Below are 115145 nucleotides of genomic sequence, written 5' to 3'. Positions count from 1 at the left end.
AGATTTTTTGTTTTAAACATACAAATTTTTTTTTTTTTTTTTGTTTTATTTTTTATATTTGATATAAATTTCATTATTATTTTATTAAAAAAATTGATGGTCGATTAAAATAAAAGCGGTTCTGTTCTCTATTTAGAAAGAGAACAGAACCGCTTTATTGTTAGTAAAGAAACTATAGCTTCTTATTTTACATACTGATCAGGATTCACAATATAGAACTTTTCAATATTAAGCCAGCTTTCGCTCATTGGCTCACCGTCATCAATACGTTTTTCTGTTTCTTGCATCATCCAAGCAGTTTGGGATGCGTGTGCTTGTAAGGCATTAATTTTATCCGTCTTCATTTCACTTATATTGACGACAACATGTGGCTCTCCATTTTTTTCAATGGTATCATTTGCAAAGGCACAGCCTAACACTTGTGGGCGTGCGGCTTTTGGCATACGACGAACAGCTTCTACTACAGCACGTGCAGTTGCCTCATGGTCAGGATGAACTGCGAAACCTGGTAAGAATGTAATGATAAGAGAAGGCATTAACTCTTCTATTAAACCTTCAACAAGCTTTACCATTTTTTCATCGTCTTCAAATTCAATCGTTTTATCACGGAAACCAAGCATACGTAAATCTTGTATTCCCATAGCATCTGCTGCTGCAATAAGCTCCTTACGTCGAATTTCTGGTAAGGATTCACGTGTTGCAAAAGGTGGATTTCCTAAATTACGCCCCATCTCGCCTAAAGTTAAACAGGCATATGTAACAGGTGTATTCATTTTCTTTGTATAGTAGGCAATTGTTCCAGCAACTGAAAAAGCCTCATCATCTGGGTGAGGGTAAACAATTAAAATATGACGTTGCGGTTGTAAATTCAAAAAGTCGTCCCCCTTAGTAAGTAAATGGCGTTTCGCTAATTTCAAGTGCAATCGCCAATTTACCTGAGTAGTCTAGTCCAGCCATTAATAAACGGCCTAAATCATCTAATTCAAAATGTGTGATGCCTTGCGCATAAACCCAGCCATGTGCCATTTTTAAGCCAACACGATGGGGTGAATCATCTACCACTTTAGCAAGTTCATAGTTGATTTTAGCATTACGAATAAAAGCACCTGCATTAAAAAATTTCTCATCAAAGTGTGCTGCATAAGAACCGTTCGTCGTCTCAAGATGGATATAAACGTCTTTGTTGGCGAAAGAATTCAATAATTCCTGTAACGTCTTTACTTGTACTTCTTGCATCTTAACACTCCTCTCGATTATTTCTATTTTAAGTATAGTCAAAAAAGATGACAAAGGGAAATTGAAAGGCTTTTGTTGCCAACCTAATAATAAACGTCACTTATAAATACAGAAATTTCTTTATTTTAAAATAATTATTATTCACTATTTATATAGGGTTAATTACTTGAAAAAACTATTCTGATGTATCAATATAGGACACATGAAACAGATTAATATAAATTGTGTCGTTATAATTTGTATGCGGTTTCATAAATAAAATATGGGGAGATTGATACTATGATTTATGCAAATCCTAATACTCCGGGCGCAGTAGTAAATTTCAAAGAAAAATATGATAACTTTATCGGTGGCGAATGGGTTCCTCCAGTAAAAGGTCAATACTTTGAAAATAAAACACCTGTAACAGGTCAAGTTTTCACAAAAGCAGCTCGTTCAACAGTTGAAGATATTGAGCTTGCTCTTGATGCAGCACACGCAGCAAAAGATGCATGGGGTAAAACAAGCGCAACTGAGCGTGCATCTATTTTAAATAAAATCGCAGATCGTATTGAAGAAAACTTAGAAATGATTGCTGTTGCAGAAACATGGGATAATGGTAAAGCAGTTCGCGAAACTTTAAACGCAGATATTCCTTTAGCAATTGATCACTTCCGTTATTTTGCAGGTGTCATCCGTGCACAAGAAGGGCGTACAACACAATTAGATAACGACACTGTTGCATATCACTTCCAAGAGCCACTAGGTGTAGTTGGCCAAATCATTCCTTGGAACTTCCCAATTTTAATGGCTGCTTGGAAAATTGCTCCTGCACTTGCAGCAGGTAACTGTATCGTGATGAAACCAGCTGAGCAAACACCAGTTTCATTATTAGTGTTAATTGAAACAATTCAAGACATCCTACCAAAAGGCGTACTTAACATTGTAAACGGCTTTGGTGTTGAAGTTGGTAAACCACTTGCAACGAACAAACGAATTGCAAAAATTGCTTTTACAGGTTCAACAGCTGTTGGTCGCCAAATTATGCAATATGCAACTGAAAATATTATTCCTGTGACGTTAGAGTTAGGTGGTAAATCACCAAACGTATTCTTTGAGGACGTAATGGCTTCAGATGATGAATATTTAAATAAAGCAATTGAAGGCTTTGTGATGTTCGCATTAAACTCAGGTGAAATTTGTACTTGTCCTTCACGTGCACTTGTTCAAGAATCCATTTACGATAAATTCATTGAACTTGCATTAGAGCGCGTAAAAGCTATTAAAATTGGTAATCCATTAGATACAGAAGTCATGATGGGTGCTCAAGCTTCTAATGAACAAAAACAAAAAATCCTTTCTTACCTAAAACTTGGTAAAGAAGAAGGTGCTGAGTGCTTAATAGGTGGAGAAGAAAATATTCTTGAAGGCGACCTTGCAGGAGGTAACTACATTAAACCAACAGTTTTCAAAGGTCATAATAAAATGCGAATCTTCCAAGAAGAAATCTTTGGCCCAGTGCTTGGCGTGACTACATTCAAAGATTTTGATGAAGCAATGGAAATTGCAAATGATACAGAATATGGTTTAGGTGCTGGTGTTTGGTCACGTTCTGGAGACATCGCTTACCGTGCAGGTCGAGCTATTCAAGCTGGTCGTGTGTGGACAAACACTTATCATCAATATCCAGCGGGTGCTGCATTTGGTGGATTCAAACTTTCAGGTATCGGTCGTGAAAACCACGCAATGATGTTAGATCACTACCAACAAACTAAATGTCTTTTAGTGAGCTACAAAAAAGAAGCACAAGGATTTTTCTAATACCAAAGGATGAATAACAACATGGTAGAACGAGTGATTGCAACAAAAGAGGCTTTAAATTTGATAGAGCTAATTAAGAGTCAGCATGGCGCTATCATGTTTTATCAATCTGGGGGTTGCTGTGATGGCTCAGCGCCGATGTGTTATGTAGAAGGAGATTTTAAAATTGGTGAAAACGATATCTATCTTGGTACAATAGGTGACGTTCCTTTTTACATTCATAGAGCGCAATATGAATATTTTAAGCATACGCAATTGATTATTCATGCGATTGAGGGCAGAGGTGCAAGTTTTTCTTTAGATAGTGTTGAAAATATGCATTTCATTACGAACTCTAGAGTATTCACAACAGAAGAGTACTAAGAAGTAATTATAGAGGGATTCAGTCTAAAAACGCCACATCCTGTGGCATTACCGAAATGACTGACATCGTGTCGGCCTAAGCACAAAACCGATTCCGGACGCATTGTTTATCTGTGCGAAAGCGAAGCGACAGCAACAATTATGCCGAGGCATAATAGATTTGATTGCATCTTTAAATCTATGAAGATTTTTCGAGCAATATTCTTGAAAAAATTATTGAAATATATCAATATAATGAGTGTGAAAGAAATTTTGTACAAAATGTGTCGTTTTGTATTGTATGCGGTTTCACAAACGAATAGATACTGCGACATGATTTCTTCCTTAATTGACGGTTAAAAAGCGCATAGTGTTGAAGGGAATTTTAAACTAGGTAATAACGAATTCTATCTTGGTACAATAGATGACGTTCCTTTAACATTTTATGTATGGCTGTGACAAGGGAAGAAAACGGAAAGCTCATTATCATAGTATAGTAAAAAACCGCGATTCTCTTTTATGACGGAGAATCGCGGCTTTTTTATAATTAACGGTTTTTGGGGGTATGTATTTGTTAATATCGGTTGAGTTTTCGTTCAATGGAATCTAGACGATTGTTGAGATGTGATAGATGTTTATGCATTTGTCTAAATTGTACACTTTGATTTTGCGCATCGGATGTTCTTGTTTGTTCCTGTGCCTCTTCTTCCTGCAATGCTAAAATGGTGGAGAGGGTTGCTAATGAATACCCTATTGTCAAAACCATTGAAGATATTAATTCTACTTTGGTAGAGGTTACATTTCCACCTTGGATACCTATGTCTTCACCTAGGAGACCTGCTTCTTGACCGCCTAGATTAGGTGGATCATCATTTATGTTTTGTTGATTACGTCTTTTCATTTTTCTCCCTCCCATATACAGCTAATATATGGCATATGAAGTAGTAGCGTATCTTGTCCTAAGCGTTTTCCATTAGAAGGAATGATTCTTTTGCTTTAAAATAAAAATTCTTAATTTTCTGATAATAAAATTGATTTTTATGGGAAAATAAAGCAATATAGTAGAAATAAACAGTTGTTTTTAGGGGGGATAGATGTGAATAAAGACTTTAAATATTGTAAAGAATCAAAAGTTATGCGTACAAGTCGCGTTTTTCCGAATGATATTAACAATCATAATACACTGTTTGGCGGCCGATTAATGAGTGACATCGATCAAGTAGCTTCCATTTCTGCTGCAAAGCATAGTCGTAGGGATTGCGTGACAGCCTCAACGGATTCTGTAGACTTCTTGCATCCAATACGCCCGACTGATTCGGTATATTTCGAATCTTATGTAACGTGGACAGGGACATCTTCAATGGAAGTTTTCGTAAAGGTCATTTCTGAGAATTTGAAAACGGGCGAACGCAAGGTAGCGGCAACAGCATTATTAACCTTTGTTGCATTAGATGAAAATAATAAACCAACGCCAGTGCCATCTGTCATTCCGGAAACAGTAGAGGAGACAAAGCTACATGAAACCGCAGCTGTACGAGCAAAAGCGCGTGCAGAGCGCAAAAAGGAAAGTAAGGCAATGGCCCAATTCATTTCGATGAACGATCCATGGGATTGACGGCCGGAAATGATGGAGAACTACAAAAGGCATCTGATAACTATACAGATGCCCTTTTCGTTTTTAAATTTCTGTCACTGTTACTTGTGGTGCGCCGAAACGAGATTTAGCACCGTGCATAACTGGTCCTACATAGTCATTTAATGCCCAACCGTGAGCGATTGCAGCTGAAACGAATTCTTTTGCTTCAATTACAGCCTCTTTTACTGAAAGACCGTTTGCCAAGTTTGCTGTTACTGAAGCAGCAAATGTGCAGCCTGCCCCATGGTTATAAGTAGAAGCGACTTTTTCAGATTCTAATAAGTAGAATTTTTCACCGTCGAAGAATAAGTCAGTCGCTTTTTCAGTAGCTAATGCTTTTCCACCTTTAATCACAACAGCTTTGGCACCAAGTTCGTGGATTTTACGAGCTGTTGTTTTCATTTCCTCGATTGTTCTTGGTGTGCCAGTTCCGGCTAATTGCCCGGCCTCAAACAGGTTAGGTGTTGTAACTGCGGCTAAAGGTAAAAGATGTTGAATCATTGCATCTGTGTTACCAGGGTTCAAAACTTCATCTTCTCCTTTACATACCATTACAGGATCAATAACAACATTTGCCGTACCAGATTTTGCAATAGCATCACCTGCGATACGAATAATTTCTTCAGTTGATAGCATACCGGTTTTTATAGCGTCAATGCCTGTTGAAAGAGCCGTATCGATTTGTTTTTGCAAAAGCTCTGTCGGTAATGGCGTTACGTTATGAGTCCAACCGTTTGGATCCATTGTTACGACAACTGTTAATGCCACCATGCCATATGTGCCGTGCTCTTGAAATGTTTTAAGGTCGGCTTGCATACCTGCGCCGCCTGATGTATCTGAACCAGCAATCGTTAAAGTTTTTTTAAGAACCATGTGGAAGATCTCCTTTATAGATGGAATTTTAAAATTATCATCTAGTATAGTCTTATTCTGGGTGTATAAAAATAGTCAGAATTATATATTTTCACAAGGTCAGTTTAACTTCTTTTTCTGATGCTTGAATTCAACATTATTTTTTTGTACCGTTGTAAGAAGAGAAAGGGGCTTATATTACGATGAAACAAGCATTCCCGAATGATTGGCAAGAAATACTTGTAGAAGAAATAGAAAAAACATACTATACAAAGCTACGTCAATTTGTAGCAGATGAATATGCAGCACAAACAATTTATCCCCCGATAAATGACATAATGAATGCATTTTATATGACGGCTTATCATGACGTAAAGGTCGTAATTTTAGGTCAGGATCCGTATCATGGACCAAACCAAGCACATGGATTAAGCTTTTCAGTCATGCCGGGAATCCCACATCCACCAAGCCTACGAAATATGCTAAAGGAATTACAGGATGATCTTGGCTGTCCAAGCCCTCAGAACGGAACATTAACAAAATGGGCACAGCAGGGTGTAATGTTATTGAACACTGTATTAACTGTTCGAGCAGGTCAGGCGAACTCCCATAAAGAACAAGGATGGGAGCAATTTACGGATGCTGTCATCGATAAATTAGCATCAAGAGATAAACCAATTATTTTTGTGCTTTGGGGTAAACCAGCACAACGAAAAAAACAATTAATTCGTAAATACTCAACGCCACATTTAATTTTAGAAGCACCTCATCCAAGTCCACTTAGTGCTTATCGAGGTTTTTTTGGCAGTAAACCATATTCGAAGATCAATGCACAGTTAGTGGAATGGGGAGAGCAACCAATTGATTGGTCTCTAGCTTAGATTGGCACAAATCATATATCTTCATTCAAATGTTTTGTAGCAAAAGTGAAGCATCAACTATAATAGACTCCTACCTCTGAGGATGGTTACCTGAATGAAGATAAGCCTCCGGCGGATGTCACGGATTTTGAATTGTGCTGGCACAATTCAAAATCCGGACGCAATTACGCCAAGGCGAAATTGATACACTTATAATTTCATGTTACAGTTTATAATAGAAGAAAGTGAGGAACAACGATGAAGGTAAATTGTTTCAAATGTCAATATTTCAAAGTAACATGGGACCCACAAACGCCGCGGGCCTGTGTAGCATATGGCTTTAAAACGAAGCAAATACCATCCGTTGTCGTTAAACAATCCTCTGGCACGGACTGTCTAAAGTTTGTGCCAAAAGCAGAAAGTGGGAGAATGCAATGATTCCTTATCAAGCCGTTATTCAACAACTAGAAAAACAATTATCTGGTGTCAAAAATGCTGGAAACGAACAACAAATTCGTGAAGCCTTAACAGCAATCCGAGCATTATGCGATGTGGTATTAGACGCATCTGACGGCATTTCTAAAGCACAGTCAAAACATTTGCCACAAATGCTAGTGTCAGAGCCGAAGCAAACAAGTTTATATACAGCAAAAATTGAAGAAGAAGACGGAGCGAATGGTGATTCAATTTTTGACTTTTAATCATGATTAAAGGTAGGGTAAATGATATGAAAAAATTTATCGTGACAGGTGCACTTCACGGCTTTTTAGCAGTGGCACTGGGTGCATTCGGTGCACATGCTTTAAAAGAAGTTCTAGACGATTATAGTCGCGGGATTTGGGAAACAGCTGTGCAGTACCAGATGTTTCAAGCTACGGCTATCCTTATTATTGGTATATTGATGAGCTCCAAACTACTAGGTGAGGTCAAGCAGTTAAATTTGGCTGGAATCTTTTTCAACCTAGGTATTGTCTTCTTTTCAGGAAGCTTATATGTACTGGCAATCAGCGGCGTTAAAGTTCTAGGTGCTATTACACCAATTGGTGGTGTTCTATTTTTAGCTGGCTGGGTTTTAATTATAGTAGCTGCGCTTAAACATGCTCGATAAAATTCAGTTGAATATAGATATTCCTACAAAGTTACTCCTTTGCACTATGTGTGAGGGAGTTTTTGTTTAGTACAAACATGTATGTGGATTAGCCATTTTTATCCACTCTGATTTATTAAAAGGCGCTGATTTCCGCTACGGGCTACTCGCTTTCCCGGGGGAAGCTTTGCCCTGCGACGAAAGCGAAGCGACAGAAACACTCGAGTAGCCCTACGCTACAATCAGTTGAAATGAGAATATATTAGCAAAATAGCAATAAAAAAATCTTTTTATCGCTCAATAATAAACCTATTTTTTCCTAATCAACAATATAATTTCTATAGAATGGTAGTTTTAATTCCTATTGTTTTTGTAAGGATTTATAGTACACTATAGTTATCAAATAAGTTCGACAAATGGGAAGTGGGGTTTTGTAATATGGAGAAGCTTTTTACTTTACTAGATCATAACTATGATGAAATGGTAGCGATTCGTCGTCATCTACATGAATATCCGGAATTATCCTTTGAGGAAGTGGAAACACCAGCGTATGTAGCTGCTTTTCATCGAGCGTTAGGACATGAGGTTCGTGAGCATGTAGGTGAACGTGGTGTTGTTGCAACTTTACGTGGAGGGAAGCCGGGTAAAACAGTGGCATTACGTGCTGATTTTGATGCACTAGCCATTCAGGAGGAAAATGACATTCCTTATAAGTCAAAAGTAGATGGTAAAATGCATGCATGTGGACATGATGGTCATACTGCAACATTACTAGGGCTTGCTAAAGCACTGCATGCAATGAAGGATGACATTGCAGGTAATGTAGTTTTTATTCATCAGCATGCAGAAGAAATGGCGCCAGGTGGAGCAAAACCTATGATTGAAGATGGCTGTCTAGACGGGGTAGATGTTATTTTCGGTACACATTTATGGGCCCCTACACCATTGGGCGATATATTGGTGAGAGATGGGGCAATTATGGCTGCCGCGGATAAGGTGGAAATTACGATTCAAGGTAAAGGTGGTCACGGTGCGGAGCCGCATCATTCTATTGATGCTGTTACACTTGCGTCGCAGTTTGTAGTCAATGCGCAGCAGGTTATATCTCGCCGCATTGATCCATTAAAATCAGCTGTTTTAACAATTGGTCATTTTGAGGCCATTAACCCTTTTAATGTTATTGCAGAACGAGTAGTGTTAGCTGGAACAGTCCGAACTTTTGAGGAGCCGGTACGCAAACAAATGGAGCAAGAGCTTGAAGCCGTTTTAAATGCCACTTGTTTGGCCTTTGGTGCAAGCTATGAGTATCGTTATACAAGGGGCTATCCACCTGTTTACAACCACGTGAAAGAAACAGAATTTATTGCACAACTGGCAGCTAATATACCAGGAGTAGAAAATATTATAACGTGCCCACCATTTATGATTGGTGAGGATTTTGCGTATTATTTAGAGAATGTACCAGGTACATTTTTCTTCACGGGTGCTAAAAAGCCAGAGTGGGAAGTAGCATATCCTCATCATCATGCACGCTTTGATTTTGATGAGCGTGCAATGTTGATTGCTGCTAAAACTTTAGGGAAAGCAACATTGCAATTTTTACAGGAAAATCAATAATAAGCTCTCTTAGGGCTTTCAATAAAAATTGGCATGCTAGGAGGTATCCTACCATGCCAATTTTTGATCCAACAGTAAATATCCACGTATATTACTCATTTTATACGAAGGACATTTGCGGACAATCAGACCCAATTGGGAGCCAAAACGAAACTTGTATTGCAACGAAGTATGAGCAAAACGTAGCGAAGGAGTACCCTTTTGCTCTGATCCTCCTTGCTATTGAGGAGTGGAATTTAGAAAAAAATACGAACTTATGAATAGCTCATTTCAATTATGGATTTTGGTTAAAATAAGCCATTTCTTCATCATATTCAGCAAAATCAAAGTAAATCATTGGGAATAGGAAACGATGATTTGATTTGAGTTCACGTAAAATAACATGGTCTCGGCCAGCAGCTTCTACAACGCCTCGCACTATTTTCGTGTTTTTTCCTGGCTCAACCGCATGCTCGAAGGAAAAATGGAAAGTACCAGGCTTTCCGCGATTCAAACGAAAAATATTTTCAATATACGATTGCTCCCGTCCAGGTGGTCGTGCTCCAGTCGTCTGTGGAGGCATTACCTGTGGAGGCATTTGTTGTTGCGTTGTCGGTGTCCAATAATAAGGCATCATAAGTTATCAACCTTCTTTCTTTTAGATTTGAGAACAATCTTCTTCGGTTGGCGAGAAGAAGCAATGTGCTTTGAATCTTCCCGTGTTCCACTGACCATACCATTGTGCTGGACAATCTCCCTCAGATCTGAAAAACCATAACGAACGAGTCGCCGGATGGAATCTTCGCCTTGAATAACTCTCCTTGCTAATCGGAGGTCTTGATCACGTGCTCGTTGATAAAAATAGCCTTTTACTGTCGCTTCAAAGCCCCCAGGACGCTGATAAACTATTTGTTCAATTGTACGAACGTCCGTAAAATCTAAACAATCTGCTCGTACACGATTGACGCCAACATTGCCGACCATCAGCTTACCTAAGTTCCCTTCACCTTCTGCCTCGGCGCGCATAAGCCTTGCTAGCATGGCTGTTTGTGCATCATTCGTCTTTATAACAGCGATTTTTACTCCTCCTCGCAGACAGTATATGCATGATGGTATTGTAGACATGTTCAATTTCGATGAAAGAAATTCACAATTTAAAATTGCTAAGCATATATTAGTAATGACGAGTCGTTTGTAAAAGAGGGCCAGGTTTAAAAAAATTTGATTCATGACCATAACGTGGGGTTGATTCGCATAGGCCGTGTAACTTTAGCCATCATCTACTACGTTCGCTCCAGATATTATCTGTGACGCTAATCCCCAAGATATCTCCTAGATTCCGCTCAATTAAATGGCATGCGTTTTAACAAATTTCAGCCCCAACTTTGGTGATACGCCTAATTTTTATAAAATGGGTAAAGAGAGAATAGAAAATATAATCGGAACGTGAGATAGGGAATTGCATGTGTATTGAATACATGTGAGGTGATAAGGTATGGAGATTGGTGTTTGGGTAGGTATTTTGTTGAGTGCTGTGCTGGCATTTTTAGTAGGGAGTTTTTACGGACAGCCACTCCATTGGTATCTCTTTATATTAATAATCGTAGTAGGATTTTTCATTAATACGATAATATTAATTTTGAAGGTTAAGGATGAAAGGTCTTGAGGCACAGTGCAGCCATATGAAAATAAGAAAGTGTCATCGTAATGGGTGACACTTTCTTATTTTTTTGATTGAGTAGGTGGAATCTGATGTTTTGCAAGTATATTAAAAATAAACGGTGACATACTAAAGTTGGAAATTATTTTTTTGCTTGCATGAAGGAGTGTTATAATGCATATTTTTGGTACGTTTGTAGCAATTATCATAAGTGCATTCATCGCCGTTGGAATAGCAGAATACTATCACCAACCTTATAATTGGTATTTAGTTTTCTTGATGATTCTAGCTGGTTTTTTTATTCATACAATTATTTTAATATTGGAAACAGAGAACAGCGAGGAAAACGAATATTAAAAAATGCGAGTCCGATTGTAGGGACTCGCATTTTTATATTTACAGGAATTTAAATTAGACAGTTAAGAATGTCACAAGTTTTTCTTGATCAAGAAGGTTACCAACGAAGAATGCACCGAACTCACCATAGCGAGCTGAAACTTCATCAAAACGCATTTCATAAACTAATTTTTTGAATTGTAGTACGTCATCTGCGAATAGTGTTACGCCCCATTCGTGATCGTCGAAGCCAACAGAACCAGTAATAATTTGTTTAACTTTACCAGCGTAGCCACGACCAATCATACCGTGAGAACGCATTAGAGATTTGCGCTCATCCATTGGAAGCATGTACCAATTATCATTGCCTTGACGACGCTTATCCATTGGATAGAAGCATACATGCTTAGCACGAGGAAGTTCAGGATATAGACGAGCACGCACATGTGGATTTTGGTAAGGGTCTTCGTCTGAATCACCTGCTAAATAGTTAGAAAGCTCTACAACAGATACATATGAATATGTAGGAATTGTAAAATCAGCAATCGCTAATTTATTGAATTCAGCTTCAAGCTCTTGTAGCTCCTCCATTGTTTCACGTAAAGTCATGATCATAAAGTCAGCTTTTTGACCAACGATTGCGTAAAATGCATGGGCACCTGTTTTAGCGATATCAGCTTCGTTTAATTTTTCTAAATAGGCAATGAATTCTTCTACTGCTGCTTGGCGTTCCTCAGCAGAAACTAGTTTCCATGAAGCCCAGTCGATTGAGCGAAAATCATGTAAAGCGTACCAACCATCTAAAGTAATTGCTGCTTCATTCATTATTAAAAACACTCCTTTATAAGTGAATACCATTCGAAATTTAGTTTATCATAGTTTGTACAAAATCCCTAAGTTCATGATTGTATTTCACGAATTTGACACCTTCCATAGATAATGTATTCTAAAGAGAATAGATGTAAACAGAGGAGCTCCAATCATGAAAAGTATTTTACAACAGCCGATTTGGCGTTTTTACGATCAATCCATTAGCGCGAAGCAAAGATCGCCACTTGAATCCTTTGCAACAGACGATACTTTATGTCAGCTAGTTGGGCAATTAGACTCTCCACCAACTATTCGTACATGGGTAACTAAACTGTTACGATAAATTTAGACAAAACTATACAAATCTGTATAGAAGCATAGATTTATAACAGAATACCCTTCGTATCAAGCGATTGGTGCGAACTCCACGTTAATTGCTTTTAACTCCTAAAGCCTTGTGACCAAAGCGGAGCTGAAAACGGCAGACGTAACGGTGCGAAAGCAGAAAAAACAACAAGGATGGCATAAGCTGAAAAAAATTACTCAGTGTCCGTAAAGGATCATCGTGACAACGGAAAACGGTAGCGCTAAGTGCTTTTGCAATGGATGTTTAGCAGCGAACTCCTAAATCTCTAATGAGACAAGGAAGACGTTCAACGACTATCTCCTTGAGGGAGAGTAAAACCGCAAGCGAATGGCGGAAGAAAAATGTGGCTCTTATCAGAAGATAAGATGAAGATATAGTCTGCGCTTATGTGAAAGCATAAGAGGTCTACTTGTGAGAGAAAGACTGCATGAAGGGTTGCGCCTTCGTGTGAACAAGAAAAATAGATACAAATTTTAAAAATGTTAACAACCTCTCTAAATAGGGTAAAGTGATTTTATCATAGCGAAAGAGAGGTAGTGCACATGGAATGAATGTCCATTGGAAAATTTGCTAAACGCTGTAATTCGTAATTTTTATAAGCGACTTAACGACATCCGAACAAACCATTTACATCAGTGTTCTAATGAGATTGTGAAAACCAAGCCATCTCGTATTGTAATGGAACATTTAAATGTAAAAGGGTTGATGAAAAATAAACATCTGGCGAAGGCGGTAGCCGGGCTATGAATTTAAACGACAAATTCAATATAAATGTGAAAAGTATGGAATTGAATTTGTTGAAGCCGACAGATGGTTTCCATCATCAAAAACTTGTTCTTCTTGTGGACAAATCAAATCCGATTTGAGACTGAAAGACAGATTATTTATCTGCTCTTGCGGATTAAAGCTGGATAGAGATTTGAACGCAATCATTAACTTAGCAAATTATTCAATCTAAGGAATTTAACTGAAACTAATCCTTAGATGTGTACGCAACGATACTGCGGAATTTAAGCCTTTGGAGAGTCATACTAAATGGCAGTAGCTTCGGCGAAACCAGACTCGGAGAATAAGGAAGACACAAAACGAAAGTCATAAGATATAGGTTGTGTCACAGTAGAGATGTTTACATTTTTTAAGAAATGTATATGTTTTTCGTATCGGTACATGATGCATCTGTTGTGCTCGGTATTCAGGATCACCGTTTACCATATGTGCAGCACGGTATGGACTTGCTCAAAGCACATGGCTATCATCCTATTGTACGCAATTCAGGCGGATTAGCAGTTGTGCTTGATGAAGGTGTACTGAATATTTCTATTGTTTTATCTGAACAAACGGAAGCGCTTAGTATTAATGATGGTTATGATGTAATGGTAGCTTTAGTAAAAAGCTTGTTCCCAGAAGTAGCGGATCAAATTGAAGCCTATGAAATTGTAGGCTCTTATTGTCCAGGTTCCTATGATTTAAGTATTAAAGGAAAGAAATTTGCTGGTATTTCTCAGAGACGCTTACGTCAAGGGGTAGCAGTGCAAATTTATTTATGTATTGAAGGAAGCGGCTCAGAACGAGCAGCACTCATTCGTGACTTTTATGCGGTAAGTCTAAAAGGTGAGGAAACAAAATTTACGTATCCTACTATTGTCCCTGATGTGATGGCGTCATTATCTGAACTTATAGACGCATCATTAACAGTGGAAGCTGTAATTATTCGTTTACAGCAACTTCTTCACAATATGGCAGAAGAAATTCGAGTTGAATCTTTTCATGATGAAGAAATAACGCTATATGCGTTTTATTTACAACGTATTTTAGAACGGAATACGAAAATGCTTGAACCGAAGTGAAGCATAATCAGTGAGGGGTACCACGCGAGATAGATCGTTTCAAAGAAAAAAAGCGATGCTGCTAATTAAGCGCATCGCCATTTTCTTGAAAAGGGCTACTTACAACAAGATTTCCGTTTTTCTCCATTTTGAAAACAGGTGCAATTCGTTCATCCTCTTCATCTAGTGTTACTAGTCGTCTAGCACGGTTCATAATTTGTACAAATTGTTCGTAATCTTTTCGAATAGCTCTATTTTCTTCTTCTAGCTGTGTAATGGTTTTCTCTAGTTTTTTATTTTTCTCAGATGTTACGTGTACTAGTTGTCTCCATTTTGTAGACTCATTACCTATTTCACCAGAGTGTTGTAAACGTAGTAAATAGGCTATGACAATATCAAGATTTAATGCAGATAGAGGAATTGATTTACCCTCTGCGGCGCTACTATTGACTGTAAACATACTAGAAGCACGGCGTCTTGCTGGAGCTCCTAACACTCGCATTCTTTCTTTTCTTTCTTTTTTGGCTTCTGATAATTGTTCCTCGTATTCTTTGCGAACAACAGCATTCCAACGAAAACCACATGCAGCAGCAGTACGATTTAAAGCATCACCAGCTTCTTCAAAGGCATTTAACTGTGTACTACCTTCCGTCACATGACGAATAACCGCCTCTGCTAATAATTCATCATTTTCTTCTAACCAAGCATCTTGTCTGACTTTACTCATATTAAAATCCTCCCACCTTTATTTGGAACTTTTTATTTACAACTAGCATGACCAATCTTTTAACCTTTTATTCATCTATGTGGAAGGAATTATTATGCTTGAATACAAGGGGAAAAATGCGATACAATACCCGATGTAGGTTTGTACGTATGCTACATACTTAACTATGTGAAAGTCATACGTTCAATAGAGACGAATTTTTGATTTTTTGATTAAAAAAATACTATATAGAAAGGGTTGTTGACAAAATGGCAAACGAATTTAAAGTTTGCGATGAATGTCAGGCCGTTAACTTAAAAACGTTAATTCCAAAATTAAAGGAAATCGATCCTGATGCAACCATCGAAATTGGCTGTCATTCCTATTGCGGCCCAGGACGTAAAAAAACATTTACCTTTGTAAATAGCCGTCCTGTTGCTGCATTAACGGAAGAAGAACTAATGGAAAAGGTTTTAGCAAAGTTAAAGAAATAAATAAACAAAACGCTATCTTCACTAGTCTAGTTGGAGATAGTTTTTGTTTTTTTTGTATGGATTTTTAATATCGACGGAAAGAAGAGTTAGAACGACGGAAAGAATCGACGAAGCGACGGAAAGAACTATCGAAGTGACGGAAAGAAGAGCCAGGGCGACGGAAAGCCATGCAGGCGACGGATAGAAGAGGCGAACCGACGGAAAAGAATCGACGAAGTGACGGAAAGAAGAGCCAAAGAGACGGAAAGAACCATCGAAGCGGCGGAAGGTTCACGTTCAAATCGCCTCATCACTTGGAAATTAGGTCAATAGAAACCTAAAATAAGTCGAGAATACAGTGAGTTAGGTTGATAGTCTCTATAATTAAAAGGTAATATGTATGCTAGTCCTGTATTTATCGCATATAATAGAACAAATAGGAAACGGGGGTGCTGTACAATTGACACATTATGCAAAAGCTAAATTACAAGAGGAAAAAGTATTCAAGGATCCAGTGCATCGCTATGTGCATGTACGGGATCAAGTAATTTGGGATCTAGTTGGCACGAAAGAATTTCAGCGACTACGTCGAATTCGCCAGCTCGGTACAACATTTTTAGTATTCCACGGAGCAGAGCATAGCCGCTTTAGTCACTCACTTGGCGTTTACGAAATTGTACGCCGCATAGTAGATGATATATTTGCAGGTCGTCCGGAATGGGATGAAGATGAACGCCTGCTTGTGCTTTGTGCAGCCCTATTACACGATTTAGGGCATGGGCCATTTTCACATGCCTTTGAAAATGTTTTTGAGCTCGATCATGAATTTTATACAAGACAAATTTTGCTCGGTGATACAGAAGTGAATGCCGTATTAAAAAAAGTATCGGCTGATTTTCCAGAGAAAGTATCACAGGTCATTGAAAAAACATATCCGAATAAGCAGGTCGTTAGTTTAATATCAAGTCAAATCGACGCTGATCGTATGGATTACCTACAGCGCGATGCTTATTTCACTGGTGTAAGCTATGGTCATTTTGATATGGAGCGTATTTTAAGAGTAATGCGTCCACGAAAAAATCAGGTCGTTATCAAGGCGACGGGGATGCATGCGGTAGAGGATTATATAATGAGCCGCTATCAAATGTACTTACAAATTTATTTCCACCCAGTATCTCGCAGTGCAGAGGTTGTATTAAATAATATTTTAAAACGAGCTAAGCAACTAAGCTTGGCAGGCTATAAATTTAAGCACGAGCCCACACACTTTTTAGCATTTTTCCGCAACTCCATTACGCTTGAGGATTATCTTGCATTAGATGAGAGTATTCTTTTTACATATTTTCAGCTTTGGATGCAAGAAGAAGATGCTATATTAAGTGACTTAAGCCGCCGCTTTGTCAATCGAAAGCTATTTCAGTACATCGATTTAGATCCAGGTGTAGAGCTAGATAAATATCAAAAATTACAAGAGCTCTTCAAGCAAGCTGATTTAAATCCAGAATATTACCTTGTCCACGATACGACAGCAGATTTACCTTATGACTTTTATCGACCAGGAGAAGAAGAAGTCCGTGTTCCTATTTTCTTAGAAATGAAAAATGGAGAGCTACGAGAGCTTTCACGTGAATCTATTATTGTTGATTCTATTTCCGGCCGCATGAAGCGAGATCATAAAGTGTATTTCCCGCTAGATTTCCTAGAGGACAACAGTACCCATACTGCTGTGAAGAAACAAATATTAGCCTTGATTCAAGCACAGGGAAAAAATTAATAAAAAATTTTTATGTATAAAAATGTGTATATTAAATAAAGTGGAATAAATAGTATTCCAACATACCAATAGTGAAAAACAGCGAAAGTACTCTATTTGAGTTATTTTCGCTGTTTTTTTGTCGTTGTATAAAGATGAAAAAAGTGGAAACTATATAGAAATTTTTAGAATTTTATAAATAGAAAGTCCGGGATTGTTTAGAATTTGTTTAGTATACTCCTTTATAATGAGGCTTAAACCCTAATGGGGGTGAGACCTATTATTAAAGGTGTCACCAAAGTACTATGGATATATTCTAATTGTACATCGCACATACATAAGTAATCGTGAGTGCCTATTCGAGAGTACTTATTTGAGTGTATTCATATAGACGACCATTGAATAGAAGGAAAGAGGGACCAACCTATTGTTTGTCGCATACTTTTTGACATGATGAAAGGATGCAACGTCGTCAGCAAACGCTAACAGGTAGCTCTCTGAACTTAGAAAAGGAGAGAAATATGCAAAAATTTAAAAAACTAAACATAGCAATAATCTTAATGCTACTCGTATTCCAAACAGTCCTATCACCGATTTCGGTGTTTGCTGTAGGGGGAGAACAATCTTTAGCACATTCAGTTGAATCTGGAGAAGCGGATAGTAGTGTTAACATGGATGTAGGTGAACCAAGTGAAACCTCAAATGAACCTGTAAAAGGTGATGGTCCTATTACTGGTACCACGGAAGTAGGTGAACTACTTGAAACCTCAAATGAACCTGTAAAAGGTGATGGTCCTATTACTGGTACCGCGGAAGTAGGTGAACTACCTGAAATCTCAAATGGACCTGAAAAAGGTGATGGTCCTATTACTGATTCCACTGATGTAGTCGCACCACCTGAAACACAAAATGAACCTGGAAATGATGATGTTAGTGGTGAAGGAGAAAATCCAAATGGAGATATGGATGAAGAAACTACACCACCATCGTATGATCCAACTATGTCTGTTGATGTAATTAAAAATGTTGAGTTTACTGTGAATGAAACAAAGGTGAGTTCAAATGAAAGTATTAACGTTACTAATGGACAATCTGCAGAGTTTAAATTTCATTTAGAACTAGCAGCGGGACATAACTATGGTCCGGGCACAACATTAACGTACACTTTACCAGCTATTTTTGAAAATATCACATTCCCGAATGGAACAACTTATGGTGAGGTAGGTACTATTTCAAAAAGTGGAAATGACATTGTAATTACATTCAACGAAGCTTTACGAGATGATGTAGGAACAGGTGTAGCCCTTGAGCCAGGTGCGTACTTTAGCGTACAAGCAAACTTTGCAAGCGGTAATACGGAATGGGAAGAAACAATTAGTTTACCCGGCACTGAAAACATCAAGTTGAATTTCCAACCTAAAACGAATAGCGGTAAACCTGTTACCAAATCAGGTGTAGCAGATAATTTTGGGAAAAATAGTAAGTTTATTGACTGGACAGTTGAAGTTAATAAAGATTTAGGCGTTAATAAAGAGTCTGGTACTACAAATTTTGTTGATACACTAAAAGAAGGACATACATTTAAGCAAGATTCTGTAAAAATTACAAAGTTAAATGTATTACCTAATGGCGAAATAAAAGTCTCTAAAGACCCTGTCATTGTGACTCCAACCTTCGATAAAAACAAAATGACAATTGCATTGCCGAATGAAAAGCATACTGCTTACCACATTACGTATCAAACAGAAGTTGGTGACCCAGGTAACGTTAAATTTGAATTTTTTGAAAATGAGGCAACTTATAATGGGGAATCCACTACTGTACCAGTAAAAGTGAACTTCGGTGACCCGTTAGCAAAAACGCATACAGGTCCTACTGCTACTGATTTAGCAACATATTGGACAATTAATTACAACTTCAATAACCGTAATATTTCACAGGAAGACGCAGTACTAACGGACATCTGGAGCAATACTCAAGAATTAGTTGGACCGGTAGAAGTATTTGAGGAAAATGGTAAGACTCCTGCCGCTATTTCTTACGAAGTTAAGAAGGAAGATGGACATAGCTTTAAATTAATATTTAATGCTCCTGTAACAAAACCATATATTATCAAATATGCAACAAAGCCAAAAGATGGTGTGTATCCAACAGATAGCTTTACGGTAAAAAATGAAGTATCACGCCCAGATATGTCAAAAACGGTAGAAGATACTTCTTCTTATTATAAAGAATATTTATTACTAAACAAATATGCAAATGGTATTGACTATCAAAACAAAACGATGTCATGGAAGATTGTGGCGAACCAAGCAGGCTATGATTTAGCTACTGGTACGAAGTTTGTTGATACTTTTACAGATAAAAATCTAACTTTAATAGATAATACTTTAGAAGTAAAAGTAGGTAATACTAAATTAGTTAAAGATAAAGATTACGAGTTAAGTAATAACAATAAAACTGGATTTACAATTACTTTAAACAAATCAATAAATGAACCTATCGAAATTACGTATGATACAGAATACGAAATTCGACATGCTGGAACAAATACAATTGAATATCATAATACAGTAACAATGACAAATGATAATTTATCAAATTCTTCATCTGCTTCAGCTGAACAAGAGGTTCGAACTGAACAAAAAACAAATGGTAAAAAAGAAGGTCATTATAATTACGAAACAAAAACCTTTTACTGGGATGTTGAATTTAACTTTAACTACAATTCTTTAGAAAATGCAGTATTTGAGGATAAATTACCAGATACACAAATAGTTCAAAATATTGTAGTGCAAAAAGGTGAACTAGATGCAAGTGGTGTTTTTAAAGGAACAGATACAATAACTATTGCAAACACTTCAGGTAAAGAGAACGAAATTAAGCTTGAATTAGGGGATATTGATAGTCCTTATAAAGTGACGTATGAATCAGTAGATGAAGATGGCATTTTCCCTCATGGTAACCCAGTAAGTATTACAAATACAGCTACATTAACAAGCGATGAGGGTGATAATGCATCGTGGTCAAAAACAGTTAATGTAAGCCATACAGACAAAATTTTAAACAAAAACGGTATTCAAGCAGAAAAAGGTTCGGCAGTAGCTAACTGGAATTTTAAATTTAACTACGCACAATCCGAATTAGACAATGTAGTCATTACCGACACAGTAGGTAAAGATGCTGAAGGTAACCCAGAACAAATAATTTTAGAAGATACATTTAAAGTATATGAAGTTGCATTGTCTGGAACAACTCCAAGTAATCCAGCTGAAAAGAAGACACTTTTAGATCCAAGTGCGTATACATTAAATGTAGATATGAAAAATGGTACGTTCACTCTTAATTTAGGTAATGTAACTGAAGCATACTATGTAGAATACGACACAGTATTTACAGGTGAATCAGGCTCTGATGCTAAAAATGAAGTAGAAGTAAGCTATCAAGGTGGCAATCAAACAAGTGGAAACGATAGCTGGTCAATTGCTGATTTTAAGTATGGTAACCAAGCATCAACAGTTAAAGTACCATTTGTCATTGTAAAAACGAATGCTGCAACAGGCGAAGTAATGAAAGATGTTGAATTTACTTTATACAGCCAATACACAGGTGATAAACCATTAGTTAGCGCTAAAACAAAGGATAACGGTGTATTAGACTTCGGATTAAAATTAGCTGAAGGTGAATATACATTAAAAGAAACAAAAGTTCCTGGTTTTGAAAATCCGGATGTAAACTTTACATTAGATCGAGATGAAAAAGCAACATCAGGTCCATTTGAGGGTAAACAAATTGTTGAAATCGCCAACATACCAGAAAGTCCATTGAAATGTTCACTGTTTGAATTAACAATATACGATATTGACGGTGAATTAGTGGATGGAACAGTAACATTAGTAAGTAAAGTGACGGGTTTATCAGAAAATCATCCCGTTGAAAACGGTAAAGTTACTTTTACTCCAGAAAAAGTTAAAGCTGGTCAATACGATGTTTATGATTCAAAAGGGAATGAGCTAGGTAGCGTTACAGTGAAATACGATGGTGAATGTGCAGATGAAAATGAAAATGTAATTCAACCAGCCCCTAAATGCGAAAACTTCACAATCATGGTTGAAGATACAGACGGAAATATCCGTACAAATATTAAAGAGTTAACATTAAAATCAGATACTACAGAAGTAAAGGCATCAACTGACACATCAGGTAAGTTTATTTTTGAATCAAACAAAAATAATCCTACTAATGGCGTGAAGCCAGGTGAGTATCTGGTGTACGAAGGTAAACAATTCTTAGGAACAGTAAATTTAACGTATACAGAAGACTGTGGACATGAATTTATCGTCAAACAATTACCAAAATGCGAAGAGTTTAAATTAACTGTAAAAGATGTGGATGGTAATAAAATTACTGATGGCACTACAACAATCGTTGTCAAAGATGCTGACGAAAAAGAAATTATTAATACAACAACTACGACAGGCGTTATTGAATTAACTGATTTAGAACCAGGTACTTACACAGTTGAAGTAGATGGCAAAGAAATTGGTACCTTCCAAACCAATATCGAATGTGAAAAATCAGTTCAACCAGCACCAAAATGTGACCTATTCACATTAACGGTGAAGGATGAAAATGGAAATCCACGCCCTAATGTTAGCAATATCACAATCAAAGATATAACAGGAGCAATTATTGCTACAGACAAAACGACAAATGAATTAGGTCAAATTACTATTGAGACTAAAGTAATTCCTTCAGGTGACTATTCTGTTTATGAAGGTGATCTATTCATTGGTCATATAGAGGTTAAATATTCAGTTAAGTGTGAAGCAGAAGTATCAGCAGCACCTGCTTGTCTCGCATTTACATTAACAGTGCTAACTATACTTGGAACGCCTAATGCGAATGCAAAGATAACAATAAAAGATGCTAAAGGTAATATCGTTAAAGGTGCAGACGACATTGAAGTTCTCACAACTAGTATGGTAGGAACGGTTATATTACCAGAAAAAGCTATTAAACAAGGTACGTACAATGTATATGAGGGAAATAGTTTAATTGGCTCATTTACAGTAACAGATACATGCTCTGCAAAAGTACAACCTACATCAACAGGTGGCGGTGGAGGCGGCGGTGGTTGGACGCCTAACCCAGATCCAGATCCAGAAAAACCAGTTGATCCAGGAAAACCAGTTGACCCAGAGAAACCGGTTGACCCAGATCCAGACCCGGAAAAACCAGTTGATCCAGGTAAACCAGAAAAACCAGAAAAACCAGAAAAACCAGAAAAACCGACTCCAGAATCAGAGAAGCCGGTTGATCCAGAAAAACCAGCACCAGAGCCAGAGAAGCCAGTTCATCCAACAAATCCAGGTGATTCAGGTAACCAAACAGATCCAAAAGATCCAGCAAACCCTGGAAAACCATCTGTTCAAGAAATCATTGACCAAGGGAAAGAGTTAAAGCCATATAATCCTTCTACAGTAGATAAAGACACTTTAGATGCATATAAGGATTTCCTCAATAAATACGACAATCTATCTAAAGAGGAACAGGCAGAAGTAGCACAATACCTTGATATTGACAAAATCAAAGCAGATGCCAAAGAAATGGAAGCGCAGTTAAACGCGCAAGGCAAACTGCCGCAAACAAATGGAGCAAACCAAACAGCTCTTACACTAATTGGTGTAGCGCTCGTTCTAGGTGCAGTATTCTTATTGCGTCGTCGCAATACAGAAGCGAAATAATTTTCAATAAGAAAACCCCAAGATCGTAAAAATCTTGGGGTTTTTCTTATGTTAGAAGGTTTCTGATAGTTTTGCAGGTGCTTTATCGAATGGATATTGCTCGACAAATTCTGCTTGAACGGCAAGTCGTTTCGTACCCTCCTCAGCGCATGTAACGAGGGTTAAAAGAGTTTTATCAGGGATATCATCAATAACATAAACATCCGTTGCAGCGATGATCTCTTTGAGTGTTATCTTGTACTCATAAATATTCGTTAAATCCGTTAAATAAATCGTATCTCCTATGCTAGCTTTGTATAAGGGGCCAAATAAAATATCTTTTTCCTCAAAATAATGACCTGCTAATGCGTAGTTTCCTTGTCCAAGTTTTTGATTAGGCTTCATCGTGCCTGCTCCAACAGCAAGAGAGGCGTTACCAACTCCTTTGACGATAGGAAGTTTCATATACACACTAGGGATTGCGATACTACCGATGACAGGCATTTTACTGGCAGTTGTCTGAGCTTTTAAAACTTCCGCAATGGAAAGGGATTGCACGGCTTCAAATTCAAAATCGGCATCTGCATCTTTGTTTTTTGCAATCTCCTCGGCACTGTAATCAGCTGTATTTAATTGTTTACTCAAATGGGCGATAATTGCATGTTGAATGGGGTTAATAAAAATAAGTAAGAGGCCAACGATGAGCATACAAATGAGTAGTGGCAGTTTAAATTTATTCATTTCATAGATCACATCCTAGTATTGAAATTACGAGTTGCCGGTACAACAGATTAGTTCCGCCGGTAGCGGGCTATTCCGTAGCTAGAACCGAAAAAACGCCGTAACAAGGCAATGACAGCCTTCTAAACGTTGCAAAGCACTAGAAGGCTACATACGTTAAAAATGGGTAGAGCTTTATGGGCTCTACCCGTTCTGACCTTTATTTATCGCTGAAGCGTACGCCTGCAACACCGTAATGGTTTTTAGACATTTCTTCGATGAAGACTGTTACATTTTCTGGTGGCGCATTCACTGTACGAGAAACGGCTTCTGTTACTTCTTTTACGAGTGCACGTTTTTGTTCTTCTGTACGACCTTCAAGCATTTTCACTGTTACGTATGGCATAATATTGCCTCCTTTATTGAATAATGTTGTATAGTTAGTTTATAAGAAAGTATATACTTCTTTTTGCGCAATGTCGCGTTCATGACGGTGCTCATGCGCATAACTATGCTTTACTTTTATAATAGCAGAATGGAGGTAGTTAAAGTATGGCAAATGAAGAAAAATCAAAACAAAAAATGGGCTTTACTATTATTAAAAATGATCCAACAGACGGACATAAGGGATTTGGTATCGGTTCGCTTTCACTTGAAAACGTATCGCCAGTCATTATCGATATAGAAGAGGGGACAGCTTCAGTTGAAATCGGTGCTATGCATGCTCGCAGTGATCTGGAACGAGGTATTAAATTTACGACTGATCGCGCTGATTCAGAAGGTGGGAAGGCGTATTGGCTAGTGTGGGTGACGATCGACCATAAAGCCGATGGACCTTACTATGCAGGTGTAACTGCGTGTGAAATGGTAGTTAATCGAGAAAAACGTCGTGGCTATAAAATTTTAGCCGATCATGTGAATAAAATGGATAAATCTATGAAGCGTCATATTATTGTAGAACATATGGATGCGCCGTCTAAAAAAGTGTTAGCTTCTTTCCTAGAAGAGCTCAATCCGGACTTGTGGGCACATAGTGAGGAGCAATTGCGTCAAGATTTATTTGTTTCATAGACCTACAATGATTGAACAATCTGTGACATTTTGCTATCGCTTTCGATATAAGGTTGAAAGTGGGTTTGAAACAAAGTAAACTTGATAAAGAGCTTACATTTTAGTAAGCTAGGACACTTGGTTCTGCGAATGTGATGAGCGCTATGCGGCATTTGAATAACCCAAACCCAAGCCAAATGCCCCATGATGCTCATCTACTTCGCGAACCATAAATAAGAAAAGCTTTCTGTTCCCACGGACACGGCTCCGGGGAAGAGAAAGCTTTTCTTTTTCGTATATATCTGTTACTTTGTCGAGAGCCTTCGCTTATAAAACGCTTAACGCTTATAAAGGTTCCGCATGATTTGTTAATTTTTAAAAATGGAGAACGGAAGCATATTCCAGAAATTTCCCCACGTATTGGTATCGAGAATATCAAAGTTTGAACATTTTTCAGTTGGTACATCTTTCGCATCCATATAGACGAGACGTTGCTGAGGGCAGGCATCTGTCGCTAATTTACCGGATTCAATATCGATGACCACACCTTTAACGTCTTTCGGTTTTTTGAAATCCTCATTCTTTGTTCCTTTATTGACAGTCTCCATAAAGTCGATCCAAATTTGCTTTGTAGAGGCAGTATCTTCTTTTGCTGTTAGATTTTTTCCTTGATCATAGCCGTTCCATACCCCAGCGGTTAAGCTAGGTGTAAATCCAATCAGCCACTGATCGCTATTTGTAGAGCCAGATTTTGCTGCATACGTATGCGTCATACGAGAGCGAATGCTAATCCCTGTAGCGGGAGAATAATCGCTAAAGACTGGATCGAAAATACCCGTCATCATTTCTGTTAAGATAAACGTATTTTCCTTTGAGAGAACTGTTTCATCTTCTTTACTAACTTCTTTATTTTCGTAGATAACATCGCCGTTAGCATTTTTAATAGTAACAATAGTAGTAGGAGTAGTTTTTTTACCTTGCGATGCTAATATATTATAAGCATTCGTCATTTCATATAATGATGTTTCGGTCGTTCCAAGCGCCATGGATAAATTGTCCTTGGCACCGATAGTCACGTTGAAGCGATCAGCCATTTCGTGAAATGGTTTAAATCCAATCTCCTCTAGAGTTTTAACAGCGTAAATATTATCGGAGATAGCGATAGCTTGTGCCATTGACATATCATGGTTTGCAAATTTCCCGTTAACATTTTTTGGTGAATATGTGGCCCGTCCATGATCATAAGTGAAAGTTGTCTCACCTACATTTAAATATGTTAATGGTGTATAACCATTCTCTAAAGCTGCCGCATATAAAATAGGTTTAATTGTTGAGCCTGGCTGACGTTTTGCCTGTGTAACTCTGTTAAATGAACTTGCAGCATAGTCACGACCTCCAACTAATGCTGTAACGGAACCTGTTTTGGATTTCATACTAACAAAAGCAGTTTGAAGGTCATCAGCAGGCATATGTTTGGCTACAGCTTCTTCAGCTGCCTTTTGGTGTTCTAGATTAAGAGTTGTCTGGATAGTCCAGCCACCTTCACTAATGTCGAGATTTTTTGATTTCAAAATTTCACTAGCCTCTTGCCATGCTACGTCAAGGAAAAATGGTGCAACAGATTTTGTGGCTACCCAGCTATCACTCTTTAAGACAAGCTTTTCACTTTCTGCACGTGTTTTTTCATCTTGCGTAATAGCACCTTGATCGGTCATCAGTTTTAAAATAACGTGTTGGCGATTAGTTGCCTTATCTAAATTGACAATAGGGGAGTAAATACTTGGCCCTTTTGGAACCCCAGTTAACATTGTTGCTTCCGCAAGTGTTAAATCTTTTGCAGATTTTCCAAAATAAAATCGACTTGCTGCTTCTACGCCGTACATACCATGGCCGTAGTAAACTGTATTTAAGTAACCTTCCAGTATTTCATCCTTATCATAAAAAACTTCTAATCTATAAGCATACAGTGCTTCATTTAATTTTCGTGTCCATGATTTCTCATGTGAAAGATATAGATTTCGAGCATATTGTTGTGTAATTGTACTTGCTCCTTGAACCTTACCTCCAGCCTTAAGATCCACTAATAATGCACCAGCGATACGAGAAAAATCCAGACCGCCATGCTTATAAAAATCTTTATCCTCAACAGCTACTACTGCTTGCTTCAAATAAGGGGACATCTCATCAAGACTAACCCAATAACGTCGTTCATTCGTAAAGTGATCCCCAATTTGGTTCTCATTTTCATCTAAGAAAATAGAGGCTTTAGGTACGGTTAAAGGCGGGGCACCAGCCACTTGAACATAGACGCGTAAAGCTATAAATGCTACAACAATTGCGGATGTAAAGGCAACAAAAAAGATAAATGTTTTCCGTGTACGCTTTGAACGTTTTTGTTTACGTTGATAGCTTTTTCTCTTCATCCGACTTCACCTCGTTTTCTCACACTTGCGTATAGTATGTGTCTGAACATTCTTATTTAATCGAAATTATTGGTAAAAACTATTGCACTTTATTCAAAAACATCTATACTTTTTTTGTACTGTTTGAAATGCTAGCTTTCGACAAAAGAATAGTACATTGTAGATTTTAATCGAATTGTGCTAGACGTTCCAATAATGTATACGAGGATACAAGGATAGAGGTTTCATTACATTCCTGTAAGCCCTTAATAGAGTAATGGTAAAAGGTCCATCACTGAAGGTTTTGGCATGACATTTGAACGCCCGAGGAAAGGGTCAGTGATGATAATGAATTTAGTAATTTCTAAAAGTGGAGGTCGAGTAATGAGATTTGATGAAGCTTATTCCGGAAATGTTTTTATAAAAAGTCATCCTACATATGAGGATGCTCAGGCGGTCATTTATGGTATGCCAATGGACTGGACAGTTAGTTACCGTCCGGGCTCACGTTTTGGCCCGCAGCGTATTCGTGAAGTATCCATTGGTCTAGAAGAATATAGCCCATATTTGGACCGTGAGTTAGAAGAAGTGAAGTATTTTGATGCGGGGGATATACCGCTACCATTCGGCAACGCACAGCGCTCGTTAGATGAAATTGAAAAATATATTGAGACGCTTTTAGCAGATGGTAAAATTCCTGTAGGTATGGGTGGCGAACATTTAGTATCGTGGCCTGTAATGAAAGCTGTATCAGCAAAATATGATGACCTAGCAATTATCCACTTCGATGCACATACAGACTTACGTGTAGAATATGAAGGGGAGCCACTTTCACACTCAACGCCTATTCGCAAAATTGCTGAACATATCGGACCAAAAAATGTCTATTCATTTGGTATTCGTTCAGGGATGAAGGAAGAATTCGAATGGGCAAAGGAAAATGGCATGCACATTTCGAAATTTGAAGTGCTAGAGCCATTAAAAGAGGTATTACCGACTTTAGCGGGACGTAATGTTTACGTTACGATTGATATAGATGTACTTGATCCAGCACATGCACCAGGTACAGGAACAGTAGATTGCGGAGGCATTACATCAAAAGAATTACTAGCGTCAATCCATGCAATTGCAGCAAGTAACGTCAATGTAGTGGGCTTTGACCTAGTTGAAGTAGCACCGATCTACGACACATCAGAAATGACAGCGAATACAGCGAGTAAGTTGCTGAGAGAAATGATTTTGGGCTGGGTAAAATAAGAAATGAAATTGGAGTGGGGTTTAGCTTTAAGCTAGCCCCATTTTTCTTTTATATTCTGAATACAGTTAGTCTAAAAAAGAAAGGCGCCATCCAACATACATCGGATAGCGCCTTGATATTTCGAATAGTTCTATTAAGGGTTCGTCGACCAAAGTCCAGCATGTTTTAAGACAACACGTGGATGAAGTTTTAGCTGTGCAACCATTAAATCTGCTAAATCTTCTGCTTGCATCACTTTTTCTGGATTGCCGTCTGTTAAGTTAAGCTCAACAGCCATATCTGTAGCAACTGTACTTGGCGTTAATGTTGTAACGCGAATATTTTTCTTACGTACTTCAAGCATTAATGACTCACTTAGTCCGATAACGGCAGCTTTTGAAGCCGAGTATGCACTTGTAATTGGTGCCCCTTTTTGACCAGCTGTTGAGGAGATATTAATGATATCGCCTGTGTTGCGCTCGATCATCTCTGGTAATACAGCGCGTGTTGTGTAGTACACCCCTTTTACGTTGACATCGATAATATTTGTCCACTCTTCAGGTGTTAAGTCCATGAAGCTACCGAATTTTGAAATACCGGCATTGTTTACTAAAATATCGATGGCACCAAGCTCACCACGAATAGATTCAACAGCTGTAGTAATAGAGTCTAAATCCGCTACATTTGCCACAGCGATGGCTACCTTCACATCATACTGTTTAAGTTCCTCTGCTACTTGTTGTAAATTTTCAAGCGTACGTCCAACAAGACCTACGTGAATACCTTCTTGCGCAAAAGCTACTGCTGTTGCACGTCCAATTCCACGTCCTGCTCCTGTAATTAACGCCACTTTTCCTGCGATTGTTTGCATGTTTTTCTCTCCTTTAGATGAGATCGTTTTATTTAGACGAAAAAATAGATTAAGATTTGTCTTTAAGACTAACCTCATTTTACTACGGTTTTCTATATTGTGAAGAGTGCACTTTTTTGTGCGGAGGTTACTAAAAGTTACTTACAAGAAAAGGAGTCAGTTAACTCTATGTCAGATAAATTAAGAGAAGAGATAAAAGAGAGAATAGTAAATAATGATTATCATTGTGAAAAAGAACTTACATTATCGATCATTAGCGGTAAATGGAAGGTTGTTATTCTGTGGCATTTAGGCGTCGAAGGACCACATCGCTTCAGTGAGCTTCAAAGACTTTTTCCGAAAATATCTCATAAGATATTATCAAACCAATTACGTGAACTGATGGAAGATGGGATTGTTCATCGAGAAGTGTTTCCAGAAGTTCCTCCGAAAGTCGAATATTCAATGACTGAACTAGGAATGACGTTACTACCAATCGTTGAGATGATGTACGAATGGGGAAAAAATAGAATCAATCAAATTAAACAAGAAAGCCATAACTAGGTCATTTAGGATGATTTAAATAGTCGTTGCTGTTTTTAACTTTAATGCCCTTAAGACAGTTGAACTTTCCGTAATCTGTAACGTCTTTTTTGTAAAAGGGGTGAACTAATGGGAGTTTGGTATTTCTTAATCTTATTTGTAGGGCTGTTTTTGATATTTAAAGGACTATTTACGAAAAAGCAATCTTTGTTAATGAAGAAGATTGGCATTGTATTTGTAGGAGTATTATGTATTTCACTCTCAATATTTATGTTTTCACCAGGGAGTGCAGAAATTATTTCGAATTTGTTAAATTTGGAATGAGGGAAATTTAAGTAATATAATTTATTTTATAATATGGGGCTAAAAGTGGGGAGGCGTAATGAGCTCACTGTTAGCCCCACTTGTATTTGGCTAACATAATCATTACAGGTTAAATAGATAAGGCGAGATAACAAGCTTTCTTAGGAAAAAAGCTCATTTACAAAGTGAGCTTTTTTATTTTTTTTGGAAACTTTTTGATTAGATTCACATATCTTATTGACATAGCCAGGAAAAAATTTTTGCATTATGGGTAACGGATGTTACCTATTGAATGGAGGCAAATTTTTTTGGATTGTGCTTTTGAAATGGTTAGGAAGAATGGCGTTGATAGTGTGATGCAAGGGATATAGCAAAAGAGTTAGGTTGTTCGACAAAGCTTAAGCTTGGAAATTGAAAGTATTTAAAAAGACGTTTTTGAAGGTGTTAACCAAAAATTATTGAATGGAGAAAATAAATGAAAATGAAAAATTCACCTATTCTTTTATCAATATTATTTACTGTGCTTGCACTTGTTTTTCCTGCTATAGCTGGGGCAATTATAACAATCAAAAATATAAGTAGCATAAGCTCAATATTTTTGATTCAATTTATCTCCACTACAGCTGGTGTTCTAGTTATTCTTTGGATCATGAAAAAAAGTAAATTCTCTTTCCAAGGTTTCGGATTCAGAAAGTTTAAAGCAGAGGCGTGGATGGCTGTTATCGTTGTTATTGAGCTGGTTCCATTCTTAAATGGTATTACAGATAATGATGGTTTTTCAACGCAGTATGTATTTATATTACTTCTATTTGTTATTGCAGTTGGTTTTTGTGAAGAGCTTATTTTCCGAGGTCTAATTTTCAAATATTTATCGGTAAAAGGGCTTAAAGTGGCTATTATAGGTTCCTCAATTTTGTTTGGTATTGGACATCTTGCAAATTTAGCTTCCGGTCAGGACTTTTTAATGACATTACTACAAGTTATTTTTGCATTCCTCTTTGGGCTAGTTTGTGCAGAAATTGTAGCAAAGACAAAAAGTATTATTTTACCGATTGTCTGGCATGCTACGCACGATTTTATTGCTTTCATGACTGATAAAAGTGAGCCTAATGTCTTTGCCGTTTCTATTTATGTCTTTCAGTGTATATTGTTAATAGGTCTAGCAATTTATTTCTGGAGAGCTTTATTTACTAAGAAAGATAAGGCGGGAGCGATAATCATAAACAATGGGTAGCCTGAGGGTTACGTTTAATGGAATCCGCTAAGAGAACTGGTACTGGGCTAGATAAAACAATTTATTTAACTTCTTCAGCTAGTATCCAAACACCCGCTGACAGAAGTTAAAACCTCCGGACGCAATTATGCCGTGGAATAATTGATTAATGTGGGGCTAAAAGTGAGGAAGCGTAATGAGCTCACTTTTAGCCCCGCTTGCTATTAAAACTTGACTAACATAATCATTCCAAGGATACCTTTGTTTATCACAATAGCTATTGAAAAAGGTGGCTCATTTACAAAGTGAGCTTTTTTAAATTTTTTGGGATTTTTTTGAATACCTCATTGACATAGAAAGGAAATTACTGTTACATTATAGGTAACAGATGTTACCTATTGAGAGGAGGTAAAAATTTTTGGCACCAAAAGAGCGATTTACAGAGGGAATTTTAATGGATTGTGCTTTTGAAATGACTAGGAAGAGTGGCATTGATAGTGTGAATGCAAGAGATTTAGCAAAAGAGTTAGGCTGTTCGACAAAGCCTATATTTCGATTATTCTCGAATATGGATGATTTGAAGTATGCAATATATGAAAGGGCTGGCAATCTATACAACGAAAGAATGTTTCAAGGCTTGCAAGAAAGTTCTTTTTTAGGGATGGGTTTGGCTTATATTAACTTTGCTCGCGAAGAAAAAAAGCTATTTGAGCTATTATTTCTATCCAATAAATATAAAATCTCCAGCTTTTCGGATTTATTAAATGACGTAGAAAACCAAGGGATTATAGCAATAATTTCAAAATTAACAGGATTAACTCAAACCTCCGCTAGATCCCTATTTATCGATACATGGTTAACTGCACATGGTATTGCAACAATGTGTGCGACGAATACTTGCGATTTAGATAGCTCGGAAATTGAAGATATTTTAAAAGACGTATTTGAAGGCGTTAAACAAAAATTATTGAATGGAGAAAATAAATGAAAATGAAAAATTCACCTATTCTTTTATCAATATTATTTACTTTGCTTGCAATTGTTTTTCCTACCATAGCTGGTGTAATTATAGCTGTCAAAAATATAAGTAGTTTAAGCTCTATAACTTTGATTCAATTTATTGCCTTTGCAGTTGGTGTACTAGTTACTCTTTGGATCATGAAAAAAAGTAAATTCTCTTTCCAAGATTTCGGATTTAGAAGGTTTAAAGCAGAGGCGTGGATGGCTGTTATCGTTATTTTTGAGCTGGTTGCATTCTTTAATGGTATTACAGATCAAGATGGTTTTTCTGCGCAATACGTACTTATTTTGCTTCTATTTGTTATTGCCGTTGGTCTTTGTGAAGAGTTTATTTTCCGAGGCCTAATTTTCAAATATTTATCAGCGAAAGGGCTTAAAGTGGCTATTATAGGCTCCTCAATTTTGTTTGGTATTGGACATCTTGCAAATATACTTTCCGGTGCTGATTTATTAATGACATTACTACAAATAACTTTTGCATTCCTCTTTGGGCTAGTTTGTGCAGAGATTGTTGCAAAAACAAAAAGTATTATTTTCCCGATTGTCTGGCATGCTACGCACGATTTTATAGCTTTCTTGACTGATAGTGAGCCGAATGTCCTTGCTGTTTCTATTTATGTCTTTCATTGTATAGTGTTAATTGGTCTTGCGATTTATTTCTGGAGAGCTTTATTTCCTAAAAAGGCTGTTATGAATTTAAAAAACCCTGAGAGTTACGTTTAAACTCTACAAGCAAAAAAGCATCTACTCGTTAAATTTGAGTGGATGCATTTTTGTCTATTCTTCTAAAGCTTCTAATCCAACATTACCTCCTGAAATAAGAAAGCACAGTTTTTCGTTTTTATGAATAGGTAAAGTTCCTTGCAGGGCAGCGCCAATGCTGATAGAAGAGGAAGGTTCTGCGAGAATTTTACCCTCTGAGAGTAAGGTTTTCATCCCGCGTTGAATCAATACTTCATCTACACTTACAACCTCATCGACAAGCTGTTGAACAATTGGGAAGTTTCGTTCCCCGGGCTGTAAAGTTAGTAGGGCATCTGCCAAAGTCTTTCACAGCTTCTAAGATTTTTGTATAACGCGAAACAACAGCAGGCTCCACACCAATTATGTTGATATGGGGGGGCATGGATTTGACAGCAGTTGCAACGCCACTAATTAATCCACCACCGCCAATAGGAACAACAATAGTATCGACATCAGGAAGCTGTGCTACTATTTCCAAACCTGCTGTTCCTTATCCTGCCATAATATCGTAATCATCATAAGGATGTATGTTGCAATAGCCATAATCACGACTGAGTTTTGCTGATAGAACATGTCTTTCTGCCAGCTTACACTGGACAACATCTGCACCTAAGGCACGAATTCCTTCCACTTTAACGCTAGGTGCTGAATTTGGTAGCCTTACTATTTAATAGTTTGGCAGCATAGGCAACACCCTTGCCATGATTACCTGAGGAAACAACTACGCCTTGTTGTAATTGTTCTAACGGCATGGAAAGCATTTTATTGAGAGCCCCTCGAAGCTTAAAGGAGTTTGTTTTTTGCATATTCTCGGCTTTTATATAGACGTGACATCCTAAAAATTGATCGAGCCCATTTAATCGAATAATAGGCGTTTCATATATATAATCCTTCGTTTAGCAGCATGAATTTGTTCAAGTGTTAACATACAGCACACCTCATTTTGATGAAGTGTTTGAAAATTCTAACTTTGTAACGTAGCTGTAGATTTACAGGGGATTTATGTCAATCATTAAATGGTAAGTGATTATGCACAAATTACTGCCACATCAGATAGAATACTTACTTCTATCTTGAAAAATTATGAGTATTCATCCTATAATAAAAAGGTTATAGTAAAAACATTAAAAGGGAGCGTCCATAATGGCGAACGAAGCAAGATCGCAGGTGAACATTAAGCTCATTTCTACGATTCGACCGATTGATGGGGAATCTGAAGGTTATGAAATGTTGCTGACAGGGCAGCTACTTGAAAAAGCAGGAAGCATCTATTTGAAATATGAAGAGGTGCAGGAAGATAAAACGATCCGCACAACTATGAAGCTAGGCAATGAACAGGCATTAATTATGCGTAATGGAGCAGTAAAAATGCGACTACCACTGAACATAATGGAACAACAAATGGGTCATTATGAAAGTGAATTCGGTTCAATGCCACTCGTCATAGACACGAAAGAAATGACGTTTACAAAGCAGGCAGTAAGCGGAGATTTCCATGTACAGTACGATTTACTAATGGATGGGCAATCCGTTGGCAATTATACATTAGACATTACATTTACGGAGGTACAATGATGAACGCAGTAGAACAAGTACAACAAGCCATTAAAGTGGCAATTGCGCAGGCAGTTGAAAAAGCTAGCTTAGTCGAAGCTGGCACAGAGTTAAATATTCACCTAGAAACACCGAAGGATAAAGCAAATGGGGACTATGCAACAAACATTGCTATGCAATTAACGAAGTTAGCAAAAAAACCACCTCGTGCCATTGCAGAAGCTATTTTAGAGAATATTGACACAGCAGGTACAGATATTGAAAAAATCGATATTGCAGGCCCAGGCTTCATGAATATTACTGTGCGTAAAGATTTCCTATCAGGTGTAGTAAAAGCAGTACTTGAGCAAGGTGCTGACTATGGTCGTTCTAATGCTGGCGCAGGTGAAAAAGTTCAAGTTGAATTCGTATCTGCGAATCCAACAGGTGATCTTCATTTAGGTCATGCGCGTGGAGCTTCTGTAGGGGATTCATTATGTAACGTATTAGATATGGCAGGTTTCGATGTATCTCGTGAGTACTACATTAACGATGCGGGTAACCAAATTAACAACTTAGCTTACTCACTTGAAGCGCGTTATAAGCAAGCTTTAGGATTGGAAGCTGAGATGCCAGAGGATGGCTACCACGGTTCAGATATTATTGAAATCGCTGGTAAATTAGCTAGCGAGCATGGCGATACAATTTTATCTAAAACAGATGAAGATCGTTTTGCATTCTTCCGTCAACATGGTTTAGCGTTAGAATTAGACAAGCTAAAAACAGACCTTGCTAACTTCCGTGTAAACTTTAATGTGTGGTATTCAGAAACTTCACTATACGAAAACGGCAAAATCGAAGTAGCGTTAGATAAACTGAAAGCGAATGGCCATGTATTTGAAGAAGACGGTGCTACTTGGTTCCGTTCAACAACATTTGGCGACGATAAAGACCGCGTGTTAATTAAAAATGATGGCTCTTTCACATATCTGACTCCAGATATCGCCTACCATGAAGATAAAATTGTACGTGGCTTCGATAAATTAATTAATATTTGGGGCGCTGATCACCACGGCTATATCCCACGTATGAAAGCCGCTATTCAGGCGCTTGGTTACGACCGTGATACACTTGAAGTAGAAATCATCCAAATGGTTCAACTTTATAAAAATGGTGAGAAATTCAAAATGTCGAAACGTACAGGGAACGCGGTTACAATGCGTGAGCTTGTAGAAGAAGTTGGCTTAGATGCAGTTCGTTACTTCTTCGTGAAAACTGCAGGTGATTCTCACATGGACTTTGACCTTGACCTTGCCGTATCTCAATCAAACGAAAACCCAGTGTATTACGCACAATATGCGCATGCACGTATTTCTTCAATTTTACGCTCAGCAAATGAGCAAGGCTTTGCTGCAACAACAGATCATTTAAGCCTGCTAACTGCAGAAAAAGAAATTGATTTACTGAAAAAAGTGGGCGACTTTCCGAAAGTGGTAGCGGATGCTGCGAAGCACCGTACACCACACCGTATCGCCAACTATATTCAAGACACGGCAGCTGCATTCCATAGCTTCTATAACGCTGAAAAAGTGTTAGATGCTTCAAATAAAGAGCTAACAGAAGCTCGCTTAGCCCTTATCACTGCTGTTCGTACAACAATCGCCAACGCACTACGCTTAATCGGCGTATCAGCACCAGAAAAAATGTAATAATCGTCATTCTAGCCCCCGGCACAAACAATGTGCCGGGGGTTTTTTGGTGTAGATATGTCTTTGACGGATATAGCAGTTGAAGCGAAGGATAGAATGGACGGGGTGACGGAAAGAACCGCCAGGGCGACGGAAAGAACAGCCGAAGCGACGGAAAGAATCCGAAGCGGCGGAAGGAGCAGCCAGAGCGACGGAAAGAACAATCGAAGTGACGGAAGAACCGCCAGAGCGACGGAAAGAGCAGTCGAAGTGACGGAAAGAATCCAGGGCGACGGAAAGAATCATCAGAGAGACGGAAGGAGCAGCCTGAGCGACGGAAAGATTCATCAGAGCGACGGAAAGAACCGCCAGGGCGACGGAAAGAACCCGGGGCGACGGAAAGATTCATCGGAGCGACGGAAGGAGCAGCCGGGGCGACGGAAAGAACGCCAGGGCGACGGAAAGATTCATCAGAGCGAAGGAAAGCCCCACAAACCAACGGAAAGCGCCGCTAAAGAAATGGAGGGTAACCCGAAATGATCATATTCATCTCCTTAAATCGATAATTTTCTGTAATTTTCAGATATTTTGTTGAAGTTTACGTTAGCGTCAATGATATACTGATGAAAATGGGAAAGGGGAGATGATGTTAAAGACGATTCAAGAAGTGGCTAAGCAGTTTAATGTTTCGACACGGACAATTCGTTATTATGAGGAGCTAGGGCTGCTTCATCCTAATCGATCATCTACTAATCAACGAACCTTTTCAAAAAAAGAATTAGCGAAGCTTAAGCTTATTTTCCGGGGGAAGCGGTACGGTTTTTCACTTGAGGAGATTAAGGAGATGGTATTGCTGTTTGATTATGATCGCACGGGCATTCAGCAGTTGGAGCGTACGGTTGAATATGGGGAGCAAAAAATTCAAGAAGTTAATGGCAAAATAGCAGAGCTTGTACAGATGAAACACGAGTTACAGCAATTACAAGGCATGTTTACAGAAAAATTAGCGACTTTAAAGGGAGAGATGGACGATGAATAGTTCGAATTTGTTAGCACGTAATGCGCGAAAATACCCTATGAGTGAAGCGGTTGTTTGTCAGGACAGACGAGTGACTTATCGTGATTTAGATGAGCAAGTGACACGTCTTAGTCATGCTTTAGTCGAGCAGGGTGTGCGGCAAGGCGATAAAGTAATCATTTTTATGCCAAATGTTGTAGAGTTTGTTGTTAGTTATTTTGCTATTCAGCGCATTGGGGCTATTGTCGTTCCAGTAAATGCGAAATTTACGCTGCAAGAGGTCGAGTATGTAGCTCGGCATGCTGATGCTAAAGCTATTCTTGTACATGAGGCAATTTTTGCAGCAGTCGAAAATATTACGATAGTCCCTTTAAAAATCAAAACGGGTCAAGAGCAGGCAGGCTGGCTAAACTATGAAACACTTATTGAACATGCAAGCATCCAAACAATTGATTGCCAGTTGAATGAAGATGATGTCTCAACGATTTTATACACATCGGGTACAACGGGAAAACCAAAGGGTGTATTGTTTAGCTATCGCAATATTTTAACTGTAGCGCAAATGATTGCAGTGGAAATGGAAGTAAAGCCAGAAAGTCGAATTCTTCTTATGATGCCGTTGACGCATTCAGCTCCATTACATTTATTTTTAATGGCAGGGGTACTTGTAGGCTCAACAAACGTGTTAACACCAACGTTTACACCTGATTTATTGATTGATTCAATGGAGCGGGAGCGGACAACGCATTTCTTTGGGGCACCTGTTGCATATTTGTTAACGGCCCAAATGCCAAGATTGCAAACGGCAGATTTATCATCGATGAAATGGTGGGCTTATGGTGGCGCACCGTTATCACAAAACGAAGTCCGTCATTTACAACAAGCTTTCAGAACAGAAAATTTAACATGTGTCTATGGCTTAACAGAGGCTGGTCCAAACGGTTCAATATTGTTTGGTGAAGAGCATGCTACGAAGGCGGGTAGCGTTGGGCGACGTGCACCACTTGGAGCGGAGCTGCGTATTATCAACGACAATGGAGAAGATGTCAGTGTTGGTGAAGTAGGAGAAATTGTGTTATTCGGTGAGGGCAATATGAAGGGCTATTACAAGGATGAAATCGCAACAAAGGCTGCATTTATAGATGGCTGGCTGAAAACAGGTGACTTAGCTCGTTTAGATGAGGACGGCTATATTTGGATTGTCGATCGTAAAAAAGATGTTATTTTTTCAGGTGGTGTGAATATTTACCCGAAAGAAATTGAAGATCGTATGTTGAGCTATGAGGGGATATTTGAAGTGGCTGTAATTGGTGTGCCACATCCGGAGTGGGGAGAAACGGTGAAGGCCGTTTATGCTGCTAAAACAGATATTGACGAGAACGGACTTAAAGCTTATTTGGAGGAGCATCTTGCTAAATATAAAATTCCACGCATTTTTGAACGTGTGGAAGCGTTACCACGAAATGCATCAGGCAAAATACTAAAACAAACTTTGAAGGGACAAGAGGTGAGATAGCATGAAGGTTTTACAGCAGGAAGAAATGAAAACAAAGAACTTTTTTAAAGAGAATGATACACTTCATAAAGTTTTAGAAATGATGCTAGATAAAGAGTTTGTAGAATATGCAACACGTGAGCTAACAGATTTCGGTGAGCTTTGTGCAGGGGATATTGATGTGAGAGCCAAGCATACGGATAGAGAGGGTGAACCTCGATTACAAAGGTATAATGCCTATGGTGAAGAAGTGTCAGAGATTTGGGTTAATGATGGCTATAAAAAAACAATTGAAGAGACGTACAATACCGGCATTGTGGGCTATGTGCATAAGGATATTCCACAACTAGGTAGAAAGGGCAATTATGTGTATAGCTTTGCTCAAGGCTATATACTTTCACATGCTGAACCAGGCTTTTACTGTCCTGTTACGTTAACGATGGCAACTGCTTATTTACTTGATCATTATGCGAGTGATGAGGTGAAGGAGCGCTTTTTACCACATGTATGTGCAACAGGAGAGACGGAGCTCTATGAGGGGGCTACATTTTTAACGGAGCGTCAAGGTGGCTCTGACGTTGGCGCGAATGTTGTAGAGGCAAGGAAGGATGGCAATCAGTATCGTTTATATGGTGAGAAATATTTTGCATCTAACGCAGGAATGTGTGGAGTAACTATGGTATTGGCTCGCATGGAAGGGGCTCAGGCAGGCTCAAAGGGCTTAACATTGTTTGCAGTTCCATGGCGAAATGAGGATGGCGCTGTTAATAACCTCCGTATTCGACGTTTAAAGGATAAACTTGGTGTTAAAGCAGTACCTTCTGGTGAGGTGGAATTTGATGGTGCATTGGCTTATGTTGTAGGTGACCCAAATAAAGGAATTTATTATATGCTGGAGGCGCTTAATTTATCAAGAATTTGCAATGCGGTTGCTTCTATCGGCATTATGCGGCGCGGCTATTTAGAGGCGAAGCACTATGTGACGAATCGCCATGCATTTGGTAAGCCTTTAACGCAATACCCTATGATTCAGGATACACTAGGGAAATTTGCTGCCAAACTTCATGTAGAAGTTGCTACGGTTTTTGACCTTATTCAGCTGTACGATAAAGTAACTAGTGGGCAGGGGAATAAAGAGGACATCATTTTGAATCGCTTGTATATTGCGATCATGAAAAAAGAAACAGCAGAGCAAGCTGTACATTATGCGAGTGAAGCCATTGAATTACATGGCGGAAACGGCTATATTGAAGATTTTGTTACACCTCGGTTATTAAGAGATGCACAGGTACTTACTGTGTGGGAGGGGACTGCGAATATTTTAGCTTTAGAGCTCATTCGTTTAGTTGATAAGTTTCATGCGCACGAAATGTTTGTTCGTGTCATGGAAGAACGTCTAGAAAAACTAGCTGACAATCCATTAGTCGAAATTGTCGTGGATCAATTAGCAACACTAGATGCAACTTTGCAAACATTTAGCCGTTTAGATGATGCAACAAAAACGTTTGAAGCAAAAAAAGTCGCTGAGAAAATGGCACATTTATATGAAAGTGTTGTAGCAGTCGAATGGGCACAAAGATTCGGCGGCAAATATGAGAAACTAGCAGATATTTATTTAGAGAACACATGGGCATTACGAGAAATGGGTGCACCAATGAAAACGGTACAGTATTTTTCAGATATAGTGTAACTTTTTTCAGTGGGTGTCCAAGCATCTGCTGAAAGAAGTTAAAGCGTCACAGATTCGGAAAGGGGTTCTTGTAGAGGATGTTAGCCTAAAATCATCGCAATCATGTGATAACGGCAAACTGACCTGCATCATGCCGCTGACGCTATGCTTTCGCGCAAAAAACATCTGCAGGCCTAAGCACAAAGTCGAATCTGGACGCAATTATGCCGAGGCATAATTGATTTGATTAGGAGTCGTCTCGAATGGAGGCGACTTCTTTGATTTTCATGTATAATACAATCAACTGAATATTATAAAGGTTCTTTACTTAAGTAAAGTGAAAAGGGAAATCGGTGTAATTCCGATGCGGTCCCGCCACTGTATGTGTGAGTTTTTTCAATCTGCGCCACTGAAAATTTCGGGAAGGCTTGAAAAAGCGTATGAAGCACAAGCCAGGAGACCTGCCTTTATAGAAAACACGTTGTAGCCTACGAGGATAGGATGGTGGATTTTGTATATTTATATTGTGCAAATTTGACCCCCTCATTTTTTTATGATGAGGGGTGTTTGTTTTGTAAGATGAATATCGATAAATTTGGAAAAGTGGGCGATAAATCCGCAAAGTTGGGCGATAAACCTAAAAAGTTGGGTGATAAATCCACAAAGTTGGGCGATAACCCACAACGTTGAGTGATAAACCCAAAGTTAGGTGATAAACTCAAAAAATTGGGTGATAACCCACAATGTTAGCGATAAATCCAAAGTTGGGTGATAAATCCGCAAAGTTGGGTGACAAACTCAAAAAGTTGGGTGATAAATCCGCAAAGTTGGGTGATAAACTCCAAAAGTTGGGTGATAAATCCGCAAAGTTGGGCGATAAACCCAAAAAGTTGCGCGATAACCCACAACCTCGAGCGATAAAAACCTAAATTGTATCGATGAATCAGAAAAACAAGTCGTTCACTATATGCACAGATAGACTAAGGGGGATTCACATGAAGAAATTTTGGAAAATAGGATTATCAGCATTTTTAGCTATTGGTTTGCTTGCAGCATGCAACACAAAAGAGGCGACAAATGACAAGCCGTCATCTGCTGAGCAGCAAGAGACATCGAAAGTAGATCAAGCAACATTCCCAATGACGATAACGGATGCTTCTGGCAAAGAGATTACGCTAGAAGCACCTCCTGAAAAAATAGTCTCTCTCATTCCAAGTAACACAGAAATTTTATTTAGCCTTGGCTTAAATGATGAAATAGTGGGTGTAACAGAAAATGACGATTATCCACCAGAGGCTAGTAAAAAAGAAAAGGTTGGCGGTATGGATTATAATATTGAACAAATTATTGCTTTATCGCCAGATATCGTTCTTGCGCATGCATCGGGTATGAGTTATTCAAAAGGAGCAATTGAACAGCTTGAGGCTGCAGGTGTGAAAGTATTTGTTGTAGCGGATGCCAAAAACTTTAATGAGACTTACACGACGATTGAACAGCTTGGTCGTGCAACAGGAAAACTAGAAGAGGCTAAAAAAGTGGTCGCAACTATGAAGGCAAAGGTTGCAGAAGTTGAAACAAAACTTGAGGGTGTTAAGCCAAAAAAAGTTTTTGTAGAGTCGACTGATGAGCCAGAAATTTATACAGCTGGTAAAGGTACATTTATGAATGAAATGCTAGAAATGATTCATGCCGGAAATGTGGCAGCAGATACAAATGACTGGTATCAAATTGATGCTGAACAAATTATTGCGAAAAATCCAGATGTCATTGTTGTGACATATAATTATGTACCGAATATTTTAACGAAAATTCCGCAACGTCCAGGCTTTGAGACAATTACTGCTGTAAAAAATAAAGCCATTGTACAAGTGGATGAAAATACGACAAGTCGTCAAGGTCCTCGATTGGCAGATGGTTTTGAGGAATTAGCAAAGGCCATTTACCCAGAGGCGTTTAAATGAGTAAAACAATTGTAGCCTATGTAACAGCAATTACGCTTTTAATCATTAGCATCTGGTGTGGTGTGGCGATAGGCTCAGTTCATATTCCATTAGAAGTATTGTGGAATAAGGCCGCTGATGAAACAGCTGCCAATATTTTATGGAAGATTCGTTTACCTCGAGTTCTGCTAGCAGGGCTTGTAGGGGCATCACTTGCTATTGCAGGGGCAGCTTTTCAAGGCTTATTAAAAAACCCTTTGGCTGATCCTTATACGTTAGGTGTTTCTTCTGGTGCATCAGTGGGCGCAGTGATGACGATTTTCTTTAGTGTCTCAATACCTGTAGTCGGTCATTTTACATTGCCAGTCTTTAGTATGATAGGTGCCATATTAACGATGGTAGCGGTTATGGGCTTTGCTAGAATAGTAGACCGTTCACTAAAAATGGAAACTCTTATTTTAACAGGGGTTATATTTAGTTCATTTTTAGGTTCCTTGATTTCATTAATGATTGCATTATCTGGTGAGGAGCTACGCCAAGTAATCGGATGGCTGCTCGGCTCAGTATCGATGCGTGGTTGGCCTTACGTTCAGATGATAATCCCATTTGTTATCATTGGTTCCATTATGCTTTGGACACAAAGACGCGAGTTAAATGTTCTGTTATATGGAGAAGAACGTGCGAAGCATTTAGGTGTCAATGTTAAGCGTAGTAAATATATTATTTTAGTGGGTGGATCTATGTTGACAGGAGCAGCGGTAGCTGTTTCTGGAACGATTGGCTTTGTTGGTTTAGTTGTTCCTCATATGACGAGAATGGTTTGGGGTTCAGATCATCGTCATTTATTGCCATTATCATTTTTAAATGGGGCAACTTTACTAATTATTTGTGATTTAGTAGCACGAACAATTATTGTGCCAAGAGAGCTGCCGATTGGTGTCATTACTGCATTTATTGGAGCGCCCGTTTTTTCCTATATTTTTTATAAACAACGTAGAGGCAAGGGGGTACGGGCATGATTGTTGTTGAGCATCTTTCCGGTGGCTATGAAGACGTACCAATCGTCCAGGATATAAGTTTTTCCGTTGAAAAAGGTAAAATACTAGGGATTTTAGGGCCGAATGGTAGTGGGAAATCCACACTGTTAAAAGTAATAAGTGGCATACTACCAGCAACAGCAGGCACTGTATTAGTAGATGGTAAAAATAGTAGCTCTTACAATGCTCGTGCATTAGCAAAGAAGATGGCAGTGCTGCCACAATTACATGCTAATGCCTTTTCAAACAGTGTAAGGGAGGCAGTATCACTTGGACGTTATCCACATCAAACAGGCTTCTTTTCAAGCTGGACTGATCGTGATGAACAAGCAGTTCAACATGCAATGATACAAACAGGTGTGAAACGCTATGAACAGACACCGATGGAATTTTTGTCGGGCGGTGAACAGCAAAGGGTTTTTGTCGCTCAAGCTCTTGCACAAACAGCGGAAATATTGCTGCTAGATGAGCCTACCAACCATCTAGATATTGCGCATCAACGTCAAATTTTAGATATGGTGCGAAAGGAAGCAATAGAATGTGGTTTGACCGTTATTATGGTACTGCATGATATGAATTTAGCTTCTCTTTACTGTGATGAATTATTACTAATGGAGGAAGGACGGATGCGGGCATTTGGGGCGCCACATGAAGTATTAATCGCTGCGCAAATCGAAGACGTTTATCATGCCCGAGTGGCAACTTATGCACATCCAGAAATTCCAAAGCCTCAAATTACAATGATGCCAGCCTCCGTTGAACATCAGCAACGTGCTGTCATTAAAAAAGAAAATTTCACTGTTACAGATCATTACATTCAGCTTCAATCAGAGTTTCCTTTAAAAACGGTGTCCTCAGCTGTCCATAATCCGGGTATCGGTTGGTATGATTGTCTGTTAAATCGCTCTGTACCGATAGATTATGTCATTAATGATGTAAAGAGAGAGGTTGCTGAATTTTTATTAAAGGAGCACTTTTCATCTACAAGTACAGTCGTCATGTTAACAGCTGTCCCAACAAATCTTGTAGCTATTAATGAATTTCAAGCTTCTTTTGGTAGCATTATTGTGGCTGTTACGGCTGGAGTTGGTAATGCTGTTGATGTGTCTCGTGCCCATGAAAGACAAGATGAACCATATATTGGTACTATAAATACGTGGGTCATCGTGAATGGCTGTTTATCAGAGGAAGCATTTTTCCAAGCAATGATGACAGCTACTGAGGCGAAAACAAAGGCATTGCAATCAGAAAATATTCGTGATGAGCTTAGTGGTACGATGGCGACAGGTACTTCTACAGATAGTTTATTGATTGCTGCGACACAAAAAGGGGAAGAAATGCTGTACGGCGGTCCCATTACTGATGTAGGTAAGATGATCGGTAAAGGTGTTTTTGAAACAACTGTGCAGGCGATAAAAAATTATCTTCATTCAGCAGATACACCTGCTGAATGAAGATAATGCCTCCGGCGGATGTACGGATTTTCAAAGGAATGAATAAAGGATGTTAGCCTAAAACCTTCGCATCCTGCGAAAACGGCTAACTGACCTGCATCGGTAAAAACGCCACGTCCTGTGGCATTACCGAAATGACCGACATCATGTCGGCCCTCGTGCAGGCCTGGGCACAATACAAAATCCGGACGCATTGTTTATCTGCGCGAAAGCGAAGCGGCAGCGGGAATTACGCCAAGGCGAAATTGATAAAATAATTTTAGGAGATGAGAGAGATGAAGCTTTACACGAAAACAGGCGATACAGGGAAAACAAGTCTTATCGGTGGACGCGTTGATAAAGATAGCTTACGCGTAGAGACATATGGGGCCATTGATGAATTAAATTCTTTTATTGGTAAGGCAGTTAGTGAATTAGATCGTGAGTTATTCAAGGATATTCTAATTGATTTAGAAACGATTCAACATGAGCTTTTTGATGCAGGTGGTGACCTTGCTAATGTCATGAAGGAGCGTCATTATAAGCTGACAGAGCAGCCAATTGAAGTGTTGGAATCGCGTATTGATGCATTGTCAGATGAAGCACCACCGTTACAGCGTTTTATTCTACCAGGTGGTGCACCAGCAGCCGCAACTTTACACATTGCTCGCACAGTAGCACGTCGAGCAGAGCGTCAAATGGTAACGCTTATGAAGGAAATCGAAGATGTACCGACAATTGTACAAAAATATTTAAACCGTCTATCGGATTATTTATTTGCGGTTGCGCGTGTTGTTAATTTTAGATTGAATGTCGCGGATGTTGAATATATTCGAAGTGGCAATGTGTTTAAAAAATAGCTTGTAATTTATCGTCATTTAGCAAATGGTTTTTGTAGCTAAAGAAATGCATCAGTAACAAATGTTTTTTGTAGCTAAAGAAATGCATCAGTAACAAATGTTTTTTGTAGCTAAAGAAATGCATCAGTAACAAATGTTTTTTGTAGAGAAAACAAAACGACAGCTAAAATTATGCCAAGGCGAAGTTGATTCATAGACATAGGGCACTCATTATCAAAAATTATGGATAATATTTGATATAGGTTGATTGGAGTGGAGACTGGGCGACTCCTCGGGGATTAGCAATAGAGGAACGAAGGCTAAAACCATCACGTCCTGTGATAACGCCTTCGTGACCAACATCGTGTTGGCCCGAGACCTTGGAGCGAGCATCGCGAGTGAAGCGGCTCATCGGACGCCCCCAGGAAGCTCTGCTCTGCGCGAAAGCGAAGCGTCAGCGGCAAAGCGCCCAGTCGGAACGGAAATCAACCACACGTTATGGTGAGAATTAGTATTATAAAGAATGAAAAAAATGGTCACTTTGAAAATTCAGGGTGGCTTTTTTTCTTGTAAAATGTAAGAATATAAAATTATCAGAAATATTTCCGTTTTATGTTGACTGAATGCTCACTCATTTATTAGAATAGGAATATAATGATTGAACTAGCAAATTTACCACAAAGAGAGAAACTTACGACGAACTAAAGGGGGGACCAACCATGAGTCCATTAGTAATTGCAAACATTGTTCTAACAGTCTTGGTTGTGTTTTATGCAGTAGGGTTATTCTTCTATCTGTTAAAAACACGCTATAAGTTTGTGCAATTGGGGAAAAAGGTTGAGTTTGATGAAAGTGTTCAAGAACGAATTCGTTATCTTATGGTCAATGTACTTGGCCAAAATAAGCTATTAAAAGATCCGAAAAGTGGTTTAATTCACGTTATGTTCTTCTATGGATTTTTGATGGTGCAGCTAGGTGCCATTGATTTAATTTGGAAGGGGTTAGCTCCTGGGTCACATTTGCCACTTGGCATTTTCTACAGTGTGTTTACATTCTTCCAAGAGCTTGTAGTATTAATGATTTTAGTGGCGGTTGTGTGGGCATTTTACCGTCGTTATGTAGAAAAGTTAGTACGTCTAAAACGAGGCTGGAAAAATGGACTTGTCTTAATTTTCATTGGCGGGTTAATGGTATCCACATTGCTTGCAAATGGTATGGGAATAATTTGGCATGGTGAAGGACTAACTTATACAGAGCCAGTTGCTTCTGGTATTGCTGCTATTTTTAGCTTCTTACCAGCATCAGCAGCGGCGGTTGTTTTCTATGTAATGTGGTGGGCACACTTATTGATTCTATTGACATTCTTAGTGTATGTACCACAATCGAAGCACTTCCACTTAATTGTGAGTCCGATCAATGTGTACATGAATCGTTTAGATCGTACAGGTACTTTAACACCGATTGATTTTGAAGCATTAGAAAATGCTGAAGATGAAGAGGATATTCCAGCAATTGGTGTTGGACGTATTCAAGACTTTACACAAAAACAAATGCTAGATTTATATTCCTGTGTAGAGTGCGGACGTTGTACAAATATGTGTCCAGCGTCAGGTACAGGAAAAATGCTATCACCGATGGATTTAATCGTGAAGCTACGTGATCATTTAACATTTACAGGTGCTGTTGAGACAAAGCAAAAGCCTTGGGTACCTTATCAATTCTTTGCGAAAACAAAGGGGAATCAGCTAGCGATGGCAGCTGGTGCTGAAGGGGCAGTCATTGAAGATATCTACAGCCCTTCTTTAATCGGCGATGTCATTACAGAAGAAGAGATTTGGGCATGTACAACTTGCCGTAACTGTGAGGATCAATGTCCTGTAATGAACGAGCATGTCGATAAAATTATTGATTTACGTCGTTACTTAACAATGACTGAAGGAAAAGTAAACCCTGATGCACAACGCGCGATGACAAATATCGAACGTCAAGGCAATCCTTGGGGCTTAAACCGTAAAGAAAAAGAAAATTGGCGTGACCTAGATCCAACAATTCATATTCCAACAGTGAAAGAGCTGAAAAAATCAGGGGAAGAAATGGAATATTTATTCTGGGTAGGATCAATGGGTGCGTTTGATAACCGCTCACAAAAAATTGCCTTAGCTTTCTGTCGTTTATTAAACGAGGCAGGCGTGAAGTTTGCGATTTTAGGAAATAAAGAGAAAAACTCAGGGGACACTCCACGTCGATTAGGAAATGAGTTTTTATTCCAAGAGCTGGCAACAGCGAATATTGATGAATTTGAGAAAAACGACGTGAAGAAAATCGTTACGATTGACCCTCATGCTTACAATATCTTTAAAAATGAATATCAAGATTTTGGCTGGAAGGGCGAGGTCTACCATCATACTGAACTATTGAATCAATTGATTGATGAAAATCGTCTAGCGTTAAATTACGAAGTTCATGAAACGATTGTTTTCCACGATTCTTGTTATTTAGGTCGTTATAACGATGTTTATGATGCACCACGCGAGATATTACGTGGTATTCCAGGTGTTAAGCTTGTGGAAATGGAGCGTAATCGTGAGTCAGCAATGTGCTGTGGTGCAGGTGGCGGCTTAATGTGGATGGAAGAGCATGTCGGCAACCGAATTAACGTAGCAAGAACAGAGCAAGCTTTAGCAACGGATGCTTCAGTTATTTCTTCTGGATGTCCTTACTGCTTAACAATGCTTGAGGATGGTACAAAGGCAAAAGAGGTTGAAGATACAATCAGTACATTCGATGTTGCAGAACTATTGGAGCGTTCAGTATTTGGTGAAAAAGTGAAAGCTGTCGAAGAGTCTGTTGAAGAAGCAGCGGATGTAATGGTTGAAGAAGTAGTAGCCTCTGTAGACAGTGTCGAATAAGACAAGAATGCAGAAACTAACGCAGAAAAATAATGGTTATTGCAGAAATATTTTAGTTATCTGAAAAATATAAATTGCACAATAAATAATTGTTTTGTAGAATAAGATTAAATGGAAATGGGAGTTGATCTAACTTCTTTCAGCGGGTATCCAAACACCCGCTGAAAGAAGTTAAAGCCTCCGGCGGATGTCATGGAATCGAAAAGGAGTTCACTTAGGATGTTAGCCTAAAATCATCGCATCCATGCGATAACGGCTAACTGACCTGCATCGTGCAGGCCTAAGCACAAAGTCGATTCCAGACGCAATTATGCCGAGGCATAATTGATACTAACTCCCATTTTTCATAGCAAGAGGTCGAGCGAGCGTTCAGTCAACGCAGATGCTCTTATACTTCTTCTAGAACGTAAAACAAAAGGGGTGTTTTACTTGAATAGAGCAGTAATTTTAGCAGGAGCAAGAACTGCATTTGGTAAGTTTGGAGGTTCACTATCAGCATTAAGCGCGAGTGATTTAGGCGCAATTGCCATAAAAGGGGCACTTGAGAAAGCGAATATTTCGCCTGATGAAGTGAATGAAGTAATTTTAGGCTCCGTTTTACAAGGGGGACAGGGCCAAATTCCTTCAAGGCAGGCTGCGATCAAAGCAAATTTACCAGTAGCAGTGAAAACAGAAACGATTAACAAGGTTTGTGCGTCAGGGATGCGTGCTGTAACACTAGCGGATCAGCTAATTCGATTAGGGGACGAAGAAGTAATTATCGCTGGTGGTATGGAATCCATGTCGAATGCACCGTATTATCTACAAAATGGTCGAACAGGCTTACGCATGGGCGACTCAACAATGGTAGATGGCATGCTATATGATGGCTTAACATGTGCCTTTGATAAGACAAGGCCGCATATGGGAAGCTACGGTAATACAACGGCCAAAGAATATTCGTTAAGCCGTGAGGAGCAGGATGCTTGGTCTGTTCGCAGTCATGAACGTGCACTTGCAGCAATTGAAAAAGGTTACTTTGCTGAAGAAATTGTGCCTGTGGAAATTCCACAACGTAAGGGAGAACCGCTTCATATCGATACGGACGAGGCACCAAGAGCCGGTACGTCAATGGAGGTACTTGCGAAACTCAAGCCAGCCTTTGACAAGGACGGAACGATTACAGCAGGGAATGCACCTGGCGTTAACGATGGTGCGTGTGCCTTAGTAGTAATGAGTGAGGAACGTGCGGCGCGTGAAGGTAGAGAGCCGCTTGCAGTGATTATCGGCCATGAAGAGCTTGCGATTGAGCCTGAGAACTTCCCACAAACACCAGGGCTTGTCATTAACAAATTACTTAAAAAGACGGGGAAATCATTAGCTGACATTGATTTGATCGAAATCAATGAAGCATTTGCAGCGGTAGCTCTTGTCAGCAAGCAACTGGCGGATTTAGATGCTGAAAAGGTCAATGTTAACGGTGGTGCAGTTGCGTTAGGTCATCCAATTGGAGCATCTGGAGCACGCATTATTTTAACACTTGCGCATGATTTAAAACGTCGTGGCGGTGGTATCGGAATTGCTGCTATCTGCTCAGGTGGAGGGCAAGGCGATGCGATTATGATTGAAGTACCGAAAACAGGGGGACACGAATGATGGGAATTCAAAAAGTAATGGTTATTGGTGCTGGGCAAATGGGCTCCGGGATTGCACAAGTTTGTGCACAAGCTGGCTATGACGTCAAACTGAACGACATGAAGCAAGAATTTTTCGAACGTGGTTTAGGCGTAATGACGAAAAACCTGACACGTGATGTTGAAAAGGGTCGTAAAACTGAGGATGAGAAGGCGGCTATTTTAGGTCGTATTAGTATGTCACTAGATTTACAGGATGCTAGTGACGTAGATATTATCATCGAGGCAGCAGTGGAGAATATGGAAGTGAAGCAATCCATCTTTAAGCAAATTGATCAGATTGCACCGGCACATGCCATTTTAGCTACGAATACATCATCTTTACCAATTACGGAAATTGCAGCTGTCACAAATCGTCCAGAGCAAGTGATTGGTATGCACTTTATGAATCCTGTACCGGTTATGAAGCTTGTAGAAATTATTAGAGGGTTAGCTACTAGTGATGAAGTCTACAAAGCAGTTGAAGACATGACAGTAAAATTATCGAAAACGCCAGTGGAAGTAAATGACTTCCCAGGCTTTATTTCGAATCGTATTTTATTACCAATGATTAATGAAGCGATCTACGCATTGTATGAGGGTGTAGCATCGAAAGAAGCCATTGACGATGTGATGAAGCTTGGCATGAATCATCCGATGGGGCCATTAACATTAGCAGATTTTATTGGTCTTGATACATGTCTATCCATCATGGAGATTTTACATGAGGGCTTAGGTGATAGTAAATATAGACCTTGTCCATTGCTTCGTAAATATGTGGCAGCAGGCTGGGTAGGTAAAAAATCTGGAAGAGGCTTTTACGTTTATGAATAATCCTATGGGGATGGGACAATTCAAATGAAGTACAATGCTACGGGACAACATACAGGGGTGACATAATAGATGCATTTACAATTTACAGATGAACAAATAATGATGCGTGATATGGTTCGTAATTTTGCTCAGGATAAAATTGAACCGTGGGTAGAACGTATGGAAGCAGGAGAGTTTCCACGTGAACTCCTTGCGCAAATGGGAGAATTAGGTTTAATGGGGATCACGACGCCTGAGGAATTAGGCGGCTCAGCGATGGATTTTACATCGTACATAATTGCAATCAATGAACTATCGAAGGTTAGTGCAGTAATGGGTGTTATTTTATCTGTACATACTTCGGTTGGAACAAACCCTATCATTTATTTCGGCAACGATGAACAGAAGAAACGTTATGTTCCAAAGCTTGCTGCAGGGGAATATTTAGGGGCATTTTGTTTAACAGAGCCTAGCGCTGGTTCTGACGCTGGCTCTTTACAATCCAAAGCGGTGCGAGATGGAGATGACTATGTCATCAACGGCTCCAAGGTGTTTATTACAAACGGCGGAGAAGCAGATGTTTATATTGTCTTTGCCTCAACGAATCCAACTGAAAAAACACGTGGTATTTCAGCATTTATTGTTGAAAAAGGAACGCCAGGCTTAATCATAGGTAAAGATGAACATAAAATGGGCCTACACGGCTCACGTACAGTTCAACTAACATTCGACAACTGTCGCATTCCAGCCGCAAACCTTCTTGGGGAGGAAGGGGAAGGCTTTAAAATTGCAATGGCTAACTTAGATGTTGGACGCATTGGAATCGCAGCACAAGCTCTAGGCATTGCTGAAGCAGCGCTAGAGGCAGCTACTGCTTATGCCAAAGAGCGCGTTCAATTTGGAAAGCCTATTGCAGCGCAACAAGGGGTTGGCTTCAAGCTTGCTGATATGGCGACTGCCGTAGAATCAGCAAAATTACTAGTCTATCGTGCAGCGGATCTACGTACAAAAGGGTTGCCATGCGGAGCCGAGGCCTCGATGGCGAAACTGTTTGCCTCACGTACGGCAGTACAAACAGCGATAGACGCTATACAGATTTTTGGTGGCTACGGCTATACAAAAGACTATCCTGTAGAGCGTTATTTCCGAGATGCAAAGGTGACAGAGATATACGAGGGTACAAGTGAAATTCAAAAGCTAGTCATTAGTAAACATTTACTTAAATAAAGTCTGATGAATGTTGCAAAGTTGATTTTTTACGGATGATGTCGATTCAGGAAAACGCTTTAGGTTACTAGAGGTTCGCTCAGTGTTCCGAAGCAATACTACAGAAACATGATCACATACAGAAATCAACAATATAGCACTAACTGAGTCTAACGAAAAAGGGGAAATGGACAATGAACTTTCAATTAACAGAAGAGCATGAGCAATTACGTGAAATGATTCGTGATTTTGCTATTAATGAAGTAGCACCAACAGCTGCTGAACGTGACGAGAACGAAGAGTTTGACCGTGCAATTTTCGATAAAATGGCGGAGTTAGGTTTAACAGGTATTCCATGGCCAGAAGAATACGGCGGTGCAGGCTTTGATTATCTTGCATATGTCATTGCTGTAGAGGAATTATCACGTGTATGTGCTTCAACAGGGGTAACTTTATCAGCACATACTTCACTTGCTGGTTGGCCGATCTTTAAATTTGGTAATGAAGAGCAAAAACAAAAATACCTTCGCCCAATGGCAGAAGGTAAACATATCGGTGCATATGGCTTAACGGAGCCAGGATCAGGTTCTGATGCGGGTGGCATGAAAACATATGCAAAACGTGATGGCGATGATTATATTTTAAACGGCTCGAAAATTTTCATTACGAACGGTGGAGTAGCAGATACATATGTTGTATTTGCAGTAACAGATCCAGAAGCTAAAAATGGCACAACTGCTTTTATCGTTGAAGCTGGCTATGAAGGTTTCTCGGTAGGGAAGAAGGAGAAAAAACTAGGAATTCGTTCATCTCCTACAACTGAAATTATTTTTGATAACTGTCGTGTTCCGAAAGAAAACATGCTTGGAGCTGAGGGAGAAGGCTTCAAAATTGCGATGACAACACTTGATGGAGGACGTAATGGTATTGCGGCACAAGCTCTAGGGATTGCACAAGGCGCGCTAGATGCAGCGGTTGAATATGGTAAAGAGCGTGTGCAATTTGGTAAGCCGATTACTGCCAACCAAGGTGTATCCTTTAAACTAGCAGATATGGCAACTCAAATTGAAGCATCTCGACTGCTTACATACCAAGCAGCTTGGTTAGAATCAAATGGTCTACCTTATGGTAAGGCATCTGCAATGGCAAAATTAATGGCTGGCGATACGGCGATGAGTGTAACAACTGAGGCGGTTCAAGTCTTTGGTGGATATGGTTATACGAAGGATTATCCAGTTGAGCGCTTCATGCGTGATGCAAAAATCACACAAATTTACGAAGGTACACAAGAGATTCAACGACTTGTTATCTCTCGTATGTTGACAAAATAACGTATGACAGAAAGAGATCAAAGACCCCAAGTACAGTCAACGGTAAAAGATGAAAATCTCATCGCCATTCGTCGAGAACAGATGATAGAGGGAGCCATTAAATTATTTAAAGAAAAAGGGTTTCATCGTGCCACAACGAGAGAAATCGCAAAAGCTGCAGGCTTTAGTATCGGAACATTATATGAATATATTCGTACGAAGGAAGACGTCCTTTACCTTGTATGTGATAGTATTTATCACCATGCGATGGAGCGACTTTCAAGTTTTGAGATTAAGGCAGGAACGATTGAAGAGTTAAAGGAAATGATTCGAGAGTATTTCTTGCAAATAGATAGTTTGGTTGATGAGCTGACAATCATGTATCAGGAAACTAAATCATTGTCGAAAGAAGCGCAACGTTATGTATTTAGTAAAGAGTTTGAAATGGTTGCTACTTTTGAGCGATTACTAAAACGCTGTGTGCAGTCAGGTGAAATAACGATGACAGATAAACAAATTCACTTGGCAGCAAATAACTTAGTCGTTTCTGGACAAAGCTGGGCATTCCGTAAATGGGCGCTCCATCGTCAGCACTCTATTGACGAATTTATTGAAATGCAAATAACATTGTTTATTTCAGGCATAAAGGGGTTCTAATAAGTTCTGTAAAGGGGTTGTCGGTAATTGCATAAAGCGACATTGCAATTACCGATTTTTTTTATAAATAGAAAGCTGTTTCATCACACAAAGGTGTAATTGATTAAGGGGAGAAAGTGGGGATTTCATATGACAAAGGTAGAAGTATATCGTCCAAAAAATCACGTGCGTTTTGTTACAGCATCAAGTCTTTTTGATGGACATGATGCTTCGGTTAACATTATGCGACGTATTTTACAATCAAGCGGTGTAGAGGTAATCCATTTAGGACATAACCGCTCCGTGGAGGAAGTCGTAAATGCTGCGATTCAAGAGGATGCTCAAGGTATTGCGGTATCATCTTATCAAGGCGGACATATGGAATACTTTAAATATATGTATGATTTGCTACGTGAAAAAGGGGCGCCACATATTAAAATTTATGGTGGTGGCGGTGGTGTTATTTTACCACGTGAAATTAAAGAGCTACATGCTTACGGGATTGCAGGGATTTTCTCACCAGAGGATGGGCGTGTTTTAGGTTTACAAGGGATGATTAATGAGAAAATTAAAGGAACTGATTTCCCGACTGCTATAGGTAGCTATCAAGAAAAGCTGGATGCTCTATCCACAGAAACACCTGAAATTTTAGCAAATTTATTAACTGCTGCAGAGTCGAATGATGATGAAGAAACGAAAAAAATGCTAGCGGAAGCTCACAAACGCTCAAAAGGGACGCCTATATTGGGTATTACTGGAACAGGTGGTGCGGGTAAATCTTCTTTAACAGATGAATTAATTCGTCGTTTCTTGAAAGAGTTTCCGGATAAGCGCGTAGCTATTCTTTCTGTCGATCCGACAAAGCAAAAAACAGGTGGGGCTTTACTTGGTGACCGAATTCGTATGAATGCGATTTTCAATAATCGCGTATATATGCGTAGTTTAGCAACCCGTGGATCTCGTACAGAGCTTACTGCTTCCATTGGGGATGTGCTAGATGTAACGCGTGTAGCGGGTTATGATTTAATCATTGTAGAAACAAGTGGTATTGGTCAGGGTGATGCGGAAATTACAAAATACACTGATCTATCCATGTACGTTATGACAAGCGAGTTTGGTGCTCCAACACAGCTTGAAAAAATTGACATGATTGATTTTGCGGATGTTATTGCCATCAATAAATTTGAACGTAAAGGCTCTGAGGATGCGCTACGTCAAGTACAAAAGCAATATCAACGTTCTCGAGAGCTTTGGGAAGAATCACTTGATACTATGCCTGTGTACGGTACGATTGCCAGTCAATTTAATGATAAAGGAACGAATGCTTTATTTGCTGCATTAGTAAATATCATTAATACAAAGGTAGGAAGTAATTGGGAAACGGGTTATGAGCAATTTGCGAAAACTCAAAAACAAGATGTTATCATTCCAAACGACCGTCGTTATTATTTACGAGAACTTACAGATACTGTGCGTGGCTACCATAAAAAATCAGAGCAACAGGTGGAATTTGCTCGCCGTCTATTCCAATTAGAGGGAGCTATTACAGCGATTAAGGAAAAAGCGCCAAATGATGCACTTGTTGAATCTCTTACTTCTTTAGCGGAAGGTTTCAGAGATGAATTAACGGCTGAGTCTAAACGTATATTAGATAATTGGCAAGCTTTAAAAGAAGCGTATGCTGGGGACGAATTTGTCACGAAAGTTCGTGATAAGGAAATTCGAACAATTTTAAAGACAACAAGCCTTTCTGGTACAAAAATACCTAAAGTTGCTTTGCCGAAATTCGTAGATTATGGTGAAATTTTACGCTGGGTTTATAGAGAAAATGTACCTGGTGAATTCCCATATACAGCGGGAGTATTCCAATTTAAACGTGAAGGGGAAGATCCGAAACGACAATTTGCTGGCGAGGGAACGCCTGAGCGTACAAATAAACGATTCCATTATTTATCGAAAGATGATGATGCGAAACGTCTATCAACAGCATTTGATTCGGTAACGCTATACGGTGAGGATCCAGATTACCGACCAGATATTTATGGGAAGGTTGGAGAGTCAGGTGTATCCATTTGTACACTAGAGGATATGAAAAAGCTTTATGCAGGCTTTGATTTATGTGCACCATCAACTTCAGTGTCGATGACAATTAACGGTCCAGCACCGGTTATTTTGGCGATGTTCATGAATACGGCTATTGATCAGCAAGTGAAACTACGTGAGAAAGAACTTGGTCAATCTTTGACAGTTGAAGAATTTACGGAGACACGTGAGAAAACATTACAGGTTGTACGTGGAACTGTGCAAGCAGATATTTTAAAAGAAGATCAAGGGCAAAATACATGTATTTTCTCAACAGAGTTTGCGTTACGTATGATGGGGGATATTCAGCAATACTTTATCGATCATAAAGTTCGTAATTATTACTCCGTATCTATTTCTGGTTATCATATTGCCGAAGCTGGTGCGAACCCAATATCACAGTTGGCCTTTACATTAGCAAATGGCTTTACGTATGTAGAATATTATTTAAGTCGAGGAATGAATATTGATGACTTTGCGCCAAATCTATCATTCTTCTTCTCTAACGGACTGGATCCAGAGTACACAGTTATTGGACGTGTAGCCCGCCGTATTTGGGCGGTTGTCATGCGTGATAAGTACGGTGCCAATGAACGTGCGCAAAAATTAAAATATCATATCCAAACATCTGGACGTAGTTTGCATGCGCAGGAGATTGATTTTAATGATATCCGCACAACGTTACAGGCGTTAATGGCATTACAGGATAATTGTAATTCATTGCATACGAATGCATATGATGAGGCCATTACAACGCCTACGGAAGAATCTGTACGTCGTGCGATGGCCATTCAAATGATTATTACGAAGGAACATGGCTTAGCGAAAAACGAAAATCCATTACAAGGAGCGTTTATCGTAGAAGAGTTAACAGACCTTGTAGAAGAAGCGGTACTAGAAGAGTTTGATCGTATCAATGATCGTGGTGGCGTACTAGGTGCAATGGAAACACAATATCAACGTGGTAAGATTCAAGAGGAATCGATGCACTACGAGATGCTAAAGCATTCAGGTGAGTTACCAATCATTGGTGTAAACACATACTTAAATCCGAATCCGCCTTCTGAAGATGAAATTAACAATATGGAAATTGCGCGTGCATCGACGGAAGAAAAAGAGACGCAAATTCGTAATTTACATGCCTTCTGGAAGCAACATGAAGGAGAGAACGCAGCGGCTCTTGCTCGTTTACAACAAGTAGCTGTAAACAACGGTAATATTTTCGCGGAGCTTATGGAAACCGTAAAAGTCGCTAGCTTAGGGCAAATCACAAATGCTTTATACGAGGTAGGCGGACAATATCGTCGTAATATGTAATGATCTTCTTGCTGTATAACAACTATTCCATTTTGTGGTTCATCATCAAAAATTGTGGATGACTTTTGATAAAACGTCTACTATGTAAATAAGTTGATTGGAGTGGAGACTGGGCGACTCCTCGGGGATTAGCGATAGAGGAACGAAGGCTAAAACCATCACATCCTGTGATAACGCCTTCGTGACCAACATCGGTGCTGTTGCCGCTGCCGCTTCGCTTTCGCGCAGATAAAACCCTTTTGCTGTCGCTTCGTTGCACTACGCTTTCGCACAGAATGAAACCCTTTTGCTGCCGCTTCGCTTTCGCGCAAAAAACATCTGTTGGCCCGAGACCCTGCAGCGAAGCGGATGTTTTCTGTGCGAAAGCGTAGCGACAGCAACAACAAAGCGCCCAGTCGGAACGGAAATCAACCACTCGTTTTGGTGATGATTCCATTTTGTGTAAAATGTTGGTGTAGTTGTAAGTGTCTAGTCTTAGGATTAGGCACTTCTTTTTATTTCCGTTATAATAGAAATGTAAAAAAAAGGGGAGGCGCAATAGGTGATGAAATCAGCTATTAACTACATCATTATTTCAGCTTTGGTGGTAGGAGTCATTTTCCTGTATGATAAGCAAATTGGCGCTGTTCCTTTACTATTATTATCTCTCTATTTGTTTTACTTGGGGATAAAAAAAATGCGTGATATAAAAAACAGTAATTGAAGCTAGCAATGAGGATAATACTTTGTATATAATGGGTATTATGCTTATGATGGAAAGTTACTTTTGTGCGGCCTTTTTTTGCTGCGCTCCGAAAATAAAGCTATATGAATTTTAAAACGTCCATTGCGATGAGAGAAAGGAAGTGCACGAATGAATTTTCGTGAAATGACAAAAGAACAATTAACGGAAGAATCGTTAATTAACTTAGCTTATGCAATTTTAAATGAAAAACGTGCCTCAGTGTCTTTTAATGACTTATTAACAATTATTCAAGAGTTTGTTGGCCATAGTGATGAGGAAATAAAAGGTCGCCTACTACAATTTTACACAGATCTAAATGTAGATGGCCGCTTCTTATTTAATCAAGAAACAGGCTGGGGCTTACGTGAATGGTATAAAGTTGAACAGATTGAAGAAGAAACAGCTCCTTCTGTTAAAACTCATAAGAAAAAATCTAAAGCTGCCGTTGAGGATGAAGATGATTTAGATGAAGATATAGAAGAGGCAGACATTGACTTTGATGAAGATTATGAAGAATTCGTTGAAGAAGATGAAGAAGATGAAGAAGAAGCAGCAGCAGATGATAAAGAAGAGATCGACTTTGATGAAGAAGAATTAGAGGACATCGATGAAGAAATCGATGAGGACTTTATCGATGAAGATGAAGAAGAATTTGAAGAAGAGGAAGAAGTCTAAGATAATTACTCTTTGAAATTTTCTTTCTTTTATCCTTGTAGTAAAAAATCTTGACTTCTATCACGGTTACGTTTAATCTTTTACTTGGGCTCCTTATTAAAGGAGAAAGACCGTGTATGTAATACGCTCCCCCTGCAAACCTATGCAGGAGGAGCGTTTTTTTATTTTTTTTAACTTTTTTCAATCAAGTTCTCCCATGTTTATAGCTACGGAATGAATATAAATGCTCTAAATTATTCATGATGTATAATAATCGGTGATTGAATAAATGTTAAAACTTCCTTCTTTCAGCGGGTTGCTGAAAGAAGTTAAAGCCTCCGGCGGATGTCACGGAATCGGAAAGGAGTTCTTAAAAGATGTTAGCCTAAAAACATCGCATCCATGCGATAACGGCTAACTGACCTGCATCGGTAAAACGCCACGTCCTGTGGCATTACCGAAATGACCGACATCGTGTCGGCCCTCGTGCAGGCCTAAGCACAAAACCGATTCCCGGACGCAATTATGCCGAGGCATAATTGAAAGTAGAAAAGAGATAGAAACGATTACAGCTTCGAATCGACTACATGTGTAGGCATTCTCGGCTTTTCTTATTTTAGGGGTGAGAAATATTTATTTTCTTAGCCTGTCGAAACATTGGCATCAATGCTTAGAATCAGCATGTGGCGTGAATGTACTTTTCTTACTAGCAATTTCTAGAACAACATAAGGAGGAATTTTTTCATGACGAAGTATATTTTTGTAACAGGTGGGGTTGTGTCTTCACTTGGAAAAGGGATTGTAGCAGCATCTCTAGGTCGTTTATTAAAAAATCGCGGATTAGAAGTAACGATTCAAAAATTTGACCCATATATCAATATTGACCCAGGTACAATGAGTCCTTATCAACATGGTGAAGTGTTCGTAACAGATGATGGCGCAGAAGCTGACTTAGACTTAGGTCACTACGAACGTTTCATTGATATTAACCTAGGAAAGCATTCTACAGTAACATCAGGTCGTGTTTATCAGTCTGTATTACAAAAAGAACGCCGTGGTGATTACAACGGTGGAACAGTACAAGTAATTCCTCACATTACAAATGAGATTAAAGATCGTATTCAACGAGCTGGTCGCGAAACAAACGCAGACGTAGTTATTACTGAAGTAGGCGGAACAGTTGGGGATATTGAGTCATTACCATTCCTTGAAGCAATTCGCCAAATGAAAACAAATTTAGGCCATAACAATGTGATGTATGTTCATTGTACGCTTATTCCTTATATTAAAGCTGCGGGTGAGTTAAAAACAAAGCCAACTCAGCATTCTGTAAAAGAATTACGTTCTTTAGGTATTCAACCAAATATTATCGTTGTGCGCACAGAGCAAGAAGTGCCTGAAGATATGAAAGAAAAATTAGCTTTATTCTGTGATGTTCAGCCACATGAAATTATTGAATCTCGTGATGCAGAACATTTATATGAAGTACCTTTAAACCTTCATGCACAAGATATTGATGATATCGTGCTTGACCATTTTGGCATTGAAGCACCAGAGGCGGATATGGAAGAATGGCGCGAGCTTGTAGCGAAAGTGAAGAGCTTACCAAATAAACGAAAAGTAGCATTAGTAGGTAAATATGTAGAACTACAAGATGCTTACATTTCTGTTGTAGAGGCATTAAAACATGCAGGCTATGCATTTAATTCTGATATTGAGATTGACTGGATTAATGCAGAACATGTAGATGCTGACAATGTTGCTACGCTATTAAAAGGGGCTGACGCTATTTTAGTTCCAGGTGGTTTCGGTGATCGCGGAGTTGAAGGTAAAATTTTAGCGACACAATATGCTCGTGAAAATAATGTACCATTCTTAGGTATTTGCCTAGGTATGCAGCTTGCAACAGTAGAATTTGCTCGTAACGTACTTGGTTTACAAGGAGCGCATTCTACAGAGCTTGATCCAAATACGGAATATCCTATTATTGACTTCCTACCAGATCAAAACGACAGTGTAGACATCGGTGGTACATTACGTTTAGGTTTATATCCATGTAAGTTAAGAGATGGCTCAAAGGCAAGCAAAGCCTATGGTCAAGAGCTAGTTTATGAGCGCCACCGCCATCGTTATGAATTTAACAATGAATATCGTGAAGCAATGGAAGCTGCAGGTCTTGTCTTCTCAGGTACAAGTCCTAACGGTAAATTAGTGGAAATTATCGAGTTACCAGAAAATAATTTCTTCGTAGCATGCCAATTCCACCCTGAGTTAGTATCACGTCCAAACCGTCCACAGCCATTGTTCCGTGATTTTATCGGCGCAACATTTAAATAATGCAAAAAAGAGTTGTCTCAAATGCTGAGACAACTCTTTTTATAGATTCTTTATAGCTCTTCGTCATCAAGACCAAGCATTTCATCATACGCAATTTTTACGGCTTCATAAACAAAAAGGGCAGCAATAGCATGTGGTACAACTATGCGCTTTCCTAAATCGTTCGGTAATAAACCACCTCGCATGCGTGTTGAAATATACGTATACGCTAAATCTGCTAGTGGATTTTCGGAATTAGCAACTTCGCTAGCAACGGCTGCAAATGGAATAAACTGATTATTTAATTGCTGTGCTAATGCTAATGCATCCTCATCGTGTGCGCTACGTGTAAAAATGCAAACACGATCCGCTTCCGTGATAACTGTATCTTTTGTCCAAGGGACTAACTTCGTAAAACGTTCTACAGCTTGAAATGCGTTTAATTCGACAATTTGCATTTCGCCAAAGCATGCGAAATAGACATTACCTTCACTAATACCAGCTTGTGCAAGTAATCGCGCTGTTTCTTCAATAGCTTCTTCTTCATTTTGTGTTATTCTTTGTAATAATCCACTCAATTGTGTTGTTAGAATTTTTGACATGGTCCCACCTCAATCAATATTATAGGTTTGAAAAGAGCATAAAGCAAAAGCAGATAATTTATAATACTAGAAGGTATTAATAGGTTAAAGGAGAATAATACATAATAGAGAGAATTTTACGTAAGAATAATAACTCGAAAAGGGCGGAATGAAATGTGAAACGATTACTAATTGTCGATGATCAACCAGGAATTCGTTTACTTTTAAATGAAGTGTTGAAAAAAGAAGGTTATGGTACATATTTAGCTGCAAATGGTATCGAAGCACTGAAGTATGCTGAGGAGGAGGAAATAGATTGTGTCCTATTAGACATGAAAATTCCAGGGATGGATGGCATAGAAATTTTAAAGCGCTTAAAAGAGAAGTGGCCACAACTCCCGGTTTTCATGATGACAGCATATGGTGAATTGGACGTTGTACAGGAGGCATTAGATTTAGGAGCAATTCGATATTTTACTAAGCCTTTTGATATTTTTGAAGTGCGTGATGAGGTTAATAAAATATTAAGTGTTTAGATGAACAGGCAGTGGTCAACACAGCCTGTTTTTTATGGTTATTATACGATTAGTAGAAGTTTTCCACCGTTTCACTATCATTTTGCTTCCACAATAAATGGCTCATCACTATAACGTGGGGTTGATTTCCGTTCCGACTGGGCGCTTTTCAGAGAGCGTCCGACGAGCCGCTTTTATTTTTCTGCAGCGCAGCGCAATGACAGCGACAAAAATCTTTAATGAGCTGCAGTTTTGAGATTTATCGAGAACTTTTGATTGTTTGTTTATCGACCAACTTTCTCGATTTATCGACCAACTTTTTTAATTTATCAACCAACTTTCTCGATTTATCACCCAACTTTTTAAATTTATCAACCAACTTTCGAAAAATATCGACATCTACCTTCATGCAACACTATCTGACCGCACTGATAATTTGCGTCGCTTATGACATAAGCATATTTTTTTACGTAAAATTTAACATCAAAAAAGCGCAAGAAATCAACGTTTCTAATTTGATTTCTCGCGCTTTTTAAGGTTTTGACCAGTTTTGTTCCAGCCACTGGACCTTTGTTGCGTTGCACTACACTACGGTTGACACTGCCGCTTCGTTTCACTCCGCTTTCGTGTAGAAAATAACAGCCCCTGCTTTTCAGGGGCTAAACCTTCGTTCCGTTGCACTCCACTGCGGTTGGGCACTGTCGCTTCGCTTACGTGCAGAAAAGAAGACGCTGTCGCTCCGCTTTCGCGTAACCTTCGTCCCGTTGCACTACACTACGGTTGACACTGCCGCTTCGATTTCGTGCAGAAAAGAAAACGCTGTCGCTCCGCTTTCGCGTAACCTTCGTTGCGTTGCACTACACTACGGTTGACACTGGCGCTACGTTGCACTCCGCTTTCGTGTAGAAAATAACAGCCCCTGCTTTTCAGGGGCTAAACCTTCGTTGCGTTGCACTACACTACGGTTGGGCACTGCCGCTTCGCTTTCGTGCAGAAAAGAAGACGCTGTCGCGTAACCTTCGTTGCGTTGCACTACACTACGGTTGGGCACTGTCGCTACGTTTCACTCCGCTTTCGTGTAGAAAATAACAGCCCCTGCTTTTCAGGGGCTAAACCTTCGTTGCGTTGCATTACACTGCGGTTGGGCACTGTCGCTTCGCTTACGTGCAGAAAAGAAGACGCTGTCGCTACGTTGCACTTCGCTTTCGCGTAGAAAATAACAGCCCCTGCTTTTCAGGGGCTAAACCTTCGTTCCGTTGCACTACACTACGGTTGGGCACTGCCGCTACGTTGCACTCCGCTTACGTGCAGAAAACAAAGTAACCTGAAATGCTTTTCAGGTTACTTTGTTTTTGCTATGATTAAATAGCATATCTATGTAGAAAGAATAGTCCTAAGAGGAGGATTTTTAGTATGGCATTAGTATCTATGAAAGAGATGTTAATTAAAGCAAAAGCAGAAGGTTATGCGGTTGGTCAGTTCAACATCAACAACCTTGAGTGGACTCAAGCAATTTTACAAGCAGCTGAAGAGGAAAAATCTCCAGTTATTCTAGGCGTTTCTGAAGGTGCAGGGAAATATATGGGCGGATTTATCTCCGTTGTACACATGGTAAAAGGTTTAATGGAATCTTATGGCACTACGGTACCTGTAGCTATTCATCTTGACCATGGTTCAAGCTTTGAAAAATGTAAAGAAGCAATTGATGCGGGCTTTACTTCCGTTATGATTGATGCTTCTCATCATCCATTCGAGGAAAATGTTGCGACTACTTCAAAAGTAGTTGAGTATGCTCATTCGAAAGATGTTTCTGTTGAAGCTGAACTTGGCACAGTAGGCGGTGATGAGGATGGCGTAATCGGTGGTATTATGTACGCTGATCCAGAGGAATGCCGTAAAATGGTTGAGCTAACAGATATCGACTGCTTAGCACCAGCACTTGGCTCTGTACATGGTCCTTACCAAGGAGAACCAAACTTAGGCTTTAAAGAAATGGAAGAAATCTCAAATTTAGCAGATCTTCCATTAGTATTACATGGTGGTACAGGTATTCCAACAAAAGATATTCAACGTTCAATTTCATTAGGTACAGCAAAAATTAATGTTAATACTGAAAATCAAATTGCTGCTACAAAAGTAATCCGTGAAGTTCTTGATAATGATAAAGTTGTTTATGATCCTCGTAAATTCCTTGCTCCAGCACGTGAAGCGATTAAAGCAACAGTTATTGGGAAAATCCGTGAATTTGGTAGTGCGCAAAAAGCATAATTTTAGTATCTAATATGCTAAAAAAGCAGAGATGAATACACATACTAAGAGAAGTGTTGATGTTGTTATCGACCTTCTCTTGTTTTTGAAATAAAAAATTTTTGGCGAAAATTCTAATATAAGGCTCATCACCAAAAGTTGGGGATGACATTTGTTAAAACGTATACTATGTAAATAAGTTGATTGGAGTGAAGGTTGGGCGACTCCTTGGGGATTAGCAATAGAGGAACGAAGGCTAAAACCATCACGTCCTGTGATAACGCCTTCGTGACCTACATCGTGTAGGCCTGAGCGGCTCATCGGACGTCCCCAGGAAGCTTTGCTCTGTGCGAAAGCGAAGCGTCAGCAACAATATTTTATCTGTGCGAAAGCGAAGCGACAGCAACAAATATTTTATCTGTGCGAAAGCGTAGCGACAGCAACAAATATTTTATCTGTGCGAAAGCGTAGCGACAGCAACAACAAAGCGCCCAGCCGGTACGGAAATCAACCCTACGTTATGGTAATGAGCCAAAACAGTGATCAGGAGGAAATATAATGAAATTTTTCATTGATACAGCAAACTTTGAAGAGATTAAAGAAGCACACGCATGGGGGATTTTATCAGGTGTTACAACAAACCCATCGTTAGTTGCTAGAGAAGAGAATGTTTCTTTCCATGATCGACTTCGTGAAATCACAGAGCTTGTAGATGGCTCAGTGAGCGGGGAAGTAATTGCTCTAGATGCGGAAGGTATGATTAAAGAAGGCTTAGAATTGGCTGCAATTGCTCCGAATATTACAGTTAAACTGCCAATGACTCCAGCTGGCTTAGAGGCATGTCGCTTCTTTGCAGACAAAGGTATTAAAACGAACGTAACATTAATCTTTAGTGCCAACCAAGCATTAATGGCTGCTCGTGCGGGTGCTACATATGTATCACCATTTATCGGTCGTTTAGATGATATGGGTCAAAACGGTGTAGAACTAATTGAAACGATTGCAGATATTTTCACAATCCATAATATCGATACGCAAATTATTGCTGCATCTATTCGTCATCCACAACATGTAACAGCTGCAGCACTTGCTGGTGCACATATTTCGACTACTCCTTTTAAAGTATTAAAGCAACTTTTCAACCATCCATTAACGGAAAAAGGAATTGAAGGATTTTTAGCGGATTGGAATAAGAGAAAAGGCGAATAATAAGATTATATAGTGAGCCAATTGCAGAAAAATTACTTTCCAATCATGAGGGAGAAAGCGAAATGGATGTTTACAAAATTACAGGCGAAAATCGTCTAAAGGGTACAATAAAAGTTAGTGGTGCAAAAAATAGTGCAGTCGCCTTGATTCCAGCATCAATTTTGGCGAACTCTCCAGTGACAATTGGAGGGCTACCAGAAATTTCTGATGCGTGGACGTTAAAGGCATTATTAGAGGAAATCGGTGGAGAAGTGTCATTTGAGGATGGCGTAATGACAATTGATCCAACAGATATGATTGCGTTGCCATTACCGAACGGCAACGTGAAAAAACTTCGTGCTTCCTATTACTTAATGGGAGCAATGCTTGGTCGCTTTAAAAAAGCTGTGATCGGTTTACCGGGAGGCTGCTTTTTAGGGCCGCGTCCTATTGATCAACATATTAAAGGCTTTGAGGCATTAGGTGCGAAAATCACGAATGAGCATGGAGCGATTTATTTACGTGCTGATGAATTAATTGGTGCCAAAATATATTTAGACGTTGCCAGTGTGGGAGCAACCATTAATATTATGTTAGCTGCTGTTCTTGCAAAAGGACGTACGGTTATTGAAAATGCAGCAAAAGAACCGGAGATTATTGATGTAGCAACCCTTCTTACTAACATGGGAGCTAATATTAAAGGTGCGGGTACAAGTGTTATCCGTATTGAAGGCGTAGAGGAGCTTCATGGTACGGAGCATACGATTATTCCGGATCGTATTGAAGCTGCTACGTTTATGATCATGGCTGCCGCTTTAGGTGAAGGCATCACTATTGATAATGTAATTCCATTGCATTTAGAGGCGATTACTGCAAAACTTCGTGAAATGGGCGTAAAAATCGAAATCGGTGAAGAAAGTATTTTTGTGCCAAAAACAGACCTTACCACATTGCAAGCCGTTGATGTAAAAACATTAGTGTATCCTGGGTTCCCAACGGATATTCAGCAACCACTTTCTGTATTAATGTCTCAAGCATTTGGTTCCTCAAAGGTAACAGATACAATTTATACAGCTCGATTTAAGCATATTGATGAACTTCGTCGTATGAATGCCAATGCACGCGTTGAAGGAAATACAGCTATGATTACAGGCCCTAGTAAATTACAAGGTTCAACTGTAACCGCTACAGACCTTCGTGCTGGTGCCGCATTAGTATTAGCAGGCCTTTTAGCGGAAGGCGAAACAGAAATTCACGATATCTATCATATTGAGCGTGGCTATAGCTCACTTATTGAGAAATTACGTGATTTAGGCGCTGATATTCGACGTGAAACAATAATGGCACGCGTAGCAGAGACAAAGGAATAATGAGAGCTAAAAGTTTTGAACTAACTATGTTACAATAGAGGTAATTTGAATGTTTCGGCGAAGAAATATGCCGATAACGGGAGGCAAATAAGACAATGGAACGTAGTTTATCGATGGAAGTAGTACGAGTAACAGAGGCAGCAGCAATCGCATCCGGGAAATGGATGGGTCGCGGTTTAAAAATTGAGGCAGATGATGCAGCAACGACAGCGATGCGCGCAATGTTCGATACAATTCCAATGCATGCTACAGTAGTGATTGGTGAAGGCGAAATGGATGAAGCACCAATGCTTTATATTGGTGAAGAGCTTGGCTTACGCAATGGTGGTCCTCAAGTAGATATTGCAGTTGACCCATTAGAAGGTACAAATATTGTAGCGAAGGGTACAAATGGTGCAATGACAGTTCTTGCTATTGCAGATAAAGGTAACCTGTTAAACGCGCCTGATATGTACATGGAGAAAATTGCAGTAGGACCAGAAGCGGCTGGTAAGGTAGATATTAACGCTTCTGTTACGTATAATTTATTACAGGTAGCAAAAGCTAAAAATAAAGATATTTCAGACGTAGTAGCTACACTTTTAGATCGACCACGTCACCAAGCAATTGTTGATGAAATCCGAGAAGCTGGAGCACGTATTAAATTTATTCAAGACGGTGACGTTGGAGCAGCTATCAATACTGCTTTTGATGAAACTGGCATTGATATTATGTTTGGTACAGGTGGTGCACCAGAGGGTGTTATTTCAGCTGTTGCATTAAAATGTCTAGGTGGAGACTTCCAAGCGAAGCTAGTGCCAGAAGATGATGAACAGTTAGAACGCTGCAAAAAAATGGGTGTAGACGTAGAAAAAGTTCTTTATTTAGATGACCTAGTTAAAGGTGACGATGCTATTTTTGCAGCAACTGCTGTAACAGATTGTGAGTTATTAAAAGGTGTTCAGTATAAAGGAGCCTACGCATTAACACATTCAGTAGTTATGCGAGCTAAATCTGGAACTGTGCGATTTGTAGAAGGTCGTCACGCTCTTGATAAAAAACCTAGCTATAAATAAAATTTTCTTCTAAAATATACCTAGTGCATCTTTTTTGCACTAGGTACCTTCTTCTAAATTTTCAACCATCCCATAGTTTTATAAGGCTATGTTATGCTTCAATGTTTTGCCTAGTTAATTGAAGTATCTATCGCCCTGCTTAATTTCTAACGAACAACTGAAAATGCTGACAGGTACGAAAAAATTAACTTTATCTTCATTTAGCAAAATGCTATTGTAATGAAAGCAAAGTGTAACAAATTACGCCAAGGCGATATGGATCACTAAGCCTATCGCAAAAAACTTCTATGATACCCCAAAAATGAAATTATATTTTGAAAAAGACTGGAGTTGTGCATATGTCTGCATTGACAATCGCTCAATTAGAAAACATGACGTTAAAGGAGCTTTACGCCCTTGCACGCCAATATAAAATTTCATATTATAGCAAGCTAACGAAAAAAGAATTAATATTTGCTATTTTGAAAACACGTTCGGAGCAAGAAGGCTATTTCTTTATGGAAGGTGTACTAGAAATTGTTTCGCAAGAAGGCTTTGGCTTCCTTCGACCAATTAACTACTCTCCAAGTAAAGAGGATATTTATATTTCTGCTTCTCAGATTCGTCGCTTTGACCTACGAAATGGGGACAAGGTGTCTGGTAAAGTACGTCCACCTAAAGAAAATGAACGCTATTATGGACTGCTACAGGTAGATGCTGTGAACGGCGAAGACCCAGAAGTGGCTAAGGAACGTGTGCATTTTCCTGCATTAACACCTTTATATCCTGATCGACAAATTAAGCTTGAAACAACACAACGCAATTTATCGACTCGTATTATGGATTTAGTAGCACCTGTAGGGTTTGGGCAGCGTGGATTGATCGTTGCACCACCAAAGGCAGGGAAAACATCATTATTAAAAGAAATCGCGAATTCAATTACAACCAATTATCCAGATGCAGAGTTAATTGTATTACTTATTGACGAACGCCCTGAGGAAGTAACTGATATTGAACGTTCAGTGAATGCAGATGTAGTGAGCTCGACTTTCGATGAGGTTCCAGAAAATCATGTGAAAGTTGCAGAAATTGTGTTAGAACGTGCACGCCGCTTAGTTGAGCATAAGCGTGATGTTATTATTTTAATGGATTCTATTACACGTTTAGCACGAGCGTATAACTTAGTTATTCCTCCGAGCGGTCGTACACTTTCGGGTGGTATTGATCCTGCTGCCTTCCATCGACCAAAACGATTCTTCGGTTCTGCACGTAATATTGAAGAAGGCGGTAGTTTAACAATCTTAGCTACAGCTTTAGTGGATACAGGATCTCGTATGGATGAGGTCATTTATGAGGAATTTAAAGGAACAGGTAATCTAGAGCTTCATCTTGATCGCCAATTAGCAGAGCGTCGTATTTTCCCTGCGCTTGATATCCGCCGTTCAGGTACACGTAAGGAAGAGCTTCTTCTTGAGCCTGAGCAACTTGAAAAGCTATGGGCAATTCGTAAAACATTCTCGGACGCACCTGATTTTGCGGAGCGCTTCATGAAAAAATTACGTACGACAAAATCAAATGAAGAATTCTTTGAAAAGTTAAATGAAGATATGAAAAAAGCTACTAAAGGTAAAGGTCTACTATAAACATGAATCACCATTGACTAGCGATAGTCGATGGTGATTTTTTTTACCATACCGTGCGGTAATATTCCGATAAAACGAGAAAATATTCCGATAAAAGTTAAAATTGTTCCGATAAATCTTCAAAGTATTCATCTAAAAATGAATTCATCACAATAACGTGGAGTTGATTGTCCGATGAGCCGCTGGGGCCAACACGAAGGCGTTATCACAGGACGTGACGCTGATCCCCAAGGAGTCGCCCAGTCGGAACGAAGATCAACTTATATATGGAATCATATTTATACTTTTACAGAGTTTGATTCCCAAAAATAAAGAAAGGTATGAATAATTATAGTAATCAAATGTATTATTTTATAATTTTGTGTTGTATAATTTTGTTATAATATATAGTGAATGGGTATTATTAGTGGAATTTTGCACAAATTGTGGGGAGCGAAATAGTGAGGAAGTATCGTTTTGTGCATACTGTGGTAAAGCTGTAACCGGGATATAAAGAAGGTTTCATTGATGATGAACATAAAAAAGAAATATGTCTTTTCGTTTGAAAATGGACAACTTAGATGCGAAAAAGACAAAAAGTTAATGAGGTGTACAAATGAAAAACTGTTTAGCATGTGGTCATGCACAAGATGAAGGAAGATTTTGTGGGAAATGTGGAGCGCCATTTGAAAATGCTGCACATGAACAAGCAGCAACAACGAGTAGCATGAGTGATGAACAACCACAATCGCAATATGCGCAGACTGCTCAGGGAACTACGCAAAGTAATGAGCAAATTGAATTAATTAAAAAGCAATCTAAGTTATACTTTAATTATTTTTTAGAACAATTAAAAATGCCATCCGCAAATTTTAATGTAGAAGCTACTTGGAAAAATAGTTTTATTAGTATGATTATCTATGTTGTATTAACAGCATTATCAGTATTCACATTAATAAAAGGATTCTTTTCTGGAGGATTTGGTTTCTTTGAAAGCTTTGGCCCATCCTTCATGCAAGTATTTTTTTACATGTCTTTATTTATTTCTTTACTAATAGCAATAAGTATCTTTGCTATATTTTTAACGGCAAAACTATTTTCAGAAAGTCTAAGTTTTACAAATGTTATTAGTAAAATAGGAAACTATTATACACTACCTATAGCTATTATGGTTTTAAGTATTTTATTAGGGTTGTTGAAATCATTTTCGTATTCAACAATGATGATATATATTGGATTTGCTTTAGCTATTGGTATCATCCCTATGTTTGTAATGATTAAGTTGTTAAGTAATAAATCTAAAAATATTGATAGTTTTTACGGTTTTATTTTCTATTTAGTAGTAACATGTATTTTATCTTCGATTGTTTTTTCATTTATAATAGACTCTGCAATAGGTGAAGTGTTTAAATTTTTTTAATAACTGATCGTTAATACACTCAAAACTATTGTCAATTGTATATTTCATATGGTATTATTGCTAAGTATGCAACGTGTACATATGTAGCCGACATATTCGGGCTAGGTAAGGTACAGTTCGATAATACTCTGTTCCAGATGGTTCAGGGCGAGAGGAGAAAACGAATATGAAACAAGGAATTCATCCAGATTACAAAGAAGCAACAGTAACTTGCTCTTGTGGTAATACTTTCAAAACTGGTTCAGTAAAAGAAAACATCATTGTCGAGTTCTGCAACGACTGTCACCCATTCTATACTGGCCGTCAAAAATTCGCGTCTGCTGATGGTCGCGTGGATCGTTTCAACAAAAAATACGGTCTTAAAAACTAATGTTAGTTTAATACCTGCCAAGCATGTGCTTGGCAGGTATTTTTTTCAGTATAATAAAGAAACCCTGATGCGAGTCTTTTCAGTATCCAGATCGACATGAAGAAAGGGAGAAGACAAATTGGCACAGCTATATTTTAAACATGGCGCAATGAACAGTGGTAAATCCATAGAAATTCTAAAAGTTGCGCATAACTATGAAGAACAACAAAAACCTGTAATGATGTTTACACCAGGCATAGATACGCGAGATGAAGTAGGCTATATCTCAAGTCGAGTAGGCTTACGTCAACAAGCCATTCCTGTTAATGATGATACAAATATTTTTGAACTAGTAAAAAACAATGCTGTAAAACCATATTGTGTGCTTGTTGATGAAGTACAATTTCTAAAAAAAGAGCATGTTTTGCAGTTAGCATATATCGTAGATGAGTTAGATATTCCAGTTATGGGCTTTGGTCTAAAAAACGATTTCCAAAATGAGCTATTTGAAGGCAGTCAGTACATGCTTACATATGCAGATAAGATTGAGGAAATGAAAACAATTTGCTGGTTCTGTCAAAAAAAGGCGACAATGAATTTGCGTGTTGATGAAAGTGGAAAGCCTGTTTATACTGGTGATCAAATTCAAATTGGCGGGAATGATTCCTATTATCCAGTTTGTCGAAAGTGTCACGCACATCCGCCACTATAACGTAAAACGGCTCAGTTGATAGGGCTAAGAAAAAGTAGCATACGTGCGGAAATTTCCTTATACTAAGTAGTGGAAATAAAAAATATTTATAAAAAATCTTTACGCGCTTAGCGTAATTCTAATTTAGAGTTTCTCTTTTTCAGTAACGATACGACAGTTACAACAGAGCAAACTTCATAAAAAACTAAATAGAGGTGAAATCCATGTTCGATCGATTACAAGCAGTAGAGGATCGTTACGAAAGGTTAACAGAGCTTTTAAGTGATCCCGATATTGTGAATGATAGTAAAAAATTACGTGAATATTCCAAAGAACAATCAGATATCCAGGAAACTGTAGATGCTTATCGTGAATATAAAAGTGTAAAAGAGCAATTAGCTGATACACGTGAGATGCTAGATAATGAAAAAGATCCTGATATGCATGAGATGGTGAAAGAAGAATTTAACCTTCTTAAAGAACAGCAAGAGGAGTTAGAAGAACGTTTACGTATTTTATTAATTCCAAAAGATCCTAATGATAATAAAAACGTTATTATGGAGATTCGTGGGGCAGCTGGTGGAGACGAGGCAAATATTTTCGCGGGTGATTTGTTCCGTATGTACTCTCGTTATGCAGAAACACAAGGCTGGAAAATTGACATAATGGAAGCGACGCCAAACGCAATGGGCGGCTATAAAGAAGTCATTTTTATGATTAATGGTCAAGGAGCATATTCAAAATTCAAATTTGAAAATGGCGCACACCGTGTACAACGTGTACCTGCAACAGAATCTCAAGGGCGTATTCATACATCGACAGCAACAGTAGCTTGCTTACCTGAAGTTGAAGAAGTAGATGTTGAAATCCATGAGAAAGATATCCGAGTGGATACATTCGCATCTTCTGGTGCCGGTGGTCAATCGGTAAATACAACGATGTCAGCTGTACGTATGACTCACTTACCGACAGGTGTTGTTGTATCGATGCAGGATGAACGATCACAAATTAAAAACCGCGAAAAGGCAATGAAAATTCTGCGTGCTCGTGTTGCTGATATGTATATGCGAGAAGCACAAAAAGAAATCGATGCTACACGTAAATCAGCTGTAGGTTCAGGCGATCGCTCTGAGCGTATTCGCACATACAATTATCCACAAAACCGAGTAACAGACCACCGTATTGGTTTAACGATTCAAAAACTAGACCAAATCGTCGAAGGTAGACTAGACGAAATCATTGATACGCTCATTTTAGAAGAGCAAGCATCGAAGTTAGAGCGATTAAATGATGACCTATAATAATGTAATGGAGGCCCTTCAATGGGCTTCTTCTTTTTTAGTGGATAATGGTCGTGAGGAAACAGCAGCACGTATTGTCATGCAGCATGTACTTGGCACAAGCTATTCAGAAGTAATGTTACACCTTCAAGACGAATTAACAACTGAACAACAAGAGAAATTTAAAGAACTCATCGAAGAGCATGCGAGTGGAAGACCAGTACAGTATTGCGTCGGTAGTGAAGAATTTTATGGTCGTTCATTTATGGTCGATGAGTCAGTACTTATTCCTAGACCGGAGACCGAGGAATTAGTGCTTGGAACGATCAATCGTATGAACAAAATATTTAAAAATCAAATATTGAAGCTTGCAGATATCGGTACCGGTAGTGGTGCAATTGCTCTTTCTATGAAGCTAGAATGTCCAGAGCTAACAGTCGTAGCCACTGATTTATCCGAAGCTGCTTTATCTACGGCACAAGAAAATGCACAAAGGTTAGCGGCGGATATTGATTTTCGACTAGGGGATTTAACGAAACCTCTATCAGGTGAGAAATTTGATATCGTTTTATCGAATCCACCGTATATTGCTTTTGATGAAGCAAAAGAGATGTCAAATACCGTGCTAGAGCATGAACCACATAGTGCTCTTTTTGCAGAAGAAGCCGGACTTATTTTATATAGAAAATTGGCTGAACAGCTTCCACCCCTTATGAATAAACCAGCCCTCATTGGTCTTGAAATCGGTTATACACAAGGAGAGCAGGTGGCTCAATTCTTTAAAAATAGTTTTCCACAGGCTACAATTTCGATAGAAAAAGATATAAACGGTAAGCCTCGAATGATTTTTTGTGAAATTCATGTATAAAGTATCTACTTCTTGCCCACAATGTTGAGCAAGGAGGGATTTTTATGTTAAACGAATACAAGATTATTAGATTACCTAAACAAAATATCTTTTTAGCTTTTGCAAGATTAGTAGTAATTGCGATTGCATTGCAATTATGTATTTTATATATTCCAACATTAGTAGGTTTTGCGAAAGAAGCTAGCAATCATGAGCAAGAAAGTGATTTTCGTATACGCGTGATTGCCAATAGCAACACGACACAGGATCAGCTTGAAAAAGAACAGCTTGTCAAAAATTTAAAGCCGTATTTTAAGCAATTAGTAGCTAGTGCTGGAGCTAAAACTGTGGATAACGAGCAAATACTTTCGTTAAAACAAGAAATTGAAGCGGAAATTAAAAATAATTATCCACAACTTCATGCACAAGTTGTAATTGGGGATAACTTATTTCCACCGAAGAGACATAACGCAGTGCTTTATCCACAAAATTTATATCAATCGATTGTCGTGAAAATCGGTGATGCACGTGGTGATAACTGGTGGTGTAGCATATTCCCATCGGTTTGTGAGCCTGATAAAGTAGAAGCGAAAGAAGAAGTAAAAGAAGAAGTAAAAGAAGAGAAGGAACATGTTACATTTTTTATATGGGAATGGATTAAAGGTTTTTTTGAATGAATTATTTACAAATTCAGATAACTTATGCACAATTTTTAATAAGTTATAAACATTATGTGGATAATTCAGTAAAAACGAATAATTGAAGGAAGGTTTTAATTATGGAAACCGTTTGCAAAATTGTGGATAGTAATGCGAATAGTCAGATAAATTATACACAGGCTGTGGATATCTTAAATGCAGGTGAAGTCGTGGCATTTCCAACAGAAACGGTTTATGGACTTGGAACTGTTGCAACAAATGATACAGCAGTCAAAAAGATATTTGAAGCAAAAGGTCGTCCTTCAGACAATCCGCTAATTGTCCACATTGGCACGAAAGAGGAAGTTGAACTTTATATCGAGCATATTTCAGAAGTAGCCAAAAAATGCATGGATTTATTTTGGCCAGGTCCACTGACACTTGTCATGCCTGTAAAGCCAAATGTGCTGGCAAAAAGTGTGACAGCTGGTCTTACGACTGTCGGGATTCGAATGCCAGATCATCCAGTTGCATTAGCTTTACTGCAACATTTAAAAAAGCCACTTGCTGCGCCGAGTGCTAATCGTAGTGGTAAGCCAAGTCCTACAGAAGCCATACATGTTCAGGATGATTTGGGAGGGTACATACCTTATATTTTAGATGGAGGTTCTACTGGGATTGGGCTCGAATCCACAGTGTTAGATGTTACACACGAACCTCCAGTAATTTTGCGTCCAGGTGGAATTACAAAGGAAATGTTAGAGGCTAAGATTGGTCCAGTACTGCAACCTTCAAAAACAGAGCAGAAATTAGAGACTACCCCAAAAGCCCCTGGTATGAAATATACACACTATGCTCCTAACGCCCCTGTGCTATTAATTGATTGTGATTTGGAGAAAGTTCATGAGGCTGTATATCAATTACAAAAGCAAGGGCAAAAAGTAGCGTTACTTGCACCAGCTAGCTTTGTTGACAGCAAGGCTGATTTTTATTTCTCAGTAGGACAAGCTGGTAGTAAAGAAGAAATGGGTGCGACATTGTACCATGCCCTAAGAGCTTGCGATAAAACAGCAGCTACAATAATCTTAGCGACTACTACATCGACTGATGGGGTAGGGGCTGCAATTATGAATCGACTTGAGAAAGCAGCTGGCGGGAAATGGTATACTCCATAAATAAACTACCGATAAAATAGTATGCTGGAGGTAACTTCTAGCATACTATTTTTTGTGGGATTTTCTTTCCTTCGCAAATTAGCAGTGAGCAGTTAATGAACGCTTCGCTTTCGGTATAAAAATCCACATAGTCTTTTGTACTTGAGCTATAGATGTAGAAAGTATAGCGAGTTTTTACCATAACGGAAGCCACTTCTTCATTGTTAGAGTGACTTTTAGCACCATATTGTAAGGAAATTGTATTATGATAATACTGTATTTTCGAGCATAAAATGATAAAATATTAGAGAGCGAAGGAGTGCTTTCTTGCAGGGAATTCTTGCAGGTATACTAACGTCTGTAGATGTGATTGGCTTATATGTATTAATGCCAAATGTTAGATATCGATTTTTTTTATCAGTATGGACAGCTGCTTTGCATATGCTCTTCCCGTTATTAGGTTTCGAATTAGGAAGCTATTTAATGCGTTTCCTCTTAGAATGGGGACAATGGATTTCAAGTATTTTGTTATTTTGTATGGGCTTGCATTTACTATTATTTTCGCGAAAAGATGAAAAAGTTACAATTTCACCAATACTATTAGCCGTGACCGCAAGCCTAGATACCTTTTCAGTAAGTGTTTCTTTTGGTATGCTAAACTTAGAGAAAACTGTATTTATTATAAGTGCAGGTGTCAGTGCACTTATTTGCTCTTATGGGTCATTAGTCATTGCGCGTAAAAGTCAGATCCTACTTGGCAATAAATTTCAAATCATTATAGGAATTTTTTTAATTATTATGGGTTTCCTTGCTATCCGGCAATAGAGAAATCAATGGAGGGTGATAAGTATGAAAATACTATTTGTTTGCACCGGGAATACTTGTCGCAGTCCCATGGCAGAGGTAATTTTAAAACATAAACAAATGGACAATGTAGAGGTCCGTTCGGCGGGCATTTATGCCATGCCAAATGCAGAAATGTCTGCACATGCACAACAAGTATTATATGAAGAAAATATGACGCATCAGCATTTAGCAACACAATTATCAATAACTGAAATGGAGTGGGCTGATTTAATTTTAACAATGACAACAGCTCATAAAGATACAATTATTGCTAATTATCCAAATGCTGATCAAAAAGTTTTTACTTTAAAAGAATATACAAGCGAAGTTAGTGGCGGAAATGTTGTAGATCCTTACGGTGGTAGTATAGGAATTTATCAAGAAACATTTGCAGAATTAACGAAATTAATAGAACGATTAGTAAAAAAAATTGAAGAGAATTGAGGGTCGCTATGAAAAAGCAGCTTGGTTTACGACTTAAACTAATATTATTTGTCGGTATTCTTGCACTAATCACATACAGTATCAGTTTTATATTTATCGAATATTTACAACCTATCCTCTTCCCAGAGAGCAACCGTAAGATGTTTGAAATTATTACTTATCTGTTAGGGATTACGTGGTCATGCATTTTGGCCGCGGTGTTCAGTGTAATCTTAATTAAACCTTTACAGCAACTTGAAAATTCAGCTTCCCGTGTGGCAGAAGGGAAAATTGGACAGGATGTAGAAATGCCGAAAACAAGTGATGAAATTCGATCTGTTGCAGAGGCATTTCAACAAATGGTATTAAATTTACGACAGATGGTTGAAAGTATAGATCTTAACTTCCAACAAACAAATCAATCGATCATTCAACTATCTGATGAAGCCGCAGTTGCAACGAAAAAGGCAGAGGGTATTGCCTCTACGGTAAAGCATATTTCTTCAGGAGCAGAGGCGTCTGCTACAGCCGTACAAGATACAGCTGAAGCTATTGAAGATGTAAGAGCCCTCGCTACAGAAGTCAATAGTAGAGCTGAGGCATCGGCAACCCAATCCAAAGAGATTCTACATAATTTAACGACAACAACAAAAGCGATCGAAACGTTAGTGAATAGTATTCAACAAATTGCGGCTGGCAATAATGAGGCATTAGAAAGCATTCGTCTACTAGAGGGAAATGCCGGACAAGTAGAGCGTATTATTAGCTTAGTTGGCGATATTGCAGCACAAACAAATTTACTAGCATTAAATGCTTCAATTGAGGCAGCGCGTGCTGGAGAACATGGCAAAGGTTTTGCAGTTGTAGCTGAGGAAGTTCGTGGTTTAGCTGATGAAAGTGCGAAAGCGGTACAAGGCATTACGTCCCTTATTCAATCCATGCAACAAAACGTTGAAGTTGTTGTCAAACAAATGAATCACCAGGTGGCATTTGCGACAAAAGAAGCTGCCCGCGTATCAGAAACTACGACAGCGGTAGAAGGCATGTCTTCAAGCGTACACGAAATGGCAACATCGATTGTAGAAATTTCTTCACTAATTGAACAACAAATGCATAATATAGAAACAACTGCTCGTCAATCTCAAGAAGTGGCAGCCATTGCAGAAGAAACGTCAGCAGGTGCACAAGAAGTTCGCAGTGCAACAGAAGAACAAGCCTACGCAATTGAGCAAGTAGAAAAACTAGCAGAAGGCTTAAAGAAACAATCAGAAGAGCTGCACAAAATGATTCAACAATTTGATAGACAAGCATAAAAACGATTTTTTTAGACTGTAGATAAACTCGATGCAGTATCGAGTTTGCTACAGTTTTTTTATGTCGCCTTAAGACTTGTGCCATGGTGCCCGTAGAGATGAAAGTGGCGAGATGGAAGAGCTGAAGTGAAGGAAGCCTACAAAGCGACGGATGGAAGGGCAGCAGTGACGGATAAAACTGCTGGAGCGACGGATAGAAAGTCGAAAGTCGTGGATAGAAAGAGGAAAGTGACGGAAAGAAAAGCCGAAGCGAAGGATAGTCGACTAAGCGACGGAAAGAATGGCAGTAACGACGGAAAGAACTGCGGGAGTGACGGATAGAGAGAGGAAAGTGATGGAAAGAAAAGCCGAAGCGAAGGATAGTCGGCCAAGCGACGGAAAGAAGAGAAGTAACGACGGATAAAACTGTTGGAGTGACGGATAGAGAGAGAAGAGCGACGGAAAGAAAAGCCGAAGTGAAGGATAGTCCTTCAAGCGACGGAAAGAAGAGAAGTAACGACGGATAAAACTGCGGGAGCGACGGATAGAGAGAAGAAAGCGACGGAAAGAAAAGCCGAAGCGAAGGATAGTCCGTTAAGCTACGGAAAGAAGAGAAGTAACGACGGAAAGAACTGCGGGAGTGACGGATAGAGAGAGGAGAGCGACGGAAAGAAAAGCCGAAGCGAAGGATAGTCCTTCAAGCGACGGAAAGAATGGCAGTAACGACGGAAAGAAGAGAAGTAACGACGGATAAAACTGCCTGAGCGACGGATAGAGAGAAGAAAGCGATGGAAAGAAAAGCCGAAGCGAAGGATAGTCGGCCAAGCGACGGAAAGAAGAGTAGTAACGACGGATAAAACTGCGGGAGCGACGGATAGAGAGAGAAAAGCGACGGAAAGAAAAGTCGAAGCGGCGGATAAACCGCAAAGCGTGGATAGAACCGTCAAACTGATGGATAGAACCATCGAAATGAGGATAGAGCAATCAAATACTGGTAATACATAGAAAAAATATTGATATAGTATGTCCACTGTAATTGAAAAAGGAAACAAAAATTAGAAGATAGAATATTACAGCAAAAGACGATTATCCGAATTTATCAACATGATATTCACAATATCCACAGGAAAAGAGGTCTTAAAGTGAATGATTTTATATTAGTTTACAAGAAACGTTCGTCTTTCAGGAGAAATCAGCATAAAAATGCAAGAAAAATCATGTTATTCTTGGGAGAGAAGTGGTACACTAGTGTTGACTATAATTTCGAAAAGAGGGAACCCAGTGAGAATAGCAATTTCTTCTGATCACGGAGGCAATAACTTACGTCGTGAGATTATGCAGCTGTTAGATGAGCTAAATGTTAGCTACGAAGATTTTGGTCCACAATCTGCGGATTCAGTAGACTATCCTGATTATGCAAAACCAGTTACTGAAGGTGTTGCTAGCGGGGAATTTGATAAAGGTATTTTAATTTGTGGTACAGGCATTGGTATGTCCATTGCTGCAAATAAAGTTAAGGGGATTCGTTGTGCTTTAGTACATGATTTATTTAGTGCAAAAGCAACGCGTTGCCACAACGATTCAAATATTTTAGCAATGGGTGAGCGTGTTATTGGGCCAGGCCTTGCACGTGAAATCGCTAAAGTATGGCTTGAAACAGATTTTGAAGGTGGTCGTCATACGCGACGCATTGAAAAAATCACTGAGCTTGAGCAATAAAAAAAGCAATTAAGTTTGTTAACATATGTCCTACGCTAGAAAGTTTCTTCAAAGAGCTTTTTAGCTGTGTGACATAAATAATTTAGAAATAAGGGGCTGAGCATAGTGGTTGTACAACAAATACGAACACATTTGACTCAGTTACTCAGTGAATTTGAAGAGCAGGTAACCCTACGACCAAATACTATTTTTGTTGTAGGTTGCTCGACATCTGAAGTGATTGGTCAGAAAATTGGCACAGCAGGCGCGCTTGAAATTGGAGAGGCGATTTTTGAGCCGTTGCAGGCATTTGCAAAGAAACATCAACTACATCTAGCGTTCCAAGGATGTGAGCATATTAATCGTGCTATTACAATGGAAGCTACAACGGCAGAACAATTTGGTTATGAACCAGTAGCAGTTGTACCAGTTCGTACAGCAGGTGGCTCGATGTCCGCTTATGCGTTTACGCAATTTACAAATCCAGTTGTTGTGGAAGCTGTGCAAGCACATGCAGGTATTGACATTGGTCAAACACTCATAGGTATGCATTTAAAGGCAGTAGCTGTTCCAGTTCGTACTTCTGTGCGAATGGTAGGAGAAGCGGTTGTAACAATTGCAACAACACGTCCGAAGCTGATTGGCGGAGAGCGTGCAGTATATAAATAAAATTACCTCTGAAATCAGTGGTATACAAATAATGATTATACTTAGGAGGCTTTTTAAACATGGCATACGAAAAATTAGCAGTACAAGACAAAGCAGTATTAGACGGAATTCTTGCGGAAAAAAAACGTCAACAAGCAAATATTGAGTTAATCGCATCAGAAAACTTTGTATCAGAAGCAGTAATGGAAGCACAAGGTTCTGTTCTAACAAATAAATATGCTGAAGGTTATCCAGGTAAACGCTACTATGGCGGTTGTGAACACGTAGATGTTGTGGAAGATATCGCACGTGATCGTGTGAAAGAAATCTTTGGTGCAGAATATGCAAACGTACAACCACACTCAGGTGCACAAGCAAACATGGCTGTATACCACACAATTTTAGAACCAGGTGATACAGTACTTGGGATGAATTTATCTCATGGCGGTCACTTAACACATGGATCTCCTGTAAACTTCTCAGGTATTCTATATAACTTCGTTGAATATGGCGTAACAAAAGATACTCAAGTAATCGATTATGAAGATGTACGCCAAAAAGCGTTAGAGCATAAGCCAAAACTAATTGTTGCAGGAGCATCTGCATACCCACGTGAAATCGATTTTGCTAAATTCCGTGAAATCGCTGATGAAGTAGGAGCATATTTCATGGTGGATATGGCACATATCGCTGGTCTTGTAGCTACTGGTGAGCACCAATCCCCAGTGCCATACGCTGATTTTGTAACATCTACAACACATAAAACATTACGTGGCCCACGTGGTGGTTTAATCCTTGCTTCGAAAGAATGGGAGCAAAAGCTTAACAAATCTGTATTCCCAGGTATCCAAGGTGGACCATTAATGCACGTAATCGCTGCAAAAGCTGTTGCATTCGGTGAAGCATTACAACCAGAATTCAAAGAGTATACAAAACAAATTAAAGCGAATGCTAAAGCTTTAGCAGAAGTATTAATGGCAGAAGGTGTTGAAATTGTATCTGGTGGTACAGATAACCACTTGTTACTTCTTAATGTGAAATCTCTTGGCTTAACAGGAAAAGTAGCAGAGCACGCACTTGATGAAGTAGGGATTACAACAAATAAAAATACAATTCCTTACGATACAGAATCTCCATTCGTAACTTCTGGTATCCGCATTGGTACACCGGCAGTAACATCTCGTGGCTTCAATGAAGAAGACATGAAAGAAGTTGGTGCAATTATTGCTACGATTCTTAAAAACCCAGAAGATGAAGCGGTTAAAACTGAAGCGAAAGCTCGCGTAAAAGCTTTAACGGACAAACATCCATTATACGCATAATTTAATAGAGTAGATAAGGCTGTGGTTAAAGTGGTAGATTGCACTTTAACCGCAGCTTTTTTTTGTTGCCGCTGCTTCTGCCGCTACGCTTCGCGCAAAAACCATCTGCCGCTGCCACTTCGCTTTCGCGCAAAAACCATCTGCTGCTCAAAGTGGCTCACGGATACTCCTAAGAAAGGACTTAGTGGAATGGAAAATCAACCACGCGTTTCGATAATAAGTTATTTTTCGCTCGCATGGAAATAAAATACTTTTATTTTTGAATTTATTTACATAAACTTAGTATAAAAGGATATATTATAGGAGAGATAGACAGATAGTGTCCTTATTAAGAAGTGTTTTTTATAAAAGTGACAATTTATTGAATTTTTATGTACAATGTAAGAAGGATTTAAAGTGATAGAGGGAGGAGTGGCTGTATGGTTACTAAAACGATGTCCATAGAAAATGAAATGTTATTAAATACAATTCGTAGATTAGGGGATAATTCTAAAGAAAGTTACGTTATTTTTGATGCGACAAATAATCATGGCGTATTGGAATGTAATGATTCTTTTTGTACGCTGACAAATACTACGCATTCTCAAATAATAAATAGCGATTATTTTTCATGGTTGTCAAACGAAGAACAGACAACTATTGAAAAGATTAAACAAAAAATACATAGCGGAGTACTGGTACAAGCAAAATTGCACCATAGTTGCTTCGATAAACCTCTTTTTAGGGCAGAGATACAGGCACTCCCATTTCAAAATGATAAAAATGAAACCTTATTTGTTTTAATACTTGTAAAGGATGTTACGCACTATCACAACGAGGAATTTTTAATGCGCCTTGAGAAAGCTATGTACGAAGCGATTGAAAAGGACAATTCCTTTGATAAAAAGATGAGCATTATTTGCAGTGGTCTAGATGAATTTTTCATGCCGAATATATCAAGTATGGTACTTGTCAAAACGGAGGCAGATCAATTACAGATTTTTAGAGGGAACGATAAAATAAAAGGTTTATCCGAGTGTTGTGCAAACAATGGCTTTTTTAAGAAAGTTATGCAAGGGGAGACATCCATTCTAGTGAAGAACTTGGATGATATTGATATTCCAATAGAACATAAAATGTTTACCAATGCATCTAAAAAGCCATTTGGATGGTTTATGCCGATATACAATCAACAACAGCAAGCAATTGGACTGTTTGCGATATTGTTAGAGCAGCATAGTAGTGACCAGAAGGTTTTTGAATGCATGTTTCGAAAAATCGGTGCTCTTGTTGCATTGGCATACTCGTATGCAAAAACGCAAAAAAAGATATGGGATTTAGCCTATATCGATATCACAACGGGGCTACCTAATCGACATGGTTTTTTAAATAAGGTAGAAAAAGAGTGCAGGCAAAATGGCAACATCAAAATCTTAAAGCCAAGCGAATTTCATCAAATTGTCGAGTTATATGGTCGTGAAGCGGGAGACGAGCTTTTAAGACAAATTGCCAAACGTCTAGATGAAGAGAAGTATGAGCATAACGAATATATTGCTAGATTTACAAGCTCTAGTTTAATCATTTCAAATGCGACATCTGAAGAAGATTTCTTCTATTATGAAAGGCGTATAAAAGAGATTATTCGTCAGCCTTTCATTATAGGTGGAAAGAAAATTTATATTACGTTAAAAACTGGTATTGCTTTATATAACGATGAGATCAAAATGGCTGATGCGATTCGCTTTGCAGATAATGCGGTATCCTTTGCTGCCAATAAACCAGGTACTCATACAGAAATATTTACACAAGAAAGAAACGATGTGCTTGAGCAACAAATGACCGTGTTAAACCATTTGGCACAGGCATTAAAAAATAAAGAGATCTCGGTAAATTTGCAGCCAAAGGTTGATTTACGGACAGGTGAAATTCATAGTATTGAAGCGCTTGCTCGCTGGATTTCCCCAAAACTAGGTTTTGTGTCACCGGCAATCTTTATTCCAGTGGCGGAAAGTGCGGGAAAGGTACGCGAAATCGATGTTCAAATATTAGAGCTTGTTCTTTCATGGTTAGCAGAGCGCAAAAAATTAGGGAAAAAAATAGTGAAGGTGGCAGTCAATATTTCGCCTGATCATTTTTACTATGCTAATTTTGTACAGGATACATTGGGGCTTGTCCGGAAATATGATATTGATCCGAAATATATCATTTTAGAGGTGACGGAAAATATTGGCCTAGTAGATTTTCAGGCCGCTTTTTCTATTATCCAGGAATTAAAGGGTTACGGTTTTAAAACGTCGGTGGACGACTTTGGTACAGGCTTCTCATCACTCAGTTATTTGCAAAGACTGCCGTTTACTGAATTAAAAATAGATCGAAGCTTTATTAATGCTATTGATGATGGTGCGACACTTGCTATTGTCCGATCCATTATTCAATTAGCATTAAACCTAGGAATGACTTCGGTCGCAGAAGGTATTGAAAATAAAGAGCAAGTTGAGATTTTACGTGCACTCGGCTGTACAGTTGGACAAGGATATTTCTATTACAAACCAATGACAATAGAGCAAGTAGATACAATACTCGATAAATAATCGCTATTATATGTAGAAAACATTCTTGAAAAGGAATTGTCCCAAATTTATTTTTGAGACGACTCCTTTTTTCTGTTATACTAGGTGAGATAAAAATGAATCCGAACGGTTAGGAGAGAATCCCTTTGAGCAAAGTATACGTATTTGATCATCCACTAATCCAACACAAGTTAACTTATATTCGTGATAAGAATACAGGAACAAAAGAATTTCGTGAGCTAGTAGACGAAGTGGCAACATTAATGGCATTCGAAATTACACGTGATATGCCTGTAGAAGAAATTGAAATTGAGACACCAGTTACTATTGCTAAGACAAAAGTACTTTCTGGTAAGAAAATGGCGATTGTTCCGATTTTACGTGCAGGTATCGGCATGGTAGATGGCATATTAAATCTAATTCCAGCTGCTAAAGTTGGTCATATCGGTCTTTATCGTGATCCAGAAACGTTAAAACCTGTAGAATACTATGCAAAACTTCCTGCAGATGTGGAGGAACGTGATTTCATCATTGTAGACCCAATGCTTGCAACTGGTGGATCAGCAGTGGAAGCGATCAACTCACTGAAAAAACGTGGTGCGAAAAGCATTAAATTCATGTGCTTAATCGCTGCGCCAGAGGGTGTAAAAGAAATTCAAGAGCAACATCCAGATGTAGATATTTATATTGCTGCACTTGATGAAAAATTAAATGACCATGGCTACATTGTACCTGGTTTAGGTGATGCAGGCGACCGCCTATTCGGTACGAAATAATACTGAATAAATTTTAGTTAAATTCGTTTAGTATGTAATTTTTAGGAAACTTATAACTTTTGAGAGCGTCCTTCATTATTGAAGGACGTTTCATAGTATGTTAGGCGAATTACTTCTCTTGAAGTTCGACGCTTGCCTCATATGACGCAGATCAATGGAAGTAAAGCACTTTTCATACAAATATAACAAAGGACGGTGCAAATCGTTTTGACGAAAAAATGGAAAGTAATGACGATTTTTGGTACGAGACCAGAGGCTATTAAAATGGCCCCACTAGTATTGGAATTACAAAAGCATCCTGAGCAAATAGAGTCGATTGTGACGGTAACAGCCCAACATCGCCAAATGCTCGATCAAGTTTTAGAAACATTTAAAATTACACCTGACTACGATTTGAATATTATGAAGGATCGTCAAACATTAATTGACGTGACGACGAATGCATTACAAGGCTTGGACAAAGTCATGAAAGAAGCGAAACCAGATATTGTTTTAGTACATGGCGATACAGCAACAACTTTCATTGCAAGCTTAGCTGCATTTTATAACCAAATTGCTATCGGTCATGTGGAAGCAGGTCTTCGAACTTGGAATAAGTATTCACCATACCCAGAGGAAATGAATCGCCAGTTAACAGGTGTTATGGCTGACCTTCATTTCGCGCCGACAGAAGTATCAAAGAAAAACCTTTTAGATGAAAATAAAAACTCTGAAACTATTTTTGTCACAGGTAACACAGCTATCGACGCATTAGCGACAACAGTAAGTGAACATTATACACATCCTGTGTTAGAAAAAATAGGTTCGGATCGTATGATTTTATTAACAGCACATCGTCGTGAAAATCTAGGTGAACCTATGCGTCATATGTTCAGAGCGATTACTAGAATTTTAGCAGAGCATGAGGATGTACAGGTTGTTTACCCAGTCCATATGAACCCAGCTGTACGAGAAATAGCGAATGAAATTTTAGGAGATCATAAGCGTGTTCATTTAATTGAACCTCTTGAGGTCTTCGATTTCCATAACTTTGCGGCTAATTCTTATATGATTTTAACGGATTCTGGTGGTGTCCAAGAGGAAGCACCTTCATTAGGTAAACCAGTTTTAGTACTTAGAGATACAACAGAGCGCCCAGAAGGTATTGCAGCAGGGACTCTAAAGCTAGCAGGAACGGAAGAAGAAACAATCTACTCTTTAGCTAAGCAATTAATAGAAGATAAAAATGCTTATGAAGCAATGGCGAAAGCGTCAAATCCTTATGGTGATGGACATGCTTCTGAACGTATTGTGAAGGCTCTTCTAGGATTTTTGCAAAAAAGCAAGTAATATCCCTTTTTAAAAATGAAAAATGAGTCTAATGTACTAATCGTGATAGGTGGGCTAATTTACGAGCATATATGTGTCGTAAATTAGCTTTTTTTTGCACAAACGTGACCCATGATTTTGAAACTATGAATTTTCATACACAAATTTGTCAACAATTTGACAAGAGTATAGTGGCTGTGAAGTTTTTCTCCTTTACTAATTGACTTCAAATATCTCCTATTGTATGCTTACAAAGGGTAAGAATGATAAGGGTTTCTATTCGTAAATAGTGGTTGAAACACTTGTTACATCAAGTTTCTACTAAATTGACAGTTCAAACCAGAAACTGTCGATTTGCAACGTTTTGTGCGTTTCGGGGTGTAAGATATTTTTTTGGATTTACACCTGTAATTTCAAAATGACGCTCTCCCGTTACTATTCCGCTGTGAGTAGTGTTTTTCACTGCTCTTTTCTGATTTCACATAGTGGTCAGCAAATGTTTCTTTACTCGAAAAAATGATTCAGGAGATTACAAACCAATGCTAGATTTGCATCACATTTTTGCTGTGCAGAAGAGAGCGTTATTTTTTTTGCTCGCACTCTGTGCATTAGGCTGGGGATTTACGCCCTATCAGACGTTTTTTGCGGGCATCGCAAGCGGTGCATTCTTTGGTACGTATAATTTTTGGATTTTAGTTCGCCGTATGGAGAAGTTTGATCGATCCATTAGTGAAGGGAAGAAAATAGGCTCACTTGGTACAATGCTTCGCTTTGGATCAGGTGTAGCGGCAGTCGCTCTAGCCATTTCGTTGCCAAACTATTTTCACTTAATTAGCACGGTCATAGGGCTAATGATTCCGTACTTTTTTCTCTTTGTCGAGAGAATTGTGTCACATGTAAGGAACCGCTAATGTGCTTTAAATTAGAAAGAGAGGTGAAAAATAACAATGAATCATGAAGCTCCATTAAAAGTAGTTGATTTCGGTTTGTTTACTCTAACATTCAACCTTTCAACTGTTATGATGTTACTAGTTGCAGCCGTAATCGTTTTCTTAATTGCATTTATCTCAACTAGAAGCCTAAAGTTAAAACCTACAGGTATGCAAAACTTTATGGAATGGATTATGGATTTCGTAAAGAACATCATCAAAAGCAATATGGACTGGAAAACTGGTGGACGATTCCATATTTTAGGTATCACGTTAATTATGTTTATCGCTGTATCTAACTTATTAGGTCTTCCATTCTCTATCGTCTATGACGGCGAACTTTGGTGGAAATCTCCTACAGCCGACCCAACTGTTACAATGACTCTTGCAGCAATGATTTTAGCCTTAACACATTTCTATGGTATTAAAATGAAGGGGACAGGCCATTATGTTGGTACATTCTTCAAACCAATGTCATTCATGTTCCCGCTAAAAATCGTTGAAGAGTTTGCGAACACTTTAACATTAGGTCTTCGTCTTTACGGTAACATTTATGCAGGTGAGATTTTACTTGGCTTAATCGCAGGCCTAGCAGCATCAGGTGCTGTTGGATTCATCGGGGCAATTGTTCCAATGATGGCATGGCAAGGTTTCTCTATTTTCATCGGCTTTATCCAAGCCTTTATCTTCACAATGTTAACAATGGTTTACATGGCTCATAAAGTGAGCGATGACCATTAATATAAAGCATAAATATTATGCTTAAACCAAAAAAAACAAACAATTCCAAGGAGGAAATTTTCAAATGGGTTTATTAGCAGCAGCAATCGCAATCGGTCTAGGTGCACTTGGTGCAGGTATCGGTAACGGTCTTATCGTTTCAAAAACAGTAGAAGGTATCGCTCGCCAACCAGAAGCACGTGGCGTTCTTCAAACTACAATGTTCATCGGGGTAGCATTAGTTGAGGCCCTACCAATCATCGCAGTTGTAATCGCATTCATCGTAATGAACAAATAATTCAGTTGTATACTGAATTCTAGTGGCGAAGCAGGAATCTCCAGATGAAACTTCGCCATTCATTTTGGAACTGATAAAAGCTATGTGTAAATATAGCTTTTTAAAATAGGTAGTTTTTCAAGTAATTAATTTATTATGTTGAAGTCAAAGCTCTTGAAGGGAGTGAAACAATCGTGTTTTTAGATTATCTTGTACTAGGCAGCGCTGAGCCAGGTTTCAATGGTGGCGATATCGCCGCAACATTAGTGATCTTCTTAGTGTTAATGCTTTTACTTAAAAAGTTCGCTTGGGGTCCACTTATGGGCATCATGCAACAACGTGAAGAATTAGTAGCTAGTGAAATCGAAGCAGCTGAAAAAGCCCGCAAAGATTCGCACCAATATTTAGAAGAACAAAAGAGCCTTCTTAAAGAAGCTCGTACGGAAGCACAATCGATTGTTGAAGGCGCTAAGAAGCAAGGCGAAGTGCAAAAAGAAGAAATTCTTACTGCAGCTCGCAATGAAGCAAACCGCTTAAAAGAATCGGCTTTACGTGAAATTGAGTCTGAAAAAGAAAAAGCTATTGCAGCTGTACGTGATGAAGTCGTTTCATTATCTGTACTTGCAGCATCTAAAGTCCTTAGCAAAGAAATTTCTGAGGCTGACAACCGTGCTCTAATTGAAGAGACGATTGCGAAGGCAGGGGAAGCTCGATGAGTAATTCAACTGTAGCAAAACGTTACGCACAAGCGCTTTTTGAATTAGCGCAACAAAAAAACATTCTTGCTGAAGTTGGAGCAGACTTAAACGAGCTAACAAAAGTAGTCAAAGAATCTCCTGATTTTTTAACACTTTTAAATGCTCCTAAGTTCTCTATCGAACGTAAGAAACAAATGGTAGCTGAAATCTTTGCAAGTGCAACTCCAGATGTTTTACACACAGTTCAACTACTTGTTGAGAAAAAACGTGTAAACGAAGTGAAGCTTATTGCGAACGCATATGCTGAGCTTGCTGCACAGGCACAAGGTACTGCAGATGCAACAGTATTCTCTACTCGTGCACTTTCTGCTGAAGAAAGCACTAATATTTCTGCAACATTTGCGAAACTTGTAGGGAAACAATCATTAAACATTACAAACGAAATTGATCCATCGCTTCTTGGTGGTATTCGTGTTCAAATCGGTAATCATATTTATGATAGCTCAGTAGCGAACAAGCTTGAGCGCCTAAAACGTGAATTAATCGGTTAATAATTTAGAAATGTGAGAGGTGACATACATGGGCATCAAGGCTGAAGAAATCAGCAGTCTGATTAAACAACAGATTGAGAATTATGAATCTGAACTTAAAGTAAGCGAAGTTGGTACAGTTATCCGTATTGGTGACGGTATCGCACTTGCTCATGGCCTCGACAACGCCATGGCTGGAGAGCTTTTAGAGTTCTCTAACGGTGTTATGGGTATGGCTCAAAACCTAGAAGAAGGTAACGTTGGTATCGTAATCCTAGGTCCATATGCTGACATCAAAGAAGGCGATGAAGTTCGTCGTACAGGTCGTATCATGGAAGTACCAGTTGGTGAAGAACTAATTGGCCGTGTTGTAAACCCACTTGGTCAACCAGTGGATGGACAAGGTCCAATCAACACAACAAAATCTCGTCCAATCGAAAGTCCAGCTTTCGGTGTAATGGCTCGTAAATCAGTACACGAACCACTACAAACTGGTATCAAAGCGATTGACGCTTTAGTACCAATCGGTCGTGGTCAACGTGAGTTAATCATCGGTGACCGTCAAACTGGTAAAACATCAGTAGCAATCGATACAATCTTAAACCAAACTGGTGAAAATATGATTTGTATCTATGTTGCTATCGGTCAAAAAGAATCAACTGTACGTGGTGTAGTTGAAACGTTACGTAAGCACGGTGCATTAGATTATACAATCGTTGTAACTGCTGCTGCGTCTCAACCAGCTCCATTACTATACTTAGCACCATTTGCTGGTGTTTCTATGGCAGAAGAATTCATGTTACAAGGTAAGCACGTATTAATCGTGTATGATGATCTTTCTAAACAAGCATCAGCTTACCGTGAACTTTCACTTCTTCTACGCCGTCCTCCAGGTCGTGAAGCATACCCTGGTGACGTGTTCTACTTACACAGCCGTTTACTTGAACGTGCTGCGAAGTTAAATGAAACATATCAAAATGGTTCTATTACAGCTCTTCCATTCGTTGAGACACAAGCTGGGGATATCTCTGCATACATCCCAACTAACGTAATCTCAATTACTGATGGACAAATTTTCTTACAATCTGACTTATTCAACTCAGGTGTACGTCCAGCGATTAACGCCGGTCTTTCTGTATCACGTGTAGGTGGATCTGCTCAAATTAAAGCGATGAAAAAAGTTGCGGGTACTCTACGTCTTGACTTAGCTGCATTCCGTGAGCTTGAATCATTTGCTCAATTCGGTTCAGATTTAGATAAAATCACACTTGCTAAACTTGAGCGTGGTAAACGTACGGTTGAAGTGCTTAAACAAGACCTAAACAAACCACTTAAAGTTGAAAAGCAAGTTGCTATCCTTTATGCATTAACTAAAGGTCACTTAGATGATATTCCAGTACAAGATATCGTTCGCTTTGAAGGTGAATTCTTAAGCTGGTTAGAAACAAACCACACAAACGTTTTAGATCACGTTCGTACTACAAAAGAACTTGCTCCTGATGCTGATTACGTAGCAGCTTTAACTGAGTTCAAAAAAACTTTCGCTAAATCAGAATAAGTTCGAGCTAGTCACTTGATTAAAAAACAAAAGGTGGTGAAATATCAGTGGTAAACTTACGCGAAATAAAAGGTCGTATTAATTCTACAAAGAGTACGAAACAAATTACGAAAGCGATGCAGATGGTTTCTTCTTCCAAGTTACGTCGTGCAGAGCAAAACGCTAAAGCGTACGTTCCTTACATGGAAAAAATCCAGGACGTAGTAGGCGCAATCGCTTCAGGGACAAAAGACAGTGGACATCCAATGTTAACTGCTCGTCCTGTTAAGAAAACAGCTTACTTAGTCATTGGTTCTGACCGTGGTCTTGCAGGTGCTTACAATTCAAGTATCCTACGTCAAGTACAACGTACAATTGACGAGCGTCATAAATCAAAAGACGAATACGTTATTTTAGCAGTAGGTCGTGTTGTTCGTGACTACTTTGTGAAACGTGATCATAATGTCATCAGCGATGTTGTCGGTCTTCCGGACCAACCAACATTTGCTGATATTAAAGAAATCGCTCGTAAAGCTGTTGGTATGTTCACTGATGGTACGTATGATGAACTTTATATGTACTACAATCACTTTGTCAGCGCTATTGCTAGCGAAGTGACAGAGAAAAAACTTCTTCCATTAACGGATCTTGCACCTGCTAGCAGTAATGCTTCTTACGAATTTGAGCCATCTGGTGAAGCAATTCTAGAAGTATTACTTCCACAATACGCGGAAAGCTTAGTTTACGGCGCATTATTAGATGGAAAAGCAAGTGAACATGCTTCTCGTATGACGGCTATGAAAAATGCAACTGATAACGCATCTGATCTTATTTCAGACCTTTCATTGCAATATAACCGTGCACGTCAAGCGGCGATTACACAAGAAATTACAGAAATCGTTGGTGGAGCTGCAGCCTTAGAATAGGCCCAGCTTCCCAATGTCGTATTAGAATACGATAGGAGGATACACAGTAATGATTAAAGGACATGTTATTCAAGTAATGGGTCCAGTTGTTGACGTAAAATTTGACAATGGCCAATTACCAGCAATCTATAACTCACTAACAGTTAAGATTGAACGTCCTAATGAAGAACCAACAATTCTTGCATTAGAAGTTGCTCTTCATTTAGGTGATGATTCTGTTCGTACAATTGCAATGTCATCTACTGATGGCTTACAACGTGGAGCAGCAGTAACAGACTCAGGAAAAGCTATCTCAGTACCAGTTGGTGAAGTTACTTTAGGTCGTGTATTCAACGTACTTGGAGAAGTAATCGACTTAGGTGAAGAGATTCCAGCTGACGTTCGTCGTGATTCAATTCACCGCGAAGCACCAACTTTCGATGAACTTTCAACTACAGTTGAAATTCTTGAAACAGGTATCAAAGTAGTAGACTTATTAGCACCATATATTAAAGGTGGTAAAATCGGTCTATTCGGTGGTGCCGGTGTAGGTAAAACTGTATTAATCCAAGAATTAATCAACAACATCGCACAAGAGCACTCAGGTATCTCTGTATTCGCTGGTGTAGGTGAGCGTACTCGTGAAGGGAACGACTTATTCTTCGAGATGAGCGATTCAGGCGTTATCAAGCAAACAGCGATGGTATTCGGTCAAATGAACGAGCCACCAGGTGCACGTATGCGCGTAGCTTTAACTGGTCTTACAATGGCAGAATACTTCCGTGATGAGCAAGGTGCTGACGTACTTTTATTCATCGACAATATCTTCCGTTTCACACAAGCAGGTTCTGAGGTTTCTGCCCTATTAGGTCGTATGCCTTCTGCGGTAGGTTACCAACCAACACTTGCAACTGAAATGGGTAAATTACAAGAACGTATCACATCTACTAACAAAGGTTCTGTAACTTCTATTCAAGCGATTTATGTACCAGCCGATGACTATACTGATCCGGCTCCGGCTACAACTTTCGCCCACTTAGATGCAACTACTAACCTTGAGCGTAAATTATCAGAAATGGGTATCTACCCTGCGGTTGACCCATTAGCTTCGACTTCTCGTGCTTTATCACCAGAAATCGTAGGCGCTGAGCACTACGCAATCGCTACTGGCGTACAACGTACAATCCAACGTTACCGTGAATTACAAGATATCATTGCTATCTTAGGTATGGATGAATTATCTGATGAAGATAAACAAACAGTAGAACGTGCTCGTCGTATTCAATTCTTCTTATCTCAAAACTTCCACGTTGCGGAACAATTCACTGGTCAAAAAGGTTCTTATGTACCTGTTAAAGAAACTGTTCGCTCATTCAAGGAAATCCTTGATGGCAAATGGGATCACCTACCAGAAGATGCTTTCCGTCTAGTTGGATCTATTGATGAAGTGGTTGAAAAAGCGAAAAGCATGGGCGTAGAGGTTTAATACTAGGGACGAGGAGGAAAAAATATGAAGACAGTTCTAGTCAATATTGTCACTCCCGACGGCCCAGTATACGATTCTGAAGTATCAATGGTAATCGCTAAAACAACTTCAGGTGAAATCGGTGTTCTTGCAGGCCATATTCCTATGGTTGCTCCACTTGCAATTGGTGCAGTGAAGCTTAAAAAAGAAGACGGTTCAACTGAACTAGTTGCCTTAAGCGGTGGTTTTATTGAAGTTCGCCCTGAAAAAATCTCAATTTTAGCGCCATCTGCTGAAATTGCTGAAAGCATCGATGTTAAACGTGCTAAAGAAGCCGTTAAACGTGCTGAAGGTCGTCTTCAAGATAAACAAGATAACATTGATTTCAAACGTGCTGACCTAGCATTAAAACGTGCGTTGAATCGTATCAACGTTCATGAGGGTAATATCTAATTCAAATTTTAACGGGCAGATTCAACATCTGTCCGTTTTTTAACATTATCTCAAATGTACCGTTTAAGCATTGGCAAGAGGAATTATTATGGAGGAACAAACATGGGAATTTATGAGGCAATAGGGCAGGAAGCTTTAATAGGTATTTTATCGCATATATTTTTTATCGCTATTACCTTTTATGCGCTACAAGCATTTATGTTAGAAAAGCTCTTTAAGAAGAATAAAGTATTTCAAGTCCAACTAATTTATATTTTATTAAGCATTGCGGTAGGATCAGCCGTTTCAAATTTCTTTCTCCAAATTTCAAAGTGGTCAGGGAATCTTCCGTATTTATTTTAATAGACCCTCTATGTTAAGTATTAAATCTACATATTTCACAGGACTTTATAACATAATTTATGTGGTCCTTTGAAATATGTAAAAAAGAAATTTGTGAGATTTTGTTTTTTGTTCACATATCTTTGGGTATATATATAAAATTAACGCTTATCTCCCGTGTTATTGGTCATTCACAAAAAAAAAAATCATGCGTACAATAAATAAATAGCAAAATATTAAAAAATGCCGTAAAATAGTGATTTGGATGCTTGAACGAGCGTCAGAAAAGTTGTACTATAGAGTTGTTTGTTTACTGATTATGACATTATACTTCTTTTTAAAATAAAATTTTGATAGGTTAATAGATTGAATTCGGAGGGACATAGGGTGGAAAAAATAATAGTGACTGGCGGCCAACAGCTACAGGGGAAAGTACGCGTAGAGGGCGCAAAAAATGCGGTGTTACCAATCCTAGCAGCAGCTTTACTTGCTTCTAAAGGAGAAAATGTAATTAAGGAAGTCCCTAACTTAGCAGACGTCTTTACTATAAATGAAGTACTAAAAAGTCTAAATGCGGCTGTTACATATATACCTGAGGATAATACAGTATATATAGATACAACAAAAGAACTTTCTAGTGAAGCTCAATTTGAATATGTTAGTAAAATGCGTGCATCGATTTTAGTGATGGGTTCTTTACTTGCTCGAAATGGCTATGCTCGTGTTGCATTACCTGGGGGCTGTGCAATCGGTTCCCGTCCAATTGAGTTACATTTAAAGGGCTTTGAGGCTATGGGAGCAAAAATTTCTTTTGGTCATGGTTTTGTAGAGGCGAAGGCAGACGGACGTTTAAAAGGCGCAAATGTGTATTTGGACTTCCCTAGCGTTGGGGCAACAGAAAATATTATGACGGCTGCAGCGTTAGCGCAAGGAACAACTGTAATTGAAAATGCAGCGAAAGAGCCTGAAATTGTAGATCTTGCAAACTTCATTAATAGTATGGGTGGCCGTGTTATCGGTGCAGGTACGAATACGATTCGTATCGAAGGAGTCGATACATTATATGGAACAGAACATCATATTATTCCTGACCGTATTGAAGCTGGCACATTTATGGTTGCAGCAGCAATTACAAAAGGTGATGTAACGATTGAAAATGCAGTTCCAGAACATATGACAGCATTAATTGCAAAGATGCGTGAGATGGGTGTAGAAATCACTGAGCTAGATGAAGGAATCCGCGTACGCGCTTCTAAAACATTAAAAGCAGTTGATATTAAAACTATGCCACATCCAGGTTTCCCGACAGATATGCAATCTCAAATGATGGCCTTGATGTTAACTGCTGAAGGTACGAGTATAATTACGGAAACGGTTTTTGAAAATCGTTTTATGCATGTTGAGGAGTTCCGTCGTATGAATGCCAGTGCTAAAATAGAAGGACGTTCTGTGTTTATCGAAGGGCCTATAAATCTTCAGGGTGCTGAAGTAATGGCGACTGATTTACGAGCTGCGGCTGCACTAATTTTAGCAGGACTTGTATCTGAAGGTATAACTAGAGTTACAAAACTGCATCACTTAGATCGTGGTTATGTCGATTTCCATGGCAAATTGGCTTCACTTGGCGCACAAATTGAACGTGTACCAGTTGAGGATGTTATCATTAAAGAGAAGTCAACTGTTGAATTACCAACAAACTAAATAAATTTCAAAACCCTTTGCATAGGAGCAAAGGGTTTTTTCTTTATAGTTTAGTCCATGCTGGCGAGAGTGATGCTGCAATAGAAAAGAAAGAGGACTAAAACCGTTTTAACAGTGACAATGTATCTGTGGAAAGAAGCGTATTTCCATCATTTAAGAGGATGTGAGGTCCTATTTAGCGATTTTAAAACGTATACCATGTTAAAAGTGAAGTGGCGGCTGGGCGACTCCTTGGGGATCAGCGAAAGAGGAACAAAGGCTAAAACCATCACATCCTGTGAGAACGCCTTCGTGACCAACCTCGTGTCGCTGTCGCTACGTTACACTGCGCTTTCGCACAAAAAACATCTGTTGCCCTGACGCCCCCAGGAAGCTTTGCTCTGTGCGAAAGCGAAGCGGCAGCTACAAATGTTTTCTGTAGCGAAAGCGAAGCGGCAGCTACAAAGCGCCCAGCCGGAACGGAAATTAACTTCAAGTTATGGTGATAAGAGATTTTTAGAGAGCCCTCAATCGTATATTTTGAAAAGTTTCAGCATATTATTCCTTATGAAAAAATGGATAATGAGTATAGGCATGATTTGTTTGATTGGAGCATTATATATGCTTCCTGTGGCATTTGGTGAGAGACGTACGGTTGAGGATTCGCCTGCAACAACAACAGAGCAAGCTTGTGAAATATTCATAGAAGTGGAGGGACAACCGGAGAAAATCCCTTTAGAAACGTATGTGACTGGTGTGATAGCCGCAGAAATGCCTGTTTCATTTAAAAAAGAAGCTTTAAAGGCACAGGCTATTGCCGCAAGGACTTACGCATTGAAATCGACAAATTACGGTAAAATAGCCATCGCTCCTACTGTTGCTAAACAAGTTTTTTACAATAAGGAGCAAAGAAAAGAGAATTGGACTAGCAATTTCCCGGGGAATGAAAAGAAAATTGTCGAGGCTATTAACGAAACGAAAGGACAAGTTCTTCTATATAATAATGAATTAATTACGGCAATGTTTCACTCTACTAGTAATGGTAAAACAGAAAGTGCCTACGAATTTAGTGGCAATGATGTACCATATCTACAAAGCGTTGCGAGTAATTCGGATCTATCATCACCAAAGTTTGCAGCGATGAAAGAATGGACATTGACTGAATGGAATGCACTATGGCCTGTTAAATGGCAGGCAAACGATTTCAACCGTGTACAGTTCTTTTTAAATGATTCGGGACGTGTTGAGCGCATGCAGCTAGGGAAGAATGTATGGTCAGGACGAGAAGTTCGAACACTTTTACAAATATCATCAACAGACTTTAAAATCGCATATAACGCAACTGCTGGAAAAGTGCAGGTGAGCACGAAAGGATACGGGCATGGGGTAGGTATGAGTCAATATGGAGCAGAGGCTATGGCAAGTGATGGGAAAACTGCTACCGAAATTTTACACTACTATTATCAAGATATTGAGATAAAAAAGATAGATGCATGTTTAAAATAACTTCTAGTTGTTCACACTGCAACTAGAGGTGATGAAAATGAGAGAGGATAAAAATAGTAAAACTTCTCAAAATCAAGATGAAAAAGTTCAATTACAGAAGAAACCATGGTTTTGGCCAGTTGTTTACGCTGGTGGTGCTCTAATGCTAGCAGGTTTGCTACTTGGTTACAATAGTCTCGTATCAAAAGTAGAAGAGGCTCCATTACCAGAAGTAGCAGAAGTAGATTCAGGTCCTGTAGTTGAAACCAATGCACGAACAGAAAATATGAAGTACCCATTCAAGGAAGCAAATCTTAATAAAATTCAAGTTTCACAAGAGTTTTATGATGTAGAGGCTAATGCAGAGTCACGTGAAAAAGCACTAATGGTATTTAATCAAACATTTACGACATCTTCCGGTATTTCTCTTTCTATGAATGGTGAAGAATTCGAAGTACTTGCTGCTTTAAGCGGTAAAGTAAAACAAGTAAAACTTGATGCATTTACAGGCAATAAAATTGTTATCGAGCATGCAAATGGTAAGGAAACAAATTATAGCTCTGTAAAAGACATTGCTGTCAAGGAAGGCGATGAGGTAACACAAGGTCAGGTACTTGGAAAAGCGACTGACAATGAGTGGAACCAAGCAGCTGGCGTTCACATGCATTTTGAAGTACTTGAAAACGGAAAATATATTAATCCGAAAAAATTACTAGGCTTTTAACTTAGTTCAGCGGCTGCTAAACTAGAGTAACTCAAGCCCAGCATCGTGCCTACTATCGATTATGCAGAAGCATAATTGATAATAGGCACTTTCTTTTCTCCCAAACAATGAAAATGATCACTTTCAATGAGAGAAACGAATACTAAAAAATGCATAAAAAATCAGTAATTTATCGTGAAAATGTAAAATGTGTTCTGAATAGCTTTGTCTTTACATAATTTGAAGAAATGCGCAGACGTGCATCTGATGCCAAAGCCATTTGTGAATTTGTGTGGAAAGGACGAAGAACGTGCACGAGCACATTCGGAAGCGCTGTATACGCCTCGGTGAATTATTGATTGAGACGCGTGAGACTGTGCGTGTCCTCGCGAAAATGACAGGTTATTCAAAAAGTACGGTGCATAAAGATTTAACAGAGCGACTGCCAACAATTCATGAAGGATTAGCTGAGCAAGTAAAGGAAATACTCGCCTACCATAAGGCCGTACGTCATATTCGCGGAGGAGAGGCAACGAAAAACAAGTGGAAAGAAAGAGCGAGTCATGAATGATTCGTTCTTTTTTTATGCAAAGTAGGACAAGTTAGATACATATTTCCTCATAAAAAGCTACTCACAATAACGTGGGGTTGATTTCCGTTCCGGCTGGGCGCTTTGTTGCTGACGCTACGCTTTCGCACAGATAAAACATTTGTCGCTGCCGCACAGACAACTTCCGCTTCACTGCAGGGTCTCGTCTGTGGCGCTGATCCCCAAGTAGTTGCCCATAGTAGAGAAAAACAGGAATTGTTCCGATAAAACGAGAAAATATTCCGATAAAAGCTAAAATTGTTCCGATAAAACGAGATTTTGTTCCGATAAATCTTCAAAGTATTCATATAAAAATGAATTCATCACAATAACGTATGGTTGATTTCCGTTCCGACTGCGCTTTGTTGTTGCTGACGCTTCGCTTTCGCACAGAGCAAAGCTTCTTGGGGGTGTCCGATGAGCCGCTTCACTGCAGGGTCTCGGGCCAACAGATGTTTTTTGCGCGAAAGCGAAGCGGCAGCGGCACCGATGTTGGTCACGAAGGCGTTATCACAGGATGTGATGGTAGCCTTCATTCCTCTATCGCTAATCCCCGAGGAGTCGCCCATCCTCCACTACAATCAACATAATCACATAAATACGCTTGAAAAGTGTCAGCTCAAACTTTCGATGATGAACCAAATAAAAAATTGTTTAGGCAATTTCTTCTTTTCGATAACTGTTCATATAATTGAAAGGAATGCAGTTCTATTCACTAAAATTAGGTGAAATTACCAAAAGGATATGATAAAATATTCTAGATAAACAGATAAAAATGAACGTTATGTAGTTGGAAATGGCGGGAAGGAGAAATTATAAAATGTTTTCGAAAGATATTGGCATTGACTTAGGAACTGCGAACGTATTAATACACGTTAAAGGTAAAGGAATCGTCTTAAATGAACCATCTGTTGTGGCGATTGATAAAAAAACAAATAAAGTATTAGCGGTGGGGGAAGAGGCTCGCCAAATGGTAGGGCGTACACCTGGTAACATTACTGCAATTCGTCCACTACGAGATGGTGTCATTGCGGATTTTGACGTTACAGAAGCCATGCTAAGACATTTCATCAACAAGTTAGATGTAAAAGGATTTTTAGCTAAACCACGTATTTTAATTTGCTGTCCAACGAACATTACTAGTGTTGAGCAAAAAGCTATCCGTGAAGCCGCAGAAAAATCAGGTGGAAAAAAAGTATACTTAGAAGAAGAACCAAAAGTAGCTGCAATTGGTGCAGGCATGGATATATTCCAACCTAGCGGCAATATGGTAGTCGATATTGGCGGCGGAACAACAGATGTTGCAGTCCTATCAATGGGTGATATTGTAACGAGTGAGTCCATTAAGGTAGCAGGAGACATTTTTGATAATGATATTTTGCAATATATTAAAAAAGAATATAAATTGCTAATTGGTGAACGTACTGCAGAAGCCATTAAAATTACAGTCGGTACAGTCTTTAAAGGTAGCCGAAACGATTCAATGGATATTCGTGGTCGAGATATGGTGACAGGTTTACCACGTACAATAACGATTCACTCTGAAGAAATTGAACGTGCATTACATGAATCGGTTGCTATGATTGTCCAATCTGCAAAAAATGTTTTAGAAAAAACGCCACCAGAGTTATCAGCTGATATAATTGATCGTGGGGTCATTATTACTGGCGGTGGTGCTTTACTACACGGTATGGACCAGCTACTAATCGAAGAACTAAAAGTACCTGTATTCATTGCAGAGCAACCTATGGATTGTGTAGCAATTGGTACAGGGATTATGCTTGAAAATATTGATCGAGTGCCGGCATCCTTATAAAAATATAATGAGGTGAGTCCTTTGTTTAAAGGGTTTTATACAGTTGCAACGGGTATGATTGCACAACAAAGACGAACAGAATTACTAACCAATAATTTATCAAATGCGGATACACCAGGGTTTAAAGCAGACCAATCAACAATTCGGTCATTTCCCGATATGCTCATGTCAAGTGTAGGAAAAACGAATGCACCGGCTAATCAGCAAGCAGGCTCTCAATATATGAGCCAAGTTGGCGCATTAAATACAGGGATTTATATGCAAGAAACATTGCCAAATTACATACAAGGCCAAATCTATAGCACTGATTTTACGACAGATATGGCTTTGATCGATGGAAACTTACCGCAAAATGCAGATGGTACTAGTGGATCTATTTTCTTCCGTTTAGCACATCCAGAAGGCGGAGAAGCATATACACGCAACGGGAATTTCACATTAGATGGTCAAGGCTATTTAGTAAATCCACAAGGGCTGTATGTGTTATCAGACGGAGGCCAACGCATCCAGCTACCAAATGATGATTTCCGCCTAGATGAGAACGGAGCAATTTATGTTAATGATCAGCAAGTAGCTCGTGTTGGCGTATCATATGCAACGGATCCGAACATGCTACGTAAACAGGATAATGGTTTAATCCGAACAGAAAACGGTGAGAACTTACCGACAGCTTACGGTGCCAATGGCGTATCCTTTACACTGCGTCAAAATTATCTAGAAGGCTCAAACGTAGATTCTAGTCGCACAATGACTGATTTAATGACAGCATATCGCGCTTTCGAGGCTAACCAAAAAGTGTTACAAGCTTATGATCGCAGTATGGAAAAGGCTGCTAATGAAATCGGGAAAGTATAATAGGCGAACAGGAGGCGTTTGATCATGCTACGTACCATGATGACTGCAACAAACACAATGGGGCAATTACAAAATAGACTAGATACAATTAGTAATAACATTGCCAATAGCAATACACAGGGCTTTAAATCAAAAGAAACTACATTTAATGAATTGCTTTATCAGCAATTTAACAATGACAAGCAAGATCGAGCTGTTCGACAATCACCTGTTGGTATCCGTTATGGTTCAGGTGCAATGCTTGGACAAATCCAATCTAATCAAAAGCAAGGCTCTCTACAAACAACAGATCGAGACCTTGATTTAGCTTTTACAAAACCAAAACAATATTTCAATATTTTAATGCCAGATGGTGAAAATCGCACAAAAACAGTGTATACTCGTCAAGGTGACTTTTATTTATCACCATTAAATAATGGAACAGTAATGGTTGTAACTGCAGATGGATATCCATTGGCAAACGAAAATGGACAAGCTATTACATTACCAGATGATGTAAAAAGTTTCGCTATTCGTGATGGGGGCGTATTAGAGGCATCATATCCAAATGGAGATATTAGACGTACTAATGTAGGGGTGACAGAGTTCCAAAAGCCACAGCTTATGGAGGACATTTCTGGATCCTATGTTGGATTGCCGAATAACCTGGCTCAGCTAGGATATACGCAAGCTGAAGTTGTCACTGAATTACGAGGAGCAAATCGTCAGCAAATTGGTATGCAGAGCGGTGCGCTTGAAATGTCGAATGTAAATCTTTCGAAGGAAATGACGGATTTAATGCAGACACAGCGTTCTTATCAATTCAATTCAAGAGCTGTCACTTTAGCAGACCAAATGCTTGGGCTCATTAATGGTATTCGATAGTAAATCCGTTATTACTGTTTAGTAAGGAATGAAGAGGAGTACAATCTATGACAAACGATTCAAGTCGAGGTTCTATGCAAACAAAAGAAACCGATACGCCACCAGAAGAGAAGGAACACGGCTCAAATGGAAAGCAACGAGAGGTTCGATGGGTGCAAATACGGCTGATTCCGATTTGGCTACGCGTTGTACTTATTATCATCTTAGTTGTTGTTGCCGCAGTTTTAGGTGCAATAATTGGCTATAGTGTAATTGGACAAGGTAAAGCCATGGATATTTTCAAACCAGAAACATGGCAGCATATATTTGATATTATGAATGGTAAAGAATAATATTATTCTTTACCATACTTTGTTTTACATATTATTTATCTTCATTCAGCAAATGTTTTGTAACATTTACTGAATTAGAGGAACTCAGGCTAAGAACTTCACATCCTGTGAAAACGCCTGAGTGACCAACATCATGTTTTCTGCGCGAAAGCGAAGCGTCAGCGGCAATTACGCCAAGGCGAAATTGATATTAAGCATTAAGGGGGAAAAGAAATGTTAACAGCAGAGCAAATTCAAGCAATTTTACCACATCGTTATCCTTTTTTATTCGTTGATCGTATCGTTGAATTAGAAGAAGGCAAGCGTGCAGTCGGTTTAAAAAATGTCTCTATGAACGAGGACTTTTTTAATGGGCATTTCCCTGGCTATCCAGTAATGCCCGGGGTTTTAATTGTAGAGGCGCTAGCACAAGTTGGTGGCGTAGCATTATTAAACGCAGATGAATTCAAAGGTCGTTTAGCTTTTTTAACGGGTATTGATAATTGTCGTTTCAAGCGCCAAGTCGTACCAGGAGATCAACTTCGATTAGAAGTAGAGTTCGTGAAACTACGTGGAGTAATGGGCAAAGGTCACGGTGTGGCGACAGTCGATGGGGAACTAGTATGTGAAGCGGATATTCTATTCGCTATTGGACCTGCACAACCAAAACAGGTGTAATTTGCAATTATAGGCTAAAAGATTTAAACTAATTATATCGAAGAATATCTTTACTGCTAATCTTTTAATAGTTTATCTATAGAAAGTGCAGATAAAGAAATCACGGTATTTTATAAAAATGTAATGGCGCTATATGTGATTGTGAATGAATACATGTAGTTTTGTTTTTAAAACGTAGGAGGATTATATAGATGTATAAGGAATTGTCTTCAGGTATTAAAATTAGCATTACGCGTTCGATTTCAACATCTTTTGAATCATACTTAGCAAGTATTGATTGGAAAGAGGAGCGTTTTTCTATGGAAGACTTTATTGCTAACTGGCAAACTTATTTTCAAGAAAATGCCGCATGGATCGAAAAAATCCCAGCAGATGTTTTGATGAGTACTGATTTCCATGAAGAGATGGCGCAGAAAATCGACGATGTAATTGCAAAAATTTTAAATGAAGAACCAACAGCTAAACAAATTGAAACAATTGAGGCCTTGCAAAAAGAGCTAGGTACAAATTATAGCTACGACTGTAAAGCAGAAGCAGCATACATTGAACAATTGTTAAAAGAAAAACAAAAATAGTTTAAAAAAAAATCGGATAGTTCCCTCCTTTCCCGGGCAATCTATGTAGGATCACAAATACACACATTGTATTTGCTGACATAGCACCGAGGGAAGGAGGTTTTTTCATATGTGGAGAATGTCATTTTTGGCAATTATTCTTGCTGCTTTATTCCTTGGAGGTTGTAACTGGGGAAATAGAGCAGTTGAAACAAGACCAGCGGAGAACGTTAAACACGACGTTCGCCGAGGTGTTGAGAAAGTAGAAGAAACTGTAGAGCCGGCTAGACGAAATGACGTTTACAATCGTGACGTTAATGGTGTTAACCGTAACACTGTGCTTCCGGAAGCTACAACGCCAGGAACTACTACTGCACCAAGAACTACAACACCAGGTACGACGACAGTACCAGGAACTACAACACCAGGAACAAATGCTGATTTAAATGGTACAAATGGCTATAACAACGTTCCAAATGCTAATGGCGTAGTTAAAGAAAAGATCGTCGAAGAGAAAGTTACGCGATAATTTAAAAAAGAGTGTTTCCAACTAATGGAACACTCTTTTTTATATTTTAAATTCGCGGAGGGAGGGAGTGAATACTCGCGGCCCGCTGGAAGGAGGAAATAACCCGCGGAAGAGAAGCGAATACCCGCGGAAGGAGGAAATACCCGCGGAAGAGGAGTGAATACCCGCGGAAGAGGAGTGAATACCCGCGGAAGAGAAGTGAATACCCGCGGAAGAGAAGTGAATACCCGCGGAAGAGAAGTGAATACCCGCGGAAGAGGAGGAAATACCCGCGGAAGAGAAGGAAATACCCGCGAAAGGAGGAAATACCCGCGGAAGAGAAGCGAATACCCGCGGAAGGAGGAAATACCCGCGGAAGGGAAGAGAATACCCGCGGAAGGGAAGCGAATACCCGCGGAAGAGGAGAAAATACCCGCGGAAGGGAAGCGAATACCCGCGGAAGGGGCGAATACCCGCGGAAGGGGCGAATACCCGCGGAAGAGGAGTGAATACCCGCGGAAGAGAAGTGAATATCCGCGGAAGAGGAGTGAATACCCGCGAAAGGGAAGCAAATACCCGCGGAAGAGGAGTGAATATCCGCGGAAGAGAAGGAAATACCCGCGGAAGGGAAGCGAATACCCGCGAAAGGAGGAAATACCCGCGGAAGAGAAGGAAATACCCGCGGAAGAGGAGAAAATACCCGCGAAAGGAGGAAATACCCGCGGAAGAGAAGTGAATATCCGCGGAAGGAAAGCGAATACCCGCGGAAGGGAAGCAAATACCCGCGGAAGAGAAGCAAATACCCGCGAAAGGAGGAAATATCCGCGGAAGAGGAATGAATACCCGCGGAAGAGAAGCAAATACCCGCGAAAGGAGGAAATACCCGCGTAAGGAAAGCGAATACCCGCGGAAGGAGGAAATACCCGCGGAAGGGAAGCGAATACCCGCGGAAGAGGAGTGAATACCCGCGGAAGAGAAGCAAATACCCGCGAAAGGAGGAAATACCCGCGGAAGAGGAGTGAATACCCGCGGAAGAGGAGTGAATACCGCGGAAGAGGAGTGAATACCCGCAGAAGAGAAGTAAATACCCGCGAAAGGAGGAAATACCCGCAGAAGAGAAGTGAATACCCGCGGAAGGAAAGCAAATACCCACAAAGCGGAAAAAAAGCAAATCCCCGCACACAAGAACCCCTCAAGAAGAACGGAAAAATGGCTTCATATAGTCCACTAAATCCTCAGGTAATTGGTAAACGCGATTTTTATAAGAACCTGTATAGGGAAATTGGAATTTTCTAAGTAAACGATTGGCAGCATCACTGGAATGAATATTGAAAAATTCACGTAACTGTTTGTTGGTAATTGTCGGTCTAACTAAGTATCGATAATCTTGTAAGGCTTCAGCAAAAATTTCTTCGCTTGCATAGCGACAGTATGAACATTTCCAAATTCCCCGAGCAAATTGCATTTGGGACTTGTATTGGCATTTCGGGCAAAGCACGCCTTGGCGAAATCGTGAAGCATCAAGAGAAGTCGGAATTTTCGATGGCTGATGCCGACTAAGAAGTTGTTGAGCCATTTGAGTTAGTTGTTCATCGCTTAAAATAGGTTGTGTATATTTTTTAAAAAGAGAATGGAGATGTTTTTGAAGTCCTGAAACATGAAAAATCGGAATTGTGTTTGGATGACTGGCAATGATCGCGGAGGGGTTAGAAATAATAACTGCGCCCTCAATGGGGAGAGAATAGTTTTGGGAAATAACTTTAAGAAATTGCATATGTCGTTGGGTCTGAGTAAGTGCATTTGGAAATCCTTCAACAGTACCATCTGGCTTTGTTCGGATACACTGATGGGTAGTATCGTCAAAATCAAGACGGCCGTTAATATTTTTTATTTCAACAACTAGCATAAAATGACGGCAAATGAAAAGTGTATCGAGTTGATGTGAATGGTGTGCAGAATTGATCAGTATTAAATTATGTAACACTAAAAAAGTATAGGGACATACTAATTCAAGCCATTCACGGTCCACTCTCCTTTCACCAGCAAAGCCGGCATCGAGTCGTCGAAATTGCTCATTATAATAGCTAAAATCTGGATCCTCATCGAACAACCGCCTCTTTAAAGCCTCAAGCCACAGTAATTTAACAGGCTTTTTTCTAATAGCAATAGTCAAGTATAGTTACCTCCTATAATTTTTACATCGTATTGTACCTTAAAATCTATACCTGTCCAATAAAAAATAACGATGCAGATGTTTGCATCGTTAAATCAAGTTCAATCATTTTTTAGTTTTGGTCGTTCTTTCATATCGTGCGAGAAGCGGTCCAATAACTTATCTAAAGTAACACCCTCAGCTAGCAACTCGGCAAGCAATTGCTCGGCATATTTTGAGCGTTTTATCTTGAGCTTTCCTTTTAACAGGACAGAGATGTGCTCGCCAATTTCTTGAACTGTATGTACGGCAACCTGGAAAGGAGCAGGATCATTATCTGGAAATGAAATAACTGCACGTACATTAAAGACAGTAGCATTTGCTAAAAGTTCATCAAAAGTTGAACGATATTGTCGGTCCATAAACAGTTCAAGAATCCAAGATTGATGGCTATTTTCTTGGTTAATAATAATACCATCGACTAAAGGGAAAGGTTGCATGCCGTCTTTTGTGACAAGGTCAAAGGAAAGCATCTTAAACGTTTTCATTATGTAATATCCTCCTAAGTCGGTCATCTTTTTTAGTATAACATATTCAATTAGCACTGTTTATGGAAGGGGCCATTCTCTTTTTGCACAATCAACAAAAACAGCTAAATTGCATATTTCAACAATTAGCATTTGCTACTACAGTGAAAAGCATTCAGCCCGAAAAATCATTCAATAATTGAAAAGTAAAAACCTCAATATACCCAATTTATGATTAAAAACTAAAGGAAATGATAAAAATCGACTTTTGCCAATGCTGAATTAATTTTTGTATGATGAGAGCAATCAAAAGCAAAGGAGGTGAATCAATGAACCAAGTCGGACTGGTCGGAAGGTTAACAAAGGATCCAGTGTTACGACACTTATCTGGAAATCGCGTGCAAACACATTTTTCACTAGCCATTAATCGCAATTACAAAAACAGTCGTGGGGAAGTGGATGCTGACTTTATTCTTTGTACAGTATGGGGAAGGCTTGCAGAGCATATCGTCAAATATTGCGGAAAAGGCTCATTAATTGGGGCAAATGGTCGTATTCAATCAAGATCATTTTTAGATGAAAAAAGCACAAAGGTTTTTATAACAGAGGTAGTCGTAGAAGATGTCCGATTTTATCAGCTTAAGCCAAGGGATAGTGACGGGGCTATTGTGTTGCCAAAGCCACCTGATGAGCAGGACGGCTTTAAAGGATTTTGTACTACCTGAAGTAGAAGTACAATTACCAGTAGTATCGCAGTCCTAAATGGTACATACGGGGCAAGTGCAAGTTGTCTGATCCGCCATTCTCCTTCTATACTTGCACCGTAATCAATTTAGAGAGGAATGATGTTTACCTTTCATAACGTAGTTCATTGCTGAAGACCGCACAGCAATGAGCCTTTTAAACACAACTAAATATAAATATGAAGTAAGTAGGGGAAGAAGTAACAAGCAAGATCCACTGAAAAAAAAGAGCGCCAAGAACGTTTTGCTCTTGGCGCACTTCAAATCTTTAAAAATCGAGCGTCATTAAATCACGAAGTTCATCATCTTCTAACTCAGTTAACCACTTGCTTGATTGAATTAGTTCTTCTGATAATGCAGATTTCTGAGCAAGCATTTTATCGATTTTCTCTTCGATGGTACCAATAGTAACAAACTTATGCACTTGCACAAATTGTGTTTGACCAATTCGATATGCACGGTCTGTCGCTTGATTTTCAACGGCTGGATTCCACCAGCGATCTGCGTGTAATACATGATTTGCAGCTGTTAAATTTAGCCCTGTTCCACCTGCTTTTAAGGAAAGGATAAATATTGGGAACTCTCCTGCCTGAAAAGCCTCTACTAAGCGGTCACGCTGCTGCTTAGGCATTGCACCTGTTAAGAACGGTGCATCAATATTATATAGTTCACTAAAACAATGCTGTAGTAATTGTCCCATTCCAATATATTGTGTGAAAATGAGGCACTGCTCGCCATTGTCCACAATTTCTGTAGCCATTTGCACGATACGTTCTAATTTCGTAGAACGAGTCAGCATTGATTCGGCATCCTCGAAAGGTTCTTTTAAATACAAGGCAGGATGATTACATAATTGCTTTAACTTACTGAGCATCTTTAAGACGCGTCCTTTTTTTTGAAAGCCTGTTAATTGCTCTAGCTGATCGAGCGTCTCTAATATATATCCTTCATATAGAGATGCTTGCTCAGTTGTTAATGGACAATAATCATGAGACTCTTGTTTATCTGGTAAGTTAAGTTGTAAATGTGGGTCACGTTTTGTACGACGAAGTAAAAACGGTTGAATTTTTGTACGTAACTTCTGTTTATGTGACTCAGACTCATCTCGTTCTACCGGTAAAATAAATTCTTCGTTAAAGCGACCGAAGCTACCTAAATAGCCTTTATGGATAAAGTCAAAAATTGCCCATAGCTCCGATAACCGGTTTTCCACTGGAGTACCTGTTAAAGCAATATGATGCGTACCCTGTAATTTACGAATAGCTCTTGATTGGAGCGTTTGCATATTTTTAATATTTTGAGCTTCATCCAGTACAACTGTTGCCCATTCTACTTCCTGTAAAAACTCAGCATCCTGAGATACGGTGCCGTAAGTAGATAAAATTACATGTGGTTTTTCTCTTTCTACTAGCTGTTTAAAAGCATCCTCCTTTGCTCGATTCGCCTGATAATGCGTATGCACAATCAAAGAAGGAGCAAAACGGGCCAGTTCCTTTTGCCAGTTGCCTAACACTGATGTAGGACAAATAATGATGGCTGGCTTTGTATCCTTAATCGTTTCATTAAGATAAAGCAAATATGAAATAAGCTGAACCGTTTTACCAAGACCCATATCATCAGCTAGACACGCACCAAAGCCTTGTTCGCGCATGAAGACAAGCCATTCGAAGCCCTCATGCTGATAAGGACGTAATTCGGCCTGCAAAGATGTAGGAACCGGTACTGACGGAAGTCCTTTTTTCTCTTGAAGCTGCTCCATATAGGATTTAAGCGATTGTTGCAATTCAAATGCAAAAATTGGGTCATCTCGCATTTCATCATCGGCATCCTCTTCTTCAAGAGGTAAGGATAAATCCTCTGGTAGCTCGCGGAATAGCAATTCACGAACAGTCCAGCTTTCATCTTCTGCTTGCTGCATCAATGTACGCATTTCTTGCATCCAGTTTGCATCGACTCTAAACCATTCAGTACCTATACGAATGAATTCGCGTTTTTCCTCTACAAGCTTTTTAAATTGCTCAGGTGAAATGGACTGTCCGTTCATAGAAAACTGCCATTTGAATGTTAAAATATCATCTAGTCCAGCAACCTTCTTTGTCGATACATTACCAGTACTTACACGAACACGCATTTTTGACTGTTTTAAATCCTTAAGCCAAGCCGGTAATACAACGTCAAAGCCGAGTGCCTGTAATCTTGCTAAATCTTCACGTAAAAATGTTCGAACTTGTAAATCCTCAAGCATAATACGGATGAAAATATCGTTACGTACATCTTCATTAGAAAGAAGATCTGCAATTTGTCCTTGTTGTTGTTCAATAGCTTCAGCATACATTTGCCATCTTGCTGGTAGAGCGTCAGCAATTGGTAGTGACTGCTTTCGCATAGCAGGCGTCCAGTAGTTTTTGGCTGTAGCCGTGCTAAGTACTGTTTCTAAAAGCCAAACTTCTGAATCTTCCTCAGGCTCACTTAAGCGTAGGGAGACAGTCACTGCACCTGCCTGTCGTTCCTGCTCTAGTGGCCAGCCACCACGCAAGAAAAATGGCACTAGCTTTGGTAAATCAGATAGTATAAGACCTGCTTGTGCCAGTTTTTGCTGCACAGCCGTTTCTAATAAAGCTGTTTCAACACCGTCCAGAGGGAATGTTAGCGAGGAAAAATCATCTGCAATAACTGCATGTGACCAGAGCGAAGGCTCCTGCCAATACGTTTGTAAAGCCGACGCTTTTTCTAGCAACACCTGACTTTCTGTGTTTACACCTTGCCATTCAATAAAAGGATGTAGATAACGCTGTGAAAAAATATCAAGGAGCTCAGAGGTTGAAACCTCAATCGTAAGCTCTGAACGATTGGTTAATATCCCATAGACATTCGCTTCATAGTTAAAAAATAATGAAGAAATGAGTGAGTCTGCGTCCATTGCTGCACCATCAGCAGTAAATCCCTGTAACGTAAAATATCCTTCCTGTGCTGCATGAATACGAAGCTGTAATTTTTTTGAAAACGGGGAAGGAGCATTTATAGTCATCATACTAAGTTTCCTTTCTCAATTTCTTCCTGTAATGCACGGAGTCGTTTATACTCTGCACGAATTGTTTGCATATATGTTTCAAAATAAGCCGTTTTACCAGCACGCTTTGCTGCGCTACGCATACTTTTCCAGATTCGTACAGCCTGCTTATAGTTCATACGTGATTTTTGTGTAATTTCAGCCATGGCATATAGATGATATAAGGGCAATACTGTCGCAGGAGCAACCTGAAGCACATCCTTTAATCCACACATTTCTAAATAGGAAAGGGAGGAGAGGTTTAGCTGATGAAGGGCTGCCCATTCACGATAACGTCCTTTTTTAATAAGAAAGAACGAAAACGGTTGAAGCCCGTAAACACCAAATGCACTATATAATGTAGCTTCCTCTTCCTCTGTAAGCTGTATGTCTTCGTATAAAAGCTGGAATTGCCGTACGTATTGAGCTCGCTTTACAACTGGCACAGTTTGCTGTAAAAAGACTTCGGTAAATGGTAGCATCGCACGTAAAATAATGGTCTGTGCGAGTGATTCGCCAGCACGTTTTGCAAAGGTAGCCAGCTCAAAAAGGTCCTGCATATGTTGTACATCAATATGGGCAATTCTTTCCTGTAATAAACTTTCTTTTTGTAGCAGTACATAAAATAGCAGTTGTAATGACTGCAAGGAAATCTCAGATGAAGGATTCTCAAGGTTATTGATAAGTGCTAATTCCTGTTCGCGTCGCGGCTTTTCATAAAAAAGCACGGCCCAAAGTAGCATATAAATTTGTAGTCGTTCAGCAAACAATCCTTGTCGTTCCAATAAAAACTTCCTAACTAATTCCTGAATCGCATCATAGAATGGATCAGTGGCAAAAAGTCGTGATCGGCCATTTAGTTCGGTCAATATACTTTCGAATGATTGGACACTTTGATCAATAAAATATTTCATATAAGGAGAATCCAACGAATGTCCTTTTGTCTCATTTAAATGACGCCATATTGTATTAAAGATCGATAGCTCCATATAAAGCTTATAAAGTGGCTGCCACTCACGTTCGAATGGCGTATGCCGTTGAAGTCGCTCCATTGCATCTGTCCGTATAGCAGAAAGGCCATATCCTTCTAAAATACGCCCAGGTGGTAATAAACGTTTCATGACTTCATTGACCATCAATTGCCAGCTTTCTGGACTTCGTTCATCTGCTAATGATTTTAATTGCACTGATTTTTGCGCACGCCAAGCGCTTGACCAATTTTGCACAGAGTCAAAATGCTGATAGAGGGCAAGCAATGCGCCAACTTGATGTCTACACCATTTTAGCTGAGGACAGTTACAGCTCAACTCCTCTTTGGCAAAATCAATTTCTACAGAAGCAGGTCTGACATCCTGTACGCTTGCATATAATATAGAACTCGCTCCATTAAAACGTTCAAAGACAACTGATTTGTTCCGCACTGAAAAAACAGCACGACGCACTAGCTCTTCGTCTTCAGTAGAGGAAGGATGTAACGCCTGTTCAGCTTCCTGCAATCTGGCAAGGATAAATTCTTGGTGTTCCTTAGCTAATTGGGCAATAGACAATGCCATAACCTCACTCCTTTCAAAATGTATAGCTAGTGAGCATGTAAGTATAAAGAAAAAAAGACTGTCCTTCCATTATACGATTAAAATGCGCACATGATAAGCCGAATGATTAGAAAGAAAAAAATCAAGGAGAAGATAGTTAACAAGATAATTTATTTGTGTTAAAATCTGAATAATCAGATAAATAAGGAGGGATGAAGGATGATGCAAGTTCAATATATGAAGCCATTTTACACGAAGATTACTGGAGACAAACTACGTCTCGTGTTTGCTTATCAATATTTCTCTATATTAAAAGAGAATGAGATTTTCCATTTCATTCCCATTGAAGGTAAAGAGATGATTATCAACTTGAATACACAGCAAATTGAAAATATATCTGAGGTATTTGTTTTCCAGAAAGGGAATCGTTTTATCCGACTGCCATTATATCAATTATTATTAATTACAAATGTTCATGATCATTTAGCACCGATTCTTGAAAGCGCTACGCCAAAGCCTCAGTTACCACTTGTATCTTCAGTGACTGTTGGCGAAGTAGATCAGCTCATTACAGAATTGGAGCAGAAAAACATTGATCATTTAATCGACCAGGCATTACTAGATCATAATAAAGATCTCTTTTTTGAACTATTACAACAAAAGAACCATCAACTCGGAGGTTTCGAAAATTGAATACACGGTATTTTATTTAGGCACCCTTTCCATATATGAGAAGTGGGTGCTTTTATCTTCATTCAGCAGATGTTTTATGTAACGAAAGTGCAACGACAGTTACAAATATTTTGTGTAACGAAAGCAAAGCGACAGTTACAAATGTTTTGTATAACGAAAGCAAAGCGTCAGCTACAGAAGACTTCCACCTCTGTATGTAGTGAGATGAATGTAGATGTGGTTCCTTTTAACACCTACTGAAATAGGGGAACTAAGGCTAAGTGAAATGTGTATGGGTCTAAAGTCGAAATTGTAAAAATGGATTAACAATCATTACTATATGAATCTCGCTAAATTAGGATGTATTACCAATATAAGTTAAAATGATTGGACATAGACCGATATACATAACAATAGGGGGTGGTGAAATGATGCTTGGAAAGTGGTCAGCAACGGGGATGTCCATTTTAAATAATATGAATAGACATTACGGGGCAATGAGTAAGGCAATGCTTCGAATTTCTTCTGGCTACCGCATCAATAGTGCTGCTGATGATCCGGCGGGACTTGCGATTTCTGAAAAAATGCGTGCGCAAATTCGCGGTTTGAACATGGCTGCGAAGAATATCCAGGATGGTATTTCACTTGTTCAAACAGCTGAGGGAGCATTGAATGAAACACATGATATGATTCAGCGCATGCGCGAGCTCGCAGTCGAGGCAGCTAACGATACTTTAACAGATGATGATCGGAAGAAACTCGATTTGGAATTTCAAGAATTAAAAAAAGAAATTCAGCGCATTTCGAAGGACACTGAGTTTAATACTAAGACTTTGCTAAATGGGGATTACGCTACAAACGGTATTAAAATTCAGGCAGGTGCCAACGCAGGTCAAAGTATCGAGCTGTTTATTGGCGATATGGGGGCTGGAGCACTTGGCTTGGACGATACGACATCGATTGCAACTCGTGAGGATGCCGATAAAGCCATTTCCTCAATGGACGAGGCTTTAAAGCGTGTATCAAGTGAGCGCTCAAGACTTGGTGCCTACCAAAATCGTCTAGAGCATGCTTATAACGCGAACGTAAACACGGCAGAAAACTTACAAGATGCTGAGTCTCGCATTCGTGATGCAGATATCGCCAAAGAAATGATGAATATGGTAAAGGCCCAAATTCTAATGCAAGCAAGTCAGTATGTACTAGCGATGCATATGCAGCAGGCACAATCCATTTTAAAATTGTTAGAGTTCGAAAAAAAATGATGAATTTCAATTTTTATTGAAATTCATCATTTTTATTTAACTTCTTTCAGCTGGTGTTCAAACACCCGCTGAAAGAAGTTAAAGCCTCCGGCGGATGTCACGGAATCGGC

The 115145-nt window shown here is 39.1% G+C and carries 108 protein-coding genes, 4 pseudogenes and 1 riboswitch; of the genes and pseudogenes, 93 read left to right on the top strand and 19 right to left on the bottom strand.

The genetic code is table 11. The features are described from left to right. Positions 1–182: 182 nt before the first annotated feature. Positions 183–872: a bacillithiol biosynthesis deacetylase BshB2 gene (bshB2, locus tag ACFXN8_RS08145; protein ID WP_376075033.1), complete on the bottom strand. Its 690-nt coding sequence runs from the start codon at positions 870–872 to the stop codon at positions 183–185. Between the two features lie 13 nt (positions 873–885). Continuing rightward, a complete protein-coding gene (locus tag ACFXN8_RS08140) occupies positions 886–1236 on the bottom strand; it encodes a YojF family protein (RefSeq protein WP_053484519.1) in 351 nt (116 codons plus the stop codon). A gap of 279 nt (positions 1237–1515) precedes the next feature. Between ACFXN8_RS08140 and exaC the strand changes: the two genes are divergently transcribed. Both exaC and ACFXN8_RS08130 read left to right on the top strand, forming a co-directional pair. Further along, a complete protein-coding gene (gene exaC / locus ACFXN8_RS08135) occupies positions 1516–3036 on the top strand; it encodes an acetaldehyde dehydrogenase ExaC (RefSeq protein WP_328007773.1) in 1521 nt (506 codons plus the stop codon). Positions 3037–3057: 21 nt separating this feature from the next. Next, positions 3058–3399 (top strand): DUF779 domain-containing protein, encoded by a 342-nt coding sequence (locus ACFXN8_RS08130; RefSeq protein ID WP_376075031.1) that lies wholly within the window; start codon positions 3058–3060, stop codon positions 3397–3399. 553 nt (positions 3400–3952) lie between these two features. Here ACFXN8_RS08130 and ACFXN8_RS08125 read toward each other — a convergent pair. Continuing rightward, on the bottom strand, positions 3953–4279 hold the full coding sequence (locus tag ACFXN8_RS08125) for a hypothetical protein (RefSeq protein ID WP_376075029.1): 327 nt from the start codon (positions 4277–4279) through the stop codon (positions 3953–3955). A gap of 195 nt (positions 4280–4474) precedes the next feature. Between ACFXN8_RS08125 and ACFXN8_RS08120 the strand changes: the two genes are divergently transcribed. Further along, positions 4475–4993, top strand: a complete 519-nt coding sequence (locus ACFXN8_RS08120; protein ID WP_386844196.1) for an acyl-CoA thioesterase — start codon at positions 4475–4477, stop codon at positions 4991–4993. Between the two features lie 63 nt (positions 4994–5056). On the opposite strand, the gene thiD is transcribed toward ACFXN8_RS08120, so the two are convergent. Further along, complete coding sequence (gene thiD / locus ACFXN8_RS08115; protein ID WP_386844194.1) at positions 5057–5887, bottom strand: bifunctional hydroxymethylpyrimidine kinase/phosphomethylpyrimidine kinase; 831 nt, start codon at positions 5885–5887, stop codon at positions 5057–5059. 182 nt (positions 5888–6069) lie between these two features. Here thiD and ACFXN8_RS08110 point away from each other — a divergent pair, with 182 nt between their 5' ends. The 6 genes from ACFXN8_RS08110 (at position 6070) to ACFXN8_RS08085 (ending at position 9690) form a co-directional block, all read left to right on the top strand. Beyond that, positions 6070–6747, top strand: a complete 678-nt coding sequence (locus ACFXN8_RS08110; RefSeq protein ID WP_376075025.1) for a uracil-DNA glycosylase — start codon at positions 6070–6072, stop codon at positions 6745–6747. A gap of 237 nt (positions 6748–6984) precedes the next feature. Further along, the gene (locus ACFXN8_RS08105; protein ID WP_068985233.1) at positions 6985–7164 is read left to right on the top strand and encodes a uracil-DNA glycosylase; all 180 of its coding nucleotides are present in this window, start codon (positions 6985–6987) and stop codon (positions 7162–7164) included. Beyond that, on the top strand, positions 7161–7427 hold the full coding sequence (locus ACFXN8_RS08100) for a YwdI family protein (protein ID WP_386844192.1): 267 nt from the start codon (positions 7161–7163) through the stop codon (positions 7425–7427). Before ACFXN8_RS08105 ends, ACFXN8_RS08100 begins: the two co-directional genes overlap by 4 nt. A gap of 26 nt (positions 7428–7453) precedes the next feature. Beyond that, positions 7454–7834 carry a DUF423 domain-containing protein gene (locus tag ACFXN8_RS08095; RefSeq protein WP_249075208.1) on the top strand — a complete coding sequence of 127 codons (381 nt, stop codon included), beginning with the start codon at positions 7454–7456 and terminating at the stop codon, positions 7832–7834. A gap of 417 nt (positions 7835–8251) precedes the next feature. After that, positions 8252–9430: a M20 family metallopeptidase gene (locus ACFXN8_RS08090; protein WP_386844189.1), complete on the top strand. Its 1179-nt coding sequence runs from the start codon at positions 8252–8254 to the stop codon at positions 9428–9430. A 53-nt stretch (positions 9431–9483) separates the two neighbouring features. Further along, positions 9484–9690 carry a hypothetical protein gene (locus ACFXN8_RS08085; RefSeq protein ID WP_386844187.1) on the top strand — a complete coding sequence of 69 codons (207 nt, stop codon included), beginning with the start codon at positions 9484–9486 and terminating at the stop codon, positions 9688–9690. Between the two features lie 14 nt (positions 9691–9704). Here the strand turns inward: ACFXN8_RS08085 and gerQ are convergent, their stop codons facing one another. Beyond that, a complete protein-coding gene (gerQ, locus tag ACFXN8_RS08080) occupies positions 9705–10046 on the bottom strand; it encodes a spore coat protein GerQ (protein ID WP_082172840.1) in 342 nt (113 codons plus the stop codon). 21 nt (positions 10047–10067) lie between these two features. Next, a pseudogene (locus tag ACFXN8_RS08075) lies at positions 10068–10450 on the bottom strand (cell wall hydrolase). Between the two features lie 793 nt (positions 10451–11243). On the opposite strand from ACFXN8_RS08075, the gene ACFXN8_RS08070 reads away from it, so the two are divergent. Beyond that, positions 11244–11426 carry a hypothetical protein gene (locus tag ACFXN8_RS08070; protein WP_370048164.1) on the top strand — a complete coding sequence of 61 codons (183 nt, stop codon included), beginning with the start codon at positions 11244–11246 and terminating at the stop codon, positions 11424–11426. A gap of 54 nt (positions 11427–11480) precedes the next feature. Here ACFXN8_RS08070 and hemQ read toward each other — a convergent pair whose 3' ends face one another. Continuing rightward, a complete protein-coding gene (hemQ, locus tag ACFXN8_RS08065; RefSeq protein ID WP_376075021.1) occupies positions 11481–12230 on the bottom strand; it encodes a hydrogen peroxide-dependent heme synthase in 750 nt (249 codons plus the stop codon). A gap of 157 nt (positions 12231–12387) precedes the next feature. Between hemQ and ACFXN8_RS08060 the strand changes: the two are divergent. The 3 genes and pseudogenes from ACFXN8_RS08060 to ACFXN8_RS08050 form a co-directional block, all read left to right on the top strand. Further along, positions 12388–12540, top strand: a pseudogene (locus ACFXN8_RS08060) (octanoyltransferase); the annotation flags it as partial. A 624-nt stretch (positions 12541–13164) separates the two neighbouring features. Next, positions 13165–13540: pseudogene (locus ACFXN8_RS08055) on the top strand (RNA-guided endonuclease InsQ/TnpB family protein); the annotation flags it as partial. Between the two features lie 190 nt (positions 13541–13730). Further along, on the top strand, positions 13731–14429 hold the full coding sequence (locus tag ACFXN8_RS08050; RefSeq protein WP_386844184.1) for a lipoate--protein ligase family protein: 699 nt from the start codon (positions 13731–13733) through the stop codon (positions 14427–14429). A gap of 61 nt (positions 14430–14490) precedes the next feature. On the opposite strand, the gene ACFXN8_RS08045 is transcribed toward ACFXN8_RS08050, so the two are convergent. After that, the gene (locus ACFXN8_RS08045; RefSeq protein ID WP_376075017.1) at positions 14491–15135 is read right to left on the bottom strand and encodes an RsfA family transcriptional regulator; all 645 of its coding nucleotides are present in this window, start codon (positions 15133–15135) and stop codon (positions 14491–14493) included. A 248-nt stretch (positions 15136–15383) separates the two neighbouring features. Between ACFXN8_RS08045 and ACFXN8_RS08040 the strand changes: the two genes are divergently transcribed. The 3 genes from ACFXN8_RS08040 (at position 15384) to ACFXN8_RS08030 (ending at position 23087) form a co-directional block, all read left to right on the top strand. After that, the gene (locus ACFXN8_RS08040) at positions 15384–15608 is read left to right on the top strand and encodes a YuzB family protein (RefSeq protein WP_049667962.1); all 225 of its coding nucleotides are present in this window, start codon (positions 15384–15386) and stop codon (positions 15606–15608) included. A gap of 379 nt (positions 15609–15987) precedes the next feature. Further along, positions 15988–17361, top strand: coding sequence for an HD domain-containing protein (locus ACFXN8_RS08035; RefSeq protein WP_376075012.1), 1374 nt, complete (start codon positions 15988–15990; stop codon positions 17359–17361). A gap of 500 nt (positions 17362–17861) precedes the next feature. After that, a complete protein-coding gene (locus tag ACFXN8_RS08030; protein WP_386844181.1) occupies positions 17862–23087 on the top strand; it encodes a collagen binding domain-containing protein in 5226 nt (1741 codons plus the stop codon). A gap of 51 nt (positions 23088–23138) precedes the next feature. Here the strand turns inward: ACFXN8_RS08030 and ACFXN8_RS08025 are convergent, their stop codons facing one another. Continuing rightward, the gene (locus ACFXN8_RS08025) at positions 23139–23807 is read right to left on the bottom strand and encodes a class A sortase (protein WP_386844179.1); all 669 of its coding nucleotides are present in this window, start codon (positions 23805–23807) and stop codon (positions 23139–23141) included. 199 nt (positions 23808–24006) lie between these two features. Then, positions 24007–24192 (bottom strand): 2-hydroxymuconate tautomerase, encoded by a 186-nt coding sequence (locus ACFXN8_RS08020; protein WP_053484500.1) that lies wholly within the window; start codon positions 24190–24192, stop codon positions 24007–24009. 146 nt (positions 24193–24338) lie between these two features. On the opposite strand from ACFXN8_RS08020, the gene ACFXN8_RS08015 reads away from it, so the two are divergent. Then, positions 24339–24857 carry a YwhD family protein gene (locus ACFXN8_RS08015; protein ID WP_386844177.1) on the top strand — a complete coding sequence of 173 codons (519 nt, stop codon included), beginning with the start codon at positions 24339–24341 and terminating at the stop codon, positions 24855–24857. 347 nt (positions 24858–25204) lie between these two features. Here the strand turns inward: ACFXN8_RS08015 and ACFXN8_RS08010 are convergent, their stop codons facing one another. Further along, positions 25205–27259 (bottom strand): transglycosylase domain-containing protein, encoded by a 2055-nt coding sequence (locus ACFXN8_RS08010; protein WP_386844175.1) that lies wholly within the window; start codon positions 27257–27259, stop codon positions 25205–25207. 363 nt (positions 27260–27622) lie between these two features. On the opposite strand from ACFXN8_RS08010, the gene speB reads away from it, so the two are divergent. Next, positions 27623–28495 (top strand): agmatinase, encoded by an 873-nt coding sequence (gene speB, locus ACFXN8_RS08005; protein ID WP_068985252.1) that lies wholly within the window; start codon positions 27623–27625, stop codon positions 28493–28495. A 134-nt stretch (positions 28496–28629) separates the two neighbouring features. Here speB and ACFXN8_RS08000 read toward each other — a convergent pair whose 3' ends face one another. Beyond that, positions 28630–29346, bottom strand: a complete 717-nt coding sequence (locus ACFXN8_RS08000; RefSeq protein WP_376075001.1) for a 3-ketoacyl-ACP reductase — start codon at positions 29344–29346, stop codon at positions 28630–28632. Between the two features lie 168 nt (positions 29347–29514). On the opposite strand from ACFXN8_RS08000, the gene ACFXN8_RS07995 reads away from it, so the two are divergent. The 5 genes from ACFXN8_RS07995 to ACFXN8_RS07975 all read left to right on the top strand — a co-directional run bounded on the left by ACFXN8_RS07995 (position 29515) and on the right by ACFXN8_RS07975 (position 33127). Then, complete coding sequence (locus tag ACFXN8_RS07995; protein WP_386844172.1) at positions 29515–29889, top strand: winged helix-turn-helix transcriptional regulator; 375 nt, start codon at positions 29515–29517, stop codon at positions 29887–29889. Between the two features lie 108 nt (positions 29890–29997). Then, positions 29998–30192, top strand: a complete 195-nt coding sequence (locus ACFXN8_RS07990) for a hypothetical protein (RefSeq protein ID WP_386844170.1) — start codon at positions 29998–30000, stop codon at positions 30190–30192. Between the two features lie 454 nt (positions 30193–30646). Further along, the gene (locus ACFXN8_RS07985; protein WP_386844168.1) at positions 30647–31405 is read left to right on the top strand and encodes a CPBP family intramembrane glutamic endopeptidase; all 759 of its coding nucleotides are present in this window, start codon (positions 30647–30649) and stop codon (positions 31403–31405) included. Between the two features lie 397 nt (positions 31406–31802). After that, entirely contained in the window at positions 31803–32372 is a 570-nt protein-coding gene (locus tag ACFXN8_RS07980; protein WP_386844166.1) for a TetR/AcrR family transcriptional regulator, read from the top strand. Next, complete coding sequence (locus tag ACFXN8_RS07975; RefSeq protein ID WP_386844164.1) at positions 32369–33127, top strand: CPBP family intramembrane glutamic endopeptidase; 759 nt, start codon at positions 32369–32371, stop codon at positions 33125–33127. Before ACFXN8_RS07980 ends, ACFXN8_RS07975 begins: the two co-directional genes overlap by 4 nt. 54 nt (positions 33128–33181) lie before the next feature. On the opposite strand, the pseudogene ACFXN8_RS07970 reads toward ACFXN8_RS07975, so the two are convergent. Then, a pseudogene (locus tag ACFXN8_RS07970) lies at positions 33182–33578 on the bottom strand (pyridoxal-phosphate dependent enzyme). Between ACFXN8_RS07970 and ACFXN8_RS07965 the strand changes: the two are divergent. Further along, on the top strand, positions 33535–33660 hold the full coding sequence (locus ACFXN8_RS07965) for a hypothetical protein (RefSeq protein WP_386844215.1): 126 nt from the start codon (positions 33535–33537) through the stop codon (positions 33658–33660). The pseudogene ACFXN8_RS07970 and the gene ACFXN8_RS07965 overlap by 44 nt on opposite strands. Before the next feature lie 126 nt (positions 33661–33786). Here ACFXN8_RS07965 and ACFXN8_RS07960 read toward each other — a convergent pair whose 3' ends face one another. Beyond that, positions 33787–34014 (bottom strand): pyridoxal-phosphate dependent enzyme, encoded by a 228-nt coding sequence (locus tag ACFXN8_RS07960; protein ID WP_386844211.1) that lies wholly within the window; start codon positions 34012–34014, stop codon positions 33787–33789. A gap of 277 nt (positions 34015–34291) precedes the next feature. Between ACFXN8_RS07960 and ACFXN8_RS07955 the strand changes: the two genes are divergently transcribed. From ACFXN8_RS07955 to ACFXN8_RS07855, 21 genes are all read left to right on the top strand, one after another. Further along, on the top strand, positions 34292–34723 hold the full coding sequence (locus ACFXN8_RS07955) for a YwiB family protein (protein WP_386844162.1): 432 nt from the start codon (positions 34292–34294) through the stop codon (positions 34721–34723). Further along, positions 34723–36390: an arginine--tRNA ligase gene (gene argS, locus ACFXN8_RS07950; RefSeq protein ID WP_386844209.1), complete on the top strand. Its 1668-nt coding sequence runs from the start codon at positions 34723–34725 to the stop codon at positions 36388–36390. The genes ACFXN8_RS07955 and argS overlap by 1 nt, the downstream gene beginning before the upstream one ends. A 622-nt stretch (positions 36391–37012) precedes the next feature. Then, positions 37013–37408, top strand: coding sequence for a MerR family transcriptional regulator (locus ACFXN8_RS07945; RefSeq protein WP_386844160.1), 396 nt, complete (start codon positions 37013–37015; stop codon positions 37406–37408). Continuing rightward, entirely contained in the window at positions 37401–38903 is a 1503-nt protein-coding gene (locus tag ACFXN8_RS07940; protein WP_386844158.1) for a class I adenylate-forming enzyme family protein, read from the top strand. Before ACFXN8_RS07945 ends, ACFXN8_RS07940 begins: the two co-directional genes overlap by 8 nt. Position 38904: 1 nt before the next feature. Then, a complete protein-coding gene (locus ACFXN8_RS07935) occupies positions 38905–40572 on the top strand; it encodes an acyl-CoA dehydrogenase family protein (RefSeq protein ID WP_386844156.1) in 1668 nt (555 codons plus the stop codon). Between the two features lie 279 nt (positions 40573–40851). Next, positions 40852–41034, top strand: a riboswitch (cobalamin riboswitch). A gap of 18 nt (positions 41035–41052) precedes the next feature. Continuing rightward, positions 41053–41241 carry a hypothetical protein gene (locus ACFXN8_RS07930; protein WP_386844154.1) on the top strand — a complete coding sequence of 63 codons (189 nt, stop codon included), beginning with the start codon at positions 41053–41055 and terminating at the stop codon, positions 41239–41241. A gap of 53 nt (positions 41242–41294) precedes the next feature. Next, on the top strand, positions 41295–41480 hold the full coding sequence (locus tag ACFXN8_RS07925; protein ID WP_386844152.1) for a hypothetical protein: 186 nt from the start codon (positions 41295–41297) through the stop codon (positions 41478–41480). Between the two features lie 66 nt (positions 41481–41546). Continuing rightward, positions 41547–42512 (top strand): ABC transporter substrate-binding protein, encoded by a 966-nt coding sequence (locus ACFXN8_RS07920; protein WP_386844150.1) that lies wholly within the window; start codon positions 41547–41549, stop codon positions 42510–42512. Next, entirely contained in the window at positions 42509–43510 is a 1002-nt protein-coding gene (locus tag ACFXN8_RS07915; RefSeq protein WP_386844148.1) for a FecCD family ABC transporter permease, read from the top strand. Before ACFXN8_RS07920 ends, ACFXN8_RS07915 begins: the two co-directional genes overlap by 4 nt. Beyond that, positions 43507–44982, top strand: coding sequence for an adenosylcobinamide amidohydrolase (locus ACFXN8_RS07910; RefSeq protein WP_386844146.1), 1476 nt, complete (start codon positions 43507–43509; stop codon positions 44980–44982). The genes ACFXN8_RS07915 and ACFXN8_RS07910 overlap by 4 nt, the downstream gene beginning before the upstream one ends. A 275-nt stretch (positions 44983–45257) precedes the next feature. After that, positions 45258–45821, top strand: a complete 564-nt coding sequence (locus ACFXN8_RS07905) for a cob(I)yrinic acid a,c-diamide adenosyltransferase (protein WP_376074970.1) — start codon at positions 45258–45260, stop codon at positions 45819–45821. Positions 45822–46519: 698 nt separating this feature from the next. After that, on the top strand, positions 46520–48709 hold the full coding sequence (locus ACFXN8_RS07900) for a heterodisulfide reductase-related iron-sulfur binding cluster (protein ID WP_386844143.1): 2190 nt from the start codon (positions 46520–46522) through the stop codon (positions 48707–48709). Positions 48710–49138: 429 nt separating this feature from the next. After that, positions 49139–50344 carry an acetyl-CoA C-acetyltransferase gene (locus ACFXN8_RS07895; RefSeq protein WP_386844141.1) on the top strand — a complete coding sequence of 402 codons (1206 nt, stop codon included), beginning with the start codon at positions 49139–49141 and terminating at the stop codon, positions 50342–50344. Continuing rightward, the gene (locus ACFXN8_RS07890) at positions 50344–51195 is read left to right on the top strand and encodes a 3-hydroxybutyryl-CoA dehydrogenase (RefSeq protein WP_386844207.1); all 852 of its coding nucleotides are present in this window, start codon (positions 50344–50346) and stop codon (positions 51193–51195) included. Before ACFXN8_RS07895 ends, ACFXN8_RS07890 begins: the two co-directional genes overlap by 1 nt. A 69-nt stretch (positions 51196–51264) precedes the next feature. Continuing rightward, complete coding sequence (locus tag ACFXN8_RS07885) at positions 51265–52401, top strand: acyl-CoA dehydrogenase (protein ID WP_386844139.1); 1137 nt, start codon at positions 51265–51267, stop codon at positions 52399–52401. 173 nt (positions 52402–52574) lie between these two features. Continuing rightward, positions 52575–53711, top strand: coding sequence for an acyl-CoA dehydrogenase (locus tag ACFXN8_RS07880; RefSeq protein WP_386844137.1), 1137 nt, complete (start codon positions 52575–52577; stop codon positions 53709–53711). A 3-nt stretch (positions 53712–53714) separates the two neighbouring features. Then, on the top strand, positions 53715–54347 hold the full coding sequence (locus tag ACFXN8_RS07875; RefSeq protein WP_376073678.1) for a TetR/AcrR family transcriptional regulator: 633 nt from the start codon (positions 53715–53717) through the stop codon (positions 54345–54347). Between the two features lie 129 nt (positions 54348–54476). Beyond that, complete coding sequence (gene icmF / locus ACFXN8_RS07870; protein ID WP_386844134.1) at positions 54477–57725, top strand: fused isobutyryl-CoA mutase/GTPase IcmF; 3249 nt, start codon at positions 54477–54479, stop codon at positions 57723–57725. A gap of 541 nt (positions 57726–58266) precedes the next feature. Next, a complete protein-coding gene (locus ACFXN8_RS07865) occupies positions 58267–58428 on the top strand; it encodes a hypothetical protein (RefSeq protein ID WP_386844213.1) in 162 nt (53 codons plus the stop codon). A gap of 150 nt (positions 58429–58578) precedes the next feature. Next, the gene (gene rpoE / locus ACFXN8_RS07860) at positions 58579–59124 is read left to right on the top strand and encodes a DNA-directed RNA polymerase subunit delta (protein WP_376073671.1); all 546 of its coding nucleotides are present in this window, start codon (positions 58579–58581) and stop codon (positions 59122–59124) included. Between the two features lie 723 nt (positions 59125–59847). Next, the gene (locus ACFXN8_RS07855; protein WP_376073669.1) at positions 59848–61440 is read left to right on the top strand and encodes a CTP synthase; all 1593 of its coding nucleotides are present in this window, start codon (positions 59848–59850) and stop codon (positions 61438–61440) included. A gap of 50 nt (positions 61441–61490) precedes the next feature. On the opposite strand, the gene ACFXN8_RS07850 is transcribed toward ACFXN8_RS07855, so the two are convergent. Further along, the gene (locus ACFXN8_RS07850; RefSeq protein WP_376073667.1) at positions 61491–62021 is read right to left on the bottom strand and encodes a DUF2529 family protein; all 531 of its coding nucleotides are present in this window, start codon (positions 62019–62021) and stop codon (positions 61491–61493) included. A 155-nt stretch (positions 62022–62176) separates the two neighbouring features. Between ACFXN8_RS07850 and ACFXN8_RS07845 the strand changes: the two genes are divergently transcribed. From ACFXN8_RS07845 to ACFXN8_RS07625, 45 genes are all read left to right on the top strand, one after another. Then, the gene (locus tag ACFXN8_RS07845) at positions 62177–62536 is read left to right on the top strand and encodes a response regulator (protein WP_386844131.1); all 360 of its coding nucleotides are present in this window, start codon (positions 62177–62179) and stop codon (positions 62534–62536) included. Between the two features lie 1392 nt (positions 62537–63928). Further along, the gene (locus tag ACFXN8_RS07840; protein WP_386844129.1) at positions 63929–64783 is read left to right on the top strand and encodes a class II fructose-bisphosphate aldolase; all 855 of its coding nucleotides are present in this window, start codon (positions 63929–63931) and stop codon (positions 64781–64783) included. 537 nt (positions 64784–65320) lie between these two features. After that, the gene (gene fsa / locus ACFXN8_RS07835; RefSeq protein ID WP_376073659.1) at positions 65321–65971 is read left to right on the top strand and encodes a fructose-6-phosphate aldolase; all 651 of its coding nucleotides are present in this window, start codon (positions 65321–65323) and stop codon (positions 65969–65971) included. 62 nt (positions 65972–66033) lie between these two features. Beyond that, a complete protein-coding gene (locus tag ACFXN8_RS07830) occupies positions 66034–67320 on the top strand; it encodes a UDP-N-acetylglucosamine 1-carboxyvinyltransferase (protein WP_376073658.1) in 1287 nt (428 codons plus the stop codon). 95 nt (positions 67321–67415) lie between these two features. Next, positions 67416–68375, top strand: coding sequence for a class II fructose-bisphosphatase (glpX, locus tag ACFXN8_RS07825; RefSeq protein ID WP_376073656.1), 960 nt, complete (start codon positions 67416–67418; stop codon positions 68373–68375). A gap of 338 nt (positions 68376–68713) precedes the next feature. Beyond that, positions 68714–69997: a transcription termination factor Rho gene (gene rho, locus ACFXN8_RS07820; RefSeq protein WP_049668004.1), complete on the top strand. Its 1284-nt coding sequence runs from the start codon at positions 68714–68716 to the stop codon at positions 69995–69997. A 361-nt stretch (positions 69998–70358) separates the two neighbouring features. Then, positions 70359–70490, top strand: coding sequence for a zinc-ribbon domain-containing protein (locus ACFXN8_RS07815; RefSeq protein ID WP_386844125.1), 132 nt, complete (start codon positions 70359–70361; stop codon positions 70488–70490). Between the two features lie 102 nt (positions 70491–70592). Beyond that, on the top strand, positions 70593–71396 hold the full coding sequence (locus ACFXN8_RS07810; RefSeq protein WP_376073652.1) for a hypothetical protein: 804 nt from the start codon (positions 70593–70595) through the stop codon (positions 71394–71396). A 166-nt stretch (positions 71397–71562) separates the two neighbouring features. Further along, entirely contained in the window at positions 71563–71766 is a 204-nt protein-coding gene (rpmE, locus tag ACFXN8_RS07805) for a 50S ribosomal protein L31 (RefSeq protein WP_386844122.1), read from the top strand. Positions 71767–71884: 118 nt separating this feature from the next. After that, on the top strand, positions 71885–72457 hold the full coding sequence (locus ACFXN8_RS07800; RefSeq protein WP_376073650.1) for a thymidine kinase: 573 nt from the start codon (positions 71885–71887) through the stop codon (positions 72455–72457). Positions 72458–72660: 203 nt separating this feature from the next. Continuing rightward, positions 72661–73737, top strand: a complete 1077-nt coding sequence (prfA, locus tag ACFXN8_RS07795; protein ID WP_376073648.1) for a peptide chain release factor 1 — start codon at positions 72661–72663, stop codon at positions 73735–73737. Continuing rightward, positions 73724–74584 carry a peptide chain release factor N(5)-glutamine methyltransferase gene (gene prmC, locus ACFXN8_RS07790; RefSeq protein WP_386844119.1) on the top strand — a complete coding sequence of 287 codons (861 nt, stop codon included), beginning with the start codon at positions 73724–73726 and terminating at the stop codon, positions 74582–74584. Before prfA ends, prmC begins: the two co-directional genes overlap by 14 nt. 44 nt (positions 74585–74628) lie before the next feature. Beyond that, positions 74629–75240, top strand: coding sequence for a stage II sporulation protein R (locus ACFXN8_RS07785; protein WP_386844117.1), 612 nt, complete (start codon positions 74629–74631; stop codon positions 75238–75240). A 101-nt stretch (positions 75241–75341) separates the two neighbouring features. After that, positions 75342–76376, top strand: coding sequence for an L-threonylcarbamoyladenylate synthase (locus ACFXN8_RS07780; RefSeq protein WP_386844115.1), 1035 nt, complete (start codon positions 75342–75344; stop codon positions 76374–76376). A gap of 306 nt (positions 76377–76682) precedes the next feature. Continuing rightward, positions 76683–77180, top strand: coding sequence for a manganese efflux pump MntP (locus ACFXN8_RS07775; RefSeq protein ID WP_386844113.1), 498 nt, complete (start codon positions 76683–76685; stop codon positions 77178–77180). Positions 77181–77204: 24 nt separating this feature from the next. Next, entirely contained in the window at positions 77205–77645 is a 441-nt protein-coding gene (locus ACFXN8_RS07770) for a low molecular weight protein arginine phosphatase (RefSeq protein WP_386844111.1), read from the top strand. Between the two features lie 8 nt (positions 77646–77653). Next, on the top strand, positions 77654–78937 hold the full coding sequence (locus ACFXN8_RS07765) for a methyl-accepting chemotaxis protein (RefSeq protein WP_376073638.1): 1284 nt from the start codon (positions 77654–77656) through the stop codon (positions 78935–78937). A 1260-nt stretch (positions 78938–80197) separates the two neighbouring features. Beyond that, a complete protein-coding gene (gene rpiB / locus ACFXN8_RS07760; protein WP_386844109.1) occupies positions 80198–80635 on the top strand; it encodes a ribose 5-phosphate isomerase B in 438 nt (145 codons plus the stop codon). Between the two features lie 105 nt (positions 80636–80740). Further along, positions 80741–81283 (top strand): TIGR01440 family protein, encoded by a 543-nt coding sequence (locus ACFXN8_RS07755; RefSeq protein ID WP_386844107.1) that lies wholly within the window; start codon positions 80741–80743, stop codon positions 81281–81283. Between the two features lie 59 nt (positions 81284–81342). After that, positions 81343–82584 (top strand): serine hydroxymethyltransferase, encoded by a 1242-nt coding sequence (gene glyA, locus ACFXN8_RS07750; RefSeq protein ID WP_376073624.1) that lies wholly within the window; start codon positions 81343–81345, stop codon positions 82582–82584. A gap of 419 nt (positions 82585–83003) precedes the next feature. Continuing rightward, positions 83004–85154, top strand: coding sequence for an EAL domain-containing protein (locus ACFXN8_RS07745; RefSeq protein ID WP_386844104.1), 2151 nt, complete (start codon positions 83004–83006; stop codon positions 85152–85154). Positions 85155–85279: 125 nt separating this feature from the next. Next, complete coding sequence (gene upp, locus ACFXN8_RS07740; protein ID WP_386844102.1) at positions 85280–85909, top strand: uracil phosphoribosyltransferase; 630 nt, start codon at positions 85280–85282, stop codon at positions 85907–85909. A gap of 207 nt (positions 85910–86116) precedes the next feature. Next, positions 86117–87238: a non-hydrolyzing UDP-N-acetylglucosamine 2-epimerase gene (gene wecB, locus ACFXN8_RS07735; protein ID WP_376073619.1), complete on the top strand. Its 1122-nt coding sequence runs from the start codon at positions 86117–86119 to the stop codon at positions 87236–87238. A 518-nt stretch (positions 87239–87756) separates the two neighbouring features. Beyond that, positions 87757–88128 (top strand): ATP synthase subunit I, encoded by a 372-nt coding sequence (locus ACFXN8_RS07730; RefSeq protein WP_386844100.1) that lies wholly within the window; start codon positions 87757–87759, stop codon positions 88126–88128. 36 nt (positions 88129–88164) lie between these two features. Beyond that, entirely contained in the window at positions 88165–88887 is a 723-nt protein-coding gene (gene atpB, locus ACFXN8_RS07725; RefSeq protein ID WP_376073616.1) for a F0F1 ATP synthase subunit A, read from the top strand. 64 nt (positions 88888–88951) lie between these two features. Continuing rightward, positions 88952–89164 carry a F0F1 ATP synthase subunit C gene (gene atpE / locus ACFXN8_RS07720; RefSeq protein WP_049668022.1) on the top strand — a complete coding sequence of 71 codons (213 nt, stop codon included), beginning with the start codon at positions 88952–88954 and terminating at the stop codon, positions 89162–89164. Between the two features lie 173 nt (positions 89165–89337). Beyond that, complete coding sequence (gene atpF, locus ACFXN8_RS07715; RefSeq protein WP_376073615.1) at positions 89338–89859, top strand: F0F1 ATP synthase subunit B; 522 nt, start codon at positions 89338–89340, stop codon at positions 89857–89859. After that, a complete protein-coding gene (locus tag ACFXN8_RS07710) occupies positions 89856–90392 on the top strand; it encodes a F0F1 ATP synthase subunit delta (protein WP_386844097.1) in 537 nt (178 codons plus the stop codon). The genes atpF and ACFXN8_RS07710 overlap by 4 nt, the downstream gene beginning before the upstream one ends. A gap of 28 nt (positions 90393–90420) precedes the next feature. Beyond that, positions 90421–91929 (top strand): F0F1 ATP synthase subunit alpha, encoded by a 1509-nt coding sequence (gene atpA, locus ACFXN8_RS07705; protein ID WP_053596444.1) that lies wholly within the window; start codon positions 90421–90423, stop codon positions 91927–91929. 47 nt (positions 91930–91976) lie between these two features. Then, positions 91977–92834 (top strand): ATP synthase F1 subunit gamma, encoded by an 858-nt coding sequence (gene atpG / locus ACFXN8_RS07700; protein ID WP_376073611.1) that lies wholly within the window; start codon positions 91977–91979, stop codon positions 92832–92834. 49 nt (positions 92835–92883) lie between these two features. Beyond that, positions 92884–94299: a F0F1 ATP synthase subunit beta gene (gene atpD, locus ACFXN8_RS07695; RefSeq protein ID WP_386844094.1), complete on the top strand. Its 1416-nt coding sequence runs from the start codon at positions 92884–92886 to the stop codon at positions 94297–94299. A gap of 24 nt (positions 94300–94323) precedes the next feature. Continuing rightward, positions 94324–94731: a F0F1 ATP synthase subunit epsilon gene (locus ACFXN8_RS07690; RefSeq protein ID WP_370078469.1), complete on the top strand. Its 408-nt coding sequence runs from the start codon at positions 94324–94326 to the stop codon at positions 94729–94731. Positions 94732–94833: 102 nt separating this feature from the next. Beyond that, entirely contained in the window at positions 94834–95073 is a 240-nt protein-coding gene (locus tag ACFXN8_RS07685) for a DUF1146 family protein (RefSeq protein WP_376073608.1), read from the top strand. Positions 95074–95439: 366 nt separating this feature from the next. Continuing rightward, positions 95440–96753, top strand: a complete 1314-nt coding sequence (gene murA, locus ACFXN8_RS07680) for a UDP-N-acetylglucosamine 1-carboxyvinyltransferase (RefSeq protein ID WP_376073606.1) — start codon at positions 95440–95442, stop codon at positions 96751–96753. A gap of 546 nt (positions 96754–97299) precedes the next feature. Next, complete coding sequence (gene spoIID / locus ACFXN8_RS07675; RefSeq protein ID WP_376073603.1) at positions 97300–98238, top strand: stage II sporulation protein D; 939 nt, start codon at positions 97300–97302, stop codon at positions 98236–98238. 37 nt (positions 98239–98275) lie between these two features. After that, on the top strand, positions 98276–98941 hold the full coding sequence (locus tag ACFXN8_RS07670; protein ID WP_376073601.1) for a peptidoglycan DD-metalloendopeptidase family protein: 666 nt from the start codon (positions 98276–98278) through the stop codon (positions 98939–98941). Positions 98942–99230: 289 nt separating this feature from the next. Further along, on the top strand, positions 99231–99491 hold the full coding sequence (locus tag ACFXN8_RS07665; RefSeq protein WP_079559420.1) for a sporulation transcriptional regulator SpoIIID: 261 nt from the start codon (positions 99231–99233) through the stop codon (positions 99489–99491). Positions 99492–100329: 838 nt separating this feature from the next. After that, a complete protein-coding gene (mreB, locus tag ACFXN8_RS07660) occupies positions 100330–101325 on the top strand; it encodes a rod shape-determining protein (RefSeq protein WP_386844090.1) in 996 nt (331 codons plus the stop codon). Between the two features lie 21 nt (positions 101326–101346). Beyond that, positions 101347–102180, top strand: coding sequence for a flagellar hook-basal body protein (locus tag ACFXN8_RS07655; protein WP_376073594.1), 834 nt, complete (start codon positions 101347–101349; stop codon positions 102178–102180). Positions 102181–102204: 24 nt separating this feature from the next. After that, positions 102205–103044 carry a flagellar hook-basal body protein gene (locus ACFXN8_RS07650; protein ID WP_376073593.1) on the top strand — a complete coding sequence of 280 codons (840 nt, stop codon included), beginning with the start codon at positions 102205–102207 and terminating at the stop codon, positions 103042–103044. A gap of 47 nt (positions 103045–103091) precedes the next feature. After that, positions 103092–103376 carry a DNA-directed RNA polymerase subunit beta gene (locus tag ACFXN8_RS07645; protein ID WP_376073591.1) on the top strand — a complete coding sequence of 95 codons (285 nt, stop codon included), beginning with the start codon at positions 103092–103094 and terminating at the stop codon, positions 103374–103376. 213 nt (positions 103377–103589) lie between these two features. Then, positions 103590–104033, top strand: a complete 444-nt coding sequence (gene fabZ / locus ACFXN8_RS07640) for a 3-hydroxyacyl-ACP dehydratase FabZ (protein ID WP_323648661.1) — start codon at positions 103590–103592, stop codon at positions 104031–104033. Between the two features lie 191 nt (positions 104034–104224). Beyond that, the gene (locus ACFXN8_RS07635) at positions 104225–104608 is read left to right on the top strand and encodes a hypothetical protein (protein ID WP_386844087.1); all 384 of its coding nucleotides are present in this window, start codon (positions 104225–104227) and stop codon (positions 104606–104608) included. A 109-nt stretch (positions 104609–104717) separates the two neighbouring features. Further along, a complete protein-coding gene (locus ACFXN8_RS07630; protein ID WP_376073589.1) occupies positions 104718–105116 on the top strand; it encodes a hypothetical protein in 399 nt (132 codons plus the stop codon). A 156-nt stretch (positions 105117–105272) separates the two neighbouring features. After that, a complete protein-coding gene (locus ACFXN8_RS07625) occupies positions 105273–105986 on the top strand; it encodes a hypothetical protein (RefSeq protein ID WP_386844085.1) in 714 nt (237 codons plus the stop codon). A 301-nt stretch (positions 105987–106287) separates the two neighbouring features. Here the strand turns inward: ACFXN8_RS07625 and ACFXN8_RS07620 are convergent, their stop codons facing one another. Together ACFXN8_RS07620 and ACFXN8_RS07615 are read right to left on the bottom strand one after the other, a co-directional pair. Beyond that, positions 106288–107268, bottom strand: coding sequence for an NERD domain-containing protein (locus tag ACFXN8_RS07620; RefSeq protein WP_386844083.1), 981 nt, complete (start codon positions 107266–107268; stop codon positions 106288–106290). Positions 107269–107369: 101 nt separating this feature from the next. Beyond that, complete coding sequence (locus tag ACFXN8_RS07615; RefSeq protein ID WP_386844081.1) at positions 107370–107795, bottom strand: YwpF family protein; 426 nt, start codon at positions 107793–107795, stop codon at positions 107370–107372. A gap of 308 nt (positions 107796–108103) precedes the next feature. On the opposite strand from ACFXN8_RS07615, the gene ACFXN8_RS07610 reads away from it, so the two are divergent. Continuing rightward, positions 108104–108499 (top strand): single-stranded DNA-binding protein, encoded by a 396-nt coding sequence (locus ACFXN8_RS07610; protein ID WP_386844079.1) that lies wholly within the window; start codon positions 108104–108106, stop codon positions 108497–108499. 286 nt (positions 108500–108785) lie between these two features. On the opposite strand, the gene ACFXN8_RS07605 is transcribed toward ACFXN8_RS07610, so the two are convergent. Both ACFXN8_RS07605 and ACFXN8_RS07600 read right to left on the bottom strand, forming a co-directional pair. Then, positions 108786–111548 carry a DEAD/DEAH box helicase gene (locus tag ACFXN8_RS07605; RefSeq protein ID WP_386844077.1) on the bottom strand — a complete coding sequence of 921 codons (2763 nt, stop codon included), beginning with the start codon at positions 111546–111548 and terminating at the stop codon, positions 108786–108788. Beyond that, positions 111545–113119, bottom strand: a complete 1575-nt coding sequence (locus tag ACFXN8_RS07600) for a hypothetical protein (protein WP_376073578.1) — start codon at positions 113117–113119, stop codon at positions 111545–111547. The genes ACFXN8_RS07605 and ACFXN8_RS07600 overlap by 4 nt, the downstream gene beginning before the upstream one ends. A gap of 198 nt (positions 113120–113317) precedes the next feature. Here ACFXN8_RS07600 and ACFXN8_RS07595 point away from each other — a divergent pair, with 198 nt between their 5' ends. Then, entirely contained in the window at positions 113318–113791 is a 474-nt protein-coding gene (locus ACFXN8_RS07595; RefSeq protein WP_376073576.1) for an IDEAL domain-containing protein, read from the top strand. A 410-nt stretch (positions 113792–114201) separates the two neighbouring features. Continuing rightward, positions 114202–115035 (top strand): flagellin N-terminal helical domain-containing protein, encoded by an 834-nt coding sequence (locus tag ACFXN8_RS07590; RefSeq protein ID WP_376073685.1) that lies wholly within the window; start codon positions 114202–114204, stop codon positions 115033–115035. Positions 115036–115145 lie beyond the last annotated feature (110 nt).

Origin of the sequence: Lysinibacillus sp. NPDC059133 (genome assembly GCF_042755925.1) — a bacterium.
Taxonomy (GTDB): Bacteria; Bacillota; Bacilli; order Bacillales_A; family Planococcaceae; genus Lysinibacillus.
The sequence above is the reverse complement of the archived record's forward strand: the minus strand, read 5'-3'. Positions and strand labels throughout refer to the sequence as shown.

Coding starts and splice junctions, on each gene's coding strand:
- ACFXN8_RS08140 (WP_053484519.1), bottom strand. CDS start 1,236: ATGCAAGAAGTACAAGTAAAGACGTTACAGGAATTATTGAATTCTTTC.
- exaC (WP_328007773.1), top strand. CDS start 1,516: ATGATTTATGCAAATCCTAATACTCCGGGCGCAGTAGTAAATTTCAAA.
- ACFXN8_RS08130 (WP_376075031.1), top strand. CDS start 3,058: ATGGTAGAACGAGTGATTGCAACAAAAGAGGCTTTAAATTTGATAGAG.
- ACFXN8_RS08125 (WP_376075029.1), bottom strand. CDS start 4,279: ATGAAAAGACGTAATCAACAAAACATAAATGATGATCCACCTAATCTA.
- thiD (WP_386844194.1), bottom strand. CDS start 5,887: ATGGTTCTTAAAAAAACTTTAACGATTGCTGGTTCAGATACATCAGGC.
- ACFXN8_RS08110 (WP_376075025.1), top strand. CDS start 6,070: ATGAAACAAGCATTCCCGAATGATTGGCAAGAAATACTTGTAGAAGAA.
- ACFXN8_RS08105 (WP_068985233.1), top strand. CDS start 6,985: ATGAAGGTAAATTGTTTCAAATGTCAATATTTCAAAGTAACATGGGAC.
- ACFXN8_RS08100 (WP_386844192.1), top strand. CDS start 7,161: ATGATTCCTTATCAAGCCGTTATTCAACAACTAGAAAAACAATTATCT.
- ACFXN8_RS08095 (WP_249075208.1), top strand. CDS start 7,454: ATGAAAAAATTTATCGTGACAGGTGCACTTCACGGCTTTTTAGCAGTG.
- ACFXN8_RS08090 (WP_386844189.1), top strand. CDS start 8,252: ATGGAGAAGCTTTTTACTTTACTAGATCATAACTATGATGAAATGGTA.
- ACFXN8_RS08085 (WP_386844187.1), top strand. CDS start 9,484: ATGCCAATTTTTGATCCAACAGTAAATATCCACGTATATTACTCATTT.
- gerQ (WP_082172840.1), bottom strand. CDS start 10,046: ATGATGCCTTATTATTGGACACCGACAACGCAACAACAAATGCCTCCA.
- ACFXN8_RS08070 (WP_370048164.1), top strand. CDS start 11,244: ATGCATATTTTTGGTACGTTTGTAGCAATTATCATAAGTGCATTCATC.
- hemQ (WP_376075021.1), bottom strand. CDS start 12,230: ATGAATGAAGCAGCAATTACTTTAGATGGTTGGTACGCTTTACATGAT.
- ACFXN8_RS08050 (WP_386844184.1), top strand. CDS start 13,731: ATGTTTTTCGTATCGGTACATGATGCATCTGTTGTGCTCGGTATTCAG.
- ACFXN8_RS08045 (WP_376075017.1), bottom strand. CDS start 15,135: ATGAGTAAAGTCAGACAAGATGCTTGGTTAGAAGAAAATGATGAATTA.
- ACFXN8_RS08040 (WP_049667962.1), top strand. CDS start 15,384: ATGGCAAACGAATTTAAAGTTTGCGATGAATGTCAGGCCGTTAACTTA.
- ACFXN8_RS08035 (WP_376075012.1), top strand. CDS start 15,988: ATGCTAGTCCTGTATTTATCGCATATAATAGAACAAATAGGAAACGGG.
- ACFXN8_RS08030 (WP_386844181.1), top strand. CDS start 17,862: ATGCAAAAATTTAAAAAACTAAACATAGCAATAATCTTAATGCTACTC.
- ACFXN8_RS08025 (WP_386844179.1), bottom strand. CDS start 23,807: ATGAATAAATTTAAACTGCCACTACTCATTTGTATGCTCATCGTTGGC.
- ACFXN8_RS08020 (WP_053484500.1), bottom strand. CDS start 24,192: ATGCCATACGTAACAGTGAAAATGCTTGAAGGTCGTACAGAAGAACAA.
- ACFXN8_RS08015 (WP_386844177.1), top strand. CDS start 24,339: ATGGCAAATGAAGAAAAATCAAAACAAAAAATGGGCTTTACTATTATT.
- ACFXN8_RS08010 (WP_386844175.1), bottom strand. CDS start 27,259: ATGAAGAGAAAAAGCTATCAACGTAAACAAAAACGTTCAAAGCGTACA.
- speB (WP_068985252.1), top strand. CDS start 27,623: ATGAGATTTGATGAAGCTTATTCCGGAAATGTTTTTATAAAAAGTCAT.
- ACFXN8_RS08000 (WP_376075001.1), bottom strand. CDS start 29,346: ATGCAAACAATCGCAGGAAAAGTGGCGTTAATTACAGGAGCAGGACGT.
- ACFXN8_RS07995 (WP_386844172.1), top strand. CDS start 29,515: ATGTCAGATAAATTAAGAGAAGAGATAAAAGAGAGAATAGTAAATAAT.
- ACFXN8_RS07990 (WP_386844170.1), top strand. CDS start 29,998: ATGGGAGTTTGGTATTTCTTAATCTTATTTGTAGGGCTGTTTTTGATA.
- ACFXN8_RS07985 (WP_386844168.1), top strand. CDS start 30,647: ATGAAAATGAAAAATTCACCTATTCTTTTATCAATATTATTTACTGTG.
- ACFXN8_RS07975 (WP_386844164.1), top strand. CDS start 32,369: ATGAAAATGAAAAATTCACCTATTCTTTTATCAATATTATTTACTTTG.
- ACFXN8_RS07955 (WP_386844162.1), top strand. CDS start 34,292: ATGGCGAACGAAGCAAGATCGCAGGTGAACATTAAGCTCATTTCTACG.
- argS (WP_386844209.1), top strand. CDS start 34,723: ATGAACGCAGTAGAACAAGTACAACAAGCCATTAAAGTGGCAATTGCG.
- ACFXN8_RS07945 (WP_386844160.1), top strand. CDS start 37,013: ATGATGTTAAAGACGATTCAAGAAGTGGCTAAGCAGTTTAATGTTTCG.
- ACFXN8_RS07940 (WP_386844158.1), top strand. CDS start 37,401: ATGAATAGTTCGAATTTGTTAGCACGTAATGCGCGAAAATACCCTATG.
- ACFXN8_RS07935 (WP_386844156.1), top strand. CDS start 38,905: ATGAAGGTTTTACAGCAGGAAGAAATGAAAACAAAGAACTTTTTTAAA.
- ACFXN8_RS07930 (WP_386844154.1), top strand. CDS start 41,053: ATGGTGGATTTTGTATATTTATATTGTGCAAATTTGACCCCCTCATTT.
- ACFXN8_RS07925 (WP_386844152.1), top strand. CDS start 41,295: ATGTTAGCGATAAATCCAAAGTTGGGTGATAAATCCGCAAAGTTGGGT.
- ACFXN8_RS07920 (WP_386844150.1), top strand. CDS start 41,547: ATGAAGAAATTTTGGAAAATAGGATTATCAGCATTTTTAGCTATTGGT.
- ACFXN8_RS07915 (WP_386844148.1), top strand. CDS start 42,509: ATGAGTAAAACAATTGTAGCCTATGTAACAGCAATTACGCTTTTAATC.
- ACFXN8_RS07910 (WP_386844146.1), top strand. CDS start 43,507: ATGATTGTTGTTGAGCATCTTTCCGGTGGCTATGAAGACGTACCAATC.
- ACFXN8_RS07905 (WP_376074970.1), top strand. CDS start 45,258: ATGAAGCTTTACACGAAAACAGGCGATACAGGGAAAACAAGTCTTATC.
- ACFXN8_RS07900 (WP_386844143.1), top strand. CDS start 46,520: ATGAGTCCATTAGTAATTGCAAACATTGTTCTAACAGTCTTGGTTGTG.
- ACFXN8_RS07890 (WP_386844207.1), top strand. CDS start 50,344: ATGGGAATTCAAAAAGTAATGGTTATTGGTGCTGGGCAAATGGGCTCC.
- ACFXN8_RS07885 (WP_386844139.1), top strand. CDS start 51,265: ATGCATTTACAATTTACAGATGAACAAATAATGATGCGTGATATGGTT.
- ACFXN8_RS07880 (WP_386844137.1), top strand. CDS start 52,575: ATGAACTTTCAATTAACAGAAGAGCATGAGCAATTACGTGAAATGATT.
- ACFXN8_RS07875 (WP_376073678.1), top strand. CDS start 53,715: ATGACAGAAAGAGATCAAAGACCCCAAGTACAGTCAACGGTAAAAGAT.
- icmF (WP_386844134.1), top strand. CDS start 54,477: ATGACAAAGGTAGAAGTATATCGTCCAAAAAATCACGTGCGTTTTGTT.
- rpoE (WP_376073671.1), top strand. CDS start 58,579: ATGAATTTTCGTGAAATGACAAAAGAACAATTAACGGAAGAATCGTTA.
- ACFXN8_RS07855 (WP_376073669.1), top strand. CDS start 59,848: ATGACGAAGTATATTTTTGTAACAGGTGGGGTTGTGTCTTCACTTGGA.
- ACFXN8_RS07850 (WP_376073667.1), bottom strand. CDS start 62,021: ATGTCAAAAATTCTAACAACACAATTGAGTGGATTATTACAAAGAATA.
- ACFXN8_RS07840 (WP_386844129.1), top strand. CDS start 63,929: ATGGCATTAGTATCTATGAAAGAGATGTTAATTAAAGCAAAAGCAGAA.
- fsa (WP_376073659.1), top strand. CDS start 65,321: ATGAAATTTTTCATTGATACAGCAAACTTTGAAGAGATTAAAGAAGCA.
- ACFXN8_RS07830 (WP_376073658.1), top strand. CDS start 66,034: ATGGATGTTTACAAAATTACAGGCGAAAATCGTCTAAAGGGTACAATA.
- glpX (WP_376073656.1), top strand. CDS start 67,416: ATGGAACGTAGTTTATCGATGGAAGTAGTACGAGTAACAGAGGCAGCA.
- rho (WP_049668004.1), top strand. CDS start 68,714: ATGTCTGCATTGACAATCGCTCAATTAGAAAACATGACGTTAAAGGAG.
- ACFXN8_RS07810 (WP_376073652.1), top strand. CDS start 70,593: ATGAAAAACTGTTTAGCATGTGGTCATGCACAAGATGAAGGAAGATTT.
- rpmE (WP_386844122.1), top strand. CDS start 71,563: ATGAAACAAGGAATTCATCCAGATTACAAAGAAGCAACAGTAACTTGC.
- prfA (WP_376073648.1), top strand. CDS start 72,661: ATGTTCGATCGATTACAAGCAGTAGAGGATCGTTACGAAAGGTTAACA.
- prmC (WP_386844119.1), top strand. CDS start 73,724: ATGATGACCTATAATAATGTAATGGAGGCCCTTCAATGGGCTTCTTCT.
- ACFXN8_RS07785 (WP_386844117.1), top strand. CDS start 74,629: ATGTTAAACGAATACAAGATTATTAGATTACCTAAACAAAATATCTTT.
- ACFXN8_RS07780 (WP_386844115.1), top strand. CDS start 75,342: ATGGAAACCGTTTGCAAAATTGTGGATAGTAATGCGAATAGTCAGATA.
- ACFXN8_RS07770 (WP_386844111.1), top strand. CDS start 77,205: ATGAAAATACTATTTGTTTGCACCGGGAATACTTGTCGCAGTCCCATG.
- ACFXN8_RS07765 (WP_376073638.1), top strand. CDS start 77,654: ATGAAAAAGCAGCTTGGTTTACGACTTAAACTAATATTATTTGTCGGT.
- glyA (WP_376073624.1), top strand. CDS start 81,343: ATGGCATACGAAAAATTAGCAGTACAAGACAAAGCAGTATTAGACGGA.
- ACFXN8_RS07745 (WP_386844104.1), top strand. CDS start 83,004: ATGGTTACTAAAACGATGTCCATAGAAAATGAAATGTTATTAAATACA.
- ACFXN8_RS07730 (WP_386844100.1), top strand. CDS start 87,757: ATGCTAGATTTGCATCACATTTTTGCTGTGCAGAAGAGAGCGTTATTT.
- atpB (WP_376073616.1), top strand. CDS start 88,165: ATGAATCATGAAGCTCCATTAAAAGTAGTTGATTTCGGTTTGTTTACT.
- atpE (WP_049668022.1), top strand. CDS start 88,952: ATGGGTTTATTAGCAGCAGCAATCGCAATCGGTCTAGGTGCACTTGGT.
- ACFXN8_RS07710 (WP_386844097.1), top strand. CDS start 89,856: ATGAGTAATTCAACTGTAGCAAAACGTTACGCACAAGCGCTTTTTGAA.
- atpA (WP_053596444.1), top strand. CDS start 90,421: ATGGGCATCAAGGCTGAAGAAATCAGCAGTCTGATTAAACAACAGATT.
- atpD (WP_386844094.1), top strand. CDS start 92,884: ATGATTAAAGGACATGTTATTCAAGTAATGGGTCCAGTTGTTGACGTA.
- ACFXN8_RS07690 (WP_370078469.1), top strand. CDS start 94,324: ATGAAGACAGTTCTAGTCAATATTGTCACTCCCGACGGCCCAGTATAC.
- ACFXN8_RS07685 (WP_376073608.1), top strand. CDS start 94,834: ATGGGAATTTATGAGGCAATAGGGCAGGAAGCTTTAATAGGTATTTTA.
- spoIID (WP_376073603.1), top strand. CDS start 97,300: ATGAAAAAATGGATAATGAGTATAGGCATGATTTGTTTGATTGGAGCA.
- ACFXN8_RS07670 (WP_376073601.1), top strand. CDS start 98,276: ATGAGAGAGGATAAAAATAGTAAAACTTCTCAAAATCAAGATGAAAAA.
- mreB (WP_386844090.1), top strand. CDS start 100,330: ATGTTTTCGAAAGATATTGGCATTGACTTAGGAACTGCGAACGTATTA.
- ACFXN8_RS07650 (WP_376073593.1), top strand. CDS start 102,205: ATGCTACGTACCATGATGACTGCAACAAACACAATGGGGCAATTACAA.
- ACFXN8_RS07645 (WP_376073591.1), top strand. CDS start 103,092: ATGACAAACGATTCAAGTCGAGGTTCTATGCAAACAAAAGAAACCGAT.
- fabZ (WP_323648661.1), top strand. CDS start 103,590: ATGTTAACAGCAGAGCAAATTCAAGCAATTTTACCACATCGTTATCCT.
- ACFXN8_RS07635 (WP_386844087.1), top strand. CDS start 104,225: ATGTATAAGGAATTGTCTTCAGGTATTAAAATTAGCATTACGCGTTCG.
- ACFXN8_RS07630 (WP_376073589.1), top strand. CDS start 104,718: ATGTGGAGAATGTCATTTTTGGCAATTATTCTTGCTGCTTTATTCCTT.
- ACFXN8_RS07615 (WP_386844081.1), bottom strand. CDS start 107,795: ATGAAAACGTTTAAGATGCTTTCCTTTGACCTTGTCACAAAAGACGGC.
- ACFXN8_RS07610 (WP_386844079.1), top strand. CDS start 108,104: ATGAACCAAGTCGGACTGGTCGGAAGGTTAACAAAGGATCCAGTGTTA.
- ACFXN8_RS07605 (WP_386844077.1), bottom strand. CDS start 111,548: ATGATGACTATAAATGCTCCTTCCCCGTTTTCAAAAAAATTACAGCTT.
- ACFXN8_RS07600 (WP_376073578.1), bottom strand. CDS start 113,119: ATGGCATTGTCTATTGCCCAATTAGCTAAGGAACACCAAGAATTTATC.
- ACFXN8_RS07595 (WP_376073576.1), top strand. CDS start 113,318: ATGATGCAAGTTCAATATATGAAGCCATTTTACACGAAGATTACTGGA.
- ACFXN8_RS07590 (WP_376073685.1), top strand. CDS start 114,202: ATGCTTGGAAAGTGGTCAGCAACGGGGATGTCCATTTTAAATAATATG.